Source organism: Pantoea sp. CFSAN033090, assembly GCF_001264395.1.
GTDB classification, from domain to species: domain Bacteria; phylum Pseudomonadota; class Gammaproteobacteria; order Enterobacterales; family Enterobacteriaceae; genus Pantoea; species Pantoea agglomerans.
On record NZ_LGYX01000023.1, the window covers coordinates 57,672 to 173,014 of the forward strand.

A 115,343-nucleotide genomic window follows, 5' to 3' on the forward strand; every position below is an offset into this window, starting at 1 on the left:
TCGGTCTGCAAAAATGTATCGTCCGCCTGGCGCGCCTGTGACAGTGACAGATTAACCGCCGTATCTTCAGCTTTATCGACGGTTTCATTCCAGTCTTCCCGCAGCGTCCACACATTTAAGCCAATCACCGCCACGCTGAGCAATACGCCTGAAAGGATAATACTTCTTAGCAGCGGCGAGATTTTTGGCGCTGAACCCTCATTTTTTTGGCGAAACTTCATGCCTGTCCTTAATAAACCCTGTTGACTGATTTAAGCACAGTTAATCAAAAGCAAAAATGCAAATCCCACAATCCTGTTTCAACAATGATAATCCGCAATTAACCAGCAGATTTCGCTTAAAATTTCTTCTTTATTGGTTCAACCAGCACCATTAATAGAGGATTAATAGCGAATAAGACTACACTAGCGCTTCAAATATCACGTGGGTAAATGTTACCCTTGCCAGCTGAATAATTTGCACTTCATTGATTAATTTGAGTATTTGAGGATTTGTTATGAGTAAAAACCTGAGCAGCCTGAACAATATCCGCACGCTTCGTGCAGAGGCGCGCAATATGGCTTTGGATATGCTGGAAGAGTTACGCCAGAAATTAGAGACCGTGGTAAATGAACGTCGTGAAGAGGAAAACGCGCGAGCAGCGGAAGCGCGTGAGAAAGCAGAAAAACTGGCGTTCTACCAGGAGCTGTTAATGGAAGAAGGGATTAACCCGGCGGAGCTGGTGAAGAGCGCATCCCCCTCGGTAACCGGCAAAAAGAAACGCGCAAAGCGTCCGGCGAAATACCGTTACAATGACGAAAATGGTCAGGTTCGTTACTGGACGGGTCAGGGCCGAACGCCCTCCGTAATTAAGGCGGCCATTGAAAACGGCCAGTCGCTGGATGATTTCCTGCTGTAGTCGCATTTATTTCTGCCGGAATAGTGACCGTCATTACGCGGGAATATTCCGGCAGGCAAAGTCACAGGCGCAGAAATTCATCCGGGCCTGGTCACTCATCGTCCTGTCGTAATGTCTCATCACTCATCACCGGATGCGGCCCCCGAAATGTCCGGCGCCACTCGCTGGGAGAGACGCCAAACCGGGATTTAAAACGCTGACGAAATGACACGGGCGAATCAAAACCCGCCTTTTCTGCCACACATTCAATGCTGATGCCGGTGGTTTCGAGTAATAGCTGGCTGCGTTGCAGACGCTCTGCTGTCAGCCACTCTCCCAGGGACATGCCTGTCGCCTTGTGAAAATGACGCGTCAGCGTTCGCCTGCTCATGCCAAGCGTCCGCGAAAGTGAGTCAAGATCCTGCGGCTGATGCAGATTCTGTCGCAGGGACGCCAGCAACGCGTTGATCTTACTGTCACGCGTTGTTTCCGGAACCGGCCGCTCAATGAACTGCGCCTGACCGCCTTCACGGTAAGGCGGCACCACCATGCGTCTGGCTACCCGATTAGCCATGGCGCTGCCATAGTGGTGACGGATGATATCCAGGCAGCAGTCGATGCCCGCCGCGGTGCCGGCAGAGGTGATCAGACGAGTGTCACGGGTATAAAGAGCATTACTGTCGAGGTGAACCTGCGGAAAGCGCTCGCTGAAGTCACGCTCAAATTCCCAGTGAGTGGCAGCACGATGCTTATCGAGCAAACCTGCATAAGCCAGTACGTAAGTGCCCAGACATAGTCCAACGATCTCTGCGCCGCGCTGCCAGGCTGCCACCAGCTTATCAAGCAGCGCCTGCGCAGGTTTTTCAGCCGGATTATGCCAGTAGGGCACGATAATAATGTCCGCCTGATCAAGCGGGTCAAGACCCTGTTCCACCGTAATTGACAACCCCATCTCTGAGATGACCGGGCCTGGTTCCAGTGCGCAGATATCAACATGAAACAGATCCTGCTGCGGCAGGGCTGAGCCGAACAGAATACAGGGAACTGAAAAATGAAACGGACTAAAACCGGCCGTTGCCAGCACCGCGACCCTCAGAGCAGCCATCCTCTCCCCCTTATTGTGTGACAGCGTAGTGTTGAGAACTCACGGCACAATTGTGCCGGTTTAGTGCCACGACGCTCAGAACGTCATTGTGTCACCATCTTCCGGGATCAGCACCTGGTCAGCAATACCCTGTTCGGTAGTCCAGGCACGCAGCTCCGCGCGCGTCAGCAAACAGTGGTTGATCGCCTCCATGTGTGAGGCAACCAGCGTTGCGTCAGGCAGGATATTCAGCGTGCGCTGGGTATCCTCTTTTCCCATGATAATCGGGCCATAGAGATCGTTGGTTGCATTGCCGATATTCATTACCACCACCTGCGGCTGAAAACGTTGCAGCGCTCTGACATAGGGTTTGACCCATACGGTATCGCCAGCTATATAGAGGGTTTTTTCTGCCGGATGGGTAAAGACCAGGCCACAGGCGTCACCCAGAATATCGCCCATCACTTTGTCGGCATATAAGGCATTGCTGCCGTGCTGACCGTCGGTTTTATAAATCGTCAGGCCATCAACAAACGGATTCTCATCCTGCAGCACGCGAACATTTTCAAACCCCTGCGAACGAATCAGCGCTGCATCCGTTTCATCCTGGCTGTAGATCATCATCGTCTTCGGCACTAGCTGCTGCGCAGCCTCATCCCAGTGATCCATATGCGTGTGAGTAATAATCACCGCATCGACTGCCAGCAGTGCAGCGACCGGGACAGGCAGCTCAACCATCGGATTTCTAAGATGCGGACGGGCATTTCCGGCAAACCCGGGCCAGGCCTCTTTTTCGGCCAGCATCGGGTCGATCAGGAATTTTTTGCCTGCATAGTCCAGTAGCAGGGTGGCATTACGAATCTGGGTCAGCTTCATTTTGGCTCCGTGAACAGTCTCAGTGAAATCAGCCAGGCTTACTGGCTACCATAAGGTCACTTTACGGCACTGTTTACCTGCGCGTAACAGGCTCAGAGGACAGTGTTCGATGGAATCGGGCCAAACTGCGATTTTTTTTGTGGCAGGATTAATGGATTGCTGACAAATTGAGGATAAAAAAATGCCGCAGCAGGCTGCGGCATGTCATTTCAGATTCGCATCAGAAATCGGCTTTCAGAACCACACGGTAATTGGCTTTACCGGCGCGAACGTGATCCAGCGCTTTATTGATGTCAGACATCGGGAAGAACTCAACCTGTGGCGCAATATCCGCACGCGAGGCGAGTCGCAGCAGCGAACGCAGCTGGCCTGGTGAGCCGGTTGATGAACCGGTCACCGCTTTGTCACCCAGGATCAGATCGAAAGCACTCACTTCAATCGGCTTCATTACGGCACCCACGGTGTGGAATTTACCCTGAGGTGCCAGCGCAGCGAAATAAGGTTTCCAGTCCAGGTCGACCGCCACAGTACTCAGGATCAGGTCAAAACGGCCTGCCTGCTTTTTCAGAGCTTCTGGATCACGGCTGTTAACCACTTCATCCGCGCCCATATCCAGGATCGACTGCTTCTTATCTGGCGTTGAGCTGAATGCCACCACTTCGGCACCCATCGCGTGCAGGATCTTGATTGCGATATGGCCAAGTCCGCCGATACCAATCACACCCACACGGCTGGTTGCCGTGATGTTGCTCATCAGCAGCGGTTTAAACACGGTGATACCGCCACACAGCAGCGGACCGGCGCTCGCCACATCCAGTTTTTCTGGCAGCGGAATAACCCATTGCCAGTCAGCACGCAGCTTCTCGGCAAAACCACCTTTGTTCATGATGGTCGGGATGCTGCCCTGCTGACAGTTAACCTGCTCGCCGTTAATACAGGCATCGCAGTGCTGACAGCTTTTTGCTGTCCAGCCGATTCCTACACGCTGGCCGACTGAAAGACCTTTGTTCTTAGCCGCTTCGCCCAGGGCTGAAACCCGGCCAATCACTTCATGTCCTGCAATCACCGGGAACTGAGAGATGCCCCACTCGTTGTCGATCATCGACAGATCTGAGTGGCAGACGCCACAATATTCGACCTGGACTTCGACTTCTTCGGCTGCCAGTTCGGCGGCATCGTACTCATAGAGTTCAAGGGCCTGGCCAGCCTGCATGGCTGCATAACTTTTAATTTTCATTCATACCTCTGCGTGGTTAATCACCGACAAGTGTAACAACTGAAAGCCCGCCCTGCCTGGTCGTTACGCTTACACCGCACTTTTTTGTCTTTTATGCTGATAAATCAGCCCTTAACCTGCGCACCGGAAAGAGTTTGTAACACCTTGAGCTGCGCGACGGCTTCCTGCATCGCATCCATCCCCTGCGTCAGTTCACGCAGGCTGCCGAGATGCTTCGCAATGTCAGCGCGCTCATGTCGCGTCTGTTGATTCATGGCCGCCAGCGTATCGGCTGCACTGATACTGCGCTCTGCCATCTGGGCGGCGGTCTGCGCCGAATCACTGGCCACCAGCCGGATACGTGAGATGGTGCTGACTGCCTCACCGATGTTACTGGCCGTAGCTTCAGCCTGCTCTTTTGAGGAGTGCGCCAGACGACGAACTTCGCCCGCGACCACAGCAAATCCCCGCCCAGCCTCGCCTGCACGAGCCGCTTCTACTGCGGCATTCAGCGCCAGGATGTTGGTCTGGAAAGCAATATTGCTGATGCCATGCGTAATCTCATTGATGCCGTTGGAAATTTTCTCCAGATCGTCCAGACCATCATCCAGCCGGCCCTGCGCCTGCTGACTCTCGGTGGCGATGTTACTGATGTTACGGATACTGCTCTCTGCCAGGCTCAGGGTTTCTCCCTGGCTCTGAGTGGCTGTTTCCAGCACCGGCAGCGCCTCCATCAGCGGCGTCAGCGCCTGCTGATAAGTGATAACCCGATCCAGCACCCGCGTCTGGATGCTGTTCAGCGCTTCCCAGCGGCGCAACGCTCGCTGCGCGTAGTGTGCCGCGTAGCCGGCGTACTCTACCGGGAACTGGCTCATCGCTTTGACGTCATGATTAAAGAACACCAGCGCGGAGAGCGTCTGATTGATGGGCACACCCAGGATTTCGCCGAAGCTGGAAAAACCGGCGGCGGCAATGCCTTTGAAGAAATGGGCATTATGCAGCTTATCGGCATTACCGACACGGCGCAGGATACAGTCGTTCATCAGGATCGCCGCGGGTTTGCCATGCTGAGCGGTAAAAGCCTGCCACTCCTGCTGCGTCGTCTGTTTAAAGTCTTTCTCTTCCATCAGGAACAGTCGATCGCCAAACTCAAGATCGCAGAAAAAGTGTACGCCGCCCGATTCAATTTTGGCGATCGAGCGAATAAAGTACTCGCCGCCAACTTTAACGCCAAAAGTGAGCCCCTTTAGCCGTTCGCTCAGTTGCGCTTCGTTGCAGTTGAGATGTTCACACAGCGCCGCAACAAACGATTGCTGCTGCCCCTGGCGGTTAAATACTGACGTTACAGTACGCGCAACCGGATCGGCTTCAGCAATCAGCCAGCTCTGATCGCGTGGCGTAAAGTTCTGGCTTTTAAAAGGAGCAAATGATTTTCCTGGCGCCATCTGGCAGAACACAATCACAGCCTTGCCCTGCAACACCCTGCCACCTGTACCAATCCAGGTGCCATCAAAGGTGATTTTACCCCCGGCAGAACCGCCAATCGCCAGGCAGGGAAAGCGCCCGCTGTTATACCAGGCCTGCATCAGAAAGCCTTCAGATGCCGATAATCCGTCGCAGTAAATCATGGCGAAAGTACGATCGGCCGAGAGCGGCATCCGCACTTGCAAGCGCGCCAGCTCCTGCTGGATGGCGGTGATGCGCTGGCTGGCCGTCTGCGTGTCGGCGACATGCAGATCAACAATATGCGTCTCATGGCGTGCGATCAGTGTGTCCGGCAGCCAGAGGTAGCTTCCCTCCGGGCCATTGCCATCACAGTAGGTGCTTTGCGATCTGCTGCTGCTCAGCGCGCCGTTGGAAGAGAGCGTCAATACCGTCAGGTCGGCGGAATTGAATCGCTGCCAGGCCTGACTGACCCGCTGAAAATCGGCTTCAGGCGGAACGAAGGTCATCAGGATGCCGCCCGCCCGCGAGCTTAAACCCACGGAGGCCAGTGAATCTGGCAACGCACGACAATCGTAGGTGCCATTGGCAGGCTGACTGCTACTCCTAAGACGGGCAACAGGCAGGTGTCTTTTGATCGTCTTAATGATCGACATATTATTATTTTCGCTTTTATTTGAGTAATTTGCGCTTAAATCAGCGCTTTCTGGTGTGTATAAAAGGAGGGCTAAAAGCATGTCCGTTCGCGTTCAGAACTCGTCGCGGAGTGCCGGGTTCATCAATGATCGGCGCACTCAACGCCTGTTGGTTATCGCCAGTAGCGGGAAAACCTTTAACGATTGCTGCAGTTGGTTTAATGGATGAAGATGTTATATTTTCGTAGCATAAAATAAGCTTTAGCGTGATTTTACCGGGAAGATATAAGGCTGTGCGGGTGACTGATGTTTACTGTTTGCGATACAGACTCATCAGTGCGACAATTGTAATGTCAAGTGTAAATACAAAGGAACTCGCTATGGGCACAATTAACATTCGAATCGATGATGACCTGAAGACACGATCCTATGCTGCGCTCGAAAAAATGGGTGTGACTCCTTCTGATGCGCTGCGCCTGATGCTTGAATATATTGCAGATAATGAACGTCTTCCCTTTAAGCAAACGTTACTCAGTGACGAAGATGCGGCGTTAGTAGACATAGTTAAAGAACGCCTGCGAAACCCTGAGCCTGTCCGGGTCACACTGGATGACCTTTAATGACCTGGCAACTGGAGTTCGATCAGAGGGCACTGAAAGAGTGGCGCAAGCTGGGCCCGACAGTACGTGAACAGCTTAAAAAGAAGCTGGCTGAGTGTCTTGAGTCACCCAGAATTGAGGCGAACAAACTCAGCGGGATACCTGACTGCTATAAGATCAAGCTAAAGTCATCCGGTTATCGACTTGTATACCAGATTATTGATGACCGGGTGGTGGTTTTTGTGGTGGCTGTCGGGAAAAGAGAGCGCTCAGAGGTTTATTCTGCCGCTTCCAGGCGTCTCTCTTAAACAGGCGACTTCACCGCTAACAAACAAAGCGGCGCTATTCCTGTTTACCTGTCACTCTGCTGGTTCCAGTGCTGTTCGCAGCGCTCCCGAGCTTCGGCAGGCAGGTCGCGTAAATCTGGCAGCGTGTCGCCGGAACCGTAGCCCATTGATCCCCTCGCTTCCTGCTGTTCATCCTGCGCGGCGAACGTGATTTTCTCATCCAGCTGCTGCCAGCTATCGCCCTGCTGCCGGTAGATGACAGCAAAAGTGGGCGTCTGTACATCATCGCCGTAAATCTCATATTTCTGCTTCTGCTCGTCAGAGCCCAGCTCAAGCGTATCGATTAAGGTCGCATTACTCATAGCACTCTCCTTTTTCGTCAGGTCTGTAAGCGTAGTTCATCACCTACGGCCCTGCCGACACTATCCCCCTTCGAAAAATTAACATCACTATTATCAATCAATTAAGTATGTGCATTTGCATAAACGAAGCGGACGACTATGCTTGCAGATGTGACTAGCTAGTCCTTTTTATCTAATGGAACATTGATATGAGGTCTTCCTATGACACAACAGAAATACAGAGGTGGTGCCGGCAATTTTGCCAACGATCCAGAACGGGCGAGTGAAGCTGGCAGTGCAGGAGGCAAGGCCAGTGGGGGCAATTTCAAAAACGATCCTGAAAAAGCCAGGGAAGCCGGTCGGAAAGGAGGCAAAATTAGTCGCCGTCCTTCTAAGTAATTCTGAATAAAGCGCTTTAGGACGTATTACGCCATGGAATGGCATCTATTCCAATAAGTTTCATCATGCCCCCTCTTTTAGCCTTAATGCCTCTCTGACCAGGGTAAAAGCGGGTGAATGTTGCTTGCGGCTGGGATAGTAGAGGTAATAGCCGGGAAACGGCTCGCACCAGCGCTCCAGCACGCGGATCAAGGTGCCCTGCTCCAGCCCTTCTGCGACTTCCTGCTCAGGCAGGAAAGCGATTCCCAGCCCGGCGAGAGCCGCTTCTGCAATGTGTGCCGAAGTGTTGAACGTCAGTTGTCCATCTACCCGCACATTTAACGGCCCCTCTTCACCGTCAAACTCCCAGACGTACAACCCACCCGCTGTGGCCTGCCGCATGTTAATGCAGTTGTGATGCAGCAGATCCTGCGGAACCTGCGGCGCAGCATGACGACGAAAGTAGTCGGGCGTGGCCACCGCAGCCATCCGTAATGGCGGGCTTATCGGCATCGCCACCATGTCTTTATCAATGGTGTCTCCCATCCTGACCCCTGCATCAAATCGATCGGCCACGATATTGCGTAAGCCATGATTAGCATCGAACTCAAGCCGGATATCAGGATAAGCCGCCAGCAATGGCGTCAGCTTTGGCATCAGGAGTGAGCTGAGAATATGCGGCCCGCAGGTGATCCGTACCGTGCCGGCTGGCTTGTCCCGCATCGCGGTCAGCATATCCAGTTCCGCCTCAATTTCATCGAACCGATTGCCAATCACCTGGATTAACCGTTCACCCGCCGCGGTCGGTGAAACGTTACGGGTCGTGCGGGTAAGCAGCCGAATCTCCATCCGGTTTTCAAGCGCGGTAATGGTCTGACTTAACGCGGGCTGCGTCACGCCCAGCAGCGCTGCCGCGCGGGTAAAGCTGCCCTCACGCGCCACGGTAATAAAAGCCTGCAGGTCATTCATGTTGCGCTTCATACTGCACTCCCGCCGATAGATTTATAAGTTCTGGTTATAACCCCATTAAGGATTCATTAGCTAGTCAATATAAAGCGAAACAGTAAAATTTCCTGAGTTCATCAGCACCGCAAACAATGAAACAGGACACAACATGACTTCCACGGAAACAACTGACTGTTCCCCCCGGCATAAAGAAGCGCACTGGGGTGGTGTATGGGCAATGACGCTGTGTGTATTCGCGCTCATCGCCTCTGAATTCATGCCGGTCAGCCTGTTATCGCCGTTATCACAAGATCTGGCGGTCAGCGAAGGTCTGGTCGGACAGGGCATCGCTATCTCCGGCGCACTGGCAGTGATCACCAGCCTCTCAATAACCCGCATCGCAGGGAACCTCGACCGCAAAATTCTGTTGCTGGCGCTCACGCTGGTAATGGCACTATCCGGATTGATGGTGGCGATGGCACCCAATTATCTGACTTACATGACTGGCCGGGCATTGATTGGCGTGGTGATTGGCGGTTTCTGGTCGATGTCAGCGGCGGTCGCTATCCGGCTGGTCCCCTCCGGGCAGGTGCCGCGCGCGCTGGCCATTTTCAACGGCGGCAATGCGCTGGCGACGGTTATCGCTGCACCGCTGGGCAGCTATCTCGGTTCTGTCATTGGCTGGCGCGGGGCTTTTTTCAGCCTGGTGCCGGTAGCCTTGATCGCCCTGATCTGGCAGGCGTTCACGCTGCCATCGATGCCGGTCAACTCGGCCCGGCAGCGCAGCGGAAAAATTCTGCAGCTGCTGCGTTCGCCGCTGGTTACGGTGGGTATGACCGCCTGCGGCCTGCTCTTTATGGGCCAGTTCACCCTGTTTACCTATCTCCGCCCGTTTCTGGAAACCGTGACGCAGGTTGACGTTTCTGCGCTGTCGCTGGTGCTGCTGACCATTGGTGTCGCCGGCTTTATCGGCACGCTGATTATCAGTGCTGTTTTGCAGCGCGGATTCTATCTGACCCTGATGATCATCCCGTTGATTATGGCGCTGGTTGCGGTGCTGCTCATGGTGTTCGGTCATCACCTGTGGCTGGTGGCGCCACTGCTTGGCATCTGGGGACTGGTGGCAACAGCGGCACCAACCGGATGGTGGGCCTGGATCGCCAGAACCTTTCCGGATAATGCCGAGACCGGCGGCGGATTAATGGTGGCCATCGTACAGCTGTCGATTGCTTTGGGGTCGACGCTGGGTGGCCTGGCCTTTGACCATGCAGGCTGGCAGACCACCTTTGCCATCAGCGCCACATTACTGGTCACTGCCGCCGGACTGGCGATGATCACCGCCCGTAAGGAAAGCGCTGCCTGATAGCAGATGCGTTGTTTAACCGGGCAACCCGTTGCCCTCACGTCGTCAACCCCGATAAGGATCTTCTTATGAGAGCATTAACCCTGATGTTTGGACTGTTGATCAGTTCATTTGCGGCCAGCGCTGCCGATATGTCACGCGGCGCCGATAACTTTTATCAAAGCGATAAAGTCACCCGCGAGAAAGTCACCTTTAAAAACCAGTATCAGATGGGTGTGACCGGCACGCTGTACAGACCAAAAGAGGCCGGTAAAACGGCGCGCCTTCCGGCGATTGTGGTAGGTCATCCGATGGGCGCAGTCAAAGAGCAGAGCGCCAGCCTCTATGCGCAGAAAATGGCTGAGCAGGGATTTGTTACCCTGGCAATTGATCTTTCGTTCTGGGGCGAAAGTGAAGGCCAGCCGCGCAACGCGGTCTCTCCGGATATCTATGCCGAAGACTTCAGCGCCGCCGTGGATTACCTGGGTACCCGCGAATTTGTCGATCGCGACAGGATTGGTGTGCTGGGCATCTGTGGCAGTGGCAGTTTTGTCATCAGCGCAGCGAAGATTGATCCCCGCATGAAAGCCATTGCTACCGTCAGCATGTATGACATGGGGTCAGCCAACCGTAATGCGCTGAATAAAAGCCAGACACTGGCGCAGCGCAAGCAAATCATTGAAGCGGCGGCACAGCAACGCTATGAAGAGTTCACCGGGGGTAAAACTGAGTACACCAGTGGTACACCACATAAAATTGATGCTGATTCGCCTCCGATAGCCAAAGAGTTCTATGATTTTTACCGGACGCCTCGCGGTGAGTTCACACCGAAAAACAGTTCAGCTGCGCTGACCACGCACCCGACGCTCACCAGCAACGTGAAATTCATGAACTTCTATCCGTTTAATGACATTGAGACCATCTCACCGCGCCCGATGCTCTTCATCACGGGTGATAAAGCGCATTCACGCGAGTTCAGCGAAGATGCGTTCCAGCGTGCGGCACAGCCCAAAGAGCTCTATATCGTGCCTGATGCAGGCCATGTGGACCTTTATGACCGCACTGACCTGATCCCGTTTGCGAAGCTGACCGCCTTCTTTAAACAGCATTTGTAATCTTCCGCTGATCATTGATCCCAGCCCGTCTACAGCCGCCTGCAGACGGGCTTTCTGCGTTATTGGCCTTTGCGATGGCGGGTCAGGTAGTGCTTCACCAGCACAAAGAAGAGCGGAACAAAGAACAGCGCCAGTACCGTGCCTGCCAGCGTACCGCCGATGATACCGGTGCCGATGGCGATGCGGCTGTTAGCACCGGCGCCCGTCGCCACCGCCAGCGGGATCACCCCGGCGATAAAGGCCAGCGACGTCATCATAATCGGCCGCAGACGGGTTCGCGCTGCCTGCAACGCAGCCGCACTCAGCGAACTTCCCCGACGAACCGCATCCTCCGCAAATTCGATGATCAGTATCGCGTTTTTGGAGGTGAGTCCGACCGTGGTCAGCAACGCCACCTGGAAGTAGATATCATTGCTTAATCCGCGCAGTGCCACCGCCAGCACGGTACCCAGCACGCCGAGCGGCACCGCTAACAGCACGGAGAAAGGCACCGACCAGCTCTCATACAGCGCAGCAAGACAGAGGAAAACCACCAGAATCGAGATGGCATACAGCGTGGTTGACTGCCCGCCCGCCTGCTTCTCCTGCAGCGAAAGACCGCTCCATGCCCCTGTGGTCCCTGCCGGGAGTTCATTGGCCAGTCGCTCAATGGTGTTCATGGCATCGCCGGAGCTGAACCCTTCGGCGTTCTGCCCCTGAATTTCGTAAGAGGCAGAGCCGTTGTAGCGGTTAAGGCTTTCGGGTCCCATGGTCCATCGGGTCGAGGCAAACGCCGAGAAAGGCGTCATGGTGCCCTCACTGTTACGGATGTACCATTTATCCAGATCCGAAGGTGATGAACGATACTGACCGTCGCCCTGCACATAGACCCGCTTTACCCGACCCCGGTCGATGAAGTCATTGATATAGGCACCGCCCCAGGCGCTGGTCAGCGTATCGGTCACGTCATCCAGCTGCAGTCCCAGTGCCACCGCTTTGCTGGTATCAATATCGACCTGCAACTGCGGCGTTTGCGGCAGGATATTGGCCCGCACGCCAAGCAGTTCCGGGCTTTGCGCTGCGCTTTGTAGCAGCTGATCGCGCAGGTTGCCCAGTTGCTCACGCGTGGTGCCACCGCTGGCCAGCAGCTCATAGGTAAAGCCGTTGTTCTGTCCCAGACCCGGCACCGACGGCGGCGTCAGCGCAAAGATCTGCGCATCCCGAATCGACGCCAGCGCGTAGGTGGCGCGCCCGGCAATCGCTTCGGCAGAGTTTTCACTACCCGGTCGCTGATCCCAGTTCTTAAGCTTGATAAACGCCATACCGGCATTCTGCGCAGCACCGCTGAAGTTAAAACCATTGATGGTGAAGACCACATCAATATTCTGTTTCTCTTCAGTCAGGAACCAGTCAACAATCTGCTGATTGACTGCCTCAGTGCGGCTGGCCGTGGCACCCGCTGGCAATGTCGCCTGAAGCATAATGCTGCCCTGATCTTCAGTCGGCAGGAAGCTACCCGGCAAGCGGGTAAACATCACAAACAGCACCACGCCCATAGCCGCATAAAGCGATACCATGATCAGCGGACGGCGCAGAGTGCTCACCACTTTGTGACGATACTGGCGCTCGGTGGCGGCATAAAAGCGGTTAAAACCGCCAAAGAAGCCTTTACGATGGGGTGAGGTCGGCCGCAGCAACATGCCACACAGTGCAGGCGTCAGGGTCAGTGCCACCACCACGGAGAAGGTCATGGCGGCGATGATGGTGATGGAGAACTGCCGGTAAATCACACCGGTCGACCCGGCGAAAAAGGCCATGGGCAGAAATACCGCGGAGAGCACCAGCGCGATAGCCACCAGCGCGCCGGAGATCTCTTTCATCGACTTTTCTGTTGCCTCACGCGCCGGCAGACCTTCGTCATGCATAATGCGTTCGACGTTTTCGACGACCACGATGGCATCATCCACCAGCAGCCCGATGGCCAGCACCATAGCAAACAGCGTCAGGGTATTGATGGTGTAGCCGCACAGCGCCAGTACGCCAAAGGTGCCGAGCAGTACCACCGGCACCGCCAGCGCCGGGATCAGCGTCGCACGGATATTCTGCAGGAACAGGTACATCACCACTACCACCAGCGCAATCGCTTCGATCAGGGTGATCACCACATCCTCAACGGAGATTTTGATGAAGTCAGTGCTGTCGAGTGCATAAGCCACCTCATAACCTTCCGGCATTGAGTGGCGATACTCTTCAACTTTGTTTTTCACCAGCGTCGCGGTGGCCAGCGCATTCGCGCCCGGCGCCAGCATCACACCGACACCCGCCGCAGGATGCCCGTTGAGTCGGGTGGTCATGTCATAGGATTCGCCGCCCAGCTCCACCCGCGCCACATCACCCACGCGTACGATGGCACCGCTTTTGTCGCTTTTGACGATGATGTTTCGGAACTGCTCTGGCGTTTGCAGTCGCGACTGCGCTCTGACCGTGGCGGTGAGCTGCTGATTATCAGGCGATGGCAGGCCGCCGATTTTACCGGCTGAAACCTGAATGTTCTGCGAGCGTATCGCCGCCGACACATCGGAGGGCTGCAACGCAAAGGAGTTTAGTTTGAAGGGATCGAGCCAGATGCGCATCGCGTATTGACCGCCGAACACCTGGATGTCACCTACCCCTTCGGTCCTGGCCAGCGGCTCCTGCATATTACTGACCAGCCAGTCACCGATATCCGTGCTGTTGCTTTTGCCCGTGGTGTCATACAACCCCATCACCAGCAGGAAGTTTGACTGCGATTTGGTGACGGTAACACCAAGCTGCTGCACTTCGCTGGGCAGACGGGAGAGCGCCTGCTGCACCTTGTTCTGCACCTGCACCTGAGCCGTGTCCGGATCGGTGCCCTGACTGAAGGTGACGGTAACCGACACATTCCCCTGTGAACTGCTGCTGGAGGTAAAATAGAGCAGATTATCCAGCCCGGTAAGCTGCTGCTCGATCACCTGCGTGACGCTGTTCTCCAGCGTCTCCGCAGAAGCACCGGTGTACGTTGCGCTGATATTCACCGAAGGCGGCGCAACATCGGGATATTGTTCAACCGGCAACAGGGTAATGGAGAGCGCGCCAAGCAGCATGATTAAAATGGCAACAACCCATGCGAAAACGGGACGATAAATAAAAAAACGAGAAAACATCAGCGGGATCTCTTCCTTTTGGGCGGGTGCAAAACCTGCATTCCTGCAGGCTAACAAACAGCGTTGATTATAGGGTGTAACCTCAGGCTGAACATCCTGACGTGATCTTTTCTTAAGGCTGGCTGATCGTACCGTGACGCTGCATTTTCGATTTATCGCGGATTTAACTGTGCTGACATCCGATGTGGGCATCAAAGAGAAAGCCGATCCATAACGAATCTGCTGATGCATTAAGCAAAATGGTGAGCCCTGACTATTCTCAAATAAAGGATATTGATCAGGAGAAAACCATGAAATTTTTCTACTTCGTTTCGCTTATCGCCTCTGCCCTCTATTTACTGGCCTTCCTGCCTAAACTCCGCACCCGTCGTGAACCCATAGCCTACTGGGGATGCTGGACTTATCTGGGTGCTAACGCCATTTTCTGGGCCGTTTATGGTGTCATGCATTACATTTGATGTCATTTTTTAAGCAAAGCGGTAAACAGGGATGTTTTGGGCGCTATCCTGCTGATTAATTGGGTTAGCGTGAGCGGGAACGTAGAGATATATCATTTTTGAGTTTTCATCACAGCGACATGATTTTGTGCCTTCTCACAGGCCCGGCAGTTATTCAGGATTGCGAGACGTGCTGGAAAAATCATATAAGGCGGCTACGCTGATTTTCAGCTAACCCTCTGGATTTTAAAGCCTCCCGTCCCGAGGAACACGATGATTTCTTCTTCTGTTCCGTTATGGGATATATTGGCATCACTATCGTGAAATTTTCTCTTCATAACAGGTTATCCCGGCAATGGCTTTGATCCCTAAAAACTATACGCGGCTGGAAAGCGGCTACCGTGAGAAAGCACTTAAAATCTATCCGTGGGTGTGTGGACGCTGCTCACGCGAGTTTGTTTATTCAAACCTGCGCGAACTAACGGTCCACCATATCGATCACGACCACACCAACAACCCGGAAGATGGCAGTAACTGGGAGTTGTTGTGTCTCTATTGTCATGACCACGAGCACTCAAAGTACACCGAGGCTGACCAGTATGGCACCCGTGTAGTGGCTGGCGAGGACGCACAAAAAGATGTCGGTGAGGCAACCTACAATCCCTTTGCTGACCTGAAGTCGATGCTGAATAAGAAGAAGTAATGACTGAACTGTCAGGCTGGCCGACCGGCGTGACAGTCTCGCTTCCCGAAGAGGATCACAACGTCTGGCCGCGGCCAGAACGCAGTGTAGTCCGTCGTGCCAGATGCCACCCTGGCCAGACTCAGCGCGATATGAATCTTTTACCAGCCGGTTATTTCAGATTTTGATATCAGTTATGGCCGGGAGAACCGTACGTCAATCCCCCCCTCACCGACACGCTTTTTGAGGCTATCTGTCGACAGCACCTTTCCTATTGGCGTGTAGCTATAGGAGCTCTGGAATGTCTCGTAAAAAAGAACCAGCGTCTTATTGCCATACAGCATCACATCGCCCTGCTGGATCGTGCCGGGTTTATGCGGATCGCTATTAAGAGCAGCAGGCAGGTCTGCAAACTTCTCATTGCCGTTCAGCTCCTCCATCGTCATGCTCAGCGGGAGTTGCTGTACAAATGCTTTCGCGGTGGCGTTATCAGCCAGCGCAATCTCATACGACTGATGGTTGATCGTCATAATAATCTTCATGGGACGCAGCTCTCCTGCCCGAACCGGGCCACTGGCTTTAACGGGCATCAGACTATAGGTGGAAAGTAAAACCAGCAAAAGTAAGGCTCTTTTCATAAGGTCGCGTTCCGGATTATGGTGCATCTGTTCAGACATGGAGTGCGTTGCTGCGATCGCAGTCCAGCCCTGAATAAACTGGTTCACTTACCCGCCGTTATCTGATGGTAAAGATTTATCCTTCACCCTTTCCCTGCATCATCCTCCTGTCGGCGGAACTCGCGCACCGCTTATTCTGCAATAGCCTGGATGCGCTGCGCTTCATCTGATGTGCTGAACTGATTTGCGGCTTACGTTTCGGACTGTCGAAACATTTTGAGAAATAATTTCCCTGAATAACAGCCAGTTTCCACGTTGTTGCAACTATTTCTGTACCAGGCTTAACAAATAACAACAGAGACAATGTGGAGCATTATGAAAGAGCAAAATCGCACAAATGGCATCGCTCCTTATGGGGGTGCCGCCGGAGGCTGGGGCGCACTGAAGGCGGTTGCCGATGCTATCCGCGGCCAGATGTCTGTGAAACAGGATGTGATCGCCCTGTTCAAAGTCAACCAGCCGCAGGGCTTTGACTGTCCGGGCTGCGCCTGGCCCGACCCGCAACATGCCTCATCATTTGAGTTCTGCGAAAACGGCGCAAAAGCCGTCTCCTGGGAAGCGACCAGCAAACGCACCACACCGGAATTTTTTGCCGCTCATACCGTGACTGAACTGTGGGAGCGCAGCGCACTGCATCTGGAGGGCGAAGGCCGCCTGACCCATCCGATGAAGTACGATGCCGCTACGGATACCTATCAGCCCATCGAATGGGAGACGGCGTTCCGGGAGATTGGAGAGCATCTGCGCAGCTACGACGATCCGGACAGCGTAGAGTTTTATACCTCGGGACGCGCCTCCAATGAAGCGGCGTTTCTGTGGCAACTTTTCGCCCGCGAATATGGCACCAATAACTTCCCCGACTGCTCAAACATGTGCCATGAACCGACCAGTGTCGGGCTGCCGGAGTCAATTGGCGTCGGCAAAGGAACGGTAGAGCTGGAAGATTTTGATCACTGCGACCTGGTGCTTTGTATCGGTCACAATCCAGGTACCAACCATCCGCGCATGCTGGGCACGCTACGGGAAGTGTCGAAACGCGGTGCCACTATTGTGGCGATCAATCCGCTGCGTGAACGTGGCCTGGAGCGCTTTACTTCGCCGCAGAGCCCGATTGAAATGCTGTCAATGAGCTCCACTGAGCTGGCATCGACCTACTACAAAGTCAGGGTGGGCGGTGACGCAGCGATGTTGAAAGGGGTGATGAAAATCCTGCTCACGATGCACGAGGAGGCGCTGAGCAAAGGTGAACCCGGCGTCATTGATGAAGCGTTTATTACTGAGCACACTGAAGGCTTTGACGCCCTGAAAGCCGACCTGGAAAGCACGGACTGGGAGCATATCCTGAAAGTCTCGGGCATGGCGCGTGAAGAGATTCAGCATATCGCCCGGCTGTACGCCAGCGCTGAACGTACCATCATCTGTTATGGCATGGGAATTACCCAGCACCAGTACGGCACTCAGAACGTGCAGCAAATCGCTAACCTGCTGCTGATGCGCGGCAATATCGGCAAGCCGGGTGCAGGTATCTGTCCGTTACGCGGTCACTCCAATGTGCAGGGCGATCGCACAGTGGGCATCACAGAGATCCCGCCGCAGTCGCTGCTGGATGGCATAGAGAGGGTGTTTGGTTTCCGCCCGCCGCAGAAGCATGGTCACGGGGCCATTGAAGCAATAAAGGCGATGCGCGACGGCAAAGCCAAAGCGTTGCTGTGTCTGGGCGGCAACCTGGCGGAAGCGATTTCCGATCCACAGGTCACGTTCCCGGCGATGCGCAATCTTGATCTGGTGGTACATATGGCGACCAAACTGAACCGCTCGCACCTGTTACTGGGTAAACATAATTATCTGCTGCCGGTGCTGGGCCGAACAGAGACCGATGTTCAGGCAACCGGCGCGCAGAGCGTCACCGTGGAAGATTCGATGTCGATGGTGCATGCCTCACGCGGTTCGCTGGATCCCGCCTCACCCCATCTGAAGTCTGAACCGGCGCTGGTCGCCTCACTGGCGAAGGCAACGCTGCCGGACAGCGTGATTGACTGGTCGGCCATGGCAGCCGATTACAGCCGCATCCGCGATGCCATTGAAGCGGTGTTCCCGGCGTTTGAAAACTTCAATGAGAGGATTAAGCATCCGGGTGGATTCCGGCTCTATAACGCCGCCTCAGAGCGCGTCTGGCTGACGCCATCTGGCCGTGCGCAGTTTAAAGTGATGCAGGGCATCAATGAAGATCCCCGGTCACTGAAGTGCCATGATCTGGTGCTCACTACCCTGCGCAGTCACGATCAGTACAATACCACGCTTTACGGGCTGAATGACCGCTATCGTGGCGTGACAGGCCGCCGTGATGTGCTGTTTATCAATGCAGAAGAGGCGGAGAAGCGACAGCTGCGTGTCGGTGATCGTGTCGATCTGATGGCGCTGGACCCGGATGGCAATCCCACCTCGCGGCAGATGAAAAACCTGACCATCGTGATTATTGATATGGCCCCAGGTTCGGTGGGCGCTTACTACCCGGAGGCCAATGTGATGGTTCCGCTCGACAGCCACGATACCAAAAGCGGCATTCCCGCCTATAAAAGCATTCCGATATCCATGAAACGTGTAACTGACGAGACCCGGACGACCTCAGGCGTTTTACGCTAGTCAGGCGTCTCAATACGTGAATGTTGCCAGCGTGGCCGGTGCTCCGGTCACGCTGTTTTCATTGTTGCGCCCTGAAGTTTTATCGATCCTCTCTGCCTGCTTTACCGCCTGTAAAGCACCCGACGTGAAGCAAGCCTGACGGTAACATCATATACACTACAGTCCTGAAAACGGCTCTATAAACGATTGACTCTTTTTTGCCTGCGCAGATGTTCAGCGCCCTACCGGAAAAATGCCATGTTTCACCTGATTTTCAGCTTACCCAGCTGGTATGTAATTGCGCGCGTCATTATTCCTTTGTCCCTGCCACTTGTCGTAAAGATTCTGCTCTCCGCTCTGGTGCTGCTGGCGTCACAATATCTTCTGGTGAGCCGTTTTACCTCGGGCGGGATCTTCTCCGCTGAAATGCCCCGCATCATCATCATTCTGTTTAACTGGGCGTACAGCACCGTGCTGCTGCTGGCGCTGCTTCAGATGCTGATGGATGCGGTTATGCTGATTGCCCTGCTGTTGCGTCATCCGCTGGAGCTGGTTCCCGGTGTTCGCTATCTGGCCGTTGTGCTGGCGATGGGACTGGCTGCCTTTGGCGTTCAGCAGGCGATACGCGTGCCGCCGGTCAAAGAGGTGACTCTTGCGCTGCCCAACCTGCCCGCTGAATTCGATGGCTATCAGCTGCTGCAGCTGACCGACCTGCATATCACCCGGTTGTTTAATGCGGCCTGGACCGCCGCAATGGTTGAACGGGCAATGTCTCTCAAAGCCGATCTGATTGTGGTCACGGGCGATGTGATCGATGGCAACCTGGCGCATCGGCGGCAGGACGTTGCGCCGCTGCGCGGGCTCGCAGCGCCTGACGGCGTATGGGCTATCACCGGCAACCATGAATATTTCTTCCATCAGGCAATCTGGACGGCGCATCTGGCCTCACTGGGTCTGCAACCTCTGCTCAACAGCCATACCGTGATCCAGCGCGGAACCGCAAAGCTGGTGATTGCCGGCCTGCCGGACGCCTCCGCACCCGGCAGAAACGCGGTCGGCCCGGATCTGGCCCGCGCGCTGGAACAGGCACCTGAAAACGCGCCGGTAATCCTGCTGGATCACCAGCCACGCAATGCACGCCAGAACGCAGCGCAGGGCGTGGATGTGCAGCTCTCAGGACATACGCATGGCGGCCTGATTATCGGGCTGGACAGGCTGTTTGCTAAACCCAACGCCGGGTTTGTTTCCGGGCTTTATCAGGTCGGCGGAATGCAGCTCTATGTGAATAACGGCACGGCACTCTGGCCAGGCATGGCGGTGAGGCTGGGTCGTCCCTCAGAACTCACCCGGATTACCCTTCGCCGCCAGCCGTAATCGCGTAACAAAATGGCGTCAGGAAAGTGCGGTTTTCGCAGGTGTGCATAAGATTGAGGGAGACAAAGGAGATCACCATGACGATGTTATGTACCGCCTGCGGAACAGCTTATCCCGCTCATTCCACTCATCAGCACTGTAAAATCTGTGATGATGAACGCCAGTACGTTCCAGCCGCCGGTCAGCGCTGGATCGCGTTTGATGAACTGCGCGCCAGCCACGCCAATAAGTGGACGGCTCACAGCGATGCGCTGTTAAGTCTTAAAACCGTGCCTGAGTTTGCCATCAACCAGCGCGCTTTTCTGCTGCGCACGCCGCACGGCAACGTGCTGTGGGACTGCATTGCCAACCTTGATGATGCCACCTATACGCTGATCGCGGCGCTGGGCGGCATTGATGCTATCGCCATTTCACATCCGCACTACTACACCACCATGCAGGAGTGGGCTGAAGCGTTTAATGCGCCCATTCATCTGCACGCCCGCGATCGTCAATGGATTGTGCGGAAGAGTCCGCATATCCAGTTATGGCAGGGCGAGTCGCTGACGCTGATGCCCTCTGTGACGCTGTTACGGCTGGGCGGTCATTTTCCCGGCGGCAGCGTGCTGCACTGGGACGAAGGTGATGGGATGATTCTGGCGGGTGATATTATCCAGGTCACGCCGGGTGCGCATGGCGTTTCGTTTATGTGGAGCTACCCGAATATGCTGCCGCTGTCAGCCGCTACGGTAGGCGACATACTGCATCGGCTCTCCGGCGTGACATTCGGGCAACTGTATGGCGCGTTTGAAGGGCAGGATATCCATCAGCAGGCAAAAGAGAAGGTGATGCGGTCGGGAGAGAAGTATCTGGCCTGTCTGCAGGATCATCAGGCGTAGCGCGGAATAAATGCTGAGAAGAGAACAGCCGCCCAAAGGCGGCTGTTTAACACCATTATGCAGTCTGGAACACCGCAACCATCGTACGTAACTGCCCTGCGCGCGCGGCGAGCTCATCAGCTGAGGAGGCCGACTCTTCTACCAGCACGGCGTTCTGCTGCGTCACCTGATCCATCTGGTTCACCGCAATATTGACCTGCGAGATACCACTGCTCTGCTCTTCGGATGAAGAAGTGATGTCGCGCATCAGCTGAGAGGTCTGTTCAATGGCGCTGACGCTCTGTTTCACCTTATCGCCTGCGTTCTGCGCCATGGCGATCCCTTCCTGCGCGTGGCCGACCGACTGCTCAATCAGACCCTTGATCTCTTTAGCTGCACTGGCTGAACGTTGTGCCAGTGCCCGCACTTCCGACGCGACGACCGCAAAACCTTTACCCTGCTCACCGGCGCGTGCCGCTTCAACGGCTGCATTCAGTGCCAGAATGTTGGTCTGGAAGGCGATACTGTCGATCACCGAGGTAATCTCTTCAATTTTACCTGAGCTGCCACGAATTTTGTGCATGGTCTCCATCACCGAATCCATTGCTGCACCACTGGAGAGTGCAGCCTGCGTGGCAGATTCTGCACGGGCAGAGGCAAAGCGCGTGTTATCCGCGTTCTGCTGAATGATTGCCGCCAGCTGCTCCATGCTGGCAGCCGTTTCAGCCAGTGAAGCCGCCTGTTGCTCGGTGCGCGACGACAGATCGCCATTGCCACGGGCAATCTCTTCTGAGGAGTAGGCGATGGTAGCCGCGTTACCTTTGATATCCGACACCAGTTGAGCAAGACGCTGCTGCATCCGCCTCAGTGCATTCAGCAGCTCAGCCATCTCATTGCTGCCGGAAACAGTCAGCTGTGCCGTCAGATCACCTGCCGCGACGCGGCTGGCAACTTCGACCGCTTCTTTAACCGGCCGGGTCACTGAACGGGTGATCATGACGGCCAGCAGAATGGCCAGCAGCGCGACGGCAAACAGACCTGCCAGTAACAGATACTGCGCATAGCGGCGTTCCTGGATCTGCGTCTGCATCATTCCTTCCAGACGATGGCTGGTTTGTTCACCCAGCTCGCCGTAACGGTTAATCGCCTGGGTAAAGACCCGCACATAGTCAACCGGCGTCACGCTGGCGTGACCGCTGACAAAGACACTATCAGCCAGATTCAGTGCACTCAGCGCCTGCTGGTTCGCATCCTGTGCCAGATTGCCAAAGGTGGTTTTAAGATCTGGCTCAATGGAAAATACTTTATCCATGTTGCCGCTAAACTGTCTCAGCGCCGTTTTGCCATAATCAAGCTGAAATGCCATGCGGCTGCGATCGGCATCCGACACATTCCCACCCGCAATCAGCGACGTGCCGCTAGCACGAATCTGTCCCAGCGTTTCAGTCAGTTGCGGCAGGCGACTAAAGATACTGACAATCAGCTGGTAGGTATTCAGATCGGCATCCAGCGATAGCTGATAGAAATCAAGTACATCCTGGTTCGTATCGAGTAGCACCTGAATCAGCTGAGCATGTCGCGTCAGGCTGGTTGCCAGGGTCAGTTTGCCCGCGTTAATATCGTTCTGCAGCTGGCTCCACTCCTGATTAACCCGCTCCAGCCGTTTCAGCGGCTGCGCCTGCTCATTATTCTGACGTAATTCGTCAGCAATCGTCTGAGATAAGCGATTAACCTCACTGACCAACGCCATACGTGGCGCGTTATCTGGTTTGTTCAGCGAGATAGCGATCGCACTTTCCGCACGGTGCCGCTGCAGCAGGTTCAGCAACTTGAGCACCTTTCTTTCGACCGGTATACCGGTCAGTTCCACATTCTTTGTATCAATAAGCTGGTTGCCCGTCTGAATAAACAGAAAGGTGGGTAAAATAAACAGCACCAGCGCAAAGGATCCGAGTAACAGGAATTTCGCTGGCAAATTAATCCGGTCGAGTATTTTTTTCATTCTTTTCCGCTCTGATGTGTGAGACGTGCAGGTGTGTAGCGCACGAAATAGCTTTCGTAATATTATTTTTACCGTTTCTTTGACATAGCCAGAGATGCCTCATGCAGCACAATGTCGCTATGAAGAAAGGATTTTCGTATAAAAATCAGAAGTACATATAACACGGAAGGGAGTATAGATTGCGCTGCGTTATTTTACAGTGAATAAAATGACAATATTTACTTCAATATTCACCTAAGCCAAACTTAAAAAATACCCTTAAAAATCATAAAATTGAAATAAAAACACCTGGCAAAAATCATTAAGCCACAAGCCTGACTTCAGCGTTATTGTTTTGAAGATAAAGAAATTCAAGTTGCGTCATGAATAGCCGATAACTGACATCCTGCCTGTATCTGACTCATTATCACCAGACTATCAAACAAATATCTACGCCCGGCAAATTCTAATTTAAACCTTATAACCCTAAAGAGTTACCTGCACTTTTATAATGAAATCGATTTCATTTTATATTTATTTCAGAAAAAGTCGTTTATTTATTCTGATTAATGATAAAAAAAAGCCCCCACATTGTGGAGGCCCTTAAGTTACTGCTCAACCATTAAAAACTTTCCCAGTTCGCCTTAGTCAGGTCGATGGTCTGCTGCTCAGGCTGCTTTGTGTGTAATACCGGACGCCGTACTGCAGCGGTCTGCTGCGACTGCACTGCACGGTGATTGCTTTCCAGCTTAAAGGTCGCCACCAGTCCCGACAGCGTTTCTGCCTGCTCCTGCAGCGACTTAGAGGCGGATGAGGCCTCTTCCACCAGTGAGGCGTTCTGTTGCGTCACTTCATCCATCTGACCAATGGCCTGATGAACCTGTTCAATGCCTTTACTCTGCTCAGAGGTAGCCGCCGCAATCTCATTGACCAGATCGGCCACCTGCTGAATCGCCTGACGGACATTTTCACTGTTAGATCCAACGCCGCTGGCCTGCTCTAAACCGTGTTCGACCTGTGAAACCGATGTTGAGATAAGATCCTTAATTTCACGGGCGGCAGAAGAGGAGCGCTGCGCCAGATTACGCACTTCAGAGGCAACAACAGCGAAGCCGCGACCATGCTCGCCCGCACGCGCTGCCTCGACTGCCGCATTCAGCGCCAGAATATTGGTCTGAAACGCGATGCCTTCAATCAGTCCGGTAATTTCAGAGATTTTGGCAGAGCTGGCGCGGATTTCATCCATGGTACTGAGCATCTGCTTCACCGCCGTCCCATTCTGGATTGACATGTGATTCGCGTTATTTGCCAGGCTGCTGGCCTGTTGCGCACCCTCTGAGTTCTGTCGCACCGTTTCGCTCAGTGTCGCCATGCTGGCTGAGGTTTGCTCCAGTGAAGCCGCCTGTTCTTCCGTGCGTGCAGAGAGATCTTCGTTGCCCGCCGCTATCTGCGTTGATCCGGTACTCACCGATTGCGCGGCGTGACTGACGGAAAGCAACGTGCCGGAGACGCGTGCCAGTAGCTGATTAAATGCCATCGCCGTTTTGCCGATCTCATCCTTACTGCGGACCTCCGCGGTATGAGTCAGGTCGAGGGTATGACTCACCTGCGTCATGGTATTGACCATGCCTGAGAGGCTCTTTTTGATGCCGAGAATCACCTTAGTGGAGAAACCGGCCAGTATCAGAATAAGCAGCAGCGATCCGCCAGACATCGCCCACAGGGTCTGGCTATAAACGCGCTTGTTCTCCGCCCTGAGCTGTTCGCCAATATCGATATTCAGCTGAATCTGACGAGTGAAATCTGCTTCCATCTTACGGGATGCGGCACCAATACCGCCCTCACTCTGCAATAACGGCAGCGTGACCGCATCATTATGGGCGCGTGACGCGGCAAGAAATGCCGGCAATGCGCTGCGGACCGCATCCAGATTTTTATAGGCCTGTTCTGTCATCGCCTTATCTTCATCGCTGGAGATGTCGTTAGCCATGTAGTAATCATTGAGCGACTTAATCTGCGTAAGCAGATTATCAATGCGCTCTTCCGCAGCAGGGAATTTTGCCGCATCGCTGGTGCTGTGGTGGCGATAAAGCGCAATACCCAACTGATTGGTCACGCTGATCGATTTATTGAGATCGCGAATGCTGGGTATTGCGTTCATCTGTACATATTCAAAGCGGGATTGAAAGCCCGAAATCACTGATAAAGAGATAATCACCAGCGCAATCAGTGACATTGCAAGCAGTGAGAAAATCAATACCAGACGTTGTGTAATAGTCATACTTGCCCCCGGCAAAAAAAGAATAATCTGGACATAATTTAAAGTTGGATCGTTCTTATCGGCTCTTGTCTGCAGGGCTTTAATTAAGCATGGCGAATATATTTTTTTATTTTTCCTTGCGAAAGGTACAGAGTGAACTAGCCAGAACACTACTCTGCCATTTATTCATTTTTATTTTGACACACCTTTTTACATCTCATCATCTGAGATAAATTTGCCACATCTCCTGTCAGAAGATTTCCACTGCCGGATGGCCACAATGACGCGGAAGCAGGCATTCATTTGGATCTGATAATTAGCCCGCTAATTCAACAGCGATGCTGACGATAATTGTTAAGGAGAAGGCGATTTAAATTCGTGGGATACCGTCGCAGACGCAGCAAAGGCAGGGCTTGTAAAGCTGAAGAGCTGAAGGGGTGAAAAACCAGCATGATAGTCTGTCATCAGATTTTCTGATAAAAGGATGACTGGCTACCTGTCAGATAACAGGCGACGGTAGGAGATTTTAGCCTTTTGTGTCAGGGCCAGATTAAATCAGTGAAATCGCTGGCGGAATGCTGAATCTGGTCTATGCTCACTGGCCCGACCAGGCTTTAGTCTGTTGGGTAGCAATAACGCTTAAAATAAAAAAAGGTAGTCGTCATGGATTTAGCCACATTTGAAACCAGAACCGGTCTTTGGCCACACATGCAGTTTACGGATGTTGAATATGAAGTGTGCAGCGCAGGTGTAGAGATCTATGCCATTGATGTCAGTCGTCAGACCAAGAGCAAGCTATTTATCTGTCGTGTCACCAACGAGCAGCAGGCAGCGTCGCTAACGGCACAGTTCAAAGAGTGGTTGCCGAAGTTAAAGCTTAAAAAACGCAAAGTCGCATTGAATCTGGCGCGCATGGCGTGCGAGAAGAGCTTCCCCGCGAATCCTAAATTCCAGGATCGGTCTGACATGCGTCGGAACACATCCAGGCTCTGATGCCTGCTTCAGCCTGCACCTGTTACAGCGGGCAGGCTGAAACGCTTTCTTATCCTGTCTGCGCTGCGGCACGTTTTAATCACGCGCCGCAGGCACCTGGAACAGCCGACATTCTCCGGGCTCAATTGAGATATCACTGAAAGTCGTGATATGCATCTCTATCCAGGTATTCGCGGCCCGAAGCGTGTGAGGTGATTTGCGTTGTTCCAGTTCAGCCACAAAATCCCGGGTACTCACTGTGCACTGACCGGTATCATCCCGCCTCATCGCCTCTCTGAATGCTGACCAGACCTCATCATCCTGTGACATCTTATTTACCCCACACCTGCTCTCAACCGACAAGATACTGTATAGATAAACAGTACAATTATTCTCTTAAACGGTCAAGTCTGCTCTGTGTACCTGTCTCAGATCGCTAAGCAATGGCTTAATTGTGGCCATTTTTAGCAGCAGCAGCAGGCGAAACAGGACTTTAATCCTAATCTTAGAAATCGTTTTCATATCTGATTAAGGTATTGATTTAAATAGCCATTGAATATTGTTAGCTTTTTAATTGTTTGATATCTAATTAAAAAAAGAGTTAACCGTAGCGGCATAAACATCGTTTTTGCCCTATCTTTGAATGGCTCTGTAATGAAATCCACTTCTTTTACAGAGTGATCTGACTCCTACCCTTGCCCCCTTTTACAGGGGGCACTTTTTTCAGATAAGGCAGATATCAACATCTGATTGTCTCTGCAGACCGACAACGTTCATGCGTTGCTGACTACTGTGCTGATGACGTTAAGGGAGTGTCTGGAAAAGTGGTTGATTTGTAACCTGATAATTCATTGGTTGTGCTGACATCGCCTGAAGCCTGAAACAGTGGATTGAATCTCAAAACAATTTTCCGAAATAGCAAATAAACGGATTTTTACCCGCTTAAAAGCCTCGCCAGAATGACGTGGTAAGGAGAATAAAAAGTGCGTAATAATCTGGCAATATCAGATTGACCAGCGCCTCACCAGGGAAGCTGTAACGTTATAATAATGCGCTATATCTGCTGTTCGCCCCCGATTTTATGGGGGTTTTTCTTTTCCCTTCATTTCTATGCCCGGTTATTGCCGCACTGCGATCTGATGTCCTGATTGTCGAATCCTTTAGTACTACCTGAATCTACGATTAAATTAATGCTGCAAATATAACGGCATAATGGTCGTAGTTGTGCCCTTAACCAGCAATATTTCTGTGATATGTTTAATCAGTAACTTTCTGCCACGTGAGTCTGATTATGCTCTCCACCCTTATTTACCGTAGCCAGCTTGCGGGTTCTGTCTCGCCAGAGAGATTGAAAGCGCTGGTGGAGCGCGCCAGTATCAAAAATGCTGAGGCTGAAGTCACCGGGATACTGCTCTATGACGGACAGCACTTTTTTCAGGTGCTGGAGGGTAGCGTCGACAACGTTCACACGGTTTTCCAGCGTATCAGTCAGGATGAGCGGCATTTTAACCTGATTGAGCTGATGCGGGATTACGCCCCTGCGCGTCGCTTCGGTCATGCCGGTATGGCCTTATTTGATTTACGTGATTATCAGAAACACACCGTAGTGGATGCCCTGCTTAAGCGGGTTACCCTGAGTGATGAACGGATCAGAGATGACCGGGTGGTGAAGTTCCTGCGTTCTTTCGTCGAGGGGCGGGATAAAGAGACGTTTATCAAAATTGATCCTGCCAGTCAGTGGACGCTGACAACACCCGTCACCTCCGAATCTCAGCCAGCCTGGCAACCGGCACCGGGTCAGCGTTGTGAATTTGCGCTACAGCCTATCGTGGATACAGCGAATCGCCGGATTGTCTCCTGTGAAGCCTTGATACGAGGTCAGCACGGCGCATCACCCGCTGATTACTTTTCACAGTTGCCAGAAAGCGAGCGTTATCAGGGCGATCTGCACTCTAAAACCTACGCTTTCCAGCTGGCCAGACATCTGGGGTTGCGCGAGCAAACGCTCTCCGTCAACCTGCTGCCCATGTCGCTGGTGGTCATTGACGACGCTGTTGAACATCTTATCCAGCAGATCAGGCAGCAGGGATTGCGACCAGAGCAGGTGGTGGTTGAAGTGACCGAAGATGAGATCATCTCGCGCTTCGACGCATTCCAGTTTGCTGTCCAGCAGCTGAAAGCGGCCGGGATCAGCCTGGCGCTCGATGATTTTGGCGCCGGTTTCGCTGGCCTGTCGCTGTTAGCCGATTTCCAGCCCGACAAAGTGAAAATCGATCGCAAGCTGATCACCGATATCCACCGCAGTGGCCCGCGTCAGGCGATTGTGATGGCCATCATTAAATGCTGTCAGGCGCTGGAAATTACGGTTATTGCGGAAGGGGTTGAAAAAATTGAAGAGTGGCTCTGGCTGGAAGCTGCCGGGGTGCGCTATTACCAGGGCTTTCTGTTTGCCCGTCCAGCCCTCAATGCCCTGCCTGCAGTAAGCTGGCCAGCACGACGCCCGAAATAGACCCCGCCGTGATAATCCCCTTTCCTTCCCTTTTGCCCATAATTTGATGCGGCTCACACCGCTTCGCTGCAAAAGGCAAAAGCTGTGCCATGCTTGATTCATCTGACAGCCTTCAGGCAACACAGATATTCATCAGGTCACTGGACAACAACCGGAAATGGGAGAGTCACCATGAACGAAGATCGCATTGGCGGTAACTGGAAGCAGTTCAAAGGTAAAGTTAAGGAAAAATGGGGTGATCTTACGGATGATGATATGACCGTTGTAGAAGGGAAGCGCGATCAGCTGGTCGGTAAAATTCAGGAACGCTACGGCTACGAGAAAGATCGTGCCGAAAAAGAAGTGAAAGAGTGGGAAGATTCCAACAAGTACCACTGGTAACGCGTTCTTAATCGCCGGGCGTCTCTGCGTCCGGCATCTGCTCTGTACCCCTGTTTAATCCCCCTCACCCACTGCCCTCTCTGCACCCGATACACCGGCAGATTATGGAAATGATTGTTTCTTTATTTATTCCTGACGCGCATACTGCGTCATCTTCCCTGTTCATGGGATCTCAATGCCTTCCGGATATCAATTATGCCTCAGCACTCTACCGACACCGTATGTGGTCTCGTCGGTGTTCTTCCTGAAACTCTGCGCCGCTGGCGCCGTGCCGGGCTGATAACGCCGCCTGGCCCTGCTGGTTACTCAGATAATCAGCTTACGCGTGCGCTCTGTGTGCGTGAAATGACCTCAGGGGGCCATACGCTCTTTGATATCCATACTGCATTTAACTGGCCCAGCGTTACGCTGCCTGGCGGCTGGGCCTGTCGGGAAGAGGATATGTTGCATCTGCTGGCGCATAATACGGACGCAGATGTTGATCGCGAACTACAGATGATGAATACCGACTATTGTGGTGATGATTATGTTAATCGCTACCTGCGGCCGCTCAACCTCTGGCTGCGCACTGACCTCAGCGAAGGTGCGGCGCGGCGCCAGCAGCGCTTTCATTCAGCGGTAGTCAGTCAGTGGGAGCGCCTGGCGCTGGCCTCACAACGACGCAGCACCGTACCGCTGTTTCTTGAAGCAGTCAGTGTCACAGATGAAACCGAGATCTGGATGGAAGCGATACGGCTTAACGGACAGGGCTTTCGGGTTGAAGTTGCAGCAGATGCGTCAGGTATCCCCGCCGTGGCGCAACGCCGCTTTGAGCATCATCTGATGTGGTGTGGTGATGGTATCAGTGCATCGATGAAGGCTGCATTTCACTCCAGTCTTGAGGCGGGTGAACCGATCATGCTGACCGGAACGAATACCGGCTTACCGTCGCAAATCAGCCTTATGGCAGCCAGCGCCTGAACTCTTTTGACTTTCTTACCTGCCAGTGAATAAAAAGGCGGAAACAGCCTGTGCCGTTTCCGCCCTGTTCATGTTACTGATGTTCAAGAGTTCGCTGACCGCCGATCGCAATCGGGATACGGCGCGGTTTCTCGCTCTCCGGTATTTCCTGGATCAGATCAATGCTAAGCAGACCTTCCGCCAGGCTGGCTCCGGTGACCTTCATGTGCTCTGGAATGGAAAAGCTCAGCTGGAAATCGTGTCGGGAAATGCCGCGGTGGATCCAGCTGGTGTTCTCTTCCCGGGCCTCGCCAGACGCTTCCTGTGACGGTTTCTCTCTGTGACCGGCCACTGAAAGCCGTCCGCCTCGTAACTCGATCTCCAGTTCATGCTCTTTCCAGCCAGGTACACTGACGGTCAACGCATAGCGATTATCCTCTACCCGTTGCAGATCGTAAGCGGGAACCGACGTTACCGGGCTGTCGCCAGTAAGCTGACTGAACAATTTATCGATGCGGTTAAAGCGGTCTGAAAAGACTGAATCAGCCAGCGAAGGGAACACTGAAAATTGTTGTACTGACATGGTGATAATCTCCTGAACAGGTTCATCCAAAAGTTCATCTGATCGGGCTCATATTTCCGATCATCTCTATAAATAGGGATCAGTAGTCAGTTTTCAAGTTGGTAAATATAATTTTTTTACCGTTATCAGACAGCCGGTTACCACAGAAATAAATTTCAGGGTATTAACACAGCCGTTACTTTTTGCTCTGAGGTGCAAGAGCAAAATGGGGATGACAGCCAGCCAGTAATAACAGCAACTCATATTCTCCCTGACTTAATAGTGTCGGGTTACCTGCGGCTTCTTTGGTTTGCCAGACGCGCAGGCTAAGGTCAAAACGCTCAGCAGCGCTCTGCTGTGAGAGCCCGGCGGCAAGACGAAGTTCACGCACATTACTCTGGACGACCACAGGCGGCCTGGGGGGACGATTCACCAAACAAAGACTCCTTCAACATGATTAAACCGCAAAGGCACAGTGCTTCGCCATCAATAAAAGCGAAGCGACCTGAGAGCGGCCATAACGAAAAGACCACAGAATAATTGACTATTTTAAATAAATGTCAAATTTCAGGTTTAAAAATCATGCATGCTTTTTTATAAGCGAAGCGGCATATTTCGCCCTGACGGAGACTTTTCTATTTCCATAGAGTGCTTTATTCCTCCTGCCAGGAATTATCCTGTTATTTGCCTTAAGGGCCATTCAGGGATTAATCCGCTACCTCAAGCGCCCTTTCTTCATCAGGATAGAGGTATAGCCTGAGGGTCATGTTCAGGCAGCATCATTGAAAAAGAGGAGGATAATGAATGAAAAATCCTATCCAGCGTCGCTCGCCCGACGATCTGTCGCAGGTGGAAATTCGTGAACAGTGGCAAATCACCTACTGGACCCAGGAACTGAGGACAACACAGGAAAGGCTGACACGCGCGATCCGCGAGCGAGGGCCGCGGACCGAACAGGTTCGTGACTGGCTGGAGCAAAACCCGCCGCCACGTCGTCCGACACAATTCACACACGGCATGAAAGGTTAAACTGATTACTGTCTGAAGCGACACGTTACTGGCAGTCTTGCGGTGGATTGACCTATAGCAGTCAGGAGTACACTGACAGGTCATATCTGCCGGTCTTCATTTTTTCAGGCTTTTACCTGTATTTTTAATAGGTTATCTTCCTGAGCAACCAGCGGATAGCGATCCGTCTCTGGCTGCAGACCTGTTTAATTGTAAAACTGACTTAGAAATAACATTAACCACCCTGAATGCTTATTCATCTCCTGACGGAAAATAAACATTAACAACCGTAAAAACCCTCTCCTGGCTATATAAAATGTACAAATGTAAATAATCAGGCGCATCTTCGATTAAATTTTCGAATCGTAACAACCCCTTTAATGCGTTAAAGAAAATATTAAGAGACACCCGCTGCATAGTCCCTTATTATCCAGTTGAAAATAAAAAATCACGCCATAATTCCTGCCGCCCGAATCACATTTCGCTCCGGACAGTTTTCTTTTTTCGCTCCGTAATCAGCCGGTGCGGGGGTTCTACACACATGTTAAACAATTTAAACGGCGACAATGAGCGCCGCAGCCGCGCCTTACAGGCGTTGCGCGACCCTGATGAAAGCCGCGATGAAGTTCTCCGGAAGTTTGTCCGGCTAGCCAGTCAGGCCCTGGGTATCCCGGGCAGCTTTATATCGGTGCTGGATGATGAGTTCCAGACCGTTCGGGCATCACACAATTTTGAACTGCAACGCTCAACGCGTGCGGATTCACTTTGTCGACACGTGGTTGATAGCGACAGTGCGGTGATCGTCCCTGATACTTATTACGATGCGCGTTTTGTCACGCATCCCCTGATCACTGGCTCACCCTTTATCCGCTTTTATGTCGGTGTGCCACTGAAAACACGCGATGGCATTATTCTGGGCACACTATGTGTGACCGACACCGAGCCGCATGCGTTTCCCAGTGACCAGGTGACGACCTTAACGCTGCTCTCTACGCTGGTAATGTCCTTTCTTGAAGCCTGGCACTCGGCGGGTTTTACCGATCCGGTGACCGGGCTGCCTAACCGTCAGCGCCTGATACGTGATTTGCAATATCTTGCCGTTGCCGGCGATACCACGCCACGCCGTCTGGTTCTGATTGATTGCATCGATATGTCGCGCGCTTATGAACTGGCCCGCACCATGGGAATGAGCCCGGTTGAGAGCCTGCTGAAAGATATGGCCACTCTGCTGCCGCTGCGCCTGCGTCCGGCGGTTGGGGAGATGATCTATACGGTGGCCACCGGCCGCTTTGCTATCCTGACCCGAGCGGATAGCCGACTCAGTGCCGCGTGGGTAGCCGGTCGTCTGGAAGGTATCAGTGCGGACATGGATGAAGGTCTGTCGGTCGCGCTGACTCCCCATACCGGTGAGGCTGACTTTGTCGCTGGCAGCATGCCAGCATCTGAAATATTAGGCCGTGCGGTCAGTGCGTTGCATGAAGCGGTCGGCCGCGGACTGCCCTCTCAGCGCTTTGACGCTGAGGCTGAAACGCAGCGTTCAGAAGATTTCCTGCTGATGACCGATCTTAAAACGGCATTACGCGAGAACACCGGGCTATATATGGTCTATCAGCCGAAAATTTGCCTGCAAAGTGGTAAACCCGTGGGTCTGGAAGCGCTTATCCGCTGGCAACATCCCAGCCGGGGCGAGCTTTCACCTGCCGCCTTTATCCCGCTGGCTGAGCAGACCGATCTGCTCTCTGTGCTGACAGCCTGGATTATCGATCGGGCGGTTGAGCGCCTTAGCCGGCTGAGGAATAACTGCATCCAGCTGCCGCTAACGATAAACGTCAGCGTACGTGACTTTGCGCGCGAGGGGTTCGCTTCAGCGCTGGAAAGTAAGATGGTCAAATCTAAGCTCCCGACCTCTCTGCTGGGAATCGAATGTCTGGAAACCGAACGTATCCTTGAAAGCCCGACCGCCCTGCGCGGGCTGGAGATGCTCAGAGCACGAGGATTCACTATTTCACTCGATGATTTCGGTTCCGGCTACAGCAATATCAGTTATCTGCGTCGCATGCCGCTTGATGTGATTAAGCTGGATCGTTCCCTGATCAGTGAGCTTTCCTCTGACACGGCTTCACGCATCATTGCACGCAGCATCATCGCCATGCTTAAAGAGCTGGATTATACCGTGGTGGCAGAAGGGGTTGAGTGTCCGGATGCAGTAACATCCCTGACCGAGTATGGCTGCGATCAGGCTCAGGGCTATTTCTATTCGAAGCCGTTGAACGAAGAAGCATTGGATCACTGGCTGCACTGGAAGCTGCGTGGCGAGTGTCATTAATCTGGAGCTGGCGCAATCTGATATCAGATTGCGTTTTCAGCGATCTGAACGATCTCTGATATCCCCCCATGGTAATAATTCAAAATATTTGATCAATATCAGCAAAAGTTAGCTATATCAGTCTGGCGAGATCGCGCCTATCATTCATTCCATCGAGGCAAAACGCCTCTCCCTGACTGAAATACGCTAAGGAATTGACCATGAAATCCATCAAAAACTTCGTTGCTGTTACCGCACTCTCTCTGATTTCATTCGGTAGTTTTGCCCAGACTATTACCGCTACCGCGTCTACCCTGGATGCTGCTGAAGCGAAAGTCGCGGCACAGGCCAAAGATGCAGGCGCATCCTATAAAATTACCGGCGCACGCGTTGATAATCGTGCTTATGTCTCTGCTGAACTGATCAAATAACATTTACCCCTTCAATACGATGAGGCTGCCACTACGGCGGCCTTTTTTATTATGCAGGAAGCATAGTTCGTCTGCTCAGGTTCAGCGTCTCTGATCCCATTACGATTGTTGGAACCGTGCCCCACAATTTGCCGTTTCGCTTATTGTCACCTGCCGTGGTGCAGTCTGTGCGACAGTGAATAAGGAGAGATGAAACATTTTTTGAACAATGCTAGCGTGTGCGCAACAATCTTATAAAACGGAGCTGCACATGCTGACTACCATAATATACCGCAGCCATATTTCAGATGACTTTCCCATCAGAACCCTGCCCGCAATGGTCGACAACGCCAGCAAAATAAATGCGGCTCACGACGTGACCGGCATATTATTATTTAACGGTACCCATTTTTTTCAATTGCTTGAGGGTCCGGAAGCGGGCATTCAGGCAGTCTATCAGAGAATTTGTGCAGATCGACGGCACCACAATGTGGTGGAGCTGATGCGCGACTATGCGCCTTACCGCCGCTTTGGTAATGCGGGCATGGCACTCTTTGACCTGCGTGAACACGATCGCTCATCGCTCCTGCAGGCCGTGCTGGATAAAGGGACGTCAAAATATCGTCTGACCTATGATGATCGGGCACTGCAATTCCTGCGCACGTTTGTAGAGTCTCGTGAGAAAGAGAACTACTACGAGGTCCTCCCGCCGGGTTACTGGGAGTTTATTTCTGAGCACAATGATGTGCCGGACTCCCGTCCGGAGACAGAAGGCGTCAGCTTCCGCCCGGTGGTGGATCCCCTCGCTCGTCAGGTCACAGCGATTGAAGCGACCACTCTGCGACCTGCTCCCAACGACGACACCTCAGGCGATCAGCTTTATGTTAACGATCTGGAAACCGTGAAAAAGACGTTTTCCCATGCTGGCCTGGTCTGCCCGGACGGTATGACACTGTACGTCAGCCTGCTGCCTATGACGCTGGTGGTGATACCCAATGCCGTCGATCATATTGTGACCGCTATTCAGCAGGCGGGACTGGTTCCTGAGCAGATTGTAGTTGGCGTAAGTGAAACCGCAGTGATCTCGCAGCTGGAAGCGTTCGCTGAAGCCGTACGCGCGCTAAAAGCGGTCGGAATCAGTCTGTCGATCGACAATTTTGGTGACGGCTCCGCGGGATTGTCCTTGCTGACTCACATTCAGCCCGACCGCATTCGTATTGATGCCGGTATCACCCGCGATGTTCATCGCAGTGGGCCAAAGCAGGCGGTGGTTCAGGCGATTATTAAATGCTGTTCCGCGCTGGAAATTACCGTCATCGCAGCAGGGATCGTACAGGCAGAAGAGTGGATGTGGCTGGAGGCTGCAGGTGTGATCAACTTCCAGGGCACGCTGTTCGCAGCCGCAGGGCGCTATGAAGCACAATCCGTTGCCTGGCCGGAATACCGGGAGGCGATGTAACACTCTCTGTCCCAATGGTGATAAAGCGGTACGTCAGCGCGAGGCCGCTTTCTTCACCGATGTCCTGCAGAGCAGTATCAAAGCCGCAGCGGCCCCGCTAAACACCTCCCCTCCCCCGCGCCCCCATCGGACCCGTTCTTGTGACAGGGATAACGGCAGCGCCTTCCTGATGGTTCCGGCCATACCTTAATCTCTGTACTCATTCTGGCTTAGCTCTATTTGATAACCACTGTAGCGAGTAAAGTTACCTGTTTAACTCTTCCAGTAAGCAAATCAGTGGCGGATCCTTCTTTAGGATCAAACTTCATCGCCTATCCACTGTAGCGAGTAAAGTAACGATATTCAGGGTTCGGAAACCACTGTAGCGAGTAAGCAGAGCAAGTAAATCGTCATCCGTCCTTCTAAATTGCAGCGCGAAGGCGCATTAGCCTTTGTTTCAGGTACTCCAGGTACGGTTTCATTCAGTCATAACCACTATAGCGAGTAAAAAACCGATCTCCCTCTCAACAATGAATTTTGACCCTTGATTGCAGAATCCGCCCTGTGTGGGTCCTCGCAAAGGTACTTTTATGAATGCAGCTAAGCTCTTTAACTGCAAAAATCTGAAGCACGGCACACCGTTTAACGGCTGTGGCGAGTAACCATTTTTAGGTGTGGGAATTTGGCAATTTAACAGGAAGTCTTTTACTGACAGTGCAATAAATGATAGTGAGTGCTTACTCTATTTAAGGTAACCACTATATCGAGCATAGGCCAGTGACAATAACAACCACTATAGCGAGTAAGCTCCTCATTTCTGCTCCCAATTAACAACCACTGTAGCGAGAATATCGCATTCATCAGCGCCAGTATCTGATCATTAACTGAACGCTTTAGCGATAAAACAACCTGATAACCACTGTAGCGAGTAGTTTACTCACCCTGGATGGACAAAACGGAGATGAAAAAGCGCGGTAACGGAGGAGATAACCACTATAGCGAGTAGAGTAATGACACCAATTCCCCTGCACAGCCTGCTTGAATACTTCATGACGGGCGTACTTTCTGTGCTGTGATCAGGTAAGTAACCACTATAGCGAGTGAACATTGGGTCTCATTCTGGCTATTACGCTTTTGAGGCCGCTCTTCCGGGAGAGACTAACCACTATAGAGAGTAAACACAGCACCGGGCTCAATTCAGGTCCTGCCGATGGAGAGTGATGAATAGCGCGATTAGCCCTGTTCAGACAGGCGTTACGTATGTTGCTGTCGTGCTGGTAACCACTATAGTGAGTAACGTTACTCGCTACAGTGGTTATTGCGTTTCAGCCCGGCGTTCCCGATAAGAGATTGAAAGCGGAGTAGCATGCTAGCAGAAAGCGTGTCATTGCTTCTTCTGCTTCCTGATTTTGTTCAGTAGCTCTTTTTCTTCACGCGAGACCATCACCAGCTCACTGCTATCCTCTTCAATCACCGGTTCAGGCAGGCTGACGTCAATTACGTCGGAATCAATATCAAGATCGTCAAACTCATCCATCTCATCATCGATCAGGCCTGACTTACTGAGCGGCAGTTCGGCCGGGCGCAGCTTAGGATGACGATAATGAACCCAGAAGTAGACTGATGAGCCACGTCGGGTTTCGGTGTAGTCGAGATAGCCGATCTCTTTTAACTGCTCCATGGCCTTTCTGACGGTGGCATTCTGGGTAATCACACGCGATGTCAGGTTAAGTCTTGCGCGCAGACGCGCCATAGATATCGGCGCAGGCTTCGGCGGAAGGCTTTCAATGAAGGTGTAGAGCGCCTGAGCAGACTCTTTGCGTGCCAGCTCATTGATGGCTTTAAGCTGCAGCAGAACCTTTCTGTCGAACTGATACAGCTCAAAGATCTTGGGATCGGCCTGCAGCGTTACCGTGTCCTTCTTGATGCTGTATTTCGCAGACTGCACCAGGTGCGTCGTGTAGTTCTCTCCGCCCTTGCTGGTAAAAGTCAGGGTGTTAGAGGCAATACGCGTCAGCGAAGCATCCAGACGGCTCCTGAGCTTCGAGGAGAGACGCACTGAGGGTATGCCGCATAGTTTGGCAAATTCAACGAAAGAGAGCGTTACCGTGTCTCCCAGACACTCATGCGTAGCGAATGCACGAATGATCCCGACCCAGGTTTTGAAATCATTATCCATATCCAAGCGGGCACCCAGAATCTTAATGTTGTCATAGCCTTCTGACCTGACCAGGGATAACTGTTTAAGATCCTGGGTCACATCCATGGCGTTCATCTGGTTTTTCTGACTGCGCGCTGTGGATTTTAACGTCGGAACAAATAAACCGAGTCGCATCAATGCTACCGGCTGGACGGTGTTGTTACTGTTGGGGGTAAGAGTAACAACTTCACCTGTACGTTTATCTGTTTCGCTAAACGCATCAGCTATGTTCAGGATATCTGGTTCTTTTCTTGGCATTAGGAAGATCCGTGATGTGAACAGGCGAGAGCCGCTGTTACTCGATACAGTGGATACTATCACTCACTACAGCGGTTAATCTACTTACCATAGTGGTTATTTCTCTCGATATAGTGGTTGTTTTACTCGTTATAGTGGTTAGCGACCCGGCTTTAACGTAGTCATACCGTGGCCTGAGGCGGTGCTGGGATCTTTAAGGAACTTAATAAGGATCTTAAATGGATCTGTTATTGGATCTATTCAGTGGATAACCTGAGAAAACTAACTGAAAAAGAGTCGAGCCACCGCCCTCCCCCTTTACTGGATCTCACTCTTTCATCGCAAGCACCCTGGAAGAAGCCGTCATCTACGCATAATCAGGGTTATGCACACCGATTCAGGCCAATTACTCGCTATAGTGGTTGTTGAGTACTCGCCAGCGCGGTTGCTTTTCTCGCTATAGTGGTTGTTATACTCGTTATAGTGGTTATTCTTCTCGCTACAGTGGTTACTGACCCCCTTCCAGGCCTTGTGTCACAAGGCTTCAGACGCTGCAGGGATCTGTTAAGGATCTCAATTTGATCTATTGAGGATCGACCAATTGGATCTGGCCTGTGGATAACGGGGATAAAACACACAAAACAAAGAATTAGCTGAGAGTCCCAGTCAGAAGTGATTTTCACCTTCAGTTCTGAATGTGCGGTTTATCAGAAGCACGACTGAGAAGGTCTTTTACTGCTAAAACGATCTAACGCTGATCATAGGTAAGACTGGAATGTTGCATACACCTATAACCATTAAATCTTTAGGGTTATAAGTTTAAATCAGGCCTCAGAAAATCGGTCAGTGAAAATACAGAAAACTCACCATGATGTTAATCGCCTATCTATTTGATAAATAATGGATTATTTTTTATTTTCATGATGAAAACACCATAAGATTCTTACTTTACGTAATATCTTTGTTTTGTCAGTACTCAGAATCTGTCAGACATACTAAAAAGGCACTTAAAATAACTTTCCCGGAAGAAGTTAATAAGGCACCAGTGAAGGAACAACAGGAAGAACAGGAAGAACAGGAAGAACGACAGTAAGAAAAATGCGTTCGGCATAATAACTTAAACTAATAAATAGGCTTAGCGTGAATGAAGTAATTTCAGGAATGTAAGAATGATATTAAGATGAAAAGATTGTATCGGGAGCTGAATCAAGCACAGTAGAGCGTTAATTCTGACTGTCCGGCATAGCTACATTATGGTGACTTGCCCCAATTAATATTGCTCTAAGCCTTGCCGCATTAAGCCTGTTCTCTACTCCTACTCCTACTCCTACTCATGCTCTTAAATCGGCAGTCTTAACTCTTCGATGATTTTGATTCGTGACATCACATAATGATGAAGGGAATTAAATCCCTCTCTTTTCTGGATTAAGCCTTGCAATAAAAACCCTATGCGGAAAACGCCTGACATTATGTTGACAGGCAGCAACACAGATTATGAACGATACATAATGACAAGGCATAAAAGGTATAGATTTGGAAGCAGTGATCTTAAGTTAGCAATGATAACGGTAACGATTACTTGCGCACTTTACCGTTATGCCTACTCCTTCAGGTTCAAAAGCACTGTAATAGCTTCTGAGTAAAACTCTACGTCAGCAGTAAATGTTGAGTGAAAGTGCATTAATCCTGGAAATTTTTCACCAGGCCATTTCACGCTTAATTAAATGATTTATAATAACTTTTATTGAATTTTCATGCTGAAAACACCATTAAAAAAACACGAAAACAATTTAACGAGCAACCTGCAGACTGGCAGATGATTTATCAGAATCGGAATGCACCGCTCCGAATCATTAGTCCTTAAAATATTCGTTTAATGTCGCCATTTTAAGTTATCTGTCTCAACCAGCCTGTAAGACAAAAAAGCAGAGCGATTCACTTTCCAGTGATTCACAAAAGTAATGCTGCTTGCATCTCACCATCGCGGAGAAAAAATCCAGGTTTTTGGCATTTTTCTAAAAAATTGGCAGATATGTGCTTTTTGTGTAGTATGCAAAAAACATTAACGCAGAGGGGCTTATGAAGCGTGATTATGGTGGAGTGCTGGAAATGGCCACACGTGCCAATTCCATGTTACATGGACTGAGTAACCATATTGAGCAGCAGCGTCAGGAATTTAACCAGACCGGTTTTTACCAGACCTTCTCCCGGAATGCTGTCGCCAACATGCCATTGCTGAGTAAGCATGCTGTTGTCGCCGCAATTGGTGATATGGAAGCAGCAGGTTATCAGTTTGGGAAAAAACAGACCGGCAGCACCTCACAATATGCCCTGACTATCCAGAATGTGGTCGACATCTATCAGCATCGTAAAGTACCGAAATATCGCGATCGGCACGATGGCCCCTTTGTCGTATTCGTTGTCAGCCTCAAAGGTGGTGTCTCAAAAACAGTGAGCACAGTCACGCTGGCCCACGGTATGCGTGCACATCCTTCTATGTTACATAATGACCTGCGTATTCTGGTTATCGACCTGGATCCACAGGCATCAAGCACGATGTTCCTGAGCCATACCAACAGTGTCGGTTCAGTTCTGGAGACGGCAGCGCAGGCGATGCTGAACGATCTGGATGCAGACCAGCTTCGTAAGCAATTCATTAAACCTACTGTCATGCCCGGCGTTGATGTGATCCCAGCTTCTATCGACGATGGTTTTGTTGCAAGCGACTGGGAAGAGCTGGTTGCTGAGCATCTGCCAGGCGTTGCGCCTTCGGAAGTATTACGGCGCAACGTGATTGATCGTCTGGCGGGTGACTACGATTTTATCTTCCTTGATACCGGACCTCACCTTGATTCATTCATGCTGAATGCAATTGCGGCCAGTGATGTATTGCTGACGCCGACACCTCCGGCACAGGTCGATTTCCACTCCACCATGAAGTATCTGACGCGTCTGCCGGAAATGCTGGAGCGTATTGAGTCCGAAGGCATTGAGCCACGGCTTAAAGCCAATATCGGCTTTATGTCCAAAATGACCTCTAAACACGATCATCTGACTTCGCAAAGCTATGCCCGGGAAGTGTTTACCAAATCGATGCTGGACTGCAGCCTGCCGCGGCTGGATGGATTTGAGCGCTGCGGTGAATCCTTTGATACGGTGATCAGTGCCAATCCCTCCTCTTATCCGGGCAGTGCGGACGCTCTGCGCAAAGCTAAATATGAAGCCGAGCAGTTCTCAAGGGCTGTGTTTGACCGCATTGAATATATCAGGAGTACCCTGTGAGCAAACCTATACAGCGCATCGGGCGCAAGTTTGGTGATTCTGCTATCGCAAACATGATCGACAGCAGCAGCCAGTCGCGCACATTTACGCTGAAGTCGGGCGCGAAGGCCACCTTTGTGCGCCAGCTAATCCTGCATGATGATATTGAAACCAGAACCAGCGTTGACCCAAAAATCAACGGACGTGACCAGAGCACGCTGACGCCGGAATCGCTTCAGGAGATCACCCGTACTATTACGCTGCAGCAATTTTTTCCGGCTATTGGTCGTGTCAACGGTGACCGGATTGAAATCATGGATGGTTCGCGCCGCCGCGCCGCATGCATTCTTTCCGGTGCCAGTCTGGAAGTACTGGTCACCGCTGATGAACTGAGCCTTAGTGATGCGCGTCAGCTGGCTGCGGACATTCAGACAGCAAAAGAGCATAACCTGCGTGAATTAGGCCTGCGCTTTATGCTGATGAACGAAAATGGCATGAGCAAAACAGAGATTGCTAAAGCAGAAGGCATCTCAAACGCAAAGGTCTCACGTGCGTTCCAGGCCGCAGCCGTACCCGCTGAATTTATTGAACTCTTTCCGGTCGTATCAGAGCTGACACTTCAGGATTACCAGCTACTGCTCGATGTCTGGGAAGAGGCGAAAGCGGAAGCGGTTGATGTCACCGCGCTGGTCAGCGATATTAAGCAAACGCTTAAAGCTGATGATTCCCTGCTAAGCGCCAATGCGGATGAGAAGAAGAGCGCGATTCTTAACGGCTTTAAAAGCGCCCGTCGTCAGTTAAAAAAACCTGCACCCGTCAGCAAGACGGTGACGGAAAAGCTGGCTACCTTTACCACAGCTAATACCTATGCGCGTCGTAAAACTAATGATGAGAAGCGGACTGTGCAGTATGAATTCAGCCGTCTGCCAAAAGAGATTGCTGAACAGATCGACGCGTCAATCAGACAGATACTCTCCACATTAAAATAATCCTCTTTACGTTTTTGATACCAGAACCGGCCTCTGTGCCGGTTTTTTAATTCTTTCCTCCACCGGCCTCCCGACAGTGCAATCCGCATCTTATCTCTTCGCCTGATAACGACTTCTGTTAATTACGCATCATTTCCGCAGGGTAATACTTGAACTCAGCACGGTTTATCGCTATAGCTAAAACGGTTTAGCTATCAGGTTTAATCAGAGGAGTTTTTTATGTCTGTACGCGTATGGTGCCTCGGGGATGCCGTGGTTGATTTGCTTCCCGAAATGCCGGGTCGCCTGATGCAGTGTCCGGGTGGGGCGCCCGCCAATGTCGCCGTTGGAGTTGCCCGTCTGCAGGGAAACAGCGCTTTTATCGGGCGGGTAGGGGATGATCCCTTTGGTGAGTTTATGCGGCAAACGCTCATTGAAGAGAAGGTTGATACCCGCTACATGATCGCTGATACGCAGCACCGCACTTCAACCGTGGTGGTCGGATTGGATGACCATGGCGAACGTTCCTTTACCTTTATGGTGAGGCCGAGTGCTGACCTGTTTCTTGAGGTGCAAGACCTGCCCGTATTCCGGCACGGGGAGTGGCTGCACTGCTGTTCGATTGCCTTATCAGCTGAACCTTCACGCACGGCGACCCTGACTGCCATGGAGCAGATCCGGGCAGCAGGCGGGCATGTCTGTTTCGATTTAAATCTGCGTCATGACCTCTGGCCCGATCCGGAACTGCTGCATGCGGTGGTGAACGAGGCGCTGAGCCATGCGGACGTGGTTAAACTGTCCGACGAGGAACTCAATTTTCTCTGTCCGGATCAGGAACCGGCTATCACCATGCCGCAGCTGGCAGTGCGATTCAGCATAAAATTATTGCTGGTCACGCGGGGCAGGGAAGGTGTGATCGCCTGCTATCAGGGCCAGCTATACCACTATGCTACTTCGCCCGTGGCCAGCATCGACACCACGGGCGCAGGTGATGCCTTCGTGGCCGGATTACTCTGGGGGCTGGCTAAGTCGGGTCTTCCTGCCGATGAATCGCAGCTGGCCATCTGCCTTACCAGTGCACAACGCTGCGGTGCACTGGCAACCACGGCTAAAGGGGCCATGACAGCACTTCCGCGGCTCCACCAGCTGGACGACCTGCCAGGCTGATTATCTTATTGCCCCTGTTTTGGGAGCTATCTCACAATCACTAAACCGGTTTAGCAATTTTCATTGCGCAGGGAAATTACCCGTGGCTATGATTTGCGCCTAAACCGGTTTAGCAAAAAATCCGGTGATGATAGCCTCTCTTCAGGGACATAAAAAAATGAAAAAAAGCACGTTAGCAGTGAGTCTCTCAACGATATTACTTTCCACATCAGTCTGGGCCGACTCCAGTATGAGCAGCATTGAAGCACGCCTTGCGGCCATGGAGCAGCGACTGCAGGCAGCCGAGCAGCGAGCGAATGCAGCGGAAACCCGCGCACAGGTCGCGGAGAAACAGGCACAGATGGCTGAGAAGCAGGCACAGCAGCTGGCTGCCGTGCAACAACAGACCCAAAACTCCACCGCTGAGGTCGCGCAGCGCACCGCGAAACTGGAACAAAAATCAGCCGATGAAGGTGGCTTCGAGTTCCACGGTTATGCCCGTTCAGGATTGCTGATGAACAGCTCGGCCGCCAAAACTCAGGGTGGCCCGACCGTTACCCCTGCCGGGGAAACCGGCGGTCACGTTGGTCGCCTTGGTAATGAACCGGATACCTACGTTGAGCTCAACCTTGAACATAAACAGACGCTGGACAACGGCGCAACCACCCGTTTCAAAGCGATGCTGGCCGATGGACAGCGCACCTACAACGACTGGACAGCCGCCAGCAGCGATCTCAACCTGCGTCAGGCGTTTGTCGAGCTCGGGCAGCTTCCCACCTTCAGCGGCGCATTCGATAACGCCACGGTCTGGGCCGGTAAGCGTTTTGATCGCGATAACTTTGATATTCACTGGATCGACTCCGATGTGGTGTTCCTTGCCGGTACCGGTGCCGGTATTTACGACATGAAATGGAGCGATCAGGCGCGCAGTAACATTTCCCTTTATGGTCGTACCTTTGGCGACATTGAAAACAATGAAAACACTGCGCAGAACTACATCCTGTCGCTGAATAACTTTGTCGGGCCGGTACAGCTGATGGTCAGCGGTATGCGGGCAAAGGATAACGACGATCGCCGTGACATCGACGGCCTCAGAGTCAAAAGCGATGCGGCAGAAACCGGCGTACATGCGCTGCTTGGCCTGCATAACGACAGCTTTTATGGGCTGAGAGAAGGCACGTCGAAAACTGCACTGCTCTATGGTCATGGACTGGGCGCAGAGGTGAAGTCGATTGGTTCTGATGGCGCACTGTTGCCGGAAGCGGACACCTGGCGTCTGGCGAGTTACGGTATTACCCCGCTGGGCGGTGGCTGGCACATTGCACCTGCTTTACTGGCTCAGCGTAGTGACGATCGTTACGTCAAAGGTGACAGCTATGACTGGGCGACAGTCAACCTGCGGCTGATTCAGGAAATCACCCAGAACTTTGAGATGCAGTATGAAGGCTCTTATCAGTACATGGATCTGCGTCCCCAAGGCTACAACAACCGTAATGCGGTCAGCGGCAGCTTTACCAAATTCACCGTTGCGCCAACCCTGAAAGCCGGTGATGTCGGTGACTTCCTCAAACGTCCGGAAATTCGTCTCTTTGCAACCTGGATGAACTGGGATCACCGGCTGGATAACTATGCCAGTGACGACGCTTTCGGCAGTAAAGGATTCGATGCCGGTGGCGAATGGAACTTCGGCGTACAGATGGAAACCTGGTTCTGACCGGGCGGCCCCGGATGCCGGGGCCAGAGATCAGGATGGATAAAAACATAACAAGATTGAGGTGTGTATGGACTATGTAAAAATATCGCGGGCATTGCTGCCCCTGCTGGGTGGTAAAGAGAACATCGCCAGCGCTGCTCACTGTGCCACCCGGCTGCGGCTGGTGCTGGCCGATGATGAAAAAGCGGATACCACCGCGATTGGCCGGATTGAGGGCGTTAAAGGCTGCTTCCGCAATGCGGGCCAGCTTCAGGTTATCTTCGGCACCGGCGTGGTGAACAAGGTCTACGCTGCCTTTATCGCCGAGGCGGGCATCAGTGAATCGAGCAAATCTGAGGCCGCTGATATAGCCGCACGTAAGCTCAACCCTTTCCAGCGCATCGCCCGCCTGTTGTCGAACATCTTTGTGCCGATCATTCCGGCGATTGTGGCATCAGGTCTGCTGATGGGCCTGCTGGGGATGGTCAAAACTTACGGCTGGGTCAATCCGGAAAATGCGCTCTACATCATGCTGGATATGTGCAGCTCGGCGGCCTTTATTATCCTGCCGATCCTGATTGGCTTTACGGCTGCCCGCGAGTTTGGTGGTAACCCGTTTCTTGGTGCGACGCTGGGCGGCATTCTCACTCATCCGGCGCTGACCAACGCCTGGGGCGTCGCCGCCGGTTTCCACACCATGAACTTCTTCGGCATTGAAGTGGCGATGATTGGCTATCAGGGCACGGTGTTCCCGGTGCTGCTGGCGGTCTGGTTTATGAGCATGCTGGAAAAGCAGCTGCGCCGGGTTATCCCGGATGCGCTGGATCTGATCCTGACCCCGTTCCTGACGGTAATTATCTCCGGCTTTATTGCGCTGCTGATTATCGGTCCGGCGGGTCGTATGCTGGGTGATGGCATCTCCTTTATTCTCAGTACGCTGATTGCGCACGCCGGCTGGCTGGCAGGACTGGTGTTTGGTGGACTCTATTCGGTGATTGTGATTACCGGCGTCCATCACAGCTTTCACGCTATCGAAGCCGGACTGCTGGGCAATCCTTCCATCGGCGTGAACTTCCTGCTGCCTATCTGGGCGATGGCGAACGTGGCTCAGGGCGGTGCCTGTCTGGCCGTATGGTTTAAAACCCGCGATGCGAAGATCAAAGCGATTTCGCTGCCTTCAGCGTTTTCCGCGCTGCTGGGGATTACCGAGGCGGCTATCTTTGGTATTAACCTGCGCTTTATGAAACCCTTTATAGCGGGTCTGGTGGGTGGTGCGCTGGGTGGTGCCTGGGTGGTGTCGGTCCATGTTTATATGACTGCGGTCGGGCTGACCGGTCTGCCGGGCATGGCGATTGTCCAGGCGGGCTCTCTGCTCAACTATGTCATCGGCATCGCAATCGCGTTTACCACTGCGTTTGTGATCTCTTACCTGCTTAAATACAAAACGGATTCTGAATAATGGCCTCATCAACACGTCTTGCCGCCATTCTGCAGGCGGTGATGCAGGGTATGCCAAAGGCGCTCAGCGACAGCCACTACCCTGGCTGGCATCTGGCACCGGTAACCGGGCTGCTTAACGATCCCAACGGCTTTATCCATTTCGACGGTGAATATCATCTCTTCTATCAGTGGAACGCCCTGGAGTGCGCGCATCAGCAAAAATGCTGGGGACACTGGCGCTCAGCCGATCTGCTGCACTGGCAGCATCAGCCCATCGCCCTGATGCCGGACGAGGAGTATGACCGCAGCGGTTGTTACTCGGGCAGTGCGGTAGAGGATAACGGTGTACTGACGCTGATCTACACCGGTAATGTGAAGTTTGATGATGGTTCGCGCACCGCGTGGCAGTGTCTGGCGCAGCAGAACAGCGCGGGCGGTTTCGACAAACTCGGTCCGGTTATCGCCGTACCGGAGGGTTACACCGGCCACGTTCGCGATCCCAAAGTGTGGCGTCATGAAGATTACTGGTACATGGTGCTGGCCGCGCAGAATACCCAGCTGCAGGGCAGGGTGCTGCTGTTGCGTTCTGATAATCTGCGCGAATGGCAGAATCTCGGCGAGATTGCGGGCAGCGAACTGGGCGGGCTGGACGCCGCTGGCTACATGTGGGAGTGCCCGGATATGTTCATGCTCGGCGACAGCACGTATCTGATCTGCTGTCCGCAGGGTGTTATGCCTGAAGAGAAACGCTACCTGAACAGTCACGCCTGCGCCTGGCTAAGTGGCTCGCTGGATTATCAGCAGGCTGCCTACCTGCATGGCCCGCTGAACGAAATGGATGCCGGGTTTGAATTCTATGCACCACAAACCACGCTGACCGCTGACGGCCGGCGTCTGCTGGTGGGCTGGATGGGAACGCCAGACGGTGAAGAGATGGCCCAGCCAACCGTGGCGCATCACTGGATCCATCAGATGACCTGTCTGCGCGAGCTGAGCTCCCGCAATGGCCGGCTCTGTCAGCAGCCGATTGCAGAACTGCAGGCGCTGCGGGAGAGGGAGCTGCACTATCAGGGCCGCGCCGATGACGCGCCGCCGATCGCCGCGCAGCGGCTGGAGCTTGAGCTGGAGAGCCTGGGCGATATAGAACTCAATTTCGCCGATACGCTGATCCTGACGTGGCAGCAGAATGAACTGCGGCTTGCCCGTCGCAGCCTGGTATCGGGTCAATGGACCTATCGTTACTGGACAGGGGCTGCACGCCGGTTGCAGATCCTGTGTGACCACTCCAGCGTTGAGATCTTCATCAACGACGGGGAAGGGGTGATGAGCAGCCGTTATTTTCCGGACCATCCGGCGATGCTAACCCTGCGCGGTCGCGCAGAACTGCAGGCCCGCTACTGGTCGTTACGTCGCTGCATGGTAGAATAAGCCCTTGTTTCACTAACCGATGCCTTGCCGTGAGAAAAACCAAACGCGTTACCATCAGTGACATCGCCGGGCTGGCTGGGGTTTCTAAAGCCACTGCCAGCCTGGTGCTCAACGGCCGTGGCGAAGAGTTACGGGTGGCGAAGGAGACGCGTGAGCGGGTTCTGACACTGGCCCGGGAACACCATTATCAGCCCAGCATACACGCCCGTATGCTACATGACGCCCGCAGTCATACGCTGGGGCTGGTGGTGCCGGAGATCACCAACCACGGCTTTGCGGCCTTTTCCCATGCGCTGGAAAATCTCTGTCGCGCCGCCGGTCTGCAACTGCTGATCTCCTGCACCGATGAAAATGCCGGTCAGGAGATGGCCGTGGTCAATAACCTGGTGGCGCGTCAGGTCGACGGGTTGATTGTCGCCTCCAGTATGCTGAGCGACAGCGACTATGTCAGCCTCAGCGAACAGCTGCCGGTGCTGCTGTTTGACCGCCACATGAACAATACCAGGCTGCCCTGGGTCATCACCGACTCTGTGACGCCCACCGCTGAGCTGGTCGAAAAGCTGGCGCGCACCTGCCCGGAGGAGATCTACTTTCTTGGCGGACAGTCTGACCTCTCCCCGACCCAGGATCGTCTGGCGGGATTCAAAGAGGGACTGATGCGGGCGGGTGTGACGCTGCGGCCGGAGTGGATAATTCAGGGTAACTACCATCCCGGCAGTGGCTATGAGATGTTTGCCGCGCTCTGTCGCAGGCTGGGACGCCCCCCTAAAGCGATGTTCACCGCCGCCTGCGGTCTGCTGGAGGGAGTACTGCGCTACATTAGCGAGCATAACCTGCTGACCAGCGACATCCGCATTGCCAGTTTCGACGATCACTATCTCTATGATTCACTCTCCATTCCGATCGACACGGTTGAGCAGAATGTCCCGGCACTGGCGCAGGCCTGCTTTTCTATGCTGACCACGATGATCGCTGGTGAGGATCCCGCTGACAGTCAGCTTATCCTGCCCGCCACGCTGCGGCTGCGCGGTTAACTGCCGGGCGCTTCAGGGCAGTGCTTTACCATTCGACCGGCAGGGCGCTGACGCCGCGCAGATTAGCTCTGTGGTTGCGGCGAACACCAGCGGCCACGGGCCGCATCTCTGGCAATCGCGTCAGTAATACTTCCAGCGCCACCTCCATTTCTGCCAGTGCCAGCCGGTAGCCCATACAGTGATGTATACCGCCACCGAATGCCAGACAGCGCCCCTCATGCCGCCGGATATTCAGCCGTTCCGGAGAGGTAAATACCAGCGGGTCGTGATTGGCTGCACCAAGGCTAAGGAAGAAGCGGGTTCCGGGCGGGATGAGCTCTCCTGCCACCTCAATCTCTTCCAGAGTCGTGCGGTAAAGCATCTGGACCGAACTGTCGTAGCGCAGACATTCCTCTATGGCATCGGGTATCAGCGCATGATTCTCCTTCAGGCTCGCAAGTTCCTGCGGATGAGCATGCAGGGCCAGAATGGTGTTGCACAGCATGTTTGACGTAGTTTCATGACCGGCAAGAAACAGCAGTATCACATTGGCGATGATCTCATCGTGATCCAGCTGGTCGCCGTCACTGTCGCTGCGCAGAAAAAGTGACACCAGATCGCTGGCGGTGCTATCACGTCGGGATACGATCACGGCACTGAAGTAACTTTCCAGCACGGCAAAAGCTTCAGCGGCTTTCAGCAAATCTGGCGGACTGATTTGAGGATCGAAAGCCCTGACCAGCGCAGAGGTAAGGCGACCCAGTTCTGGTGCATCAGATTCTGAGACATCCAGCATCCGGCAGATAATGCGCACCGGTAGCGGAATAGCGAATGCCTGAGCCAGATCGCAGGCACGACGCCCTTCCAGTTCATCAACCAGTTCATTGGCTATCGTCAGCGCCATCTCCCGGAGGGATTTAATCTCCCGGGCGCTGAACGCCTTCATAACCAGTCCTCTTAACCGGTTATGATCGGGTGGGTTCAGCACCAGAAACATTCTGCTGATACCCTGAAACAGCGGCAGTCCGGCTGCATCATCACCAAATCTTACTCTGACACTTTCCATATAATTTTTACCGACCCGCCGGTCGTTCAGCAGGGCGTCCACCACCGCGTGACTGCCGCTGATGATGATCTTATCTCCGGCAGGGATAAGCGGTCCCTGCTGATGCAGTTTTCGATAAAGGGGAAAGGGATTATCAGAGTAGTCGGGGTTCATGAGTTCATGAAGCTGCATAGCGTTCTCCGCTGATAGAGGATTAGTGCTGGCGCTGAATGCGGGAGAGGGAAGCGAACAGGCTGTTTTTATCACTTTCACTGAGGTGAGGTGCCGTGAGGTGTGACATCAGAAATTCTTTGTCCTCCTGCGAGAAGGCGCCAGCCATCAGGCGCTGGCTGATCGCCGTCAGGAGCTGGGTATCCAGCTGTTGTATCTGCTGTCTGGTCTCGGTCAGATCCCTGACAGGAACAGCGCTGTCTGGTGCTGAGAGCCAGTCAGCCCGATAGCGATACTGGATCGCCTTGCTGGCGTTCATCAAAGCGTAAACAAACGGCCCCACGGAGTGGGGTTCAAGCCCGGCCTGTTGTGCGTTTTGCAGCATGTTATCCAGCACCACCTGTTCCCGTGGCAGATCCTCAATAGGTAAATGATGCAGTGCTTTATAACCCGCCACCGCTTTCATCACCTGCATCCGTTCATTGAGCGCAGAAGAGAGTGATCCAAGAGAAACAGATGAAACCGAACCTGCAAAAACGTTACTGCACATAAACAGTGAAGAGAAAAAAATTGCCACAAAGTGCGTCATTTGCCTGCTCCATAAATGAAAACTGGCACTAATTTAGGCATGAAAAAATAACTATGTGTGATTATTTTGTTTTCAAAATGTGAATCACAAGGCGGGTCAGTGAAATGAGAACAGGTCATTAATTTTAAAGTTATTTTTTATCTTTATGGTCATTAAAAATTCACATTAATTTGCAATGCTGGCGGGTTGATTGGATATGACGTCTGAATGGATTCCCCCCTGATGCAGGTGGCGTTGCGCCATTTACGTCATCTCTGTGATGCCAGAATGAGTTTACGAGGCATGCCGGGTAGTGCGCACAGGAAAGCGCCATGCCGATCAGGGTTCAGGTATAATATGTTCCGCGAGTGTGGCCGTTTTTTAGCAGCAAAACGAGGTAGGTATGTCTGTATCCGAAGCTACTACCGGTGGTAAAAGTGTCGCGGCGTTAGTTGAGAGCCTGGAAAAACAGGCGGCAAAACGTTCAGACGCGAACTGGCACGAAGGTCTGAAAAGCAGCACCAAAATCGCACTGGAAAAAATTAATGGTGCGTTTGCTGCAAAATGGATCAGCGCAGACGAGAGCCTGAGCCTTAAGCAGCGCGTTTACAGTATGCAGGATAAGTTGATTGAGCTGGCTTTATGGTGATTTAAATTGCCCGTCGGCTCGCACGTAAATCGGCAGGGGTAAAAAACTGATATTTCAGCACGCAGCGTCGCCCGGCATTTTGCGCGCTGCGCAGTGAAGGGGTGTTACCGGGCAGAATGGTACCGGTCAGCAGTGCCTTCTCACCATAATGATGATGAAGCTGCTGCAGCAAACGCTGCTGAGCGCGCGCGGCGAGTCCACGGCCCTGATAAGCGGGCATAATCACCTCATCCATAATCTGAAACCCCTCAATAAAGGTCAGTCGCCGGGGGACACAAATCATCAGCCCTGCCACTATTCCCTGCCAGATAATCAGAAACACATGTCCCGCGGCGATATCCTCCCGTAATTCCTGCCTGCTGGTTGCCAGTAGCTGATCGCGCAGATGCGGCAGCGTGTGCCAGCTGGCACGATAGGCGCGGTTAATCGCCGTGATACAGGCGGGATAATCCTTCCGGCGGGCTGTCACCAGTGAAATATCTTCGTCGACAGGAACAGAGAGTGAAGCCAGGTCGCTGAGGAAAAGCAGTTGATCGGTTATACCGATGTCAGGATAAGTCGCAGGCAACAGGATGCGCAGCTTCAGAGGTTTCAGCGGCTGCCATGCCTGCATAATGGCGCTAGCGACCCTGTAATCGATGATGCCGTCACGCGCAACAACCTCAATAAAGGGCTGTGCAGGATCGCCACCCAGATAGCGCGGCCCGGTGAGATAACGCTGGCCGTTTATCGTCAGTTCTCGCTGCAAAAAGGCGTGCTGGGGCAGACCGGTTTCACGCCATGGAAAGGCGGAAGAAAAATGGTGATCGTGGCATCGTGTCTGCTGCTGCGCCAGCCAGCTGGCAAGCCAGTCGCTGAGACGTTCAGATGAGACAGGAACAGTACGGTAGAGCGACACCATATAATCCAGCATAAGATTCCTTATTGCCCGCCGTCAGTGATCTCCTGCCTCGCTCCGCGATACATCTGTACCGTTACCGGATTGCAGATGAGGCTGATGAGAGTGTAAACGATGTGCTCTGTTTATGACCATCTCAACCTCTCAGCCAGCACCATTACATCCCCTCTGCATGACGGCTCTGGACCTGCCAGACGGTGCAATGCTGACAATGTGAGCAGGTATACGTCATCTTCTGCGATCGCTTATCGTCGCCACCCTCTGAGCTGCATTAAACATGGGTTACGATCTATTCGGGTCTGGCTGGATTTCGTATACATGGTCAAATTAATTGATGAAATAAGGCAGGGTTGCCCAAAAATTTAAATGGGAAATAGATGCGAAATTTTTACGTAAATAATACGGAATCAGATAATCGGCAGCCGATAAATGGATTATGATAAAGAGGCTTTTCAATAATTATAAAATGTTCGATCTTTTTAACACCCGGGGGTTACATGGTTCATATTGATTTATGCACCCAGGAGGGCGTGATGAAAGCTTATGCTTTTCAGACGCCGATGCAGGCAATGACCCTGCTGGAAAAAATTAAAAATGATGAATTTCAGTGGTTTAATCTGGAGTGGGAAGGGCGCCACTATACCTGTCCGCATCATTTTATTAAAAGGCTCAGCAGCCGCTCTTATATTAAATCGTTCTGGCGTTAAATTCGCTTAAAAGATAAGGCTGGTGCACAATTACTTATTATTGATGCAGGTTTTATTTAACTGTTCTACGCATATTTTTAACGTAATGATAAACGGGGCAGAGCCTGCCCCGTTATTTTCAGCGACCATATGGCGTTGTTATCACGGTCAGCGGTAATAATAGTGCGTCATCTGCACAGATACCGGCCTGCTCAGTATCATTATTACCGCTTAATCATTTTCTGCTGTTGCTTATCAGGGCTATCGAAACGCTAAACAATCCTTTATGCAGGGCTGGACGGTTGTGTGCTGCGCCCGGCAATGCGCCGTGATCCTGTGTAAATCATCTTCTGTTCGGCCCTTGACGTGAAACGTCTACTGTTACACTCAGATGACACTTAATCCGGATCCCGACTGCAATGCCCCATGAAAAAATGCGCCTTCGCTCGCTCCTGACTTTGCTTTCCATCGGGGGCGTCATTCTGACCTCCGGTCTGCTGCTGAGTGCGCTGCTGCTCTTTCAGAAGGCCAACATCGAAGACAGTCTGCTTGAAGGGAACATTGCCTATGCCCGCAAGCTGGCTGATACCACCGATCGTTACCTGGCGACAGCACAACGTGAACTGGCCTGGAGTGCGTCGCAGATCAAGGAGCTTAGCGATATTAAACGACTGGAAGGAGAGAGCGATCGCCTGCGAATGCAGTCGGGCTTTTTCAACTCGGTGGTGGTGGTAAATCATGATGCCATTATTGCAGCAACCTCACCTGATAGTCTGAATCTCATTGGCGTGAAGCTGCACTCACTTGCCAGCCTGCAGGCCATAGCGACCCAAAAGCCTTTTATCTCTGCTCCTTTTACCTCTGCGGCCGGTAACTATGTGGTGTTTTTATCACAACCTCTGTTCAGCGAAGATGGCCGCTATCTGGGCTACATTGGCGGGACTATTTATCTCAAGAAACAGAGCATGCTGAGCGAAATCCTGAGCCAGCATTTCTATTCCAATGGTTCAACGGTCAGCGTGGTCAGCAATGAAGGGCTGATTATTTTCAGTCATGACGCGGCGCGCGTCGGAACAAAGATGCTGCTGAGTCTGGCACTGCAGAAACGGCTCGCCACGACAGAAAGCGGGCATTTCACGCTGGAGAGTGAGGGACAGCACTATCTGACTGGCTATGGCACACTGCATAAAACCGGCTGGAACGTTTTTATTACCGGCACCTCTGAAACGGTCAGGCATATTCTGATGCGCACGGCAGAAAGCGCCGTCTGGTTCGTTCTGGGCATTATTGCCGTAACAGCGGCCATTATTGCCTTTATGGCCGGTCGAATCGCCTCTCCACTGGAAAAGCTGGCGGACAGAGTGCGCGATGGCGGCAGCGAAGCCCAGGCGGAATCTCTCGCCACGGTCAAAACCTGGTATTACGAGGCTGATCGGCTCAAAGAAGCCGTGCAGGCGCATCGGCACGCCGTTGCGGGTCATCTTGCCGCGCTAAACGATGAAGCGATGACCGATCCGCTGACCGGGCTCTGCAACCGACGCGGATTTTCGGCGCTGGCGGCGCAGTCAGACAGTGAGCATGAACAGTGTGCCATCGCCATTGATATTGACCATTTTAAGAAGATAAACGACTGGTACGGGCATGACGCGGGCGATGCGGTTCTGGTGAGCCTGGCAGCGTTGCTGCGTCAGGCTTGTCGTACCGGCGATATCGTCAGCCGGTTTGGCGGCGAGGAGTTTATTCTGTTGCTGCCGCATACCACGCTGGCTGATGCCGTCCGCACCGCGGAGCGCATCCGTGAGACCGTCAGCGCCACCACCTTTCCGTTTGCCGGAACGATGACCATCTCAGCCGGGGTGGCTTTGCGGAGCGATCAGGATAGCGATCGCGACTCTCTGCTGCGGCGTGCCGATGAAGCGCTTTACGAAGCAAAAGCCGCCGGACGTAATACCGTCATCATTGCCGGAGCTGAGGGGTCCAGCGTGTCTGGGTCGGCCGGGTAAGATTCCGGGGTGGGTGGGACAGGCTCAGCACTTACTGCGTAATCGCCAGCCGAGCCACTCATCCAGTGCCGCTTCCGGCAGCGGCCTGGAGTAGAAAAAGCCCTGCGCCTGGTCGCAGCCGAACTCGGTCAGCGCCGTAACGGTTTCCGCATTCTCCACGCCCTCAGCCAGCACCATATAATCGAGATCTTTAAGCATCGCAATAATACTGCGGGCGATGACGCGCGATGCGGTGTCAGATGAAATTTCGCTGATCAGTGAACGGTCCAGCTTGATCACATCCAGCGGAATGCGCCGCAGATAACTGATGTTGCTGTAGCCGGTACCAAAGTCATCCAGTGAAATACCGAATCCACGAAGTTTCAGCATCTCAAGCCCCCGCATTGCGGTTGCGCTCTCCAGAATCCGTTCCGTCTCCAGACACTCAATGCCCAGCAGCGAAACCGGGAGCTTCGCCCTGATCATCTGCTCTTCCAGCTCGTCGGCAAAACCGTCACGTGAAAAATCGCTGCTGCTGACGTTAATGGTGATGGGCAACTGAATATAGCTGTTGCGCAGCCGGGAGAGCCGGGCGATTGCGTGCTCTGTCACCCAGGTGGTCAGTTCGCTGAGCAGCTCGGTTTGCACGGCAAAGGGTAAAAACTGTGCAGGAGACAATTCGCCGCGCTGCGGATGCTGCCAGCGGATCAGGGCCTCCAGGCCAATTGGCTTGCCGCTGTGCAGACAGATTTTAGGCTGATACGCCAGCCATAATCCCTTATCCTGGCGTATCGCGATGGCCAGGTCATGCATCAGGGTGAAGTCCTGCGTATGGCGCGTATCAGTGGCCTCACTGAAAGGCATCGAGGCCACGTCGCGTGTGATGGCCTCGTGCAGCGCGCTGACCGCACGCCGCAGGATCTCCTGGGCAGGCATCTCCCCGGTATTGAAACTCGCCTCACCGGTGTGGGTCATCAGTGCAACCGACAGCCCATCGCCGAGATCCGCGCTGATCCCGGCCAGCTTGTTTGCCACCCAGTTGGCAGTGAGTCTGCTCTCCTGACGTGTCAGCAGGGCAAAGCGCCCGGTGGCTACGGTGTAGAGCATCTCTCCTGGCGCAGGCCTCAGGCGCAGCGGCAGCAGTGTCGCCACATCTTTCAACAGGCTTTCAACCGGTCCCATGCCCATTGAGCGCGCAAGCTCGTAGGCGCGCGGCATATCGATACAGTCAATCAGCACCAGCCGCCGTGGCGTGGTGTCACCGGAGGCGGCAAGAAACTGCAGGTCGCGAATCAGACGCTGGCGGTTGGGCAGACCGGTTACCGGGTCGGCAAAGCCAGCCGAGTACCAGGCCTCAAGAAATGACATCACCAGTGCCGCCAGCATCTTCAGCATGGCGACCTGATCCGCATTAAAGGGATGAGGCGCGGTGTCAGTCACGCACAGCGTACCCAGTATCAGACCTGTGCTGCTTTTAAGCGGTACGCCGGCATAAAAGCGAATAAAAGGCGCGCCAACAATCAGCGGATGCTCAGCAAAGCGGGTATCCAGCAACGTATCGGGTACTACCACGGTGCTGTCACTGTCCACTGCATGCCGGCAGAGCGAGTCCTGCCGGGAGGATTGAGTGAGTGTGAAATTTTGCGCAGCCTTAACATGCTGCATCTCATCATCCAGTACGGAGATAAAGCTGCCGGGTATACCGAGTGCCTGGCTGGCCAGCCGGACGAACTGTCGCAACACATCGTCACGACTTTCGTCGTTACTGCGCAGCGCGTGCAGGGTTCGCGTGCGGCAATCGTCGCCGCCGCTGAGACTCATAAGCATGGATTCCTCCGCACCGGCTGGTTACGGCGCGAAATTAAACAGAAAAATTGAAGGGTATGATGTCATGACTACAGGCAAATTCTGCAAAAAGAAAGAGTCATGACCATTTATTTTTTATCCCACTGCACGGCATTGCTGGTCAGAATAGCAAATCACTTTTCTTTAACGAAATATTTTAGTAATCACGATTCTATTATTTTGTCGTTAAAAACTTTTAATTTCTTAAATATCCTGCCAGTATACAGAGTATAAACATAGTGCACTATATAATAACGCACTAAAGTAGATGACATAATTTATTTTTGTTTAATTTTAACTACACCAATGACAACATCGGGGAAACCTCATGAATTCACTCAGGCATTTCACTATCCGCCGCGTTGTGCTGTGGATGATGATCGTCTCACTGGGCATCGTCGTGCTGGCCGGCGGCTACAGCAGCCAGGTCGTGCGCGATATCTTTCGTCAAACCGATCGTTCAGCCGTTCTGACGCAGCAACTGAGCTTTCTGGCGCACAGCGCTATCGTCATGCAGAGCGGTACGCCAGCCGATAAAAACGCGCTTGTCGCCTCAACCCCGGCCGATGCTGACTGGGATAACGTCCGCGCGGCACTCACGACAACTCCCTCAGAATACGCAAAGGTTGCCCGTGCGCAGCTGGACAAGGTGACGCAGCAGCTGGCCCGGAATCAGGCACCCCTGAAGGCTGACCGGCATCGGCTTGAGGGCGTCTTGCTGGCAGCACTGCTGGCGGCAGTGGCGTTGCTGCTGTTTTGCGACCGCTATCTGGTCGTCCATCTGGTGCGTCCGGTAGGTAAAATTCGCGGTCATTTAAAAATTATTGCCGATGGCGATCTGACGCGCGAGCCGGAAGATCTGGGGCGCAACTGTGTCGGGCAACTGGTGCCGCTGGTCAAAGAGATGCAGCACAGTCTGTTGCAGACGGTCAGCGCTATCCGAGACAACGCAGCCATTCTTCATCGTGAAGCGGGGGACATCGCAGCGGGTAACGCCGATCTCTCCGACCGGACATCCACTCAGGCTGCTGCGCTGGAGCAGACCGCAGCCAGCATGGAGGAGATTACCGTCACCGTGCGTCACAATGCACAGAATGCCCGCGAGGCACGTGAACTGGCTGCCAGCACCACGGATACGACTCAGCAGGGCGTGGAACTCGTTCAGTTGGTATCGGCAGCCATCACCAGCATCGCTCAGGGATCAGAAAAAATCCGGCAGTTCACCACCACTATTAATGGTATTGCGTTTCAGACCAACATTCTGGCGTTAAACGCCGCTGTAGAAGCTGCCCGTGCGGGTGAGCAGGGCCGCGGCTTCGCGGTGGTCGCCAGTGAGGTACGTTCACTGGCACAGCGAAGTGCTGCTGCCTCTAAAGAGATCGAAGAGCTGATTGCCGATACCGTGGCACGCGTCGACGATGGCCGGCGGGCGGCTGAGAGCGCAGGAACCACCATGGAGGCCGTGCTGCGCGGCGTCGGCGGCGTGAATGAACTGATCGGACAGATTGCGCTGGCTTCGGATGAACAGAGTAAAGGGATTGCCCAGGTCACGGTCGCCGTTGCAGAACTTGACCGCGTAACGCAGCAGAATGCGACGCTGGTTCAGCAGGTTTCGGCGACAGCAGACAGTCTTAGTGGACAGACTGAAACGCTGGGCAGCGTGATTACGCGCTTTACCCTGCCGCATCACCCTCTTGCCGTAGAGCCTAAACGCGTCACGCCTGATGAAAAAGGCGGCTGGGCAACGTTTGCGCGGGCATAGCCTGAACGTATTTTTTCTGAACTGTAAATAATGTCTGTCCGGCACGGAATAACGATTAATATTCACTCTTTTTAAAAGAGGGATGAAACGGTCATTTTTTGTGACTGTGATTGACGTTGATCATCATTCGATCAACGCCACCATTCAGAATGGCAATTACTATTCTCAGCGGTGCAAAAATTATCCGGGCAGCGATTTAAATATAATTCAGGTTATTTTCTCTGTTTTTACTGGTGCGTTACGCTTTCCTGATAAGTGTAAAACGCCGGGCTGTTAAAACTTAACTCAAATTTATGTTTTGGCCGCAGGCGTGTACTTCCGCCCGGCCATCTCACCGGGGCACCGTATGCGGAGCGTTTATATGGGAAATCAGATTTTACAGCGGCCTGTCGCCGTCCAGCACAACGTGCGTGAGCTGCGCCTTGCGGCCGGTCTCTCTCAGGAGATTGCAGCCGAGCGTTTCGATCTTAGCCAGCGTGTCTGGCAGACGAAAGAAGCATCGAAAAATCCTGCGCTGCTCAGTCAGGGAGAATATGAACTGCTGATGTTGCTCGCCGGAGAGCATCCGCACTATCAACTGGTACCAAAGCTGAAAAAGTAAGGCGTTCATCCTCTGTTTTCTCTTAAGTAAAGTCATGTCGGGCCGATATAGAGAGCTAAGCGAGGCGCATTACCGCCTGTCTGATATGCTCTGGCCAGATAATCCTGGGCGGTCCGCCGTACTCTCTCTGGCAGGCATAACGTGTTAACTGATGCCTCGCTGTCTGCGGTGTCAGCTTTATCGGACTCAGCGCGGCAACCTGTTGCTGCCGGGTTTACTGACGGGCCTTTCTTCCGGCAACGGATCGGCAGCGAACTCTGCGCGTTCTGTCTGATTGAACGTGTCCTCTTTATGCTGTGTCAGGCCAGCCACAGCAGATAACATCAGAGGAGAGTTACGCTGAAACGTCCAGTTTATCATGATGCCGAGGCGGCTCGCCTCGACGCACTTAAGCAGTATCATCTGATGGATTCACCGCCGACCGATGCGCTGGATCGCCTCACTACGCTTGCCGCGCGGCTGTTTCGGGTGCCGGTCGCTTTTGTCTCGCTTATCGACGAAAAGCGGCAGTTCTTCGCCTCCCGGTACGGTTTAAATATTTCAGGTACGGCACGCAACGTCGCCTTCTGCCACCATACGCTGGCGCAGGGCGATATCCTCTGCGTGCCCGATACGCTGAAAGATCCGCGCTTCCGCGACAGTCCGCTGGTTCACGGCTACCCCTTTATCCGCTTTTACGCGGGGATCCCGCTTTCGACCCCGGATGGGCATCATATTGGCACGGTCTGCCTGACCGACAGCCATCCTCGTGAGCCGTTAACTGCAGAGGATCGAAAGCATCTGAACGATATTGCTGCACTGGTGATGGATCGCATGGAGATGCATCGTCTGGAGTTATTGCGCTACACCAGCCAGCAGCGACTCGAGGCGATCTCATCCACTTCGCCTGACGCCATTGTCTGCACCGACCTTCGGCGTGGCATAACCTTCTGGAACCCGGCCGCCACCGCGCTGTTCGGCTACAGCGCAGAGGAGATGCGCGGCCAGTATATCAGCGAGCTGATCCCTGCTCGCTGTCAGACTGACTATCGTAATGAACTGGTCCGGATTACCTCTGACGAAGCAGCTATCTCGCACCCACGCTCTTTGCAGATATGGGGTGTCACGCGTGAAGGTCGTGAATTTCCGGCAGAGGTCTCTTTTTCGGGCTGGCGTGAAGAGGGCGAACGGCTGGTGGGCATGATCATCCGCGATGTCACGGCCCGCTATGAGAGTGAGGCGCGGCTCTGTGAGCTGGCCTCACTGGATATGCTGACACGTCTCGCCAGCCGCAGCGCGTTTATGGATCAGGTCGGCCAGCTGACCAGGGCGGGCGTCCCCTATACGTTACTGATGACCGATCTCGATGGTTTTAAAGAGGTTAACGATACGCTGGGGCATGCTGCAGGCGATGCGTTGTTGTGCCACGTTGCCGAACAGATTCGTGCGGTCTGCGCCAGTGCCGTGACGGCTGCGCGCCTGGGCGGTGATGAATTTGTGATCCTGTTAGCGGGCGGCAGCGCTGAGGCGGCGATCACGGCGGAAAAACTGATTGCGGCCGTTCAGACGCCGTTCCGCTATCACGACTCACCGGTGATGGTCGGTGCCAGCACCGGCATCGCCTCCTATCCGGAGCACGGCAGGGATCCCTCTTCGGTGATGTCTGCCGCTGATCTGGCGCTCTATCGCGCCAAAGCGTCGGGTAAAGGCTGCAGCATGCTGTTTATGCCCGCGTTTCGTGAAGCGGAGCAGCAGCGCCGCCGCTTTGAGCGCGAACTGGAAACGGCGGTGCGGCAGCAGTTCACTCTTTACTATCAGCCCCGCTACGACGTTGAAAGCGGAAAGCTTATTGGCTGCGAGACACTGGTGCGCTGGCAGCATCCGACGCGCGGGCTGCTGTTGCCGGCTGAATTTATCGGCATGCTGGTTAAAAGTCCGCTTTCAGTCACGCTGGGTGAATGGATCATCCGCAGTGCTCTGGCACAGGTCCGGCAGTGGCAGGTTCGCTCTCCTCAGCTTCGCGTCAGCATTAACCTGTTTCCGCGCCAGCTTGCAGGGAACAGCCTGGAGACGGTAATACGTGAGAGTGCCGGAGGCGATGCCGGTTTTGTTGAGCTGGAAGTGGATGAGCCACTGCTGGCCGTGCTGATGCAGGATATGCCGGTTCAGGTTGACGCCGTACGCCGAACGGGAGCCTCGTTCGTTATCGATCATTACGGGCGTACGCTAGGGGCGATTAACCTGCTGCGCTATAGCGTTGTGACGGGTTTTAAAATCGATAAGTCGATGACGCACGAGCTGGGTTCCAGCATGCGGGTGCGTATGATGTTCCGGGCCATTACCGCGCTCGGCAAAAGCCTGGGTATCCGGGTGGCCGCCGAAGGGGTGGAAGACAAAGAGCAGATCGCTTTTGTTACGGCCGCCGGATGCGACATTATGCAGGGCAATGGCCTGTGCCAGCCACTGACGCCGGCGGACTTTGAGGCGATGCTGTGCGGAGAGGAGCACTGTGCGCCCGCTATCGCTATCGCCAGCGGTTATGACGTTACGCCACGCTAATCGGTCTGATTGTGGCGAGCGTAGCGGAGGATGCCCGACGCTGATAGTCTGCGCCTCAGGGTGAGTGTGCGGGCTGGTATTCCTGTTTCAGCAAGCCGAAGATCCAGTCATCCTGCCACTGGCCGTTGAGGAAGAAGTTCTGCCGCAACGTCCCCTCCTGCACAAAGCCCGCTGAAATCAGGGTCCGGCGTGAGGCCGCATTGCCTGCTGTCACCGTCGCGATCAGTTTGCGGTATTCCTGTTGCTCAAAGCAGAACGTGATAATGGCATGCAGAGACTCGCTGCCGTAGCCTTTGCCCTGCGCATCTGCGGCCAGAATAAAGCCAAACTCCGCAATACCCTCTCCACGATCGATAAACCCGCAAAAGCCAGCCGGAGCACCGGATGTTTTTTCTCCGATAACCAGACAGAGCCAGTGCCTGCAGCCCTTGTACCAGGCGGGCAGGCGGACATCAAATGAGTGGGTTCTGATCTCTTCAGCGCTGCGCGGATCGCTGATGTACTGCATCACCGATCTATCCTGACTGACTGCCAGATAGAAGGGCCAGTCTTCCTGCCGAAGTGGCCGATAAGTCAGGCGCGGCGAGGTGACTTTCAGCAGTATTTCAGCAGACTCTTCAGTTGTCATCGTGCAACTCCCTGTTGATCGGATCTCTGTGGCGATGGCGCAAAAATAACACAGAGTGGCTGACTGGCGGGACGCGCTTTTGCCGCTCTGCGAGGTATCCCGCAATCCCGACGCTATTTCACCAGCTCCTGGTCTCGTGCATTGTCCAGCTCCCGCTGCCACATTTGCTCTTATCGCTGCGCTGTCAGGCCTTCTGCCCACTTCATTGCTACGCTTTTAGCCAGATGGCTGAAAATTGATCCTGATGAGAGTAATCCCCATGGAATTGAAAACGTTTGAAACAGCAGCCTGGGCTGCGCTGCAGGAATCTGCAACCGATCCACAGGGTGGATTTCGTTATCTGATGCTCTGTACGGTCGATGCTCTGCTACAACCTCAGGCGCGCACCGTGGTTCTGCGCAAGTGTGCCGACGACCGCAGGATGCTGACATTTCATACGGATGTTCGCAGCCCGAAGTGGCAGGAGATGGCGGCGAATCCGCAGGTCACCGTGCTGGGATATTGCCATCAGCGTCGCCTGCAGTTACGGCTGGCAGGGCGGGTTGCGTGTTATGCGGCGGGAAGTGATGTTGCCCGGGCAGCCTGGCGTGCGTTACCGCAGCACACGCGGCAGACTTACACCGGCGGACCTCCGGGGGAAGCACGGGCAACGGCTGATGAGACGCCTGACGCGGCAGCAACGGAAACCGGGGAATCCCGCTTTGGCGTGGTGATTTTGCAGGCCAGTGTGCTGGACGCCTATCAGCTTCAGCGAAACGAAAATCAGCGCGCCCTGTTTCGCTATTCGGCTAATGGCGAACTGCAGGAAAGCGAATGGCTCAACCCCTGACCCGATATGCCTGATTCACTTCAGGTCGGGTTAACACCTGATTGATCCTCTTTCCGCACGCGATAAAAGAGATTTCACTGTCTGCCGCTTCGTTAGCTGTTTTTTATCTGCCGCACCGCTTAATCGATTTTAGCACCACGTTATCTTCATATAATGGCGTTTTTCTGCTTTTTCCTATCTTTTGTCATTGTTTGTGCCAGGCTTTAACTAACCGAAAAGCAGTGACTTATGCTCAAGGTAAAGAAAAGTACAAATGATCGCTCTGTATCACAGGCAGGTTAAACATGAACAATCAACCTCCTGAAAAACCAGGGTCAGAGGGTAGCGACCAGGTGATAAGCCTGGCGGAGGAAACCGTTGAGGTCTCGAAACAGCGGGTCATCGACGGTCATGTCAGGGTTACCCGACAGGTCACTGAGCATCAGCAGAAGATTGCGCTGATGCTCCGGCATCAGACGGCGGAAATAGAACGCATTCCTAAATCGGAACGGCTGGCTGAGATGCCGGAGATCCGTGAAGAAAATGGCGTTCTGATCATTCCTGTCGTTGAAGAGGAAATTGAGATAGTTCGTCATCTGGTGCTGAAAGAGGAGTGGCATATCCGCAAAGTTGTCAGTGAGGAAGCGACAGAACAGGTCGTCTCCCTGCGCAAACAGCACGCTCACCTGACCCGAACACCCTATTCAGAGCCGTCCGAATCCATCACCGAGGAACACAACATGGCGCGTGAAACAATCGTAACAATGTTCAGCAATATCTCACTGGCAGAGGGTGCAAAGCGTAACCTGATCAAGGCCGGGTTCCTGGATGATGACATTGATATCATCTCCGGTGATCGTTTGCGTACCGAAGGTCAGGAGGCCCGTCACCCTGGCTTCTGGCAACGCCTGTTCGGCAATACGCTGGAGGAGGATCAGGCCGAAGTGTATGAAGACGCGATGCGAACCGGCGGAGTAGTGCTGTCGCTGCGGGCCGATGAAGATGAGTTACCTCGCGCCCTGGGCATCCTTGATGCACATGAAGAACTTACCGAGCGCAGTGCGGCGCTGCCCGATGATTACGCGCCCGGTTACGCGACCAGTGATGGTCTGACTTCATCTGCCAGTGGAACGCTTCAGGATAATGCCGCCGTCGATCCGCTCTCTACCGATCCTGCCCATCGTGGCGCTGCCCGTACCGCCCTGACCGGTGACGAAAGTGACGAGGATGTACTGCGTCTTGCCGAGGAGCGACTGGAAGTGGGTAAACGTCTGGTCAGCGAAGGTTCAACCCGCGTTCGCCGCTACACTGTCACCGATCAGGTCTCAGAAAATGTCTCGCTGCATGAGCAGCACGCCGCAATCTTCCGTCGTCCGGTGAATGAATCAGGTTCACCCACCCATGTTGACTGGTCTGAAAAAACTGTCGAAGTGGAAGAGACGCATGAGCAGCCCGTGATTAATAAGACCGCGGAGATCATTGAAGAGGTGGTGTTACGCAAAGAGACAAGCGATCGGGTTGAAACTATCAACGATTCGGTACGCCGTCAGGAAGTGGATATTGACCATGCCAGTACAGATCCTCTCGGCGCAGATCGGCTGACCGGGAATCGTACTGTGGCCGATCCGTTGCTTGAAAGCACGCGTCAGGCCCGCGCTGACCACGACACTCGTCCGGTAACGCCAGGCAGCGAGCCAGCGCATAAAGAGGGTTTTGCTGAGAAAGCTGGTGATAAAATCGCAGAAGCGAAAGAGAAAGTCGAAGACAAGTTTAAAAAGCCGTAATGCCGGAGCGGTGATTGTCGCCTTCTATGCCTGAAAACCCGTCGCAGACGGGTTTTTTTCATAAATCACACTGAAATTCTGTAGGCAATTTAATGGCATCACTTAGACCTGACACCCGTTGACGGAGAATGGCCACATTGAAAGTTGTATAGAGCTCTCGTCTTAAGTGTGTGTACGTTATTCGTGACCTGCCCCTAGTATTAGATACAACGATCAGTTAGTAATGTCGGTTTGTTTATCTTCTGATTTTCCATTTCTCCAGCCTGCTGCAAATTCAGACGGCGTCTGGTAATTCAGCGATGAATGAGGTCTGGACTCGTTATAGTCCTGCCGCCAGTCATTAATGATTTTCCGGGCATGAACAATATCGCTGAACCAGTGTTCATTCAGGCATTCATCGCGAAAGCGTCCGTTAAAACTCTCAATAAATCCGTTCTGTGTCGGTTTACCGGGCTGAATAAGCCGCAGCTCCACGCAATGCTCAAAGGCCCATTGGTCAAGTGCTCTACAGGTAAACTCCGGCCCCTTGTCAGTTCTTATCGTAGCCGGATATCCGCGAAACAGCGCAATACTGTCCAGAATATGCGTGACCTGCACGCCTGAAATCCCCAAGGCAACAGTGACAGTCAGGCATTCCTTTGTGAAGTCATCGACGCAGTTAAGGCACTTGATCCTGCGACCGGTGGCCAGTTCATCCATGACGAAATCCATTGACCAGGTCAGATTGGGCGCATCCGGGCGAAGCAGCGGAAGCCGCTCAGTCGCCAGATCCTTACGACGTCGTCTGCGCTTCACACTCAGGCCGTTAAGGTGATAAATGCGGTATACCCGCTTGTGGTTGACGTGAAGGCCCTCACGACGCAATAACTGCCAGATCCGCCGGTAACCAAAGCGACGGCGTTCAGGTGCCAGCTCTGTGATGCGTAGAGATAGCTGCGCGTCAGCAGCCGGACGCTGAGCTGAATAACGGCAGGTTGAAAGAGACAGACCTGCCAGCCTGCAGGCACGACGTTGCGACAGACCCGTTGCATCACATATGACTTCCACGGCTTCCCGCTTCTGGTCTGTCGTCAGAACTTTCGACCCAAAGCCACCTGAAGCGCCTCCTTATCCAGCATGGCTTCGGCGAGCAGCTTCTTAAGGCGGACGTTCTCCTCTTCAAGTAACTTAAGCCGCTTTACCTCAGGGACTTCCATGCCGCCAAACTTCTTGCGCCAGGTGTAGAAAGTAGCGTCTGAAATAGCATACTTACGGCAGAGTTCCCGTGCAGAAACCCCGGCTTCGGCCTCGCGGAGGATACTGATGATCTGTTCGTCGGAAAACGCTTCTTCATGGGGATGCCCTCATGTGGCTTATGAAGACATTACTAACATCGGGGTGTACTAATCAACGGGGAGCAGGTCATATCAGTCATAGCACCATCGCCTGGCACGGGCTGACTCGATTACCATCCCGATAGTAAGAGGGATGGCCTCGCGCGGGTTTTTTGGATAGTAGAGGCTGAAAGTCACCAGATCAGAATCCATTCCAAACGCATCGAAGACGTTCTGAAGGCATTCCGCAGCGTCCTCCGGGTCAAGCTTCATGTCCTGATTAAGCGACATCTCTGGCGTGAGTGTTTTTTTCCGGAACGTAAGCAGCGATCGGCCGTTCCACGGCTCAATGAGTGCCATTACGCGTGCCTGTGTGTCATCTACCATAACTTATCCTCCCCGCGAGCGATGGCATTGTACAGTCTGACCGAATTGAAACTGATATCGGCAACGTCTCTTGCCAGAATCACCCAGCCCACGACGGGTATCGCCCGACCAACAAAGGTGCTGAGCTTATGCGTAAAAAGGATACGCGCGGTCCGGGGCGGGTATCCCCCTACGATGGTGGGGAGCTGTATGCCGAAAGGAAACTTGGCGTTAGGAAATACTCTGCGTGCTGCCCGTGAGGCATAGGAGGTACCCTTGAGAGCATCGCGCGGTTTGGTGCGGGTAGTCAGGACATTACGTCCAGACAGGATGGCCACGATCGCTCCGAAGTCATCAATGCCCAGCTGTTCAGCGACTTCTTCACAGAAAATCATGAAAAAGAGCTCACCAGCGGTGAGGTTCGGTCTACCTGCGTAGAAATAGGTGTTATTGAGTTCTTCAGTCGTATCCACTGCCAGCTCCCACAAGTTCACTTCATTCATCATCCTGATGCTTTTTAAACAATACCTCGCGCGTTCATGCTTGACAACCTGACGGTCTGGGACAGGATAATAAAAAACGGTAATTTCACCTCATCTCCCTACAGGCACTCGCGGCATCATTTCAGAAATGGGCATGGTTTCGCTATCCTTATGTCTTAAATGATTTTTTATGCCGTCAGCGCGCTGAATAACGGGAGCGGGGCGTCATCAGGCACTCTGGGGTGCATACCTGGCCATAGAGAGATAAAGGTTATAGAAAGGTTCCTGGGGTATTAAACATTTCCCATTGTCTATATCCATACCTTACATAGACCTGCATTTATCGATACCACAGGAATCTACATCAGAGTCACATAAGCGATTTGCTAGTGATGGCTTTGCCTTATTTAAGTTTGCTCCAGGGTTTTCTTAAGAGATAAGAAGGCTTCCTGTACATGCTGGTTACCAGTCTGTGCTGCCACGAAGCGATGAACCCCCCTCGCGTTGTGCAGACCGCGATCCCTGACTACCCTTGCTGTTGTTTCTATTCCCAAAGCGGGCCGGATAGCCTGAACGCCGGATTAGCATCTGCAATTTTTAGTCATTAACGGCAGGCGATCGTGAATCTGCCGTGCATTATCAATCAGGGAAATCATGACAGAACAACGCAACGCCGATCATTACCTCGCTGATGAGCACATTGATCCTTATATCTCGGTACAGGGTGCAAGAACACATAATCTCAAAGATGTTTCGTTGCGATTTCCCCGCAACGCCATGGTGGTGTTCACCGGGGTTTCAGGCTCCGGTAAATCGTCCCTCGCCTTTGATACCCTCTATGCGGAAGCCCAGCGCCGGTTTATCGAGTCGGTGTCGCCACATGCGCGTCGTCTGATCGATCAGGCTGCTGCACCGGATGTGGATAATATTGACGGACTTCCACCCGCGGTGGCGCTTCAGCAGAGCCGGGCTGGCGCGCAGGAGCGTTCAACGGTGGGCAGCCTCACCCGGATTTCTGTCACGCTGCGTCTGCTGTTTTCCCGTGCGGGCTTAAGGCCTGAAGGCGTTCCCTTTATGACCGCCGATTTTTTCTCGCCTAACAATCCTGAAGGTGCCTGTCCGCATTGCCAGGGACTGGGAAGAGTGCACACCGTTAAAACCGAGTCGATGGTGCCGGATAGCTCACTGAGCATCCGCCAGGGAGCTATCGCATCCTGGCCCAGAGGCTGGCATAACAAAAATCTGCGCAGCATCCTTGAGACGCTCGGCTACGATGTCGATGCGCCCTGGAATACGCTTTCAGCCCGTGATCAGCAGTGGATACTGCTGACTGACGAACAGCCATCGGTGCCAATTTTTGTCGGTCTGAATGCTGAGCAGCGCGAAAACGCGCTGGCGGCGGGCGAAGAGCCGGCTTATACCGGCACGTACACCAGTGCAGCAAAAATCGTGCTGCAGAGTTATTCGGGTGGCAGCGAGACGACGAAGAAACGGCTGGCGCGCTTTGTGACGGTCACTCCCTGTTCTGAATGCCACGGTAAAAGGCTAAACCGGGATGCGCTGTCCGTGACCTTTGCCGGTCATGACATTGCCAGCCTGAGTGAGCTGTCGGTCTCTGAGCTCGCTGAACTGCTGAAGCCTTATGCGCGTGGCGCATCACCGGACCTGCCGGCAGAGGCGGCACTGCGTGAGGCGGTCATCCGGATGGCGTCGGATATCTGTATGCGGCTTGAGCAGCTGGAAACGCTGGGTCTGGGTCATCTGGCGCCGGGACGCCGTACCACCGTACTCTCATCCGGCGAGCTGCAGCGCGTGCGTCTGGCCACCCAGCTGATATCGCGGCTGTTTGGCGTGCTTTATGTGCTGGATGAGCCGTCAGCCGGGCTGCATCCCGATGATGTCAAATCGCTGCTCGCATCCCTGAAGAACCTGGTGCGTGCCGGTAATTCGCTGGTGGTCGTCGAACATAATATTGACCTCATCGCCGAGGCAGACTGGCTCATTGAGGTCGGCCCCGGCCCGGGAACGCATGGCGGCGAGATCGTCTATAACGGCGAACCAGCAGGGCTTGAAGAAGTCAGTGCGTCACCCACCTCGGCCTATCTTTTCTCACGAAGCTATACCGGGCTGCGCCAGCGCCGGCCCGCAGAGAGCTGGCTCTGCTTTGAACAGGTCTATTGCAACAATATTGCCGGAGTGGATATCGCCATCCCACTGGGGAGAATGACGGCCATCACCGGCGTGTCCGGCTCCGGAAAATCGACGCTGCTGAATCGCGTGCTTCCGGAAATGCTCGGACGTTTTGACAAAACGCCTGACATCGAGGAGGGCGAGGAAGAGGATCTGGTGCCGGACGTTAAGGGTCAGGTTGTCAGCGGAAGTGACGCCATCGGCCGATTGGTCAGAATCGATCAGCGTCCTATCGGCCGGACACCACGCTCAAATCTGGCCACTTACACCGGATTTTTCGATATCGTCCGCAGGCTGTTTGCAGACACCGACGCGGCGAAAGCCAAAGGCTTCAGCGCCAGCCGGTTTTCCTTCAATCTGCCAGCCGGACGCTGTCCTGCCTGTGAAGGGCAGGGACAGATTTCGATTGAGCTGCTCTTCATGCCGAGCGCTACCGCAACGTGTTCCGTCTGCGCGGGAAGCCGTTATAACCCCGAAACGCTGGAGGTGAAGTGGAACAATATGACGATAGCGGATGTGCTTGATCTGAGCGTGGACGACGCCACTGAGGTGTTTCATGGGCATGACGGGATCCAGCGTTCGCTGAAGGCACTGACGTCACTGGGGCTGGGATATCTGACCCTGGGTCAGCCCGCCACTGAACTATCTGGCGGCGAGTGCCAGCGTATCAAGCTTGCCTGGGAGCTGCAGCGGGTCCAGCGTACGCCCACGCTTTATCTGCTTGATGAACCTTCGACAGGATTGCACCCGTCTGACATGGATAAGCTGCTGGTAGTGCTGGATGAACTGGTGAAGCGTGGTCACACCGTGATCATGGCGGAACACAACATGCGCATAGTGGCAGAGGCGGACTGGGTGATTGATCTGGGTCCCGGCTCGGGTCTTAAAGGAGGAAGAGTTGTCTCCTCCGGCTCACCGGAAGAGGTCAGCGCATCTGCAGAGAGTCTGACTGCACCCTGGCTTTCCGCACAGCTGAAAAAGAGGGCGGGCGATCCGGAGTAAGCGGGCGGTAGAGATATCTTCCGCTGAAGGTGATGTAGTCTGAGGGCTCAGGGGCTGGCTTCAAAGCCCGTCAAATCTCAACCTTGAGGATTATCACTGATGGCAATGTTTAATCCGCCACACCCTGGTGGCCTGATAGCGGAATATCTCGAAGATAACGACATCAGCCTGCGCAGTCTGGCTAAACAGCTGGGCGTTTCCGCAGCTTCGCTTAGCAAAGTGGCTAGCGGTAAAGCCTCCGTCAGCCCGGAAATGGCTGTACGGCTGGAGGCGGGTCTGGGTATTGCGGCACGGCTCTGGTTATCCATGCAGGCCGCATGTGATCTGCATAAGGCGCGAGAAACTACAGATGTTTCCGGCGTTCCTCTGCATCCAGGGATCGTAGCATCATTATTGCGGGACGAGACGGTATAGTTCTCGCCCCGAAGCGGCTTTCCTCATCGCCAAAACAAACCTTTTATCTTATCAGCGCAGCGGCGCATTAACCTGTAACGCATCCAGCTCACGGGCGTCGTGACTGCAAAAAAAGGTGATTTCGCCGCCGCGCTGGCAGGAGAGCTCACGCAGTCGCTGCTGATTGTGTCGTCTGGCCACGTTATCCATGCCCATCATCCACTGGTAAAAGCGTAGTCCCGGCGTGCAGTGCCGCGTCTGCTGCCGCATTTCGCCGCGGTAAAACCAGGCATCGCCGCCGTGCAGCAGCCAGCCATCGGCTTGCTGAATCGCGATACCCGCGTGACCCGGCGTATGGCCCGCCAGCGGAACTAACAAAATCTCCGGCGGTAAGTCACGCAGGCGATTAACCGCCTCAAAACCAAACCACTTTTCTCCCTGCGGCTGATAGGTTTCCCAGTTGCTGATCCCACCCCATTGTCCGGGCCGGTAACGTTCCCGTGACAGCCAGCTATGGCGCTGATGCGCGGTATCAACCTCCTGCTGCATCAGATGGATTCGCGCCTGCGGAAAATCGGTTAGTCCGCCAGCATGATCGAAGTCGAGATGGGTCAGAATAATATGCCGCACATCCTCAGCCCGGAAACCCAGTGACGTAACCTGTGACAGTGCGGTCAGTTCATCGCGGCGCTGAATATTGTTTAATGCGCGGAAAAAGCCGGACAGGCGGCTGCCGGGCGTATGGATATCCTGGCGACCAAAGCCGGTATCCACCAGCACCAGCCCGTCGCGATCCGTCTCAATCAACAGACAGTGACAGACCAGATGTGCTTTCAGGCCTTTACTGAATCCATCATAGAACGCGCCGCCCAGCGGACACATACAGCCACAGTTAAGGTGGTGAATTTTCATCGGGCCTCCATAGGGACAATGGGGATATTTCTGAGAGGCTACGGCCTGTCCGGCGCGTAGCACATCAGCCTGGCTATAGAGTGTAGAGAGGGATGACGCAGTAGGCGGAGCGGTGAAGCGGATAACCGGGCAAAATTGCCGGTTATCCGCCAGAAAGCAGAGGATTATCAGGTGTGGAACAGCGGGAAAGCACCGGTCAGCAGACCGCCTGCCATCAGCACCAGACTGACCAGAATCCCCCACTTAATTGCAAAGCGCTGGTGGTCGCCGATGTCGACTTTCGCCAGACCCACCAGCAGGTAGACTGACGGCACCAGCGGACTCAGCAGGTGGAATGGCTGGCCGACAATAGAAGCGCGGGCAATCTCTTCTGCGGTAATGCCGTAGCTGGCCGCCGTCTGGGCGATAACCGGCAGAATGCCGAAGTAAAAGGCATCATTCGACATAAAGAAGGTAAACGGCAGACTGACCAGCGCGGTGAACACCGCCAGGTAAGGTCCGAAGCTGGGCGGGATCACCGCCAGCAGGCTCTTCGCCATGGCGTCAACCATGCCGGTGCCGGAGAGGATGCCGGTGAAAATACCGGCGGCAAAAATTAATGCGGTCACCGCCAGCACGTTACCGGCATGAGAGCTGATGCGGGCTTTCTGCTCCTCCAGCGTGGGATAGTTGAGCATCACCGCAATCGCAAACGCCAGCATAAACAGGATCTGAATCGGCATTAAACCAATCACCAGCAGCACCAGCAGCACGGTGGTCAGGATGAAGTTAGGCCAGAACATTTTCGGACGGCGATTGGCTGCGCACTCTTCGGCATCGCCCAGCCCCAGCTCAATGTTGTCGAGATGATGATCTTTCATGGTCATCACGCCAAGGCGCTTACGCTCACGCAGGCCAAACAGCACCGCCATCGCCACCAGGCTGGCACAGGCCAGCAGCATGGCTGGCAGCATCGGAATAAAGATATCAAGGGCGTCAATGCGCAGTGCCGCCGCGGCACGGGCTGTCGGACCTCCCCAGGGTGAGAGGTTCATGATGCCGCTGGCAAGGTTCACCAGACAGGTCATCATCAACACGTTCATGCCCAGCCGGTGATAGAGCGGCAGGAATGCGGCAATGGCAATCATGTAAGTGGTTGAGCTGTCACCATCCAGAGAAACCAGCAGCGTTAGTACCGCCGTTCCGACCAGCACTTTCAGGGGGTCACCGCGCACCATCCGAAGAATAAAGCGCACCAGTGGGTCAAACAATCCGGCATCGATCATCAGACCGAAATAGAGAATGGAGAAGGTCAGCATCACGCCGGTAGGGGCCAGCTTTTTGACGCCGTCCAGCATCATGGCACCCAGACCTGCGTAAAAACCGCCAATCAGCGCAAATATGGTTGGTATCAGGATCAGCGCAATCAAGGCTGACATGCGTTTGGTCATGATCAGATACATGAAGCAAACAACCATGGAAAAACCCAGTATCGTCAGCAAATTAACAGCCCTCGCAATGGCGGAAAAGTAATGAAAAAGTTACATACCGGCAGGAAAATTCAGGTAATTACTTAGCGTGGTAATGATTAACCTGTTGTTTTAATTAACCCTGCATTCAAAGATGATAATAAATAGTTGTCAGTATTTAGCATTTCTTTAACAAAGAAGGGTGATCATGATCATCTTTAAACGGTTCTTAAACGAGATTGTGTGACTGAGATCAAAGGGTGTCGAAGTGTAACCGGGGTTTCGGGCCAGCTGAGGCTGAATCAGGCGGGTAGTAGAGTGGTGGAGAAACAGGGTAACCGGCTGAGCCATGATGCTCAGCCAGTTAACGTTATTAGCTGCCTAACAGCTGAATAATCATCTCAGGGGTTTTATTCGCCATTTTGCTGACGGCCGTCTGACCCTGCTGAATAATCTGGCTGCGTGCCAGCTGGCTTGCTTCTTCAGCATAGTCCGCATCCTGTATGCGGCTGCGAGCCGCTGAGGTATCCACGCCCTGCTGCGATAACACATTACGGTTCGATTCGTAACGGTTGATCTTTGCGCCATAGGTCGACTGATAACCGCTGATCTTCTCGAGCGCGCTATCCAGTGCTTTCATGGTGGTTGAGATATCGCCCTCTGTAAGCAGCGTTGTGTTGTTCAGCCCCAGCGTTTTGGTATCCGATGGCGTTGCCGGAATAGTATCCGACTGAATCGGCTGACCGTAATCGGCGCTGGTGACCACCTCCATAGGTTCGCTCTTCTTCGGCGGCGTTGCAGGCAGGCTTTTGGGTTCCGGCAGATTTCCCCAGGTCAGATTACCGGTGAAGGAACCATTGCCCACCACCACCACAATCAAATCCTCGCTGACGGTATCCAGCGTGATGCGCTCAAGCCGGTTACTGGTGATGGTGCCGTTGTTGAAATCGCCGCTGGCGACATCCTCATAGCGATCGCCGTCACCGCTGTAAGTGATGTTCATGCCGTTGTAGGTGCTGCTGTTACTGCCTGCCAGCGTCCAGCTCGGGCCGCCCTCCAGCAACTGCGAGCTGTCATAAGCCGCACCGCTGGCAAATCCGTTACTGCTGGTCAGCAGGCGACTATCCGCGGTAGCCGAATTATTGATGCTTTTGCTGGCCCAGGTGTAATCAGGCGCACTGCCGTCCAGTGGTGTACCGACCAGGTGCTTACCGTCGCGGGTAAAGAGCTGGAGATCGTCATCCATACCCAGCGAATCAATCGTGATGCTTATCGCCGTCGAGCCTGCCGGGATATAGGCCAGCGGGATCACGCCAGAGGTAAAGGAGTAATTCTTGCCCGGCACCGGAAACTTCGTGTTGATAGGGTCAACGTTACCCAGCTTCGCAGGCGGTAGATCGGGATTATTCGTCGCCAGTGGATAGCGGCCAAAAATCTCAGTGTGGTCTGCCACTTCATTGATGCCTGCCATAATCTGCTGATACTGGCCGTTGATGCTCTGTCGATCGGCGTCCGACAGCGTGCCGTTGGCTGCCTGGACCGACAGGGTGCGCGCCTGGATCAGCAGATCGACGATGCTGCCAAGGCCGCCACTGGCGGTCTGGGAATAGCTGATGGCGTCATTGAGGCCACGCGCTACCACCGCATCGGCATTAATATTGGCCGTCATGCGGTTGGCAATCGCCTGACCTGCCGCGTCATCTTTGGCACTGTTAATTCTCATCCCTGATGATAACCGTTCAACCGTTCGTCCCAGAACAGAGTCAGTGCTGTACCGCGTTTTGTTCGTAATCGCGGCGGTTTCGTTATGGTTGATCGTTAACATGGTCGCTTCGAACAGGGAGAGGAGTCTCTGTTTTATCGGCAGGGTGATAAGCAGCTTTAATCTCTGTGGCGACAAAAAGGCAGGAAATACGGGGGCAGACGGTCAAGAGGCTGATGGTTAACCGCTTTTCAGATAAAAAAAATTAACGGTTCAACCCGGTCAGGAAAAACGCCTGCCACGCGATGACGCAGCAGGCGAACGAAGATCAGTTAAACACCATGCCGCCATCAATCAACAGCGACTGACCGGTCATGTAATCGGAGTCAGGACTGGCCAGGTAGGCGACGCAGGCAGCCACATCTTCCGGTTCAGAAAGACGTCCCAGCGTAATGCGTTTCGCAAATTCCTCGGTGCCGTAGCCGGCGGGCTTGCCGGCTGCTTCAGAGATCTGGCGGTCGATCTCTTCCCACATCGGTGTTCTGACAATGCCAGGGCAGAAGGCGTTAACCGTGATGCCGGCAGGTGCCAGATCGCGCGCAGCGGTCTGCGTCAGGCCGCGCACGGCAAACTTACTGGAGCTGTAAACCGCCAGCTCCGGATTACCGACATGACCCGCCTGAGAACAGGCGTTGATGATTTTGCCGCCGTGGCCTTCTGCAGCAAACGCTTTAATCGCGGCCTGCATGCCCCAGATCACCCCTTTGACATTGACGTTGTAGACCTTGTCGACCACCGCTTCGGTGATCTCAGCAATCGGCGTGGAGGGCGCAATACCGGCATTATTGACGATGACGTCAAAGCCGCCCAGCGTGCGGCGCGCCTCTTCTACCGCTTCCATCACCTGATCACGCTGCGAGACATCGACTTTCAGCGCAATCGCTTTGCCACCCTGCTGGTTGATCTTCTCCGCGACCTGGCGTGCGGTCTCCTGATTAAAATCGGCTACTGCAACCGCCAGTCCATCTTTCGCCAGACGCAGGGCGATCGCTTCACCAATGCCCTGGCCTGCGCCGGTCACAAATGCCACTCTGTTTTTCATCATGATTTCCTTTTTGAGAAATTAAAGAAGCTGGCTCAGATGCAGCTGACCCATCAGCAGCGGGTTGTCGGTGTAATCGACCGGCACCGCGACCACGGCGGGTCCCTGAACATCCATCGCTTTACGCAGCGTCGGCTCCAGCTCTGCCGCACTGGTCACCGCAAAGCCCGCTGCCCCAAACGCTTCGGCGTAGGCTTTGAAATCGACCGGCCCAAAATTGACGCCCGAGACGCGGTGATATTTTTTCTCTTCCTGCATCGCCACCATGTTGTAGGCGTTATCGACCCAGACGATGTGCAGAATGTTGGCTTTTAAGCGAACGGCAGTTTCCAGCTCCATGCTGGATTGCAGGAAACCACCATCGCCGGAAACTGAAACCACTTTGCGCTGTGGCTCGACCAGCCAGGCACCAATCGCCCACGGCAGGGCCACACCCATCGTCTGCTGACCGTTGGAGATCATGATCTGACGGGCCCGGAAGCTGTAGAGATAGCGGGCGATCCAGATGTGGAAGCTGCCCATATCGACGGTAAGGCTGACGTCACTGTTAATGATGTCCTGCATGGCGCGCACAATGCGCAGCGGATGCAGAGCAAACTGATTGAGGCTGGCACCCTGCATCGCCAGCAATTTGCGCTGCTGCTGACGATCCTCAAGGATGGTGGCGGCTTCCGGGGTCAGCTGGAGTGGGGCAGTGATGCGCGCGGCGAGTTTACGCACCGTGGCGGCGATATCACCCACCAGTTCTGCATCCGGCAGATAGCGGTTGTCGGTCTCAGCGGGTATTACGTCGATATGAATCAGGGTGGCGTTACCGCTGTTCCACATCGCCGGTTCATATTCCACCGGGCTGTAGCCGATGGTGACGATCAGGTCAGCCTGTTGCAGCAGCCTGTCGCCCGCCTGGTTGTTAAACAGCCCGACGCGCCCGGCGAAGCGTGAGAAGTGATCCTGTCTGACCGCTCCTGCTGCCTGATAGGTGCTGGTAACCGGAATGTGACTGCGTGTCAGCAGCTCATGAATCGCTTCGCTGTTCTCTGTCTGGCTCGCCATTAATCCCAACAGGATGACCGGATTTTTAGCCCCGGCGATAGCTTCGCTGACGGCGTCGATCATTGAGTCAGGTGCGGCGCCCAGTACAGGGCGGCCTTTGCTGCTCAACGCTTTGCCGGTAACCGGCTGATCGACAATATCCTGTGGCAGGCTGATAAAGGCACCGCCGCCCCGGCCATGTTCGGCGTGGCGAAACGCATTCGACAGGCATTCAGAAAGTGCAGCGGGGTCGGTGACCTCAACCGCATATTTAGTGATTGGGCGAAACATTGAAACCGTGTCCATGCTCTGATGAACCTGCTTGGCGCTGTCGGAGCGCTTCACCTGACCGCCGATAGCCACCACCGGATCGCCTTCGCTGGTGGCGGTGGCCATGCCGGTGATCAGGTTGGAGCAGCCCGGCCCGGAGGTGACCAGCGCCACGCCCGCATTGCCGGTAAGGCGGCCCACTGCGGCGGCCATAAATGCAGCGTTAGCTTCGTGGCGAACCGGGATGGTCTGGATGGAGGAATCCAGCAGTGAGTCGAAGACTTTATCAATTTTTGCGCCAGGAATGCCAAAGACGTGGCGGACGCCCTGTGCCTCAAGTTGCGCCACCACCAGGTCAGCGCCACAAGTCCAGAGTGTGGTATCGGTTGGAGTTTTCATCGTCATTCCTCTGATTAGCTTTCTACCGCACGAATCGCGGCGTCAAGATTGGCGGGGTTCAGGTCGGCATTGAGAAAATCGCTGTCCTGCGGCAAATCTACGACCAGCTTGCTGATGGCACCAAAGGTCAGGGTGCCCTGTTCCAGCGCATAATCGAGAATGTGGCCGCCGCCTTCGCGGTCGTCGGTAATAAAATGTTCGTGATAGCCTGCAACGTTAATGCCCTGCATATATTGCGGCGTACGGAATCCGATCAGTTCGCCCGCGCGCTGGCTGAAGGCAAAGGTCGGCTGATCGCCCAGCACTTCCGGCATTGAGCGATAGGGACGACACTGGCATGGCACGGTGCGGGTCTCGACGCGACTGAAACGACCGCTGATGCGCAGCGCGCAGAACTGGTTATCGGAGGTGATTTCGTTGTCGATCACCTGATGGATCGCCTCACGCGACATCGGCCGGTCAAATTCATACATATGCTGCGGTTTAAAAAAGGTCATCACGGCGAACGGAGTTTTCTGCGCCGGATCGGCCGGGTGCGCACTGCCGTCGGCGTGCAGCTGATAGACCTTGCTGTCAAACGCGATCATCTCGCCATCCAGCCGGTTAAAGGTACCCAGGCCGAAATCCCCTTTACGCAGCAGGTCGGCAATACGGACATTGCCGTCGTAAACGCCGCTCAGCAGCGCACTCATTAAAGAGGTCTGATAGATAACGCTTTCTGGTGCATCCTGTGAAAGCGTCAGGACAGTATGTTTTAGTTGATCCTCACAGGAACAATCAGTTACACAATTGCTCATTTGATGCCTCATCGATTAACCGTTAAGCCGTGTTAACCTAATGGTGAACCGATTCAGTCGGTGGGTCCAATAGCGAAACCTGTTAACTTTGAGACGTTTTTGATATGGAACTTCGCCATCTGCGTTATTTTGTTGCCGTAGCCGAGACGCTTCACTTCACTCGTGCCGCCGAGATACTGGGCATATCGCAGCCGCCGCTGAGTCAGCAGATACTGCGGCTGGAGCAGGAAATTGGCACACCGTTGCTGAAGCGCCTGACGCGCGGAGTGGAACTCACCGAAGCGGGCGAAGCGTTTCTGGCGGATGCCCGGCAGATTGTGCAACTGGCCGATCAGGCGCTGGAGAACGCACGCGGTATTGCGCGCGGGATCAGTGGTCAGCTGTCGCTGGGCTTTGCCAGCTCGGTGGCGTTTAATCCACGCATCTTCACCCTGATCCGCCAGTTTAAAGAACGTTATCCGGCGATGGAGCTGCTGACCCGCGAAGAGAATATGTCTTTGCTGATGCAGGATTTACAGGAGGGATTACTGGATGCCGCTTTTATCCGGCTGCCGTGTGAAAGCAGCAAGGCGTTTAATCTGCGTGTCATCTCCACCGAAAAGATGCTGATTGCGCTGCCGCGCTGCCATCCCCTCAGCGGCACACCCACCGTGGCACTATCCGCGCTGGCAGGAGAAACCCTGGTGATCTTCCCGCGCGACGTCTCGCCCAGCCTGTATGAGTTGATTGTCACTGCCTGTCTGCGGGCGGGCTTTTCGCGCCACACTTTTCAGCAGGCTCCGCAGATCACTACGTCGCTGGGCATGGTGGCGGCGGGCTGCGGGATTGCGCTGGTGCCGGAGTCGATGCGCTGCGTCGATAACCCCGGGGTCAGCTTCTGCGATATCGAGAACAACACGCTATTTACCGATGTTGCCTTTGCCTGGCGTCGGCTTCACCCGTCAAAAGCAGTACTGCACCTGCTGGCGCTGCTGGCAGAGCAGCCTGCGGCACCAGGCGAAGCGGGTTGATAAGCGGCAGCTATTGAACTGAAAACAATAAACAACTGGCGGCCAGGGACCGGGATGCCAATAATCGGTGCATGACTACATACCGCGTAAGAGTCGGGTTTCACAACCCGTCAGCCCTGACATTCAGGCAACTGGATGAAATTCTGGAGCCGCAGCGATTCTGGAGAACAGATTCGGCGGGCGGCCAGTTCCGCTATTTCATGGAGTATGAGTACCAGTCTGACGTGCGCGATCTCTGCTCGGTCTGCTCGCTGGCCTACAGTCAGGCCTGCAAAGTCAGAAAGTGCCCGCTGATTCTGGTCGAGGTGATGAACTGATCCTTTCCGGCGATCCCGCCGTTCTCAGCACGGGATCGCCGGATGTTGTTTTAACGTGAGCCGCGCTGCATCAACAGACTTAACGCGGCGGGCAGCACCGTGAGCGTCACCAGCGTACCGCTGACCAGACCACCAATAATCGCCAGTGCCATTGGCCCCCAGAAAACCTGATGGGCGATGGGGATCATGCCGAGTATTGCCGCACAGGCGGTCAGCAGAATGGGACGCGCACGGTGATGGGCAGCCTGCCGGATTGCCTCACCCGCGGTCAGGCCGGCCCGGCTATTCGCATCGACTTCACTGATCATGATCACCGCGTTGCGGATGATGATCCCCGCCAGGGCAATAATCCCCAGCAGCGCCACGAACCCCAGCGGTGTGCCAGCCGGCAGCATCGCGGATACGATGCCGGGCAGGCCAAACGGTGCCATGCTCAGCGCCAGCAGCATACCGGAGAAGCGTTGCAGCTGAATCATCAGCAAGACCAGCATGACGCAGATTGTTACCGGCAGCAGAGCAAACACTGAACCGTTGCCTTTGTCCGATTCGGCCGCCACGCCACCTTCTTCAATACCGTATCCGGCCGGCAGCGAGGCGCGCAGGACGGCGACGGCTGGTGCGAGCTGCTGCGAGACCTGTTCAGCCCGCTGACCGGGCGCAATATCGGTCTGTACGGTGATGTAAGCCAGCCGCTGACGTCGCCATATTACCGGGTCATCCACTCCCCAGTTCAGGGTTGCTACCTGTCGCAGCGGGATTTTCTGTCCGCTGGCATTGGTGATCATCAATCCTGCCAGTGTGTCAGTGTCCTGCCGCTCCGGGTCATTGCTGCGCAGCACGACGTCGATCAGGCGGTTACGATCGCGCAGGGTGGTCACCACGCTGCCGGACATCAGAGTATTCAGCGCGGTGGCTATCGTCTCGGAAGAGAGTCCGGCTGCGCGGGCTGCAGTCTGGTTCACCGCCAGCGTCATGACCCGTTCTGGCTCTCCGGCGGTAAGATTGACCTCGCGAGTCAGCGGTGAGCGGGCGATCAGCGCCGCCAGCCGATCGGCCGCCTGCCGCACCCTGGCATTATCCGGGCCGGTGATGCGATATTTCAGCGGCCAGCCGACCGGTGGCCCCAGCTCCAGCGGCGATACCCGGGTAGTGATATCACTGAAATCCACCGCCAGCTTCTGCTCCAGCCTGCTGCGCAGCCGATCGCGTGCCGCCAGATCTTTCGCCACCACCACCAGCTGCGCGATGTTTTCATTATCCAGCAGCACATCCATCGGCAGATAAAAGCGTATTGCGCCCGAGCCAACGTAGCTGGTGTAGTTCGCCACATCCCGATCGTTGCGCAGCATCTGTTCCAGCTGTGCGGTTCGGCGGGTGGTTTCAGTCTGGGCTGCACTGGCGGGAAGCGTCAGGCTGACCAGCAGCTCGGGCCGATCCGACGCAGGGAAAAACTCACCCTGCATAAAAGTGGTGGCGTAAAGGCTGACTAGCAGCACCGCCATCGCTGTGCCAATCGTCACCAGCCGGTGACACAGAATCATCTCCAGCAGCCGGTGATAGCTGCGCGTCAGCACGCCCGGCGGCTTATCGGCCTTGATGTGCCTGGCCGACAGCAGCCAGCAGCCGGTGAGCGGAGAGAAGATGACCGCGACGACCCACGAGCAGAGCAGCGCCAGGGTAATCACCACAAACAATGAGTAGCAATATTCTCCGGCACTGGAGGCGGCGAACCCGACCGGAATGAACCCGGCGATCATTACCAGCGTACCGGTCAGCATCGGAAAGGCGGTGGTTTTAAACGCATAGGTGGCGGCCTGCCACTTGCTGTCGCCCGCTTCCAGTCGCGCCACCATTGCCTCGACGGTGATCATGGCATCATCCACCAGCAGCCCCAGCGCGATGATTAGTGCGCCAAGCGAGATGCGCTGGAGTCCGATGCCTGCCATTAACATGCCGGTAAAGGTCATTGCCAGTACCAGCGGGATCGCCGCCGCAACGACCAGACCGGCACGCAGTCCCAGTGAGACAAAGGAGACGGCTAACACGATGACGACCGCTTCGCCCAGTATCCGGACAAAGCCGCTGACCGCGTTTTTCACCACGGAAGACTGGTCGGCCACGCGGGTCATAGTAATACCGTGCGGTAACTGACTGGCCAGCATCTGCATGCGCTGACTGAGTTGCTGACCGAAATCGAGCATGTTGCCGCTGCCGGCCATGGAGATCGCCAGCCCGATAGCCGGAACGCCGTTAACTCTAAACGTCGGCGCCGGAGGTTCGGCAGGTTGCAGGCTGATGGTGGCCAGATCGGTCAGCGGAATAAAACGCTCACCCATATGCAGGGTAATCGCCCGCAGATTTTCAACCGAAGTCAGGGTGCCACTGACCCGCAGCGCAATATTCTCGCGGTCGGTACGCAGGCTGCCCGCCGGGACGACATCGTTCTGAGCTTTAATGGCGTCGCTGACCTGCTGTAAATCGAGCCCCATGCCGTTCAGCTTGCGCGGCGAAAAGGCGATAACCACCTGCTGCTCCTGTACACCTAACAGGCTGGTTTTACCGATGTCGGGCAGACTGGCCAGATTGCGACGCAGGTTATCGACCCGGTCGCGTAGCTCTCTGGCGGTAAAACCCTCCGCCGTGAAGCCATAAATGGTGCCGAAGGTGTCGTCAAACTCATCGTTAACGGCCGGACCCTGCACGCCCTGCGGCAGTGAAGGGGCTACGTCCTGCATCTTTTTTCGCAGCTGATACCAGATGCCGGCCACCTGAGAGGGCGGCGTGTCATCGCGCAGGTTGACATAGATGACGGTTTGTCCGGCGCGGGTTTCGCTCTCGACCGCATCCAGCGACGGGATCTCCTGCACCTTCTGTTCCAGTACGTCAGTGAGCAGTTGCACCGTGGTGTTCACATCAGCACCTGGCCATTGGGCTGATATTACGGCGGTTTTGATAGTAAACGCCGGGTCTTCATTGCGTGACAGATGTTCATAGCTCAGCACACCCGCCGCCATGACCAGCAGCATGAAAAAGATCACCAGTTGCTGATGCGCCAGCGCCCAGCCGGAGAGGTTAAAGCCAGACGTTTTTTTCATGGAGCCTCCTGCGAAAGCGCCACTTTTTCGCCAGGTTGCAGGGTGCTGACGCCGGCGGTGACGACGCGCTCTCCCGGCTTGATCCCGGCAGTGACGAAGATTTGTTGCGCGTTAAAGCGGGCCAGTACTACCGGACGAAGCTGCAGGCGTGACGTCGCATCAACGACCAGCAGCGCGGGTTTGTCTGCGGAGCGGGTCAGGGCGCTGGCGGGCAGGGCGATGACCGGCGGCTGCGCATCGGGGAGGGTGACAATGACTGTGGCACCGGGTGCCATCGCCTCAGGCGGCTGATTCAGAGAGATGCGCAGCCGCCATGTGCGGGTCTGCGGATCGGCCTGCGGGCTGATGTCACGCACTGTGCCACTGGCCTGCACGCCGGGATCGGCGAGCAGCGTTACTTTCAGCGGTGTCCGATCATCAGAATGCAGCAGCGCAGGCGTTGTCAGGTCAAACACCGCATCGCGTGCATCCCCTGCTGCCAGCGTCATCACATTTTGTCCGGCGCTGACCACCTGACCTGGCTGAACCGTGATGGCGGTGATCCGGCCTGCTGCAGGCGCAGTCAGCTGAGTCCAGCTGAGGTTATCCTGGGCATTTTTCAGAGCCGCTTCGCTGCTGAGACGGCGGGACTGTGCGCTCTGCCAGTCCGCCTGGGCGCTGTCCAGCTGGCTGCGGGCGATGGCCCCTCCGGGCATCAGCAGCCGCATCCGATGCAGGTTAAGCGCGGCGACCCGTTCGGCGGCGCGTGCGCTGTCGAGATCGGCCCGTGCGCTGCTTAGCTGATTGCGTGACTGATCATTTTCCAGCGCTGCCAGCGATTGCCCGGCGCTGACGCGATCGCCCAGCTCAACCGCACGGCTCACCACCCGGCCATCCAGTCTGAAGGCTAGCGCGACCTCTTCATGAGCGCGGATTTCGCCAGTCAGCACCAGCGATGCATCACTGCTGAGCGGTGGAGCAATCACCGATTTAACCGGGCGGAGCGGGGCGGCAGGCGGAGCAGAACTATTGTCCCGGCAACCGGTCATGATGAATACCCCGAGCAGCACGAAGATGATCGGCGCAAAGATGTGAATACCGAAGAGATGACGCCACACCTGGCGGGCAGCATCCGATAAGAAGTCTGTCATAACCGGGTTCCTTTAATGAGTTGTGCTCATTGAACCCGGCATGTGTCCAGAAACGTTCCATGAACCATCAAGAAATGGTCAAGCCAGAACAATTTATCTCGCCGGCAGCGTTATCCCGATCAGCAGACCGCCGTCGGCGGGCAGTGTGGCGTGAAGCGACCCGCCGTGCGCCTCGACGATCGCTTTGGCGATCGACAGTCCCAGACCGCTGCCGCCGGAGTGGCGGGCGCGTGAGGAGTCAGCGCGGGTAAAGCGGTCAAACAATTGCGGCAGGAAGTCCGGCTCCACACCCTGACCGTAATCACGGAAGGCCATTGTGATCGCCTGATCGTTCTGGCTGGCCGTGATTAGCAACGCGCCACCGTCGGCAGCGTAGCGCATTGCATTCTCACAGATGATGGTCACTACCTGGCCCAGCCGGAAGGTATCGGCATACAGCCGCAGATCGTTGGGTGATGTCACGCTGATGGCAATCCCCGCCTGTTCTGCCTGCGGCAGAAGCCAGCCGGAGCGCTCGCGCAGTAACTCGCTGAGATTAAACCACTCGCGGTTCAGGGTAAGCTGCCCGGCATCCGCCAGCGACAAGAGATGCAGTTCGTCTGTCAGGCGACTGAGCTGCGTCAGTTGCTTCATGATCATTGCCAGCTGTTGCGGTTCGGCAGGAAAGACGCCATCCAGAATCCCCTGCAGGCGGCCCATCGCCGCCGTAAGTGGCGAGCGAAGCTCATGCGCCATCGCCACATGCGAGGTGCGCAGCTCACGCTCGTAACGCGCCAGCTGCTGCGTCATCTGATTAAAATCTTCAGTAAAACGTACCAGCTCCTGTGGGGCTTCTTTTACGATTACCGCCGATCGGCCAAATTCGCCTTTTGAAACCGCTCGCGCCGCGGTAGCCAGCTGGCTGAACTGCGCCGACAGCGGACGGGCGAAACGCAGCGCCATCAGCACCATAAACGGAATCGTTACCACGACCAGCACGATCACGGTAAGCCAGTCCGACGAGGCCAGCGACGGATCGGAGAAGTTGATGCCCCACCACTGGTCCATAATCTGATGAAAGCGCACAGGATCGCTGGCAGGGTGGTGGCGCAACCGGGTGAACTCATCCAGCAGCGCGGGCGGCATCCGGTAATAGACCCAGTACGCTTGCACTGCGAAGCGCAGCCACATACAGATGGCAATGAGCACCACGCTGCCAATCGCCAGAAACAGCACCCGGATGCAGATCCAGCGCCACAATGAAGTATGCGTATCGTTCTTCATGGCTGTCTGAACCGGTAACCGACGCTGCGCACTGCCGGTAAGACATCAGAGATGCCCGCGGCTTCCAGTTTGCGACGCAGGTTATAGACGTGGGTATCGACCACCCGCTCAAGCGCATCGCTTTCCGGCAGACAGTGCTCCAGCAGAAACAGGCGGGTAAACGGACGCGTCGGAGCGCGCATCAGGGTGACCAACAGGGAAAATTCGGTCGGTGTCAGATCGAGGCGGCGCGGTGAAGCACTGTCGCTATCGACCACTGCGGTGAGCGCCACCGGGTCCACCACTAAACCCGCCCAGCGCAGGGTTTCTGCAGCGGGTACCTGACTCTGCTGGCTACGGCGCAGTACTGCCTGAACGCGCGCCACCACTTCGCCCGGATGATAGGGTTTGACCACGTAGTCATCCGCGCCATAGCGCAGTGCGCCGATGCGGTCCGGCGCATCACCCATCGCGGTTACCATGATCACCGGGGTATCGTCACGACGTCGCAGCGCTGCCAGCACTTCAGTGCCGTTCATGCCGGGCAGCATGATATCCAGCAGGATCAGATCGGGCTGCCAGCGTCTGGCGGCATCCAGCCCGCCTGGCCCATCACCGGCAATCATGACCTCATAATTTTCACGTTTCAGGTAGGCCTCAAGTACGCCCGCCGCATCAGCATCATCTTCAATAATCAGTACACGTTTTGACTGCATTTTCGGATCACCTTGACTGTTTCTTCATAAATCCCTGGTCGTTAATTGACACTCGCCTCGCATACTCCGGCCATTGACGCGGCTCTGAACCCCTCAGCTCCGCACCTGATGTGATAATGAGGAAACGTGATGATAACCGGAAAAATAACGCTGCACATGGTCTGTTTTTCGCTGGGATTCAGTGCCGCGACTGCCATGGCTGATGAGACTACGCCGCCGCCAAGCGTCACGCTGGGCATTGCAGGTATCAATGCACCACGCTATAGCGGCGCAGATAAGCAGCACTGGCAGCTGATGCCGGTGATCCAGGCACGCGACGGGGCCTTCTTTTTAGACTCACAGAAAGGCATTGGCTATGACCTGCAGGCAGATAATGGACTGTATCTGGAACATACGCTGGGCTACGGGCTGGGCCGTTCTGACCAGAATTCATCCTGGCGTGACGGGGATGACCGGCTCAGAGGCATGGGGAACATCGACGCAACGATGAACACCGCGCTGGCGCTGGGATGGTCGGTAACGCCGTGGCTGGTGCTGGAGGGCAAAGCGACGCTGCCATTAAGTGATAGTCAGGGCGTGCAGTACCGGACTTCCGTGACCCTGATCCCCTGGCAGACCAGCAGCGATACTGTGGCACTGCAGGTGGCGGGACTGTTTGGCGACGGGCGTTATATGAATACCTGGTATGGCGTTAACCGCAAGCAAAGTGCGCGCAGTGGTTTTGAACGCTATGACGCCGCGGGTGGATTTTATGGCACCGACACCAGCCTGACCTGGAGCCATCAGTTCACACCCGCCTGGGCGGCCAGTGTGATCGGTGACTACAGCTGGCTGGATAAGCATGCTTCAGATAGCCCCATCGTTGCACGGCACAACGGCGCATCGGCCACCCTGGCATTGAGCTACACCTTCTGAATGGCACCATGAAGAAAAGTGAGATGCGCAGCCACCGTCTTTTGCTTGCGGCACTGATTCTGTTGTATGTAGTGGTCTATACCCTGACAGGCGTGGCGCTTAGCCTGTTGGATGCGCCGGGACGGGGATAGGGAGCGAGCGGTATAAACAGCGTGATCGGGCTGGTTATGCCGTGACTTAAATAGAAAATTAACTTTTCGTAAAGCGGTTCAGACATTAATGGTCAGCGTTAGAAGTTTCGGGTACATCCGGAGGTTTTAATTATCGCTATATAAATTGATTAAGGTTGTTAATTTAGAACGCGTCGTAATCTATCTTGCTAATAAATTTTTTAAAAGACTATGGGTGTAGTTAATCTATATAGACTGGGCAAGGTTTAAATATTATAAATTAAAATGTGATCTATTAAGATAGCCTCTTCGCTGTGGTAGCAGCGCATGGAATTTACAGGGGCTGAACTGATGAAAAATAAAAAAAGTGCTACACCTCATGATGCTACTTTTCGACAGTTTCTTACGCATCCGGATGTTGCCAGAGATTTTATGCAGATCCACCTTCCGGAGAAATTGCTTAAAATCTGCGATCTCACCACACTGAATCTTGAGTCCGGATCATTTGTTGAAGACGATTTGCGTCAATACTTCAGTGACGTTTTGTATAGTCTCAGAACCTCAACCGGTGACGGATATATTCATGTTCTGATTGAACACCAATCCACCCCTGACAGGCATATGGCATTCCGCCTGATACGTTATGCGGTAGCCGCTATGCAGCGCCACCTTGAAGCTGGCCATAAAAAACTGCCTTTAGTCATACCTGTACTGTTCTATACCGGTAAGCGCACTCCCTATCCGTGGTCGACCCGCTGGTTCGACGAATTTGATGATCCGGTAGTGGCGGAAAGCCTTTATAGAGGCGCCTTCCCGCTGGTGGACATTACGGTCATCCCGGATGATGAGATCATGACTCATCGCAGTATGGCCGCCCTGACGCTTTTGCAGAAACATATTCATCAACGCGACATTGCAAGCCTGACTGACCATCTGGTCACGCTACTCATGGCCGATTATCTTTCTTCACCCCAGGTGATGACGCTGATACACTATTTACTGCAGGCTGGTGAGTCAGCTGACTACGAAGCTTTCGTTCGCGAACTGGCACAGCGGGTGCCACAACACGGAGACGCACTGATGACCATCGCACAGCAGCTTGAACAAAAAGGGATCGAAAAAGGTCGCGCAGAAGGTATCGAGCTTGGTGAACGGCGTGGTATTGAGAAAGGTCGTACTGAAGGGCAGCGTGAAGCTACCCTGAAAATTGCGCGCACTATGCTACAAAACGGCCTTGATCGTAAAACTGTCATAGAAATGACCGGCCTGACGTCAGACGATCTGGCGCAAATACGACACTAATATAAACAAGAGTAAACCCGGTCATGACCGGGTTATCGTTTTAAATACCGCACCAGATAAATCATCATAATTATCAGAAAGGTGTAACCTGCATACGTCCTGAACTATAAGCCATTATTTGTCTGGCTGACGCTGCAGGAAATTCCAGGTTGCGCCCAACATGCCGGAGTCGTTGCCGTAGGTCGCGGTATCAATGCGGATATCAAGATCATATTTTGCCAGCTGCTCTGCCAGTTCCTCGAGGAACGGCTCCCGCTCGGTAATTCCACCACCGATAAATATCATCTGCGGATCGAACACGCTGAAGAGGTTATATAAGCAGGCTGCAAGATCCTGGTAGAATTTATTCACCACCTGCTGCGCGGCTTCTTCTTTGCGATCGTATGCGTCAAAGACATCTTTACCCGTGACGTCGTCGGAAGATTTTTCGATGAGCTGGCTGTAATTCTCCCGAAGCGCCGTCATGGTACAGCTCTGGCTCATGGTGTGGCGTTCAATATTGCTGCTGGTGGGGCGCGAAGTCAGCAGGCAACCAAACTCGCCCGCGCGATTACGACCGCCCCGGATCAGCGCGCCGTTGCAGAAGGCCGCTCCGCCTAATCCTGTGCCGATAGTTAACATCAGAAAATCACTGAGCTTTTTTGCTTTGCCCAGCCACTGTTCAGCCAGTAAGGCGCAATGGGCGTCATTTTCGACCGTGGCAGGCAGTGAGGTTTTTTCCGTCAGCCACTGGCTCAGATGAAACTGGTCGAAGTCCCGAATGGTGCCGCCCATGGCGATATATCCGGCTTCTGCATCAATATAACCGGGCGTGCTGACGGCGATGCCAGCACAGCCGGGATTTTTCTCCAGCCAGGCCAGGATCTCATCAAGTATTTTGTCGCGTGAATTATGGGAAATATCAGCACTCTCACTGGTCAGAATATTTCCCTGCTCATCAATCACGCCCATTTTTAAAGAGGTACCACCAATATCGAAAGCTGCAATCTTCATTAACGTTCTCTGAGGTTGTTTTCATCCGATTAATTGTAGTGCTGAAAGAAAAAGGGCAGGGGGTCTGACGGAGGCAATTTTGTCAGGAAAGGTACAGATTTATAAAGCGAGTGTTGTACAGAGGGTGTTTTGATAAACCCCGGCACACACGGAACAGCTGTGCATGATTTTCAGGACGTTCGATGTATTACCCGCGCTGAGAGGGTGTCTGGCAGCGCGGGCTTAATCGTCACTCTGCAGTCATTGCCACTTACGCAACAGGAGACTGGCGTTGACGCCGCCAAAACCAAAACCGTTCGACATGGCATAAGTCAGCGCCGTGGGACGTGCATTGAGCGCCACCAGGTCAAGATTGCCTGCGGCTTCATCGGGATGATGGAGGTTCAGCGTCGGCGGAATAAGCTGCTGCCGCAGCGCCATCAGGGTGAATATCGCCTCAACGCCGCCTGCCGCACCCAGCAGATGGCCGGTGGCGGATTTAGTTGAGGCAATCGCGACCTGCGAATCATCGCCAAACACTGCACGAATAGCCGCCAGCTCACCGTGATCGCCAACCTGAGTTGAGGTTGCGTGTGCGTTGATATGCTGGACGTCTTCCGGGCTGATGCCCGCCTGATGCAGGGCGGTTCTCATCGCCCGCGCAGCCCCGCTGCCATCCTCCGGACCCGCGGTTAAGTGGTATGCATCGGCGCTGGTGCCATAGCCGACAATCTCCGCCAGCGGTGTCGCACCGCGTGCTTCGGCATGAGCCAGCGACTCAATCACCAGCAGGCCTGCACCTTCGGCCATCACAAAGCCGCTTCTGTCACGATCAAACGGACGTGAGGCATGGTGCGGCTGATCTTCATAGCCCACACATAGCGCACGTGCAGCCGCGAAACAGCCCAGCGTGACGCGATCCAGCGCCGCTTCTGTGCCGCCACAAATAGCAATGTCCGCTTCACCGCTTCTTATTAACCTTGCGGCGTCACCAATCGCCTGAACTCCCGCCGCACAGGCGGTAACGGGCGCACCCAGCGGGCCGGTGAAGCCGTGTTTGATCGAGACATGACCCGCGGCCATGTTGGCCAGAAACGAAGGTGCTGTAAAGGGTGAGAGCCTGCGCGGGCCGCGTGCATCGGTGGTGCGCACCGCGTCGGCAATGGCACCAAAGCCGCCGACGCCTGAAGCAATAATCGTCGCGGTACGTTCACGCGTCGCCTCATCTTCAGGATGCCAGGCTGCCTGATTCAGCGCTTCTTCTGCTGCCAGCAGCGCGAATTCTATAAAGCGCGACATCTTTTTACGCTCTTTCGGCGCAATGAACGCTTCGGGGTCGTAACCTGCCAGCGGATCTTCATCGATGCCCGGCACGCTGCCACCTACTGAAATACCGGTGCCAGCAGTAAGCGTATCGGGAAGGGTACGTATACCTGATTCTCCAGCCGTTAATCGCCGCCAGACGGTTTCAACGCCACAACCCAGTGGCGAAACGATGCCCGCGCCGGTAATGACAATGCGTTGTGATGAGGCTAAGTGACTCATTGGATTACTCCCGTAGAGAGTCCGGACAGTGATTGAAATGCTGCCGCAGACAATGGATACACGCCTTGAGCGCGGAAGGTGAGACCCTGCGTAGAATGGTGCGATGGACGAACGCAGGGATGGAATAGAGCAGAGAGAGATAAGCTTAGCAGCATCAGAATCCTGAGCGATAACCAGACAGAGTGCTATCGTTGCTCTTGTGACTAAATAAGTCAATAGTCACATCATGCGCAATGTTCAGGGCGCAAGGCTACGTAACACCAGCGCTGCCAGTTGTGCAGAGGCTTCTTCAGCGTCATCAAGGCTGTACTGCAGCAGTACCGGACTGGCGTAGGGTTTGATCACCCGATAGATTGCCTCCGCCGCTTCGTCAGCCGGGGTTTTACGCTCAAACTCACCTGCTTCACGCCCCCGGCGCAGGATCTGCTGAATCAGGCTGAGCAGTCGTTCTTCATGCGCCATCGCCGACGGCCAGCGGTCACGCGACGCGACGGCAGCAATATCATAGAGTTTACGTTCGTGAAAAAAGAGTTCAGTGCCGGTGACGGAAAGCGTGCGGAACAGTCGCCGCAGTTGTTCCGATGCTCCAGGCGCATCGGCGATAGCGACTTCGACGTGCTGCATAATCATCGCAAGCCGGGTGGAGCAAATCACTTCGCCAATCGCCTGTTTTGATTCAAAAAATTTGTAGATATACGCTTTGGAAAAGCCGATAGCACGGGCGAGATCGGAGACGGTGGTTTTTTCGTAACCATAATGCGCGAAGTGCTGCATGGCAGCATCGACAATCTGGTCACGCACATTGTGCCCGGCCGGGCCGCGTGTGCCATTTTCCGTTACGGATTGAGTCATTGTCAGAACCTGGCAGATCAAAGGTGGGTGAAAAAATTCAGTGACCACTGTTAAGGGTGGTCACATTTTAGGCCCTGTTGCGATCAAAAGCCATATTTTGAACGGGCTGAATGTATGCTGGTGTTGCTGAGTGCCACCAGCCGGTTATTGGCGCAGCGTATCTATAGAGATATTCCAGTGATTGAGCTTGTTATAGAGCGCCGTGCGAGAAATGCCCAGCAGCTTAGCGGACTGCCGCAGATTACCCCCCTGCGCGCGAAGGGTCTGCAGGATGCAGGCTCGTTCATTATCCTGCAACAGGCTGCTGGCCGCTGGTCTGTTTTCGGCTGCGCGCGTCACCATCGCTGGCGGCAAATCGGCAAGGTCGATGATGCTGCTCTGGCAAAGATTAACGATCCGCTCGACCAGATTTTCCAGCTCGCGCACGTTGCCGGGCCAGTGCCATGCCTGCAGGGCGTTCATTGCTTCAATGCTCACCTGCGGAGGCGTTTTATTCAGCCGCTGACACAGGGCGTGAATGAAGGTATTCACCAGATCAGGAATGTCGCTCTGGCGTTCACGCAGGGCAGGGATGGTCAGGGAGATAACATTGAGGCGATAGAACAGGTCACGGCGGAAAGCACCCTGTTCCACTGCACTGAGCAGATCGCAATGGGTTGCCGCCACGATGCGGACATCCACTTTCAGCGGATGCGCCGCTCCGATGCGCAGTACCTCACTCTCCTGCAGCACGCGCAGCAGGCTGGTCTGTGCCTCCAGTGGCATCTCACCAATTTCATCCAGAAACAGCGTGCCACCGTCGGCCAGCTCAAATTTACCTGCCGAACCGCCGCGCCGTGAGCCGGTGAACGCGCCATCGACGTAGCCGAATAGCTCACTCTGCACCAGGTCACGCGGCAGTGCGCCGCAGTTAACCGCGACAAAGGACTCATGCGCCCGGCTGCTGGCATTGTGGATCGCCTGAGCAAACAGCTCTTTACCGGTTCCGCTTTCACCGGTCAGCAGAACGGTACTGTCACTGCGACTGCTGGCGCGGGCATCCTGAAGAGCCTTCTGCAGCGTGGGTGCCTGACCACGAATCATCTCAAAGGTATAGCTGGCGCTGACGCCAAGCACACGACGGGTAATGGCACGGATGCGCTGATTTTCCCGCAGCGACAGGATGCGACCGCCATCCGGTGCCGGCATCAGCGAGACCAGGCATGAAACACTGGGTCTGCCATCGGGGCGGAACACCATCTCGCGGTCATTACAGCAGGGTAGTGTGAGCAATGAACCGGACTGGGGCTGAAGCACCTGATCGATCAGGGCGTTGTCGGTATCAATACCGGCAAAGATCTGACGAGCGTAGCGATTCAGGGTTTTGATGCGTCCGTCGCGGTCGCAGACCACAACGCCCTCATTCAGGGTCTCCAGTATCGACTGCTGCTCGGCCAGCAGACGGCGTAAGGTGAGTTGCTGGCCAATTGCCTCTGCGGCAGCCTGCACGGTGCCCAGCGTATGGGCACTGAAATTGTCAGGCGTGGCGGTCAGCGTCAGTACGCCGGTCATACGACCGCTGGCATCACGGATAGGAGCTGCGGCGCACTGCCGGTTACGTTCACGCAGCGCGATTTTCCAGTTTTCTCCGCTGAGTACATAGACCAGCCGCTGCTCGCGCAGGCAGCGCGCGGTGCAGTTGGTGCCGAGCACCTCCTCACGCAGGATGCTGCCGACCGGAGTCAGGTCGCTGCCGCAAAAACTCAGTACGATGCCTTGCGCATCTGTGAGATTGATATGACCATCGGGATTGTAAGCCAGCAGGTTCTCCATCACGCTATGCGCCACAGTAATCAGCTCACTGTTATGACGCAGAACGGCGGCCAGCTCCGTTGGATCGGAGGCACTGTACTCAAAAGATACCGGATCGATGCCATGTTCGTGCGAGCGGTTCCATGACTGCAAAATACTGCGGCGGATCCAGCGCGGCTGTTCACCCTGGCTAAATGCCTGCCAGCCCCGGGCAAACCGAGCTTCCCACTGTGCCGCATCACCGCCTTCCGGCAGGCTGAATATGGCATCGCTCTCTTCTTTATTAGGCAGCAAATCATGCAAAGATTGCATTTCACTCTCTCGTGGTCGATGGAATGTCCATTTTAATGACATGTTAAGTTGACATGTAAATTTTATTTTCAATTCTGATGTGCCATCTGCGAGCGCGTTCACATAAAAGCCCGCTTTAAAACTGGCATCCACTTTGCAACGCTGACACTAACTCTCACCTGTCAAAAACAATGGGAAAGTTAAGGTGTTATGCGTAAACATAATCTGAAGTTGTTGCTGTTCATCTGTTCCATCGCCTCATTGAGCGGGGTGATCCTCGGTTATGACGCCTCAGTGATTTCCGGCGTTATTGAGCCATTGACGGAACACCTTGCACTAACGCCGTGGCAAAGTGGATGGGCTGTTTCAAATGTCATCCTCGGCTGTATCGTCGGCGCTGGCTGTGTCGGCGCGATCTCAGATCGGATCGGGCGTAAACCTACACTGGTGATCACCGCGCTGTTATTTGCCGTGTCTGCGGTGGGTTCTGCGCTGGCAGATTCCCTAACCGGTTTTGTGATTTACCGACTGGTGGGTGGCCTGGCGGTCGGGATGGCGTCGGCAATTACGCCGCTCTATATCGCAGAGGTCTCACCTAAGGACTGGCGAGGGCGCATGCTTGGGCTGCAGCAGATGCTGATGGTTGGCGGTCAGGTCACGGTCTATGTGGTGAACTACCTGATTGCACGCGGTATGCCCCATGCCTGGATAGTCAGTGAAGGCTGGCGCTGGATGCTGGCGTCGGGTGTGGTGCCTTGCCTGCTGTTTCTGGCACTGGTGCCCTTTATGCCGGAATCACCACGCTGGCTGGCGTTAAACGGCAAGCGTGAACGCGCGCTGGCAGTGCTGACCCGGCTTTCGACGCCTGAACATGCGCGGCGTTTGCTGGCAGAAATCAGTGCGCCGGACGCGGATTCTGTTACCCGTCAGCAGGGAACCCGTCTGCTCCGCGACGCCAGAATGCGTTACATCCTGCTGATCGGCTGCGCGATTGCGATTCTGCAGCAGGTTTCGGGCATCAACATCCTGCTGTATTACGCACCGTCGCTGCTGCAGAACATCTCACCGGATACACAGACCTCCCTCTATCACAGCATTTTCCTCGGACTGGCGCTGCTGGTCGGAGTAGCGTTTTGTCTGAACGCAGTGGATCGCTGGGGACGGACGCGTCTGCTGCGCTGGGGAGCGCTGGGTTGCGCTGTCAGCCTGGTGATTACCGCCTGGGCCTTTATAGCGCAGATCGGTGGCCTGCTGCCGGTTGTGGGCCTGGTGGCGTTCGTACTGATTTTTGGTATGTCATGGAGTCTGGGTGCCTGGCTACTGATCTCTGAAATATTTCCCAACCGGATTCGTGCGGTCGCGATGGGCTACGCCTTTTCTTCGATGTATCTCGCCAATTTCATCGTTACTCAGACTTTCCCGATGATGAACCGTAGCCGTTTGCTGATGGATCACTTCCATGGTGCTTTTCCACTGATGCTCTGCGCCGCTGGCTGCCTGGTGGCCTTCTGGTTTGTAAAACGTTTTCTGCCTGAAACCCGAGGCATCTCACTGGAGCACATCGAGCCGCTGATGCTTTCAAAATCCCGTCGTTTTGCCGCCAAAGCGCAGGCGACATCCGGACACCCTATTCAGCCTGACTGGGCTGACAACAAAAAACAGGAGCAGTTATGAACCTTAAAACAGTACGAGTGGGATTGATCGGTGCTGGCCGCATGGGCAGTTTTCATGCAGAGAATCTGGCGCTGCGGGTGCCTGGGGCACGGCTGACAGCGGTCGCCGACCTGCAACCCGGCGCAGCGCAGAAACTGGCAGACCGGCTGGGGGTGGAGAAAGCCTATACCGATATCCAGGCGTTACTCAATGACAGCGAAATCGATGCCGTTGCTATTGCTACGCCGGCTCGCACTCACGCCGAACTGGTGATCGCTGCAGCCCGGGCTGGCAAGCACGTGTTTTGCGAAAAACCGATGGCGGTAACGCTGGATGAGGCAGATCGGGCGATCGCGGCCGCACAGGATGCGGGCGTTGTGTTGCAGGTCGGCTTCAATCGTCGATTCAATGCAGGCTTCGCCGCAGCTATTGAAGCTGTCAGAGCAGGCACCAATGGCACCACCCAGCTAAGCCGTTCGGTGACACGCGACCCTGGCCTGCGCGATCCGGCCCCGATCCCGCAGTGGACCATCTTCCTTGAAACCTTAATCCATGACTTCGACACCCTTCTGCACTTCAATCCGGGTTCCCGGCCGGTTGAGGTCTATGCGCTGGCTGATGCGCTGGTGCGTCCCGATTTTAAAGATAAGGGATTACTTGATACCGCGGTGGTGACCATCCGCTTTGATAACGGTGCCATTGCCACTGCGGAAGCCAACTTCCAGGCAGTTTACGGTTATGACGTTCGCGGTGAGGTGTTTGGCAGTAAAGGTATGCTGCAGGCGGGCAACATCAATCAGGACAACTGTGTGCGCTATCACGCCGAGGGTATTGCCATCGCAACGTCTCGAATGGATACCGATCTGCTGCGTGAGGCCTATGTTGCTGAAATGGCAGAATTCGCCCGCGCGATTCTGCACGGTGACACGCCGCGCGCTACTGGCACTGATGCGCGTAACGCGCTGGAAATTGCGCTGGCCTGTATTGAATCGGTGCAGCAACGCAAACCCATTCTGTTGGGAGAACGCTAATGGCCGGTTATCAGCTTTCAGTCTGTGCGGAGATGGTGTTTCTCGAACTGCCTTTTATCGCGCGTGTTGAGCGGATTCATGCGCTGGGATTTGGCGTGGAGATCTGGAACTGGGCCAACAAAGATATCGACGCGCTGGTGGCGACAGGTGCGCGTTTTACCTCCATGACCGGCTACCTCAACGGTAACCTGACTGATGATGATGAGATTGCAGAGTTGCTGCATAGCGCAGAAACCTCACTGGCGATTGCAGATCGTCTGAACTGCCCGAGCCTGAATCTGCATGGCACCGGGCTGGATGCTCACGGCCAGGCGGTTCGTCCGGTTGAGGTGGTTACCGGTGAGATGTGGCTTAAAGCGGCCGACACCCTGCGGCGTGTCGCTGCGCTCGGCGAGCAGGCCGGGCGGGTATTTACTCTCGAAAACCTGAATCTGGCAGTTGATCATCCGGGTACGCCATTCGCACGGGCTGCCGATACGCTGGCGCTGGTCGAAGCGGTCAACAGCCCGGCACTGAAGATGAATCTGGACCTCTATCACGCCCAGATTGGAGAGGGCAACCTGATAGAGCTGATACGACGCTGCGGCCCCGCTGTCGGTGAAATCCAGGTGGCTGATGTGCCGGGGCGCATGCAGCCTGGCACCGGGGAAATTAACTATCGCGCCATTGCCCGTGCGCTGGAGCAGGTCGGCTATTGCGGCGTCGTTGCGCTGGAGGGCTGGGCCGAAAGCGACAGCGAAACAGCCCTGGCACAGTTCCGCGATCACTTTACGTTGTGAGCTCTGCCGCCGGGTATTTGCCTGTTGCCCGGCGGTTCTATCAATAATAAACCCTACAGGATTACGCGATGAAAACCAAAATGTTAGCACTGCTGCTCAGCCTGATGATCAGCGTTACCGCCTGGGCTAAAACACCTAAAATTGGTGTCGCACTGGCTAATTTCGATCTTAACTTCGTATCGATTCTGCGGACGCAGATGGTGGATGAGATAAAAGCGCTGAAAATGGATGGGCAGTTCGTCGATGCCAAAGGGGATGTAGCTCTTCAGGTACAGCAGGTTGAAGACTTTATCAATCAGGGCGTGGATGCCATTATTCTCAACCCGGTCGATACACAGGGCGTACTGCCGATGGTGAAAGCGGCAGAAGCGGCGGGCATTCCGCTGGTGTTTGTTAACCGTAAACCGGAAGTGAAATTACCGTCCAGTATGGCCTATGTCGGTTCTGACTCTGCCCTGGGGGGTGAGATGCAGATGGAAGCGCTGGCAAAACAGATGAACTATCGGGGCAATGTCGCCATTTTAATGGGCGCATTATCAAATGAAGAAGCGCGGGAACGGACGCGTGCCGTTGAAGCGGTGATCGCTAAATATAAGCAGATGGCGGTAATCGAAAAACAGACTGCACGCTGGCAGCGTAATGAAGCGGTAGACGTAGTTTCGGGCTGGCTGCTTAATCAGCGACCGATCGATGCAATCGCCGCCAATAATGATGAAATGGCTATCGGGGCTATTATGGCGCTGAATCAGGCGAAAAACAGCCACATTCTGGTTGCCGGGATCGATGGCACGCCTGATGGTCAGCAGTTCGTCAAAAATGGAAAGATGACGCTGACTATTTTCCAGGATGCGAAAGGGCAGGCGACAGGCGCTGTGAAAGTCGTGAAAGCGTTACTGGATAAACAGAAAGTCGAATCACTGAACTGGATCCCCTATAAAACCATTACTCAAAGTAATTATGCGGAGTTTGCTGCCGCTAATCAGCCATAAAAATCGCCGCTAACCTTATGATTCTTTGTCGTTTCTTAAATAATTAACCAGCTGCCGGGCAGGGACGCACTCTGCCCGGCCCGTTCTGCTGGCTAATCTGTAAAAATTTCCTTAATCGCCTGATTAACGCGTCTGTAGTGCTTCTTCATATAAGCTGAATTATACTGTCGATAAATGAGCGGAAATTCAGTGATTTCTTAATGATTTACATAATCGATGATCAGGTTTCTTACAATTCTGATGACTGCACGCTTAGCCACATTCCTACTCAGGAATCGCTGAGCCTAAGTATTTCTTCAGGTCGGCTTTTTGAACAGTTACTGAATTCCGGAGGAGAAATACTGGCGCGTGATACGTTGCTGACCGAGGTCTGGGATAAATATGGCCTGCGTGGATCGAATAGTAATCTGAATCAATATCTGAGTATTGTGCGCAGGGCGCTCGCGGCTTATGGTTGTGAAAATCTGATTATCACCATCCCGAAAATTGGTATACGCCTGAATACCGATATTAAAATTGAACGTCAATCAGCCCCGGTCATGGGGGTGACGGAAGTTTTAACTGATGACATATCGGAAGGAAGTATAACTGAAGGGTCTGCTGAAAACGTTGTCCTGCCTGCCACTCCGCCCGGTAATCAGCTGCCAGCTACGTCCGTTAACGTCACCCGGCGATATTGGTTTGCTTCTGTTGCTCTGATATTGCTGGGCATGGTGCTCTGGTATTTCACGGTATCTCGTCCTGACGAGCAAATTATTCCAATGAGTGCCATTAAACTTGAAGGTGGCTGCGAAGCAGTATTATTGCAGGGTCTGGATGAGGTTGAACGACAGGCATTGGGTAAGCAAATAGTGCAAATTCTAAGGGAAAATAATCAAACCTGCGATGCGGGTCACCGGATTATTTTTGATAAAAACACCTCTTTTACTACTAAGAATTTCGGAAGAACAATTCTTTCATCGTGTAAAATTAATAGCGATGGTCATATCATCTCATGCGACAATTTTTATTATCTTGACTGGAGAATGGGATGAAGCGGAGCATTGGTATTAATATTATCTTCATGCTGGCTGCGCTATTAATGGTGACTTTTGCAGGGGGTTATTACTTAACACATCAGGCCAAAGATTTTCCTTTTCGATGCTCAGCGTTTAGCCGTTACGATCTCAGTCGTAATGATGATAAACGAATTGAGTTCGCTGTTGCCCAGGATTTACGTTTTGATAAAAAGGATTCAGGCTATCTGTTGCTGAATGGGCAGGCAACGAGCAATGACGGTGTTACTATTCTTAACAGAAGGGTTGCATTAATCAATGGCGCTAAAATTTCCGATGATACTTACCGGTATCAGATCAGCAAAGTTGTCACTTCGAATACTGATACTACCCCTGATGTCATCTTTAATAAGTTGTTAGCAGAGATCACGCTGGATCCAACGCATCTGCAGTTGGATGTCGATAAGATTGATAAAAATACCTATATTATCGGTGGGCCGATCTCCTATCTCTTTACCTGCCAGCGTTACTGAGCTCTGTAAACGGCTAATTTAGCGGTGTTCATAATGCATGAAACCGGGAAGGATTTATCCTGCCCGGTTTTTCTTTTAACGTTATGTCGTCAGGCTTTGCTGAGGAAAAGTATCAGGGCCAGCTCTGGAAACTCTTCAGGATATTATTAAACAGCTGAATTTCTTCATCGGTCAGGGGGGCAGCCTTTGACAAAGAGAAAATTAATACATCCTCCAGGTTTAAGGTGAAAATCGCCTGCTTTTGATAAAGCCGGATATTATCCGGGCGCAGAAAATCATAAGTAATCATGATGCCTGTGCTCAGATTATCGCCCAACACCACGGGTTGATTTGCCTGCTGCTGCCAGTCTTTCATTTGTCTCTGCAGAATAGCAAGCTGACTGCTGATATATTCTTCTGGATTGTTGTGATTGGCCAGTTTATCACGAGAAATAGTGACGGGTGGCATCGCTGAACGGGGATCCGCCAGCGTGTTCAGGGTTCGCTCGCAGTAGCCTTCCGGTAAAGTAATCATACCTTCGCTAAACCGACAAATATTTTTATCCATGTGTAATCTCCATTTCTTTAGTTTTTTCTGTCTGGCCAAATAACTGCTCTGCGGTAACTTCACTGAGCGTACCGTTATTTAACAGGACGATTTTATCTGCACTTCTTATGGTTTCCGGGCGATGTGCAATCATGATTCGGGTGATTTTCATTTGCTTTATTGCATTGTTGATCTGTGCTTCGTTATAGATATCCAGATGACTGGTTGCTTCGTCCAGTACCAGTATTTTTGGTTCGCGGTAGAGGGCGCGAGCTAGCAGAATACGCTGCAGCTGCCCGCCAGAGAGAAACGATCCCATATCACCGACAAGGCTTTGATAGTTCATCGGCATTTTCATGATATCGCCGTGAATTTGCGCCAGGCGTGCTACACGGGTAATTTTTGCGTGGTCAGGATTATTATCAAAGAAGCTAATATTTTCACTGATCGAGCCTGAGAACAGGATGTCATCCTGCATAACACAGCCGATGCGGTTACGATGGTGTTCAAGTCCTGTCTGGGTAATGTCCATTCCGCCCACGGTGATTGTTCCACCTTCCGGGTGCAGCAGACCCAGAATGATTTTGGCCATGGTGGTCTTTCCCTGACCTGAAGGGCCGACAATCGCAACGCTTTCGCCAGCCTTAATTTCCAGACTGGCACCATTTACTACCCAGGGTTCGGTAGGTGCATAGCGGAAGCGGATATCCGTTAGTTTGATATCCTGCGACGTTTCTGTCTCATCATGCGTATCTTTACTCACCAGTACCGGACTGGCTTCTGAGCTGACTTCAGTTTCTGACAACACGATATCAGCCAGTCGTTCACCATGCATACGCAGCATTCTGAAGTCGATTACGGCGTTGATCAGACCTGCACCGCGGCTCATAAACTGATCGGAGAAGCTAATAAAGGCGGTAAGCATACCTGCAGAGAAGTTGCCATCCAGTACTTGCAGCGCAGCCAGCCAGACCAGTACTACCCTGCCTACAGAAGTGAGCAATCCCTGGGCGGAACCAAACAAAATGTTAAGCTTCTGAATCACAATGCCTTTGTTGGTCGTATCCACCAGGAAATTCATATAGGCGGAGAGACGAGGCACCTGCTTGTTATTGGTTTTTACCGCCTGGATACCGCGAAGCGTTTCCAGTAAAGAAGATTGCGTGCGGGCTGAACTGATGATTTGCTCTTCATTGGCGCGGCGAACAGGATCATAAGCCATGAAGCGTAACAGTGCATAGGCGACAAAAAGGCCAATTACCAGCCAGGCAAGCTTAGCGTTATAGATAAAGAGCATCACTACTGTCACGATCGACATTACCCCATCCAGCACAGTACTAATGAAGCGGCTGGTCAGCGTACTTTGGATGGTGTTCAGCGAGCCATAGCGGGACAGAATGTCACCAACGTGACGGGATTCGAACCATTCAAGTGGCAGCTTTAACATATGGTGACAGACATTGACCGTCCACTGCACGCTGAGCTGGCTTGAGAACCAGCTCATCACCCATGAGCGCAGCGCTGTAATCATGGTCTGAAACAACGCAATCATGATAAAGCCGATCCCGAGCAAGGAGAGTAGTGAGTAATCTGCGGAGACCAGCACCATATCCATCACCCACTGCATAAAGAAGGGGGAGAGTACGCCGAAAAGCTCCAGAGCGATGGACAGGATAAGCACCTGGGCAAAGGCAGATTTCACCCCTGTCACACTGCCCACCAGCTTCATCATCGAGATGCTTTCTTTTTCTTTTTTGACCTCAAAAGTGGAGGAGGGAACCAGCTCCAGTGCAACGCCGGTGAACGCCGGTGATGCTTCTTTAAATGTCAGTTCCCGAATGCCGCGTGCAGGATCGTGAAGCGTGATCTTATTGCCGCGCACTTTTTTTAGCACAACGAAATGGTTCAATTCCCAGTGCAGAATGCAGGGCATGCGTAATTTAGACAGCTCTTCCATATCAACGCGTAACGCACGGGAACTCATATTGAGTTGTTGTGCCATGGCAATGACATCACTAAGTGTTGCACCCTTAAGCGACGTTGCGAACCTGCGACGCAGGGTGATCATGTCGATTTCATGACCGTGATAATTGGCAATCATCCCCAGACAAGCAAGACCACATTCCGTCGCCTGTGACTGACGAATCATCGGCAGGCGGTTAAACCATTTAAAATTGAGTTTCTCTAATAACAACACAGAACAGACCTTTTAATCAGAGAGAGATTTTGTGTCCAAGCGCAAAAATTGGCTCCAGCACCCATTCATAAAGACGACGTTTGTCGACGATAAAATCAGCATCCAGCGCCATACCCGGCTTGAGTTTTTCATTCTGCGCATAAGCAGTAATTGATTGTTTGTCCAGGGAGACCAGCACGCGGTACTGCTGTTCCTGAATATTGTTTTTGCCGGTTAACGTAGTGACTTCCTGAGGAGACAGAGCGGTGCGTGAAACCTCGATAACTTTTCCATACTGTTGACCAAACTTTTGATAAGGAAACGCTTTATAGCGCAGCACCACCCGCTGTCCCGGTTGGATAAAACCAATGGACTGCGTGTTTACCATGATGCGGGCGACCAGTTCAGTATTGCTTGGCAAAACTGCTATGGCTGACTGACCGGCGGTGAGCATCTGTCCATTTTTGACCATAATCATGCCGACATACCCGCTTTTAGGCGCACGTAATTCAAACGAGCGGCGCGCTTCATTTTCAGCCATCGACTGACGGTTATCAGCCAGTTGGCGCTCGATATCGTTACGCTTTTTCTCGTCATCCAGCGGTTTTTCATGCAGCTGTTGCTCGGTCTGAACAATTTTTTGCGAGATGTCCAACAGCTGACGTTGATATTCCTGGTAGCGCGCCTGGCTATCGAGCAGATTAGACTCCTGCTCTTCCATCTGACGGCTTGAGGCATACCCTTCGTTGTGCATGGCTTCCAGCTTGTCCAACTGCATTTTCGCCAGGGAAACCTGTTTCCGACGGTGTGTCAGTTGCAGCTTCAACTGCTCCTGCTGCAGTTTCAGACTGGCGATAGCGTCGGTCAGGCCCTTCATTTCAACCTGATGAAGCTTTTCAAGCGTCACCAGATCCTGCTGAAGCCTTTCACGCTGGCTTTCAGATTCTCGGCAATAACCTGACGAGTCTGACCTAACTGTGTTGAAACCTCTGATGACAACACCATAAGCACATCGTCTTTTTCAACATGCTGGCCCTCTTTTACCGGAATATCGACCACCGTAGCGCTTACGGGGGGCGGAATGATCAGCATGCCATTTTTAGGCAGCAGTTCTCCGGTAGAGGATTCATATTTTGTATAGCTGCCAAATATAAAAAACAGCGCTGTCGCGGCAGTGATCAGCACTACAACGGAAATAACTAACCAGCGATAAGGTGGGCAATAGAGTGCCACAATGCCCAGGTTTCCACGGTTGGCTGCATCAAGTGCCTCCTGACGGAATAGTGACTGTTCCATTTATATAATCATCATGAGTAAGGGATTAACGGCACTGAAAAAAATTCAGCATGTCGATTGATAGTGATCCGGTACTTTGTGCCAGATTAATGAGGGCGTTCAGGTAATTGAAGCGAGCTTCAGCCTGATCTTTAAGCGCACTAAAATATTTTTGCTGGGCATCAAGCTCATCATTTACCGTACGGAAACCCATTTCCCGGCCATATTGAACAGACACCACTTTTTCGCGTGAAGACTCGACGGCATTTTTCTGCGCGTTGATTAACGCTTTTCCATTCGTAAGACTAAGCCATGCTGAACGTGTATCTGTAGCCGCTTTGCGTTGTGCTTCCATGGTGGAATATTTCGCTGCCTGACGGCGATAGGCTGCTTCATAAGATTGTGAAATCTGGCTGCCACCCGCGAATAATGGAATAGAAACGTTAACGCCATACTGCAGATTATTACTTTTAGAGTTAGTGCCAAAAATAGCATCATAAAGTAAATTATCGTCGTTATCGTTACGGCTCCAGTTTTTGCCATATCTGGCGTAAAGTGACACGACAGGCATATGTGCGCCATCTGCAGCCAATACATCAGCATCGGCCTGATCATTCTGAAACAGGGCAATTTTGATTTCAGTGTTACGTTGCTGGCTGGCATTAATCGCATCAGTTAAAGAAGCGTAGGGCGAAGCGTTAAGGCACTGAAAGTTTACCGGCTCGACAGTGTCCGGACTGACACCCGATAAGCGACGAAATGCTTCTCCAGCCAGCAATAACTGACTACTCGCCTCTATTTCTTTGGCCTGAGCAAGAGCGTAATTGGCCTTAGCTTCATCCAGCTCTGTACGGGTGTTTTGTCCATTCAGAATACCGGCCTGCAGTTTTTGCTGCTGTTGTTTGAAGTTGTGACTGGCAGCTTTCGCAGCCTGTAAAACTTCCTGCTGATAGAGCACCGAAAAGTAGGCATTACTGATCGCATTTAATAACTTTTCTTCAGCTTTTTTTGACTGGGCTTCAGCGGTATTGGCAATAGCAACGCCTTTACGCCAGCCAGCATATTTACTCATATCAAACAGGGGTTGTCTGACGCTGAGATCGTAACTGTGATTTGTTACACCACTTTGATATTTTTTATCCGGCTGTTCCTGACGATCCCAGTTTCCTTCGAGCGTCAATGTGGGCAACATTCCGGCCATACCCTGCCAGTATTTTTGCTGATCGGCTTCACTGGTCATCTGGCTGGATTGCAATGCAGAGTCATAGGTTAATGCGGCTCGGGCAGCCTGCTGTAAGCTGGTCGCATAAGATCCAAATGGCACGCAGGACAGTACAATAAATGCAATTTTAAAATTATAAAATTTCATGATGCTCGCTGTTTCTTAAAAATTAAGCCCGAAATTAAATGAGTTGCTGGGCAAAGACATATTTAATCAAATCAGTATTAGACTGCAGCTGAAGTTTACGCATGGCGTTATATTTCTGCGTTGCAACCGTACTGATACTACGTTTACGTGCTTTAGCTATCTCCATTAAACTGTACCCGATAGCAAAAAGCCTGATTACTTCAACTTCTGCGGGTGATAAAAGTGTCTGTGCAGGCTCCTCTGAAGCAGAATGCGCCAGATCTTTCATCTTTTCTGAATAAAATATTTCAGAATTCGATGAGCAAACCCAGTGCAAAGCTTCTACCAGATCCCGTATATCATCACGTTTGCTCACTATTGCATTTACCGGAATTTGCAATATTCTTTTCAAAATGGCCGGGCTATTCTGTGCCGTAAAGATAATGATTTTAAGCTTAGCATTATGGTTGTAAATTTCTTCTAGTTTTCTAACGCCGTTCAAATCATTACGTTCAAAGTTAAAGCAAAAATCAGTAATTAATATATCAGGAGGATCGCTATTCAGTTTTACAAAAAGGTTTTCTGCTTCTACCGGGTATGCTGCAATGTCCAGGTTGTGAAATCCGGTTGAGAGTATTTTTTGTATTGAATAAAAAATAAAAGGACTCTCATCAGAGACACCAACTTTAAACCTCCTTCCTTTTAATGGCCTATCCACTGATAAAATCCTTTCTCAGTTTATAAAGTCTGGTAAAGGGCTCCGAAGAGCCCATATGGTTACTGATAACTAATGGTATAGGTAGCAACTGCGTTAGCACTACCAGGAGTTATTGTGGCAGCAGTCTGGTAATAACGTGCATATAAGGGCACTGTTATCAATGCAGACGACAGTGGATAAGCTGCAACTCTGTATGGTGCTGCCAGTGCAACAGGTTGCTGGCTTTCATTCAGAATCTGAACACCCACTCCGCTGGCAGTTGAGGTCGAATTCAGAGAAACTACGCCGACATCCGATAGCCCATCAGCCGCATCCCCATCCAACTGCATCATAACGTCAAAGGTACCTGAAAGAAGTGCCTCACAGTTAAGCTGAAGATTAAAAGCGGTAGATGGGCTGGTTTGTCCAATACCGGAACCCAACCCACTACTGGTATTCGCTGTGTAACTCCCTAATGACACCTTCGGGTTAACATCACCTGCTGCTGAGCAGGTTTGATCCCTCACAGTGATGCCGCTTTTAATATATCTGACATAAAGTTTCAGGTCATTTCCTGGTACCAATGAGCCTACATCAAATACGTTGACATAGTCCGGAAGCAAATTGGGGCCAGCCATCGAGTTTGACGTCCGCACAATCTGAAAAGGCACATTCAATGTGACATCAGTATAAGCACCGACTGTACCGCCACTGGTTAACGCGTAAGTAGCGATCTTGTTGCCGGTAGGAATATTTGCAGCGTCGGTGGACATTTCACCACCGTAACCGGTATAAATGGTCAAGCCATAACCAAGTGCATCTTCAGCTATTGTTTTACGCTTTAAGTAAACCTCTGCTGTTAATCCATCTAAAAACTGTTGCAGATTATCCAGGGCACATTTGAACGTGACTGTTAAATTGCCACTATGCACGACCGTGCCAACCGGAACAGCTGCCGAAATGTTTATCCCTAGTGAGCGGAAATCTAATACCGCATCAGAAAGAGATTTTTTGCACGTCAGTGTGACATCATCTGCCGCGTTCGCATTAATTGGTGCTAGCATGACGAAACCAGATACTATAGTCATGATGCTGACTATTCTGGTCAGTGTCCTTCTTAAGTTAATAAACATCATAATGTCACCCGATTAACCCTGATTATCTTTGTTTATTTCGCCGTTAGATACGTAGCGAACAGGTTTTGATTGATCGCTGCTGCATGTTGTTGTGAGCCTTGCAAGGGTGTTGTTTTCACTGGAATTAACAACACCAGACTCCAGGTTAACCAGACACTTATCACTGGCTGCTTTACCCCAGGAAATATGCAGGCGGCTGACATCTTTATTTAACCTCACATAAATCTGACCACCCTGTGAAACAGTGGTGATAAGGTTACCGTCTTCATCATTGACCGTTGCACCAAATGGCAAGGCGTTTCCGTTCGGCTGATTAGCACGAATTAACAGTGGCTTTCCTTTACTGGTTTTATAATCAAGTCTGACGACTGCACCCTCAACAGGAATAACGCGCTGCTGAGTTGATTCAAGCTCAACATCCAGTGGAATTCCTTTTGGGTCGATGGCCAGTTCGTTTATCCGGTACGGGTTAAGGTTTGGCACAATAGCTTTGCCGCTGCCGTTTAACACAATATTGGGATAGCCAAGTACACGCGCGCCCTCTGCATCTTCTGCGGTAACAACAGCATAAGTCGTAGACTGATAAGCGCTGAAATTAATGCTATCAGGTAAAGCGACTACCGCACCGCTGATACCACCCGAGGCAGAATAATAGTTTTGCCCTTTAGTATAAGACGCCGTCAGCATACTGTAGGGCGAACGGTATTGCCCACTAACTGAACCGGACTTCTCATTATCAGTATCGCGCGCTATTCCAACGTTATAGTTATATTGGTCATGTTCACCCAGAACACCATTAACTGCTGTTTGTGCATTCACACCCTGTTTATTATGTGTTGCACTTCCGGTTACATAACTTTGACTTTCGCTGCCAATTGGCACCGAGAAGTCGAGTGACAGTTGAGTGTCATGCCCGCCGGTTGAATATAATAATCGGTTTGCTGATAAAGTATAGGAGACCCGACCAATTGTATTATTGTAACCCAGCTGAAATTGCGTATTTGTTCCGGCAGAATCCCAGTAATTCTGAACGAAACCAGTAAGATAGATATTCCCATATGACTCCCCAAAATTTTGGCTTGCCGTCATAGAAAAACGTTGTTTGGGGCGCGAAAGATAATTTGACGAACTGTTTTTATTATTTTTTTTATAATAGTTATTGATTTGTAATGCGTTATCAAAACTGTAATAACCGGATGATGAGAAGCGGTAAGCCGCCAGAGTAAAATTCGTGTTAGTCTGAGAAACCTTCTTACTATAAGTTGCCCGATAACTTACACCTTGCTTTTTCTCATCACCATATTTTGTCTGAGCGCCAGTAATATCCAGTGAGATCGCACCAACAGGTAAACCAAATGCACCTCCCAACAGCACAGAGGTGTAGTTATCTGATCCCAGAATACCTGAGTAACCAGTCAGACTATTGCTAAAACCATGCTGAATAGTGCCCTGATAGACCGAAGGTGTATAAACCATATTGTCTTTTCGGGATACACCACCGGTCAGACTATAAAAAGTCATGCCCGGACGTTTCAGACGCGTCATCGCTGCGTAAGGAACTGAGAAACGGGTCTCACCGCCGTCAGCTTCTTTCACGGTCACGTCTAAATCACCACCGTAGCCTGTAGGATAAAGATCGGTGATATTAAAAGGGCCTGGTGAGACCGTCGTTTCATAAATTTTGTTGCCATTTTGCGATACAGTTACCTGAGCGTTGGTTCGGGCTACGCCGCGGATTTCTGGTGCATAGCCTCGCTGAGAGTCTGGCCACATCTGGTCAACTGTAGATATTTGCGCACCACGAAAAGAAAGCGTATCGAAAATTTCGCCACTGGTATTGCCTTCACCTAATAACAGCCGTGATTTTATTTGCGGAATATCACGCTGGACATAGGTATTAATTGCATCGTAATGATGATACTCGTTGTTTTTTTGACGTTGCCAGCTGAGAGAACCATCGTGACGGAACATCCATCCGCCAAGGTTAAAGCCCGCCAGCGCACGGCCATAAAATGAGTCATATGCCTGACCGTGATTTACAGAGCGATAATAGTTGGTGTTATAGGTTAGCGTAAGTGCTGTTTCACCCTTATCCCAGAATTCTGGCGCAACGTAGCCGCGCGCAGATCGCAACAGATAAATTTGCGGAATTGAGATATCCATCTGCATATCGGCAGAATTGATAGCTGCATGACTCTCTTTAACTACCTCCTCCAACGCCATACACTGTTTACCAGAGCGCAAATCTTCAGCTTGTCCCGGGCTAAAAACTGTGTCCTTAAGTGACAAGCTTTTGACCAGATCATAGGAAAGGCACGCTTTGGTTCCCGCCCCTTCACGAATGACCTGAACATTTTCCCGACCAATCTGACGACCATTCAGGAAAATATCCACCGTATAAGTACCAGGATCAATAGGGTTACCGGTTGCATAGCGGGCCACATCAACTTTAACGCCCGGTAAATTCTTCACAAATGATTCGTCAAAATCATACGAATTTTCTGCAAATGCGGCGCCTGTTGATGCAGTTAAAAAAAGCGCTAGAAAAGATCGGTAAAATATTTTTCCCGTTGGTTTATTATTTTTAATCATCCTTGCCATCATTATTACCCCTGATGAGTTACCAAAGTTACTGACTAATTTTGGCGTCTACATTGCGTGCAGCGCCATAATCATCCAGATATTGATAATGAAAGTTTGTTTTTATTTGATTTGCGTTCAATCCTTTTAGGGAGAAGCTTTTTGTTTCGCCTGGTGCAAGCATTTCTCCCTTTTCACTGACTACTTTTCGCCCCGCGTTATCCTCGGCATTGATCTGTGAAACGTTGACGTAAAACGAAGAATTATTGGTTGCTGTCAGCTGATTCGCTTTCTCCCCTTGATGCCAGATAAGACCCGACGCTGCTTCTGTGGCTTGCATCGCATCGAACCGGGCTGGGCGAAAGAAAATTTTGATGCGACTACGAATAGCCATTTGCAACTGATTTTGATTCGCAAGGCTTTTATCGCGAGGAGGGATGTCGAGTACGTTAAGCCAGAATACCGACTCTTTATCTTTGGGCAGGTTTGAACCGGTATAAACGATACGTAATGTCTGTCCTTTGTTAGCCTCCATACGGAAAACAGGCGGTAGCAAGACAAACGGTACGTTTATTTTATCCAGTGCTTCATCAGGATTTCCATTGTCAATCCAGGCCTGTACCAGCGCAGGTTGATTGCCATGGTTATCTAAGCGGACTGTGACTTCTTTTTCTGTTGCGGGGTAGATTACCCGGGTGCCGATAATCGTCACGCTGGCAAAAGCCGATGAGGTCACCGTAAAAGCCAGCAGACAGGAGATCAAAAATTTAAAACTTTTTTTTTTCATGATTTTGACAGAAATGATGATAGAGGAAGAGAGGTGGGAACAGATGCTCCCACCATAATCAATTACAGGTAATTGATTGAATAATTCACAGCTGATAAGACGGTACCAGCAGTAGCTGCACCAGTTGCATAGTACTGAGCAGAATAGGTCAGAGTACCTGCACCAGCAGTCAGAGCGACAGTTTTTGGAGAGGTGGTCTGCTCAGTGCTACCCGCGTTCAACACGCCATTTCCGCTATCCAGCAGCTGCAGGTCAACATTCGTTGCAGTACCAGTATTGGTCAAACGACCATCAGCATTGACGTTGGCACCTTGTTCAAAGTAAGCGTACACGTCACCAGTCGTAGCTGAGCAATTGCTCAGCGCCATAGTGAAGCGAGTGTTACCTGCAGTCTGACCAGATGTGCTTAAAATACTACTTGCTACTTTAGGCAGTGTAACGGTTGCAGTGCTGCCGCCGCCGTTTACGCTTACAGTACAAGTCTGAGACGCAATATTTCCTGTGAAGTTAATGGTGCCATCTGAAGCTTCAGCAGCATTAACGTGAGCAGCAGCCAGCATCAGACCAAGAGCAACCATAGATAACTTTTTCATATACTTTCCTTTGTATAAAATAATTAATAACATCAATTAATGAACGATTTAATAATCGTTCACTTCCCTGGAGGATTCATTCCTCACAAGAGAATTAGAAAATCAGCAATCCAAATACGACTGCTGCTGCGACACCAACAATACCCATGCCAAAGGCAGACCCACTAACCGGGTTCGCTGCTGGAATTGAGTCTGGGCGCGTCCATTCAGTTTTCTCTTCTGAGCTTGCGCCTAGCTGCTTAAAGAAATCCAGGATCACCGAAGTTAATGAACCACCGCTAACGCCTTCGATTTCTTTATTGTTCAATTCACGCATGTTGTTTCCTTAAGCTGTAATTACAGATGCATTAGGATCAAACTGGTTTTCAACGACCGCGTTAAACCAGCCTGCCGTGCTATCCCAGCCATTCATAGCACCATATAAAGCACCATCAACAAGACCAAGGACTGCGCCGACAATCAGACCTACACCGGCAGAGACAATACCAACACCCAACACGCCACCGGTACTTCCGCCACTCATTCCCCATTTAAGACCAAAAGAACTAATACCTGTAACGGCACCGACAACTACAGCACCAATAAAGTCAAAAAAACCTGCTCCTGAAACGTTTTGCATTTCAAAAGATGTTAACTCTCTCATCGATATCTCCATGTATCATTTTTTCAATATTATTATTTATGCCGCTTCTAGCGAACGGCGCTATTAGAATGGGTGGTCATAAAAAATGAAATAGTAAAACATCCATAATTCTTCTTTTGTTATCGTAAGCAAGGATATGGCTATTATATTTTTACATAATATTAACTGCTGTTGGTATTCTGGAATTTTTTGAGCGTACATTATTCTTATGCGTGATTTAACCATTAACAGCACTGCTTATGCCTGATGCTTAAAATTATCTGGCATCCGGGAAACGCATGCCATGAACGCGGTTCAGTAAAACTGATTCATCTATGAATAAGCTTGTGCATAAAGCCATGAGTTAATGATTTCACTTGCCTGAATGTGAAGTCATTTGAGAAGTGGAATTAAAAAGGGAAAAATCCCATTTGCCAGCGCCTGGTGCTTTAAGCTAAATAAATCATATTTATCAGGATAAAAAACTAAATATATAAAGATAATCAATTTAAGTATCTGTTTAATGGGTGTCGTGGTTTAATTCCTTCCATGCAATGCTGCCTGACAGCGTAACTTTAGTAAGGAGTATTAACATTGATGCCAATTTGATTTGTTTCTTTTCAGCCATGCTGGAAAATTGAGAGGGGTGTTTAAATACGTGCTTTTAAAATAGCATAATCATAACATCATCTTTCAAATGGTAATGGGAAATTCTTTTTTTAGGAAAAAAGTTATAACACTGCCCGTAAGGTGCTACAAAGTAGATTTATGTGCTAACTAAACAGCGTTTGAATGGTGTAAGATCTGGTTATTGTTTCTTTTATTAGCCTGAATGTCTTTATTTATTTGTATTTGCGGTTTTGAATTTTGTTGGGACGGTTTTATTATAGTGGAACCGATAAAGACTATTTTTAACTGCCCGAGTTATGGAGGCGAGCTCAGGTAAGCGAGTACACCAGGCGAAAGAGAAAGAGACTATAAAAAACTGATTTTACGAATTGTTGCTAATCACTGACCAATGCGTCAGTTAGATTGAGTTAATTAATATGTATAGAGTGACTGAAAATCATGAACGGATCATCGATGCATTAGCAGGATTTACGCAGATTGCTAATCCAGATGAAATTTCAAGAGGCAAGCGCCGTTATCATTTGACTAAAGATCATGTACGTCGCGTTATGTTCATTCTTGACGGCGATTTTTTACTTAAACTTAAAGGCGAGAATAAGGTTTTGAATATCTTATCCGCTCCGTTTGTTGTCGGCGTCACTCCAGCTTTAGACGAGCCGCCAGTCTATCTGGAACGAGTCGATTATGGAAAAGTCAGTTTCATTGACTATGACGTGTTCTGGCGATTGGTTTTTGAGAAAGATCTTTTTAATGACGCAATGTCTATTTTATCAGGACAGTATTCTGATCTGATGAATTACATTCAGTTACCAAAAAGTAACTCATATGATGAAGTTCTTTCTTTGATTGAAAGATGGAAAAAACTGCCGACTCATTTAAAGAAACGATTTTCAGCACTATATCTTATTGAAAATAGTTCTCATTTATCAAAAAGTTCCATTTGCAGAGTGCTCAAGGAACTAAAAGAGAAAGGCGAATTGGTACTGATTAACGGTAAGTTCACCTGAATATAATATTTGTCATCGTGAATTTTGTGATGCTGAAGGGAAAAAATGGATGTTAATGTGGTTTGTACGGATGACAATTACTTCTTCAGACTGGGCATATCAAAGGTAATTGAGGAGGCACTGCTATCTGATGCAGAAGTAAAATTTTTATCAGGTTTTGATAGTTATAACCTGCGGCAGGCTGACTTCATCCTGATCAATGTTTCGCAATGGCGTCTTTATATGTGTCAACCCGCTTATCGCGAGCGAAAGCCTGGCAGTATCATATTGGTATTTACCGATGATTTCGGAGAGAAAATTAAAAACCCGTTACCATTTTGTTATCAATCTTTGCTTGAAGTGTCAAAAAGGGATTCGGTACGTTTAATCACTGAGAAAATAACCAAGGCCTGGTTAAACACTCAGGGAAGAGTTATGGGATATCTGCCTTCAGACTGTTTACGGTGCGAATTTGCACGTATCACCGTGGTGCAACTTCAGGTGCTTAGTTTTTTGAAGAAAGGATACAGTGTAATCCAGACAGCAAAAAGGTTAGATTTGTCAGTTAAAACAATCTATGCACATAAATATAATGTGATGAGAAAGTTCGCTCTGAAAGGAGACAAAGAATTTAATGCATTTATCAATGATGTCTCGTTGCTTGAACTTTACAAAGGAGTTATCAATGTAAATGAGATTTAACGTTATCCAGAGGCGTAGGCTCACCCTTCTGCGCTGTTTAAATTTCCCATTTTTTATTTTTTAAGGAGTTGTCAGCTCCTGTTCAACATCGGATATAAGGTGTTTTAAATATAGTGATTAAGCACCTTAAGGAGAGTTATATGGAAAATAATTCACGTTTAACATGCAAAGCATCGAATAGTCCCTTTAAATTTATGCAGGGAGCAATGCTGAGTATGGTTTTATTACTTACAGGCTACCTGTACTGCAATTATGTTGAGGCGGCGCCATCGCAGAACGCTCCTGCGCCATCGTTGTTTAAAGAGGTCAACACTGACAAGGCGCCGGAGCAGATACGCGGCCCGCGTGCGCACATTATTGTCTACCGTATTGATGAAAAAAATCCTGCCTTATCAAAACGCGTTGTTAATGTATTTGTTAATAATCAATACTATACGAGCGTAATGTCAGGTGATAGAGGGACTGAAATTAGTGTGTGTCCTGGCCAGAAAAAACTGGACGTTATGTTCAGCCAGCATGATTTTGTCCAGCCAGCAAAAATTGAAGTACCCACACCAGAGCTGAAATCAGGTGAGCGCTATTACTATCAGTTAGCGGTAAATGATCAGCAGAAAATCACGGCGCGTCTTGTGCCTGCAAAGGAAGCTGAATCTGTTTTAACCAGTCTCAAAGCACAATCACGTACGTTATCGCGTGTAGTAAATGAACGTTCTTGTTCTGAAGCGGGCGAGTCAAAACTATTGAATCACCCGGTGGCTTCTTCACTATTAAATTCTGACAGTAGTCATGCTCAGAGCAATGCTATGAAGATAGCTGATAAAAGCAGTAACGCTCAGGGCGCTGCATACTCACTGCATTGATGCAATCTGGCACCATATTATTTATTAATCAGTTCTGATAATGCCTTTCACTGACTCGAGAATCAAGAGTTGTGCTGGAAGCAATGTCAGGATTGCAGATTATCTCGTCATAAAATCACGGTTATTCGAAGTATATGAATATAGAGATTAAGGGTTTGTGAAAGCCTTATTTCTATTGAATTTAATCAATCCTCGTTAATTAAGAAGGTTGTTATGTTGAAAGTGAACTTGCGTGGTGTGAAGGGTATTATCTCTTCATACACTGTTGATACAAAATCTGAAAATCCTACAACGATCAAAGTTCCGCATCAGGGTGCATTAAATATAGAACTGATCGATAGCGCTACAGGACATGCTCCGCAAATGGTTGTAACCAGGCGCGTTGGCAATAATCTGCAGCTTTTCTTTAGCCAGGATGATTCTCAGCATCCTGATATTGTGCTGGAAGATTATTATGATAATGAAAACGTTCATCTGATTGGGCTGGGCGAAAACGGTCAATTTTATGAATATGTGCCGACTTCCGGCGATGTGGCTGAATACCCGCCAGCTTTAACTGAAGGTCAGAGCGGTGAACAGGTATTAGGTGGTGAAGGATATGCCAGTGCCGATCCGCTGACTGCCAGTGACAACAATTTTGGTTGGTTGCCCTTTATGCTGCTGGGCGGCGCGGCAGGCGGCG

100 protein-coding genes (2 of these 100 cut by a window edge) are annotated in these 115,343 nt (G+C 52.8%); 51 read left to right on the forward strand and 49 right to left on the reverse strand.

The annotated features are described in order from the left end of the window. Positions 1-221: the beginning of a sensor domain-containing diguanylate cyclase gene (locus tag AFL22_RS18320; RefSeq protein WP_052271876.1), read on the reverse strand. It extends 1,342 nt beyond the left edge of the window; only the first 221 of its 1,563 coding nucleotides appear in the window; the start codon lies at positions 219-221; its stop codon lies beyond the left edge, outside the window. Positions 222-496: 275 nt separating this feature from the next. Between AFL22_RS18320 and AFL22_RS18325 the strand changes: the two genes are divergently transcribed. After that, complete coding sequence (locus tag AFL22_RS18325) at positions 497-898, forward strand: H-NS family nucleoid-associated regulatory protein (protein ID WP_010671934.1); 402 nt, start codon at positions 497-499, stop codon at positions 896-898. Between the two features lie 91 nt (positions 899-989). Here the strand turns inward: AFL22_RS18325 and AFL22_RS18330 are convergent, their stop codons facing one another. The 4 genes from AFL22_RS18330 to AFL22_RS18345 all read right to left on the reverse strand — a co-directional run bounded on the left by AFL22_RS18330 (position 990) and on the right by AFL22_RS18345 (position 6,152). Beyond that, positions 990-1,982: a helix-turn-helix domain-containing protein gene (locus AFL22_RS18330; RefSeq protein WP_052271877.1), complete on the reverse strand. Its 993-nt coding sequence runs from the start codon at positions 1,980-1,982 to the stop codon at positions 990-992. Between the two features lie 75 nt (positions 1,983-2,057). Beyond that, positions 2,058-2,837 carry an MBL fold metallo-hydrolase gene (locus AFL22_RS18335; protein WP_010257042.1) on the reverse strand — a complete coding sequence of 260 codons (780 nt, stop codon included), beginning with the start codon at positions 2,835-2,837 and terminating at the stop codon, positions 2,058-2,060. A gap of 220 nt (positions 2,838-3,057) precedes the next feature. After that, positions 3,058-4,074 carry an NAD(P)-dependent alcohol dehydrogenase gene (locus tag AFL22_RS18340; protein WP_010257039.1) on the reverse strand — a complete coding sequence of 339 codons (1,017 nt, stop codon included), beginning with the start codon at positions 4,072-4,074 and terminating at the stop codon, positions 3,058-3,060. A gap of 104 nt (positions 4,075-4,178) precedes the next feature. Beyond that, entirely contained in the window at positions 4,179-6,152 is a 1,974-nt protein-coding gene (locus tag AFL22_RS18345) for a methyl-accepting chemotaxis protein (RefSeq protein WP_052271878.1), read from the reverse strand. Between the two features lie 359 nt (positions 6,153-6,511). Between AFL22_RS18345 and AFL22_RS18350 the strand changes: the two genes are divergently transcribed. Then, a complete protein-coding gene (locus tag AFL22_RS18350; RefSeq protein ID WP_010257033.1) occupies positions 6,512-6,751 on the forward strand; it encodes a type II toxin-antitoxin system RelB/DinJ family antitoxin in 240 nt (79 codons plus the stop codon). Beyond that, positions 6,751-7,038 (forward strand): type II toxin-antitoxin system RelE/ParE family toxin, encoded by a 288-nt coding sequence (locus AFL22_RS18355; protein ID WP_052271879.1) that lies wholly within the window; start codon positions 6,751-6,753, stop codon positions 7,036-7,038. The genes AFL22_RS18350 and AFL22_RS18355 overlap by 1 nt, the downstream gene beginning before the upstream one ends. Positions 7,039-7,082: 44 nt before the next feature. On the opposite strand, the gene AFL22_RS18360 is transcribed toward AFL22_RS18355, so the two are convergent. Beyond that, a complete protein-coding gene (locus AFL22_RS18360) occupies positions 7,083-7,379 on the reverse strand; it encodes a hypothetical protein (protein WP_052271880.1) in 297 nt (98 codons plus the stop codon). 201 nt (positions 7,380-7,580) lie between these two features. On the opposite strand from AFL22_RS18360, the gene AFL22_RS23585 reads away from it, so the two are divergent. Then, positions 7,581-7,757: a KGG domain-containing protein gene (locus AFL22_RS23585; RefSeq protein WP_010257023.1), complete on the forward strand. Its 177-nt coding sequence runs from the start codon at positions 7,581-7,583 to the stop codon at positions 7,755-7,757. Positions 7,758-7,820: 63 nt separating this feature from the next. On the opposite strand, the gene AFL22_RS18365 is transcribed toward AFL22_RS23585, so the two are convergent. Further along, positions 7,821-8,717, reverse strand: a complete 897-nt coding sequence (locus tag AFL22_RS18365) for a LysR family transcriptional regulator (RefSeq protein ID WP_052271881.1) — start codon at positions 8,715-8,717, stop codon at positions 7,821-7,823. A 202-nt stretch (positions 8,718-8,919) separates the two neighbouring features. Here AFL22_RS18365 and AFL22_RS18370 point away from each other — a divergent pair, with 202 nt between their 5' ends. Then, the gene (locus AFL22_RS18370; protein ID WP_081113840.1) at positions 8,920-10,044 is read left to right on the forward strand and encodes an MFS transporter; all 1,125 of its coding nucleotides are present in this window, start codon (positions 8,920-8,922) and stop codon (positions 10,042-10,044) included. Positions 10,045-10,112: 68 nt separating this feature from the next. Further along, complete coding sequence (locus tag AFL22_RS18375; RefSeq protein ID WP_052271882.1) at positions 10,113-11,138, forward strand: alpha/beta hydrolase; 1,026 nt, start codon at positions 10,113-10,115, stop codon at positions 11,136-11,138. Between the two features lie 59 nt (positions 11,139-11,197). Here AFL22_RS18375 and AFL22_RS18380 read toward each other — a convergent pair whose 3' ends face one another. Beyond that, on the reverse strand, positions 11,198-14,302 hold the full coding sequence (locus AFL22_RS18380) for an efflux RND transporter permease subunit (RefSeq protein WP_045139847.1): 3,105 nt from the start codon (positions 14,300-14,302) through the stop codon (positions 11,198-11,200). 290 nt (positions 14,303-14,592) lie between these two features. On the opposite strand from AFL22_RS18380, the gene AFL22_RS24290 reads away from it, so the two are divergent. Next, positions 14,593-14,760, forward strand: coding sequence for a hypothetical protein (locus AFL22_RS24290; protein ID WP_009093121.1), 168 nt, complete (start codon positions 14,593-14,595; stop codon positions 14,758-14,760). Positions 14,761-15,094: 334 nt separating this feature from the next. Next, positions 15,095-15,442: an HNH nuclease YajD gene (gene yajD / locus AFL22_RS18385; RefSeq protein ID WP_003850685.1), complete on the forward strand. Its 348-nt coding sequence runs from the start codon at positions 15,095-15,097 to the stop codon at positions 15,440-15,442. Positions 15,443-15,615: 173 nt separating this feature from the next. Here yajD and AFL22_RS18390 read toward each other — a convergent pair whose 3' ends face one another. Then, a complete protein-coding gene (locus tag AFL22_RS18390; RefSeq protein WP_241773196.1) occupies positions 15,616-16,146 on the reverse strand; it encodes a cyclophilin-like fold protein in 531 nt (176 codons plus the stop codon). A gap of 267 nt (positions 16,147-16,413) precedes the next feature. On the opposite strand from AFL22_RS18390, the gene AFL22_RS18395 reads away from it, so the two are divergent. The 3 genes from AFL22_RS18395 to AFL22_RS18405 all read left to right on the forward strand — a co-directional run bounded on the left by AFL22_RS18395 (position 16,414) and on the right by AFL22_RS18405 (position 20,972). Further along, positions 16,414-18,741 carry an FdhF/YdeP family oxidoreductase gene (locus tag AFL22_RS18395; RefSeq protein WP_052271883.1) on the forward strand — a complete coding sequence of 776 codons (2,328 nt, stop codon included), beginning with the start codon at positions 16,414-16,416 and terminating at the stop codon, positions 18,739-18,741. 237 nt (positions 18,742-18,978) lie between these two features. Next, positions 18,979-20,094 carry a metallophosphoesterase gene (locus AFL22_RS18400; protein ID WP_033759918.1) on the forward strand — a complete coding sequence of 372 codons (1,116 nt, stop codon included), beginning with the start codon at positions 18,979-18,981 and terminating at the stop codon, positions 20,092-20,094. A 77-nt stretch (positions 20,095-20,171) separates the two neighbouring features. Next, entirely contained in the window at positions 20,172-20,972 is an 801-nt protein-coding gene (locus tag AFL22_RS18405) for an MBL fold metallo-hydrolase (protein ID WP_010671947.1), read from the forward strand. Between the two features lie 55 nt (positions 20,973-21,027). Here the strand turns inward: AFL22_RS18405 and AFL22_RS18410 are convergent, their stop codons facing one another. Together AFL22_RS18410 and AFL22_RS18415 are read right to left on the reverse strand one after the other, a co-directional pair. Continuing rightward, positions 21,028-22,953, reverse strand: coding sequence for a methyl-accepting chemotaxis protein (locus tag AFL22_RS18410; RefSeq protein WP_052271884.1), 1,926 nt, complete (start codon positions 22,951-22,953; stop codon positions 21,028-21,030). A gap of 601 nt (positions 22,954-23,554) precedes the next feature. Next, positions 23,555-25,213, reverse strand: a complete 1,659-nt coding sequence (locus AFL22_RS18415) for a methyl-accepting chemotaxis protein (protein WP_052271885.1) — start codon at positions 25,211-25,213, stop codon at positions 23,555-23,557. Between the two features lie 642 nt (positions 25,214-25,855). Between AFL22_RS18415 and AFL22_RS18420 the strand changes: the two genes are divergently transcribed. Beyond that, positions 25,856-26,185 (forward strand): hypothetical protein, encoded by a 330-nt coding sequence (locus AFL22_RS18420; RefSeq protein WP_010256979.1) that lies wholly within the window; start codon positions 25,856-25,858, stop codon positions 26,183-26,185. Positions 26,186-26,260: 75 nt separating this feature from the next. Here the strand turns inward: AFL22_RS18420 and AFL22_RS24565 are convergent, their stop codons facing one another. Next, positions 26,261-26,494 (reverse strand): hypothetical protein, encoded by a 234-nt coding sequence (locus AFL22_RS24565; protein ID WP_052271886.1) that lies wholly within the window; start codon positions 26,492-26,494, stop codon positions 26,261-26,263. Between the two features lie 961 nt (positions 26,495-27,455). Here AFL22_RS24565 and AFL22_RS18430 point away from each other — a divergent pair. The 3 genes from AFL22_RS18430 (at position 27,456) to AFL22_RS18440 (ending at position 30,014) form a co-directional block, all read left to right on the forward strand. After that, positions 27,456-28,673 carry a diguanylate phosphodiesterase gene (locus AFL22_RS18430; protein WP_052271887.1) on the forward strand — a complete coding sequence of 406 codons (1,218 nt, stop codon included), beginning with the start codon at positions 27,456-27,458 and terminating at the stop codon, positions 28,671-28,673. A 171-nt stretch (positions 28,674-28,844) separates the two neighbouring features. After that, positions 28,845-29,054, forward strand: a complete 210-nt coding sequence (locus AFL22_RS18435; RefSeq protein WP_010256969.1) for a CsbD family protein — start codon at positions 28,845-28,847, stop codon at positions 29,052-29,054. 195 nt (positions 29,055-29,249) lie between these two features. Then, positions 29,250-30,014: a MerR family transcriptional regulator gene (locus AFL22_RS18440; RefSeq protein WP_010671952.1), complete on the forward strand. Its 765-nt coding sequence runs from the start codon at positions 29,250-29,252 to the stop codon at positions 30,012-30,014. A gap of 73 nt (positions 30,015-30,087) precedes the next feature. On the opposite strand, the gene AFL22_RS18445 is transcribed toward AFL22_RS18440, so the two are convergent. After that, positions 30,088-30,576 (reverse strand): Hsp20 family protein, encoded by a 489-nt coding sequence (locus AFL22_RS18445; protein WP_010671953.1) that lies wholly within the window; start codon positions 30,574-30,576, stop codon positions 30,088-30,090. A gap of 175 nt (positions 30,577-30,751) precedes the next feature. After that, a complete protein-coding gene (locus AFL22_RS23590) occupies positions 30,752-30,991 on the reverse strand; it encodes a hypothetical protein (protein WP_022624236.1) in 240 nt (79 codons plus the stop codon). Between the two features lie 368 nt (positions 30,992-31,359). On the opposite strand from AFL22_RS23590, the gene AFL22_RS18450 reads away from it, so the two are divergent. From AFL22_RS18450 to AFL22_RS18465, 4 genes are all read left to right on the forward strand, one after another. Continuing rightward, on the forward strand, positions 31,360-31,584 hold the full coding sequence (locus tag AFL22_RS18450) for a DUF3606 domain-containing protein (protein ID WP_010256955.1): 225 nt from the start codon (positions 31,360-31,362) through the stop codon (positions 31,582-31,584). 520 nt (positions 31,585-32,104) lie between these two features. Then, positions 32,105-33,889, forward strand: a complete 1,785-nt coding sequence (locus tag AFL22_RS18455) for a GGDEF and EAL domain-containing protein (protein ID WP_010256951.1) — start codon at positions 32,105-32,107, stop codon at positions 33,887-33,889. 200 nt (positions 33,890-34,089) lie between these two features. Next, the gene (locus AFL22_RS18460) at positions 34,090-34,299 is read left to right on the forward strand and encodes a YdgH/BhsA/McbA-like domain containing protein (RefSeq protein WP_010671954.1); all 210 of its coding nucleotides are present in this window, start codon (positions 34,090-34,092) and stop codon (positions 34,297-34,299) included. A gap of 250 nt (positions 34,300-34,549) precedes the next feature. Continuing rightward, positions 34,550-35,737, forward strand: a complete 1,188-nt coding sequence (locus tag AFL22_RS18465) for a diguanylate phosphodiesterase (protein ID WP_052271888.1) — start codon at positions 34,550-34,552, stop codon at positions 35,735-35,737. A gap of 1,363 nt (positions 35,738-37,100) precedes the next feature. On the opposite strand, the gene AFL22_RS18470 is transcribed toward AFL22_RS18465, so the two are convergent. Next, a complete protein-coding gene (locus tag AFL22_RS18470; protein WP_010256943.1) occupies positions 37,101-38,174 on the reverse strand; it encodes a RepB family plasmid replication initiator protein in 1,074 nt (357 codons plus the stop codon). A 2,058-nt stretch (positions 38,175-40,232) separates the two neighbouring features. Here AFL22_RS18470 and AFL22_RS18475 point away from each other — a divergent pair. From AFL22_RS18475 to AFL22_RS18505, 7 genes are all read left to right on the forward strand, one after another. Next, positions 40,233-41,435, forward strand: a complete 1,203-nt coding sequence (locus tag AFL22_RS18475) for an AAA family ATPase (RefSeq protein WP_010256940.1) — start codon at positions 40,233-40,235, stop codon at positions 41,433-41,435. Next, positions 41,432-42,403 carry a ParB family protein gene (locus tag AFL22_RS18480; protein WP_010671957.1) on the forward strand — a complete coding sequence of 324 codons (972 nt, stop codon included), beginning with the start codon at positions 41,432-41,434 and terminating at the stop codon, positions 42,401-42,403. The genes AFL22_RS18475 and AFL22_RS18480 overlap by 4 nt, the downstream gene beginning before the upstream one ends. 219 nt (positions 42,404-42,622) lie before the next feature. Then, on the forward strand, positions 42,623-43,549 hold the full coding sequence (locus AFL22_RS18485) for an aminoimidazole riboside kinase (RefSeq protein WP_052271889.1): 927 nt from the start codon (positions 42,623-42,625) through the stop codon (positions 43,547-43,549). A gap of 157 nt (positions 43,550-43,706) precedes the next feature. Beyond that, positions 43,707-45,242, forward strand: coding sequence for a carbohydrate porin (locus AFL22_RS18490; RefSeq protein WP_052271890.1), 1,536 nt, complete (start codon positions 43,707-43,709; stop codon positions 45,240-45,242). 67 nt (positions 45,243-45,309) lie between these two features. Beyond that, entirely contained in the window at positions 45,310-46,680 is a 1,371-nt protein-coding gene (locus tag AFL22_RS18495) for a sucrose-specific PTS transporter subunit IIBC (protein WP_010256928.1), read from the forward strand. After that, positions 46,680-48,089, forward strand: a complete 1,410-nt coding sequence (locus AFL22_RS18500; RefSeq protein WP_052271891.1) for a sucrose-6-phosphate hydrolase — start codon at positions 46,680-46,682, stop codon at positions 48,087-48,089. Before AFL22_RS18495 ends, AFL22_RS18500 begins: the two co-directional genes overlap by 1 nt. 29 nt (positions 48,090-48,118) lie before the next feature. Beyond that, the gene (locus tag AFL22_RS18505) at positions 48,119-49,123 is read left to right on the forward strand and encodes a substrate-binding domain-containing protein (protein WP_033759898.1); all 1,005 of its coding nucleotides are present in this window, start codon (positions 48,119-48,121) and stop codon (positions 49,121-49,123) included. Between the two features lie 25 nt (positions 49,124-49,148). Here AFL22_RS18505 and AFL22_RS18510 read toward each other — a convergent pair whose 3' ends face one another. Then, positions 49,149-50,339, reverse strand: coding sequence for a cytochrome P450 (locus AFL22_RS18510; protein ID WP_052271892.1), 1,191 nt, complete (start codon positions 50,337-50,339; stop codon positions 49,149-49,151). A 22-nt stretch (positions 50,340-50,361) separates the two neighbouring features. Next, complete coding sequence (locus AFL22_RS18515) at positions 50,362-50,907, reverse strand: chorismate mutase (protein ID WP_052271893.1); 546 nt, start codon at positions 50,905-50,907, stop codon at positions 50,362-50,364. Positions 50,908-51,289: 382 nt separating this feature from the next. On the opposite strand from AFL22_RS18515, the gene AFL22_RS18520 reads away from it, so the two are divergent. Next, entirely contained in the window at positions 51,290-51,535 is a 246-nt protein-coding gene (locus AFL22_RS18520; RefSeq protein ID WP_052271894.1) for a hypothetical protein, read from the forward strand. A gap of 1 nt (position 51,536) precedes the next feature. Here AFL22_RS18520 and AFL22_RS18525 read toward each other — a convergent pair whose 3' ends face one another. Further along, entirely contained in the window at positions 51,537-52,448 is a 912-nt protein-coding gene (locus AFL22_RS18525; RefSeq protein ID WP_033774047.1) for a GNAT family N-acetyltransferase, read from the reverse strand. 518 nt (positions 52,449-52,966) lie between these two features. Between AFL22_RS18525 and AFL22_RS24295 the strand changes: the two genes are divergently transcribed. Both AFL22_RS24295 and AFL22_RS18535 read left to right on the forward strand, forming a co-directional pair. Then, positions 52,967-53,140: a hypothetical protein gene (locus AFL22_RS24295; protein WP_197276791.1), complete on the forward strand. Its 174-nt coding sequence runs from the start codon at positions 52,967-52,969 to the stop codon at positions 53,138-53,140. A gap of 398 nt (positions 53,141-53,538) precedes the next feature. Further along, positions 53,539-55,122 (forward strand): sensor domain-containing diguanylate cyclase, encoded by a 1,584-nt coding sequence (locus AFL22_RS18535; protein WP_052271896.1) that lies wholly within the window; start codon positions 53,539-53,541, stop codon positions 55,120-55,122. A gap of 24 nt (positions 55,123-55,146) precedes the next feature. On the opposite strand, the gene AFL22_RS18540 is transcribed toward AFL22_RS18535, so the two are convergent. After that, positions 55,147-56,928, reverse strand: coding sequence for a GGDEF and EAL domain-containing protein (locus AFL22_RS18540; RefSeq protein WP_029519494.1), 1,782 nt, complete (start codon positions 56,926-56,928; stop codon positions 55,147-55,149). Between the two features lie 346 nt (positions 56,929-57,274). On the opposite strand from AFL22_RS18540, the gene AFL22_RS18545 reads away from it, so the two are divergent. The 3 genes from AFL22_RS18545 (at position 57,275) to AFL22_RS18565 (ending at position 61,847) form a co-directional block, all read left to right on the forward strand. After that, complete coding sequence (locus AFL22_RS18545; protein WP_052271897.1) at positions 57,275-58,708, forward strand: methyl-accepting chemotaxis protein; 1,434 nt, start codon at positions 57,275-57,277, stop codon at positions 58,706-58,708. A 361-nt stretch (positions 58,709-59,069) separates the two neighbouring features. Next, a complete protein-coding gene (locus AFL22_RS18555) occupies positions 59,070-59,309 on the forward strand; it encodes a hypothetical protein (RefSeq protein ID WP_010256895.1) in 240 nt (79 codons plus the stop codon). A gap of 405 nt (positions 59,310-59,714) precedes the next feature. After that, a complete protein-coding gene (locus AFL22_RS18565) occupies positions 59,715-61,847 on the forward strand; it encodes an EAL domain-containing protein (RefSeq protein WP_052271898.1) in 2,133 nt (710 codons plus the stop codon). Positions 61,848-61,902: 55 nt separating this feature from the next. Here AFL22_RS18565 and AFL22_RS18570 read toward each other — a convergent pair whose 3' ends face one another. Then, complete coding sequence (locus tag AFL22_RS18570) at positions 61,903-62,475, reverse strand: GNAT family protein (protein ID WP_052271899.1); 573 nt, start codon at positions 62,473-62,475, stop codon at positions 61,903-61,905. A gap of 259 nt (positions 62,476-62,734) precedes the next feature. Between AFL22_RS18570 and AFL22_RS18575 the strand changes: the two genes are divergently transcribed. Further along, on the forward strand, positions 62,735-63,304 hold the full coding sequence (locus AFL22_RS18575; RefSeq protein ID WP_052271900.1) for a pyridoxamine 5'-phosphate oxidase family protein: 570 nt from the start codon (positions 62,735-62,737) through the stop codon (positions 63,302-63,304). 284 nt (positions 63,305-63,588) lie between these two features. Then, positions 63,589-65,067: a YsnF/AvaK domain-containing protein gene (locus AFL22_RS18580; RefSeq protein WP_052271901.1), complete on the forward strand. Its 1,479-nt coding sequence runs from the start codon at positions 63,589-63,591 to the stop codon at positions 65,065-65,067. A gap of 213 nt (positions 65,068-65,280) precedes the next feature. On the opposite strand, the gene AFL22_RS18585 is transcribed toward AFL22_RS18580, so the two are convergent. From AFL22_RS18585 to AFL22_RS18600, 3 genes are all read right to left on the reverse strand, one after another. Further along, positions 65,281-66,374, reverse strand: a protein-coding gene (locus AFL22_RS18585; RefSeq protein ID WP_156311601.1) for an IS3 family transposase whose coding sequence is annotated in 2 segments (ribosomal slippage) — positions 65,281-66,143 and positions 66,143-66,374 — 1,095 coding nt in all. Because the reading frame shifts where the segments join, the coding sequence is not laid out codon by codon here. A 99-nt stretch (positions 66,375-66,473) separates the two neighbouring features. Beyond that, positions 66,474-66,767: a DUF1493 family protein gene (locus AFL22_RS18595; protein ID WP_022624214.1), complete on the reverse strand. Its 294-nt coding sequence runs from the start codon at positions 66,765-66,767 to the stop codon at positions 66,474-66,476. Beyond that, complete coding sequence (locus AFL22_RS18600) at positions 66,761-67,219, reverse strand: STM2901 family protein (protein ID WP_031292265.1); 459 nt, start codon at positions 67,217-67,219, stop codon at positions 66,761-66,763. The genes AFL22_RS18595 and AFL22_RS18600 overlap by 7 nt, the downstream gene beginning before the upstream one ends. 663 nt (positions 67,220-67,882) lie before the next feature. On the opposite strand from AFL22_RS18600, the gene AFL22_RS18605 reads away from it, so the two are divergent. Next, a complete protein-coding gene (locus AFL22_RS18605) occupies positions 67,883-70,420 on the forward strand; it encodes an excinuclease ABC subunit UvrA (RefSeq protein WP_052271902.1) in 2,538 nt (845 codons plus the stop codon). Between the two features lie 99 nt (positions 70,421-70,519). Continuing rightward, a complete protein-coding gene (locus tag AFL22_RS18610; RefSeq protein ID WP_010671977.1) occupies positions 70,520-70,834 on the forward strand; it encodes a HigA family addiction module antitoxin in 315 nt (104 codons plus the stop codon). A 51-nt stretch (positions 70,835-70,885) separates the two neighbouring features. On the opposite strand, the gene AFL22_RS18615 is transcribed toward AFL22_RS18610, so the two are convergent. The 6 genes from AFL22_RS18615 to budA form a co-directional block, all read right to left on the reverse strand. After that, entirely contained in the window at positions 70,886-71,725 is an 840-nt protein-coding gene (locus tag AFL22_RS18615; RefSeq protein ID WP_052271903.1) for an MBL fold metallo-hydrolase, read from the reverse strand. A 167-nt stretch (positions 71,726-71,892) separates the two neighbouring features. Beyond that, positions 71,893-73,206 carry a CitMHS family transporter gene (locus AFL22_RS18620; protein WP_010256858.1) on the reverse strand — a complete coding sequence of 438 codons (1,314 nt, stop codon included), beginning with the start codon at positions 73,204-73,206 and terminating at the stop codon, positions 71,893-71,895. Between the two features lie 340 nt (positions 73,207-73,546). Beyond that, entirely contained in the window at positions 73,547-74,998 is a 1,452-nt protein-coding gene (locus AFL22_RS18625; protein WP_072123948.1) for a flagellin, read from the reverse strand. 205 nt (positions 74,999-75,203) lie between these two features. Next, positions 75,204-75,977, reverse strand: coding sequence for a (S)-acetoin forming diacetyl reductase (locus AFL22_RS18630; RefSeq protein ID WP_010256854.1), 774 nt, complete (start codon positions 75,975-75,977; stop codon positions 75,204-75,206). A gap of 21 nt (positions 75,978-75,998) precedes the next feature. Beyond that, entirely contained in the window at positions 75,999-77,678 is a 1,680-nt protein-coding gene (gene alsS, locus AFL22_RS18635; RefSeq protein WP_010256852.1) for an acetolactate synthase AlsS, read from the reverse strand. A gap of 14 nt (positions 77,679-77,692) precedes the next feature. After that, the gene (gene budA, locus AFL22_RS18640) at positions 77,693-78,475 is read right to left on the reverse strand and encodes an acetolactate decarboxylase (RefSeq protein WP_033774026.1); all 783 of its coding nucleotides are present in this window, start codon (positions 78,473-78,475) and stop codon (positions 77,693-77,695) included. 104 nt (positions 78,476-78,579) lie between these two features. Here budA and AFL22_RS18645 point away from each other — a divergent pair, with 104 nt between their 5' ends. Next, entirely contained in the window at positions 78,580-79,485 is a 906-nt protein-coding gene (locus AFL22_RS18645; RefSeq protein ID WP_022624205.1) for a LysR family transcriptional regulator, read from the forward strand. A gap of 71 nt (positions 79,486-79,556) precedes the next feature. After that, positions 79,557-79,802 (forward strand): hypothetical protein, encoded by a 246-nt coding sequence (locus AFL22_RS18650; protein ID WP_010256845.1) that lies wholly within the window; start codon positions 79,557-79,559, stop codon positions 79,800-79,802. A 50-nt stretch (positions 79,803-79,852) separates the two neighbouring features. Here AFL22_RS18650 and AFL22_RS18655 read toward each other — a convergent pair whose 3' ends face one another. From AFL22_RS18655 to AFL22_RS18670, 4 genes are all read right to left on the reverse strand, one after another. Beyond that, positions 79,853-82,897: an efflux RND transporter permease subunit gene (locus tag AFL22_RS18655; RefSeq protein WP_052271904.1), complete on the reverse strand. Its 3,045-nt coding sequence runs from the start codon at positions 82,895-82,897 to the stop codon at positions 79,853-79,855. Continuing rightward, entirely contained in the window at positions 82,894-84,027 is a 1,134-nt protein-coding gene (locus AFL22_RS18660) for an efflux RND transporter periplasmic adaptor subunit (protein WP_052271905.1), read from the reverse strand. The genes AFL22_RS18655 and AFL22_RS18660 overlap by 4 nt, the downstream gene beginning before the upstream one ends. A 93-nt stretch (positions 84,028-84,120) precedes the next feature. Next, a complete protein-coding gene (locus AFL22_RS18665; protein ID WP_052271906.1) occupies positions 84,121-85,290 on the reverse strand; it encodes an ATP-binding protein in 1,170 nt (389 codons plus the stop codon). Beyond that, a complete protein-coding gene (locus AFL22_RS18670) occupies positions 85,287-85,985 on the reverse strand; it encodes a response regulator (RefSeq protein ID WP_010256840.1) in 699 nt (232 codons plus the stop codon). Before AFL22_RS18670 ends, AFL22_RS18665 begins: the two co-directional genes overlap by 4 nt. 129 nt (positions 85,986-86,114) lie before the next feature. On the opposite strand from AFL22_RS18670, the gene AFL22_RS18675 reads away from it, so the two are divergent. From AFL22_RS18675 to AFL22_RS18680, 3 genes are all read left to right on the forward strand, one after another. Beyond that, positions 86,115-86,900 carry a MipA/OmpV family protein gene (locus tag AFL22_RS18675; protein WP_052271907.1) on the forward strand — a complete coding sequence of 262 codons (786 nt, stop codon included), beginning with the start codon at positions 86,115-86,117 and terminating at the stop codon, positions 86,898-86,900. Between the two features lie 8 nt (positions 86,901-86,908). Beyond that, positions 86,909-87,031, forward strand: coding sequence for a hypothetical protein (locus AFL22_RS24680; protein ID WP_254920079.1), 123 nt, complete (start codon positions 86,909-86,911; stop codon positions 87,029-87,031). A 330-nt stretch (positions 87,032-87,361) separates the two neighbouring features. Beyond that, positions 87,362-88,312 carry an Rpn family recombination-promoting nuclease/putative transposase gene (locus tag AFL22_RS18680; RefSeq protein ID WP_052271908.1) on the forward strand — a complete coding sequence of 317 codons (951 nt, stop codon included), beginning with the start codon at positions 87,362-87,364 and terminating at the stop codon, positions 88,310-88,312. A 114-nt stretch (positions 88,313-88,426) separates the two neighbouring features. On the opposite strand, the gene AFL22_RS18685 is transcribed toward AFL22_RS18680, so the two are convergent. From AFL22_RS18685 to AFL22_RS18700, 4 genes are all read right to left on the reverse strand, one after another. Continuing rightward, positions 88,427-89,305, reverse strand: coding sequence for an ROK family protein (locus AFL22_RS18685; protein WP_010256830.1), 879 nt, complete (start codon positions 89,303-89,305; stop codon positions 88,427-88,429). 240 nt (positions 89,306-89,545) lie between these two features. Continuing rightward, positions 89,546-90,829, reverse strand: coding sequence for a beta-ketoacyl-ACP synthase II (gene fabF, locus AFL22_RS18690; RefSeq protein ID WP_052271909.1), 1,284 nt, complete (start codon positions 90,827-90,829; stop codon positions 89,546-89,548). 237 nt (positions 90,830-91,066) lie between these two features. Then, positions 91,067-91,681, reverse strand: coding sequence for a TetR/AcrR family transcriptional regulator (locus tag AFL22_RS18695; protein WP_010671991.1), 615 nt, complete (start codon positions 91,679-91,681; stop codon positions 91,067-91,069). A 144-nt stretch (positions 91,682-91,825) separates the two neighbouring features. Continuing rightward, complete coding sequence (locus AFL22_RS18700; protein WP_033786420.1) at positions 91,826-93,784, reverse strand: sigma-54-dependent Fis family transcriptional regulator; 1,959 nt, start codon at positions 93,782-93,784, stop codon at positions 91,826-91,828. A gap of 189 nt (positions 93,785-93,973) precedes the next feature. Between AFL22_RS18700 and AFL22_RS18705 the strand changes: the two genes are divergently transcribed. The 6 genes from AFL22_RS18705 to AFL22_RS18730 all read left to right on the forward strand — a co-directional run bounded on the left by AFL22_RS18705 (position 93,974) and on the right by AFL22_RS18730 (position 99,743). Beyond that, positions 93,974-95,437 carry a sugar porter family MFS transporter gene (locus AFL22_RS18705; RefSeq protein ID WP_010256816.1) on the forward strand — a complete coding sequence of 488 codons (1,464 nt, stop codon included), beginning with the start codon at positions 93,974-93,976 and terminating at the stop codon, positions 95,435-95,437. Beyond that, positions 95,434-96,447: a Gfo/Idh/MocA family oxidoreductase gene (locus tag AFL22_RS18710; RefSeq protein ID WP_052271910.1), complete on the forward strand. Its 1,014-nt coding sequence runs from the start codon at positions 95,434-95,436 to the stop codon at positions 96,445-96,447. Before AFL22_RS18705 ends, AFL22_RS18710 begins: the two co-directional genes overlap by 4 nt. Then, the gene (locus AFL22_RS18715) at positions 96,447-97,226 is read left to right on the forward strand and encodes a TIM barrel protein (protein WP_052271911.1); all 780 of its coding nucleotides are present in this window, start codon (positions 96,447-96,449) and stop codon (positions 97,224-97,226) included. The genes AFL22_RS18710 and AFL22_RS18715 overlap by 1 nt, the downstream gene beginning before the upstream one ends. Before the next feature lie 68 nt (positions 97,227-97,294). After that, positions 97,295-98,215, forward strand: a complete 921-nt coding sequence (locus AFL22_RS18720; protein WP_010256805.1) for a substrate-binding domain-containing protein — start codon at positions 97,295-97,297, stop codon at positions 98,213-98,215. 200 nt (positions 98,216-98,415) lie between these two features. Then, positions 98,416-99,249: a winged helix-turn-helix domain-containing protein gene (locus AFL22_RS18725; protein ID WP_022624197.1), complete on the forward strand. Its 834-nt coding sequence runs from the start codon at positions 98,416-98,418 to the stop codon at positions 99,247-99,249. Further along, a complete protein-coding gene (locus AFL22_RS18730) occupies positions 99,246-99,743 on the forward strand; it encodes a FidL-like protein (protein ID WP_052271912.1) in 498 nt (165 codons plus the stop codon). The genes AFL22_RS18725 and AFL22_RS18730 overlap by 4 nt, the downstream gene beginning before the upstream one ends. Positions 99,744-99,855: 112 nt before the next feature. Here AFL22_RS18730 and AFL22_RS18735 read toward each other — a convergent pair whose 3' ends face one another. From AFL22_RS18735 to AFL22_RS18785, 12 genes are all read right to left on the reverse strand, one after another. Then, positions 99,856-100,290 carry a DcrB-related protein gene (locus AFL22_RS18735; RefSeq protein ID WP_010256796.1) on the reverse strand — a complete coding sequence of 145 codons (435 nt, stop codon included), beginning with the start codon at positions 100,288-100,290 and terminating at the stop codon, positions 99,856-99,858. Next, the gene (locus tag AFL22_RS18740; RefSeq protein ID WP_072123950.1) at positions 100,283-102,466 is read right to left on the reverse strand and encodes a peptidase domain-containing ABC transporter; all 2,184 of its coding nucleotides are present in this window, start codon (positions 102,464-102,466) and stop codon (positions 100,283-100,285) included. Before AFL22_RS18740 ends, AFL22_RS18735 begins: the two co-directional genes overlap by 8 nt. 16 nt (positions 102,467-102,482) lie before the next feature. Beyond that, positions 102,483-103,322 (reverse strand): HlyD family efflux transporter periplasmic adaptor subunit, encoded by an 840-nt coding sequence (locus AFL22_RS18745; protein ID WP_241773197.1) that lies wholly within the window; start codon positions 103,320-103,322, stop codon positions 102,483-102,485. Between the two features lie 26 nt (positions 103,323-103,348). After that, entirely contained in the window at positions 103,349-103,741 is a 393-nt protein-coding gene (locus AFL22_RS24570) for a biotin/lipoyl-binding protein (RefSeq protein WP_241773198.1), read from the reverse strand. 25 nt (positions 103,742-103,766) lie between these two features. Then, positions 103,767-105,089: a TolC family outer membrane protein gene (locus AFL22_RS18750; RefSeq protein WP_010256785.1), complete on the reverse strand. Its 1,323-nt coding sequence runs from the start codon at positions 105,087-105,089 to the stop codon at positions 103,767-103,769. 34 nt (positions 105,090-105,123) lie between these two features. Then, positions 105,124-105,786: a response regulator transcription factor gene (locus AFL22_RS18755; RefSeq protein WP_052271913.1), complete on the reverse strand. Its 663-nt coding sequence runs from the start codon at positions 105,784-105,786 to the stop codon at positions 105,124-105,126. A 59-nt stretch (positions 105,787-105,845) separates the two neighbouring features. Then, complete coding sequence (locus AFL22_RS18760) at positions 105,846-106,901, reverse strand: fimbrial protein (RefSeq protein WP_052271914.1); 1,056 nt, start codon at positions 106,899-106,901, stop codon at positions 105,846-105,848. A gap of 12 nt (positions 106,902-106,913) precedes the next feature. Further along, positions 106,914-109,505 carry a fimbria/pilus outer membrane usher protein gene (locus AFL22_RS18765; protein ID WP_052271915.1) on the reverse strand — a complete coding sequence of 864 codons (2,592 nt, stop codon included), beginning with the start codon at positions 109,503-109,505 and terminating at the stop codon, positions 106,914-106,916. 25 nt (positions 109,506-109,530) lie between these two features. Continuing rightward, entirely contained in the window at positions 109,531-110,268 is a 738-nt protein-coding gene (locus tag AFL22_RS18770; RefSeq protein WP_052271916.1) for a molecular chaperone, read from the reverse strand. A gap of 62 nt (positions 110,269-110,330) precedes the next feature. After that, positions 110,331-110,861, reverse strand: a complete 531-nt coding sequence (locus tag AFL22_RS18775) for a fimbrial protein (RefSeq protein WP_010256772.1) — start codon at positions 110,859-110,861, stop codon at positions 110,331-110,333. Between the two features lie 94 nt (positions 110,862-110,955). Further along, positions 110,956-111,177, reverse strand: a complete 222-nt coding sequence (locus AFL22_RS18780; protein ID WP_010256766.1) for a hypothetical protein — start codon at positions 111,175-111,177, stop codon at positions 110,956-110,958. A 9-nt stretch (positions 111,178-111,186) separates the two neighbouring features. Continuing rightward, positions 111,187-111,504, reverse strand: a complete 318-nt coding sequence (locus AFL22_RS18785) for a hypothetical protein (RefSeq protein ID WP_010256762.1) — start codon at positions 111,502-111,504, stop codon at positions 111,187-111,189. A 1,025-nt stretch (positions 111,505-112,529) separates the two neighbouring features. On the opposite strand from AFL22_RS18785, the gene AFL22_RS18790 reads away from it, so the two are divergent. The 4 genes from AFL22_RS18790 to AFL22_RS18805 all read left to right on the forward strand — a co-directional run. After that, positions 112,530-113,120, forward strand: coding sequence for a helix-turn-helix domain-containing protein (locus tag AFL22_RS18790; RefSeq protein ID WP_033770258.1), 591 nt, complete (start codon positions 112,530-112,532; stop codon positions 113,118-113,120). A gap of 45 nt (positions 113,121-113,165) precedes the next feature. Continuing rightward, positions 113,166-113,801, forward strand: a complete 636-nt coding sequence (locus AFL22_RS18795; RefSeq protein ID WP_052271917.1) for a LuxR family transcriptional regulator — start codon at positions 113,166-113,168, stop codon at positions 113,799-113,801. A 140-nt stretch (positions 113,802-113,941) separates the two neighbouring features. Next, positions 113,942-114,661 carry a hypothetical protein gene (locus tag AFL22_RS18800; protein WP_052271918.1) on the forward strand — a complete coding sequence of 240 codons (720 nt, stop codon included), beginning with the start codon at positions 113,942-113,944 and terminating at the stop codon, positions 114,659-114,661. A gap of 363 nt (positions 114,662-115,024) precedes the next feature. Continuing rightward, the coding region annotated (locus AFL22_RS18805) for an Ig-like domain-containing protein (RefSeq protein WP_241773199.1) crosses the window boundary (this coding region is incomplete at its 3' end): on the forward strand, positions 115,025-115,343 show 319 of its 2,331 nt. Its footprint extends 2,012 nt past the window's final position.

What these genes read in the sequence shown, in the direction of transcription:
- AFL22_RS18650 (WP_010256845.1), top strand. Translation starts at nt 79,557, where the DNA reads ATGACTACATACCGCGTAAGAGTCGGGTTTCACAACCCGTCAGCCCTG.
- AFL22_RS18720 (WP_010256805.1), top strand. Translation starts at nt 97,295, where the DNA reads ATGAAAACCAAAATGTTAGCACTGCTGCTCAGCCTGATGATCAGCGTT.
- AFL22_RS18725 (WP_022624197.1), top strand. Translation starts at nt 98,416, where the DNA reads ATGATTTACATAATCGATGATCAGGTTTCTTACAATTCTGATGACTGC.
- AFL22_RS18485 (WP_052271889.1), top strand. Translation starts at nt 42,623, where the DNA reads ATGTCTGTACGCGTATGGTGCCTCGGGGATGCCGTGGTTGATTTGCTT.
- AFL22_RS18375 (WP_052271882.1), top strand. Translation starts at nt 10,113, where the DNA reads ATGAGAGCATTAACCCTGATGTTTGGACTGTTGATCAGTTCATTTGCG.
- AFL22_RS18555 (WP_010256895.1), top strand. Translation starts at nt 59,070, where the DNA reads ATGGGAAATCAGATTTTACAGCGGCCTGTCGCCGTCCAGCACAACGTG.
- AFL22_RS18430 (WP_052271887.1), top strand. Translation starts at nt 27,456, where the DNA reads ATGCTCTCCACCCTTATTTACCGTAGCCAGCTTGCGGGTTCTGTCTCG.
- AFL22_RS18565 (WP_052271898.1), top strand. Translation starts at nt 59,715, where the DNA reads ATGGATTCACCGCCGACCGATGCGCTGGATCGCCTCACTACGCTTGCC.
- AFL22_RS18695 (WP_010671991.1), bottom strand. Translation starts at nt 91,681, where the DNA reads ATGACTCAATCCGTAACGGAAAATGGCACACGCGGCCCGGCCGGGCAC.
- AFL22_RS24565 (WP_052271886.1), bottom strand. Translation starts at nt 26,494, where the DNA reads ATGTCACAGGATGATGAGGTCTGGTCAGCATTCAGAGAGGCGATGAGG.
- AFL22_RS18605 (WP_052271902.1), top strand. Translation starts at nt 67,883, where the DNA reads ATGACAGAACAACGCAACGCCGATCATTACCTCGCTGATGAGCACATT.
- AFL22_RS18750 (WP_010256785.1), bottom strand. Translation starts at nt 105,089, where the DNA reads ATGAAATTTTATAATTTTAAAATTGCATTTATTGTACTGTCCTGCGTG.
- AFL22_RS18665 (WP_052271906.1), bottom strand. Translation starts at nt 85,290, where the DNA reads ATGAAGAACGATACGCATACTTCATTGTGGCGCTGGATCTGCATCCGG.
- AFL22_RS18780 (WP_010256766.1), bottom strand. Translation starts at nt 111,177, where the DNA reads ATGCGTGAATTGAACAATAAAGAAATCGAAGGCGTTAGCGGTGGTTCA.
- AFL22_RS18335 (WP_010257042.1), bottom strand. Translation starts at nt 2,837, where the DNA reads ATGAAGCTGACCCAGATTCGTAATGCCACCCTGCTACTGGACTATGCA.
- AFL22_RS18785 (WP_010256762.1), bottom strand. Translation starts at nt 111,504, where the DNA reads ATGAGAGAGTTAACATCTTTTGAAATGCAAAACGTTTCAGGAGCAGGT.
- AFL22_RS18540 (WP_029519494.1), bottom strand. Translation starts at nt 56,928, where the DNA reads ATGCTTATGAGTCTCAGCGGCGGCGACGATTGCCGCACGCGAACCCTG.
- AFL22_RS18760 (WP_052271914.1), bottom strand. Translation starts at nt 106,901, where the DNA reads ATGATGTTTATTAACTTAAGAAGGACACTGACCAGAATAGTCAGCATC.
- AFL22_RS18790 (WP_033770258.1), top strand. Translation starts at nt 112,530, where the DNA reads ATGTATAGAGTGACTGAAAATCATGAACGGATCATCGATGCATTAGCA.
- AFL22_RS18800 (WP_052271918.1), top strand. Translation starts at nt 113,942, where the DNA reads ATGGAAAATAATTCACGTTTAACATGCAAAGCATCGAATAGTCCCTTT.
- AFL22_RS18520 (WP_052271894.1), top strand. Translation starts at nt 51,290, where the DNA reads ATGTCTGTATCCGAAGCTACTACCGGTGGTAAAAGTGTCGCGGCGTTA.
- AFL22_RS18745 (WP_241773197.1), bottom strand. Translation starts at nt 103,322, where the DNA reads ATGAAGGGCCTGACCGACGCTATCGCCAGTCTGAAACTGCAGCAGGAG.
- AFL22_RS18370 (WP_081113840.1), top strand. Translation starts at nt 8,920, where the DNA reads ATGACGCTGTGTGTATTCGCGCTCATCGCCTCTGAATTCATGCCGGTC.
- AFL22_RS18515 (WP_052271893.1), bottom strand. Translation starts at nt 50,907, where the DNA reads ATGACGCACTTTGTGGCAATTTTTTTCTCTTCACTGTTTATGTGCAGT.
- AFL22_RS18765 (WP_052271915.1), bottom strand. Translation starts at nt 109,505, where the DNA reads ATGATGGCAAGGATGATTAAAAATAATAAACCAACGGGAAAAATATTT.
- AFL22_RS23585 (WP_010257023.1), top strand. Translation starts at nt 7,581, where the DNA reads ATGACACAACAGAAATACAGAGGTGGTGCCGGCAATTTTGCCAACGAT.
- AFL22_RS18490 (WP_052271890.1), top strand. Translation starts at nt 43,707, where the DNA reads ATGAAAAAAAGCACGTTAGCAGTGAGTCTCTCAACGATATTACTTTCC.
- AFL22_RS18510 (WP_052271892.1), bottom strand. Translation starts at nt 50,339, where the DNA reads ATGCAGCTTCATGAACTCATGAACCCCGACTACTCTGATAATCCCTTT.
- AFL22_RS18545 (WP_052271897.1), top strand. Translation starts at nt 57,275, where the DNA reads ATGAATTCACTCAGGCATTTCACTATCCGCCGCGTTGTGCTGTGGATG.
- AFL22_RS18595 (WP_022624214.1), bottom strand. Translation starts at nt 66,767, where the DNA reads ATGGTAGATGACACACAGGCACGCGTAATGGCACTCATTGAGCCGTGG.
- AFL22_RS18470 (WP_010256943.1), bottom strand. Translation starts at nt 38,174, where the DNA reads ATGCCAAGAAAAGAACCAGATATCCTGAACATAGCTGATGCGTTTAGC.
- AFL22_RS18475 (WP_010256940.1), top strand. Translation starts at nt 40,233, where the DNA reads ATGAAGCGTGATTATGGTGGAGTGCTGGAAATGGCCACACGTGCCAAT.
- AFL22_RS18365 (WP_052271881.1), bottom strand. Translation starts at nt 8,717, where the DNA reads ATGAAGCGCAACATGAATGACCTGCAGGCTTTTATTACCGTGGCGCGT.
- AFL22_RS18405 (WP_010671947.1), top strand. Translation starts at nt 20,172, where the DNA reads ATGACGATGTTATGTACCGCCTGCGGAACAGCTTATCCCGCTCATTCC.
- AFL22_RS18680 (WP_052271908.1), top strand. Translation starts at nt 87,362, where the DNA reads ATGAAAAATAAAAAAAGTGCTACACCTCATGATGCTACTTTTCGACAG.
- AFL22_RS18455 (WP_010256951.1), top strand. Translation starts at nt 32,105, where the DNA reads ATGTTAAACAATTTAAACGGCGACAATGAGCGCCGCAGCCGCGCCTTA.
- AFL22_RS24570 (WP_241773198.1), bottom strand. Translation starts at nt 103,741, where the DNA reads ATGGAACAGTCACTATTCCGTCAGGAGGCACTTGATGCAGCCAACCGT.
- AFL22_RS18630 (WP_010256854.1), bottom strand. Translation starts at nt 75,977, where the DNA reads ATGAAAAACAGAGTGGCATTTGTGACCGGCGCAGGCCAGGGCATTGGT.
- AFL22_RS18440 (WP_010671952.1), top strand. Translation starts at nt 29,250, where the DNA reads ATGCCTCAGCACTCTACCGACACCGTATGTGGTCTCGTCGGTGTTCTT.
- AFL22_RS18495 (WP_010256928.1), top strand. Translation starts at nt 45,310, where the DNA reads ATGGACTATGTAAAAATATCGCGGGCATTGCTGCCCCTGCTGGGTGGT.
- AFL22_RS18675 (WP_052271907.1), top strand. Translation starts at nt 86,115, where the DNA reads ATGATAACCGGAAAAATAACGCTGCACATGGTCTGTTTTTCGCTGGGA.
- AFL22_RS18355 (WP_052271879.1), top strand. Translation starts at nt 6,751, where the DNA reads ATGACCTGGCAACTGGAGTTCGATCAGAGGGCACTGAAAGAGTGGCGC.
- AFL22_RS18710 (WP_052271910.1), top strand. Translation starts at nt 95,434, where the DNA reads ATGAACCTTAAAACAGTACGAGTGGGATTGATCGGTGCTGGCCGCATG.
- AFL22_RS18730 (WP_052271912.1), top strand. Translation starts at nt 99,246, where the DNA reads ATGAAGCGGAGCATTGGTATTAATATTATCTTCATGCTGGCTGCGCTA.
- fabF (WP_052271909.1), bottom strand. Translation starts at nt 90,829, where the DNA reads ATGAGTCACTTAGCCTCATCACAACGCATTGTCATTACCGGCGCGGGC.
- AFL22_RS18645 (WP_022624205.1), top strand. Translation starts at nt 78,580, where the DNA reads ATGGAACTTCGCCATCTGCGTTATTTTGTTGCCGTAGCCGAGACGCTT.
- AFL22_RS18325 (WP_010671934.1), top strand. Translation starts at nt 497, where the DNA reads ATGAGTAAAAACCTGAGCAGCCTGAACAATATCCGCACGCTTCGTGCA.
- AFL22_RS18670 (WP_010256840.1), bottom strand. Translation starts at nt 85,985, where the DNA reads ATGCAGTCAAAACGTGTACTGATTATTGAAGATGATGCTGATGCGGCG.
- AFL22_RS18525 (WP_033774047.1), bottom strand. Translation starts at nt 52,448, where the DNA reads ATGCTGGATTATATGGTGTCGCTCTACCGTACTGTTCCTGTCTCATCT.
- AFL22_RS18570 (WP_052271899.1), bottom strand. Translation starts at nt 62,475, where the DNA reads ATGACAACTGAAGAGTCTGCTGAAATACTGCTGAAAGTCACCTCGCCG.
- AFL22_RS24290 (WP_009093121.1), top strand. Translation starts at nt 14,593, where the DNA reads ATGAAATTTTTCTACTTCGTTTCGCTTATCGCCTCTGCCCTCTATTTA.
- AFL22_RS18705 (WP_010256816.1), top strand. Translation starts at nt 93,974, where the DNA reads ATGCGTAAACATAATCTGAAGTTGTTGCTGTTCATCTGTTCCATCGCC.
- alsS (WP_010256852.1), bottom strand. Translation starts at nt 77,678, where the DNA reads ATGAAAACTCCAACCGATACCACACTCTGGACTTGTGGCGCTGACCTG.
- AFL22_RS18795 (WP_052271917.1), top strand. Translation starts at nt 113,166, where the DNA reads ATGGATGTTAATGTGGTTTGTACGGATGACAATTACTTCTTCAGACTG.
- AFL22_RS18575 (WP_052271900.1), top strand. Translation starts at nt 62,735, where the DNA reads ATGGAATTGAAAACGTTTGAAACAGCAGCCTGGGCTGCGCTGCAGGAA.
- AFL22_RS18775 (WP_010256772.1), bottom strand. Translation starts at nt 110,861, where the DNA reads ATGAAAAAGTTATCTATGGTTGCTCTTGGTCTGATGCTGGCTGCTGCT.
- AFL22_RS18770 (WP_052271916.1), bottom strand. Translation starts at nt 110,268, where the DNA reads ATGAAAAAAAAAAGTTTTAAATTTTTGATCTCCTGTCTGCTGGCTTTT.
- AFL22_RS18715 (WP_052271911.1), top strand. Translation starts at nt 96,447, where the DNA reads ATGGCCGGTTATCAGCTTTCAGTCTGTGCGGAGATGGTGTTTCTCGAA.
- AFL22_RS24295 (WP_197276791.1), top strand. Translation starts at nt 52,967, where the DNA reads ATGAAAGCTTATGCTTTTCAGACGCCGATGCAGGCAATGACCCTGCTG.
- AFL22_RS18415 (WP_052271885.1), bottom strand. Translation starts at nt 25,213, where the DNA reads ATGACTATTACACAACGTCTGGTATTGATTTTCTCACTGCTTGCAATG.
- AFL22_RS18420 (WP_010256979.1), top strand. Translation starts at nt 25,856, where the DNA reads ATGGATTTAGCCACATTTGAAACCAGAACCGGTCTTTGGCCACACATG.
- AFL22_RS18735 (WP_010256796.1), bottom strand. Translation starts at nt 100,290, where the DNA reads ATGGATAAAAATATTTGTCGGTTTAGCGAAGGTATGATTACTTTACCG.
- AFL22_RS18460 (WP_010671954.1), top strand. Translation starts at nt 34,090, where the DNA reads ATGAAATCCATCAAAAACTTCGTTGCTGTTACCGCACTCTCTCTGATT.
- AFL22_RS18400 (WP_033759918.1), top strand. Translation starts at nt 18,979, where the DNA reads ATGTTTCACCTGATTTTCAGCTTACCCAGCTGGTATGTAATTGCGCGC.
- AFL22_RS18450 (WP_010256955.1), top strand. Translation starts at nt 31,360, where the DNA reads ATGAAAAATCCTATCCAGCGTCGCTCGCCCGACGATCTGTCGCAGGTG.
- AFL22_RS18625 (WP_072123948.1), bottom strand. Translation starts at nt 74,998, where the DNA reads ATGTTAACGATCAACCATAACGAAACCGCCGCGATTACGAACAAAACG.
- AFL22_RS24680 (WP_254920079.1), top strand. Translation starts at nt 86,909, where the DNA reads ATGAAGAAAAGTGAGATGCGCAGCCACCGTCTTTTGCTTGCGGCACTG.
- AFL22_RS18395 (WP_052271883.1), top strand. Translation starts at nt 16,414, where the DNA reads ATGAAAGAGCAAAATCGCACAAATGGCATCGCTCCTTATGGGGGTGCC.
- AFL22_RS18410 (WP_052271884.1), bottom strand. Translation starts at nt 22,953, where the DNA reads ATGAAAAAAATACTCGACCGGATTAATTTGCCAGCGAAATTCCTGTTA.
- AFL22_RS18465 (WP_052271888.1), top strand. Translation starts at nt 34,550, where the DNA reads ATGCTGACTACCATAATATACCGCAGCCATATTTCAGATGACTTTCCC.
- AFL22_RS18380 (WP_045139847.1), bottom strand. Translation starts at nt 14,302, where the DNA reads ATGTTTTCTCGTTTTTTTATTTATCGTCCCGTTTTCGCATGGGTTGTT.
- AFL22_RS18340 (WP_010257039.1), bottom strand. Translation starts at nt 4,074, where the DNA reads ATGAAAATTAAAAGTTATGCAGCCATGCAGGCTGGCCAGGCCCTTGAA.
- AFL22_RS18660 (WP_052271905.1), bottom strand. Translation starts at nt 84,027, where the DNA reads ATGACAGACTTCTTATCGGATGCTGCCCGCCAGGTGTGGCGTCATCTC.
- AFL22_RS18500 (WP_052271891.1), top strand. Translation starts at nt 46,680, where the DNA reads ATGGCCTCATCAACACGTCTTGCCGCCATTCTGCAGGCGGTGATGCAG.
- AFL22_RS18535 (WP_052271896.1), top strand. Translation starts at nt 53,539, where the DNA reads ATGCCCCATGAAAAAATGCGCCTTCGCTCGCTCCTGACTTTGCTTTCC.
- AFL22_RS18580 (WP_052271901.1), top strand. Translation starts at nt 63,589, where the DNA reads ATGAACAATCAACCTCCTGAAAAACCAGGGTCAGAGGGTAGCGACCAG.
- AFL22_RS18615 (WP_052271903.1), bottom strand. Translation starts at nt 71,725, where the DNA reads ATGAAAATTCACCACCTTAACTGTGGCTGTATGTGTCCGCTGGGCGGC.
- budA (WP_033774026.1), bottom strand. Translation starts at nt 78,475, where the DNA reads ATGAGCAATTGTGTAACTGATTGTTCCTGTGAGGATCAACTAAAACAT.
- AFL22_RS18445 (WP_010671953.1), bottom strand. Translation starts at nt 30,576, where the DNA reads ATGTCAGTACAACAATTTTCAGTGTTCCCTTCGCTGGCTGATTCAGTC.
- AFL22_RS18685 (WP_010256830.1), bottom strand. Translation starts at nt 89,305, where the DNA reads ATGAAGATTGCAGCTTTCGATATTGGTGGTACCTCTTTAAAAATGGGC.
- AFL22_RS18700 (WP_033786420.1), bottom strand. Translation starts at nt 93,784, where the DNA reads ATGCAATCTTTGCATGATTTGCTGCCTAATAAAGAAGAGAGCGATGCC.
- AFL22_RS18360 (WP_052271880.1), bottom strand. Translation starts at nt 7,379, where the DNA reads ATGAGTAATGCGACCTTAATCGATACGCTTGAGCTGGGCTCTGACGAG.
- AFL22_RS18350 (WP_010257033.1), top strand. Translation starts at nt 6,512, where the DNA reads ATGGGCACAATTAACATTCGAATCGATGATGACCTGAAGACACGATCC.
- AFL22_RS18435 (WP_010256969.1), top strand. Translation starts at nt 28,845, where the DNA reads ATGAACGAAGATCGCATTGGCGGTAACTGGAAGCAGTTCAAAGGTAAA.
- AFL22_RS18610 (WP_010671977.1), top strand. Translation starts at nt 70,520, where the DNA reads ATGGCAATGTTTAATCCGCCACACCCTGGTGGCCTGATAGCGGAATAT.
- yajD (WP_003850685.1), top strand. Translation starts at nt 15,095, where the DNA reads ATGGCTTTGATCCCTAAAAACTATACGCGGCTGGAAAGCGGCTACCGT.
- AFL22_RS18345 (WP_052271878.1), bottom strand. Translation starts at nt 6,152, where the DNA reads ATGTCGATCATTAAGACGATCAAAAGACACCTGCCTGTTGCCCGTCTT.
- AFL22_RS18655 (WP_052271904.1), bottom strand. Translation starts at nt 82,897, where the DNA reads ATGAAAAAAACGTCTGGCTTTAACCTCTCCGGCTGGGCGCTGGCGCAT.
- AFL22_RS18330 (WP_052271877.1), bottom strand. Translation starts at nt 1,982, where the DNA reads ATGGCTGCTCTGAGGGTCGCGGTGCTGGCAACGGCCGGTTTTAGTCCG.